This is a genomic window from uncultured Sulfitobacter sp. (assembly GCF_947497275.1).
Lineage (GTDB): Bacteria > Pseudomonadota > Alphaproteobacteria > Rhodobacterales > Rhodobacteraceae > Sulfitobacter.
This window is the reverse complement of sequence record NZ_CANMFS010000006.1, coordinates 170,509-285,521: the sequence shown is the minus strand read 5'-3', so window position 1 is coordinate 285,521 and position 115,013 is coordinate 170,509. Positions and strand designations below refer to the sequence as shown.

General features: G+C 61.0%; 107 protein-coding genes and 2 pseudogenes (1 of these 109 running past the window's edge). 37 read left to right on the top strand and 72 right to left on the bottom strand.

Annotation, left to right across the window (positions count from 1 at the left end):
* Nucleotides 1-146: 146 nt before the first annotated feature.
* On the bottom strand, nt 147-704 hold the full coding sequence (locus Q1A06_RS14455) for a TetR/AcrR family transcriptional regulator (RefSeq protein ID WP_299564977.1): 558 nt from the start codon (nt 702-704) through the stop codon (nt 147-149).
* A gap of 123 nt (nt 705-827) precedes the next feature.
* On the opposite strand from Q1A06_RS14455, the gene Q1A06_RS14450 reads away from it, so the two are divergent.
* From Q1A06_RS14450 to Q1A06_RS14430, 5 genes are all read left to right on the top strand, one after another.
* The gene (locus Q1A06_RS14450; RefSeq protein WP_299564975.1) at nt 828-2,072 is read left to right on the top strand and encodes an efflux RND transporter periplasmic adaptor subunit; all 1,245 of its coding nucleotides are present in this window, start codon (nt 828-830) and stop codon (nt 2,070-2,072) included.
* Nucleotides 2,069-5,104 (top strand): efflux RND transporter permease subunit, encoded by a 3,036-nt coding sequence (locus tag Q1A06_RS14445; protein ID WP_299564973.1) that lies wholly within the window; start codon nt 2,069-2,071, stop codon nt 5,102-5,104. The genes Q1A06_RS14450 and Q1A06_RS14445 overlap by 4 nt, the downstream gene beginning before the upstream one ends.
* 97 nt (nt 5,105-5,201) lie before the next feature.
* Complete coding sequence (locus Q1A06_RS14440; protein ID WP_299564971.1) at nt 5,202-5,570, top strand: hypothetical protein; 369 nt, start codon at nt 5,202-5,204, stop codon at nt 5,568-5,570.
* Between the two features lie 40 nt (nt 5,571-5,610).
* Nucleotides 5,611-5,943, top strand: a complete 333-nt coding sequence (locus Q1A06_RS14435; protein WP_299564969.1) for an antitoxin MazE-like protein — start codon at nt 5,611-5,613, stop codon at nt 5,941-5,943.
* A 56-nt stretch (nt 5,944-5,999) separates the two neighbouring features.
* Nucleotides 6,000-6,104, top strand: a complete 105-nt coding sequence (locus tag Q1A06_RS14430) for a hypothetical protein (RefSeq protein ID WP_299564967.1) — start codon at nt 6,000-6,002, stop codon at nt 6,102-6,104.
* A 196-nt stretch (nt 6,105-6,300) separates the two neighbouring features.
* On the opposite strand, the gene Q1A06_RS14425 is transcribed toward Q1A06_RS14430, so the two are convergent.
* The 4 genes from Q1A06_RS14425 to Q1A06_RS14410 form a co-directional block, all read right to left on the bottom strand.
* Nucleotides 6,301-6,597, bottom strand: coding sequence for a PRC-barrel domain-containing protein (locus tag Q1A06_RS14425; protein ID WP_299564965.1), 297 nt, complete (start codon nt 6,595-6,597; stop codon nt 6,301-6,303).
* Between the two features lie 253 nt (nt 6,598-6,850).
* The gene (locus Q1A06_RS14420) at nt 6,851-7,666 is read right to left on the bottom strand and encodes a zinc transporter (RefSeq protein ID WP_299564962.1); all 816 of its coding nucleotides are present in this window, start codon (nt 7,664-7,666) and stop codon (nt 6,851-6,853) included.
* Nucleotides 7,667-7,842: 176 nt separating this feature from the next.
* Nucleotides 7,843-8,400 carry a hypothetical protein gene (locus tag Q1A06_RS14415; protein ID WP_299564959.1) on the bottom strand — a complete coding sequence of 186 codons (558 nt, stop codon included), beginning with the start codon at nt 8,398-8,400 and terminating at the stop codon, nt 7,843-7,845.
* 283 nt (nt 8,401-8,683) lie between these two features.
* The gene (locus Q1A06_RS14410) at nt 8,684-9,736 is read right to left on the bottom strand and encodes a hypothetical protein (RefSeq protein ID WP_299564956.1); all 1,053 of its coding nucleotides are present in this window, start codon (nt 9,734-9,736) and stop codon (nt 8,684-8,686) included.
* Between the two features lie 288 nt (nt 9,737-10,024).
* Here Q1A06_RS14410 and Q1A06_RS14405 point away from each other — a divergent pair, with 288 nt between their 5' ends.
* Nucleotides 10,025-10,336, top strand: a complete 312-nt coding sequence (locus tag Q1A06_RS14405) for a hypothetical protein (RefSeq protein WP_299564953.1) — start codon at nt 10,025-10,027, stop codon at nt 10,334-10,336.
* A 74-nt stretch (nt 10,337-10,410) separates the two neighbouring features.
* On the opposite strand, the pseudogene Q1A06_RS21060 reads toward Q1A06_RS14405, so the two are convergent.
* The 6 genes and pseudogenes from Q1A06_RS21060 to Q1A06_RS14380 all read right to left on the bottom strand — a co-directional run.
* A pseudogene (locus Q1A06_RS21060) lies at nt 10,411-10,530 on the bottom strand (transposase); the annotation flags it as partial.
* A 205-nt stretch (nt 10,531-10,735) separates the two neighbouring features.
* Nucleotides 10,736-11,515 carry a cytochrome c oxidase assembly protein gene (locus Q1A06_RS14400; RefSeq protein ID WP_299564950.1) on the bottom strand — a complete coding sequence of 260 codons (780 nt, stop codon included), beginning with the start codon at nt 11,513-11,515 and terminating at the stop codon, nt 10,736-10,738.
* Between the two features lie 3 nt (nt 11,516-11,518).
* Nucleotides 11,519-12,010: a DUF2243 domain-containing protein gene (locus Q1A06_RS14395; protein ID WP_299564949.1), complete on the bottom strand. Its 492-nt coding sequence runs from the start codon at nt 12,008-12,010 to the stop codon at nt 11,519-11,521.
* Between the two features lie 239 nt (nt 12,011-12,249).
* Nucleotides 12,250-12,693 carry a ferritin-like domain-containing protein gene (locus tag Q1A06_RS14390; RefSeq protein WP_299564946.1) on the bottom strand — a complete coding sequence of 148 codons (444 nt, stop codon included), beginning with the start codon at nt 12,691-12,693 and terminating at the stop codon, nt 12,250-12,252.
* Between the two features lie 19 nt (nt 12,694-12,712).
* Entirely contained in the window at nt 12,713-13,540 is an 828-nt protein-coding gene (locus tag Q1A06_RS14385; protein WP_299564943.1) for a manganese catalase family protein, read from the bottom strand.
* Nucleotides 13,541-14,070: 530 nt separating this feature from the next.
* Nucleotides 14,071-14,379 (bottom strand): hypothetical protein, encoded by a 309-nt coding sequence (locus Q1A06_RS14380; RefSeq protein ID WP_299564940.1) that lies wholly within the window; start codon nt 14,377-14,379, stop codon nt 14,071-14,073.
* A gap of 775 nt (nt 14,380-15,154) precedes the next feature.
* On the opposite strand from Q1A06_RS14380, the gene Q1A06_RS14375 reads away from it, so the two are divergent.
* Together Q1A06_RS14375 and Q1A06_RS14370 are read left to right on the top strand one after the other, a co-directional pair.
* Nucleotides 15,155-15,622 carry a Hint domain-containing protein gene (locus Q1A06_RS14375; protein WP_299564937.1) on the top strand — a complete coding sequence of 156 codons (468 nt, stop codon included), beginning with the start codon at nt 15,155-15,157 and terminating at the stop codon, nt 15,620-15,622.
* Between the two features lie 81 nt (nt 15,623-15,703).
* On the top strand, nt 15,704-16,801 hold the full coding sequence (locus Q1A06_RS14370; RefSeq protein WP_299564934.1) for a Hint domain-containing protein: 1,098 nt from the start codon (nt 15,704-15,706) through the stop codon (nt 16,799-16,801).
* Nucleotides 16,802-17,057: 256 nt separating this feature from the next.
* On the opposite strand, the pseudogene Q1A06_RS14365 reads toward Q1A06_RS14370, so the two are convergent.
* The 8 genes and pseudogenes from Q1A06_RS14365 to Q1A06_RS14330 all read right to left on the bottom strand — a co-directional run.
* Nucleotides 17,058-17,216: pseudogene (locus Q1A06_RS14365) on the bottom strand (IS3 family transposase); the annotation flags it as partial.
* Nucleotides 17,217-17,488: 272 nt separating this feature from the next.
* The gene (locus Q1A06_RS14360) at nt 17,489-17,695 is read right to left on the bottom strand and encodes a phage BR0599 family protein (RefSeq protein ID WP_299564931.1); all 207 of its coding nucleotides are present in this window, start codon (nt 17,693-17,695) and stop codon (nt 17,489-17,491) included.
* 15 nt (nt 17,696-17,710) lie between these two features.
* Nucleotides 17,711-17,914, bottom strand: a complete 204-nt coding sequence (locus tag Q1A06_RS14355) for a DUF2163 domain-containing protein (RefSeq protein WP_299565026.1) — start codon at nt 17,912-17,914, stop codon at nt 17,711-17,713.
* Between the two features lie 143 nt (nt 17,915-18,057).
* Entirely contained in the window at nt 18,058-19,416 is a 1,359-nt protein-coding gene (locus tag Q1A06_RS14350; protein ID WP_299564928.1) for a glycerate kinase, read from the bottom strand.
* Complete coding sequence (locus Q1A06_RS14345; protein WP_299564925.1) at nt 19,413-20,909, bottom strand: malonyl-CoA synthase; 1,497 nt, start codon at nt 20,907-20,909, stop codon at nt 19,413-19,415. Before Q1A06_RS14345 ends, Q1A06_RS14350 begins: the two co-directional genes overlap by 4 nt.
* Before the next feature lie 45 nt (nt 20,910-20,954).
* Nucleotides 20,955-24,269: an error-prone DNA polymerase gene (locus Q1A06_RS14340; RefSeq protein WP_299564922.1), complete on the bottom strand. Its 3,315-nt coding sequence runs from the start codon at nt 24,267-24,269 to the stop codon at nt 20,955-20,957.
* Between the two features lie 92 nt (nt 24,270-24,361).
* Nucleotides 24,362-25,903, bottom strand: coding sequence for a DNA polymerase Y family protein (locus Q1A06_RS14335; RefSeq protein WP_299564919.1), 1,542 nt, complete (start codon nt 25,901-25,903; stop codon nt 24,362-24,364).
* A complete protein-coding gene (locus Q1A06_RS14330) occupies nt 25,797-26,504 on the bottom strand; it encodes a hypothetical protein (protein WP_299564917.1) in 708 nt (235 codons plus the stop codon). Before Q1A06_RS14330 ends, Q1A06_RS14335 begins: the two co-directional genes overlap by 107 nt.
* Before the next feature lie 175 nt (nt 26,505-26,679).
* On the opposite strand from Q1A06_RS14330, the gene Q1A06_RS14325 reads away from it, so the two are divergent.
* On the top strand, nt 26,680-28,782 hold the full coding sequence (locus Q1A06_RS14325; protein ID WP_299564914.1) for a DEAD/DEAH box helicase: 2,103 nt from the start codon (nt 26,680-26,682) through the stop codon (nt 28,780-28,782).
* Between the two features lie 70 nt (nt 28,783-28,852).
* Here Q1A06_RS14325 and Q1A06_RS14320 read toward each other — a convergent pair whose 3' ends face one another.
* The 3 genes from Q1A06_RS14320 to Q1A06_RS14310 all read right to left on the bottom strand — a co-directional run bounded on the left by Q1A06_RS14320 (nt 28,853) and on the right by Q1A06_RS14310 (nt 32,043).
* Nucleotides 28,853-30,118, bottom strand: coding sequence for an ABC transporter permease subunit (locus tag Q1A06_RS14320; RefSeq protein WP_299565023.1), 1,266 nt, complete (start codon nt 30,116-30,118; stop codon nt 28,853-28,855).
* A 5-nt stretch (nt 30,119-30,123) separates the two neighbouring features.
* On the bottom strand, nt 30,124-30,930 hold the full coding sequence (locus Q1A06_RS14315) for an ABC transporter ATP-binding protein (RefSeq protein ID WP_299564911.1): 807 nt from the start codon (nt 30,928-30,930) through the stop codon (nt 30,124-30,126).
* A gap of 108 nt (nt 30,931-31,038) precedes the next feature.
* A complete protein-coding gene (locus Q1A06_RS14310; RefSeq protein ID WP_299565020.1) occupies nt 31,039-32,043 on the bottom strand; it encodes an ABC transporter substrate-binding protein in 1,005 nt (334 codons plus the stop codon).
* A 566-nt stretch (nt 32,044-32,609) separates the two neighbouring features.
* Here Q1A06_RS14310 and Q1A06_RS14305 point away from each other — a divergent pair.
* From Q1A06_RS14305 to Q1A06_RS14275, 7 genes are all read left to right on the top strand, one after another.
* Complete coding sequence (locus Q1A06_RS14305) at nt 32,610-34,001, top strand: aminotransferase class III-fold pyridoxal phosphate-dependent enzyme (RefSeq protein WP_299564908.1); 1,392 nt, start codon at nt 32,610-32,612, stop codon at nt 33,999-34,001.
* A gap of 186 nt (nt 34,002-34,187) precedes the next feature.
* A complete protein-coding gene (locus Q1A06_RS14300) occupies nt 34,188-34,445 on the top strand; it encodes a glycine zipper 2TM domain-containing protein (protein ID WP_299564905.1) in 258 nt (85 codons plus the stop codon).
* Between the two features lie 149 nt (nt 34,446-34,594).
* On the top strand, nt 34,595-36,079 hold the full coding sequence (locus Q1A06_RS14295; RefSeq protein WP_299564902.1) for a PLP-dependent aminotransferase family protein: 1,485 nt from the start codon (nt 34,595-34,597) through the stop codon (nt 36,077-36,079).
* 85 nt (nt 36,080-36,164) lie between these two features.
* Nucleotides 36,165-37,943 (top strand): sulfoacetaldehyde acetyltransferase, encoded by a 1,779-nt coding sequence (xsc, locus tag Q1A06_RS14290; RefSeq protein ID WP_299564899.1) that lies wholly within the window; start codon nt 36,165-36,167, stop codon nt 37,941-37,943.
* 130 nt (nt 37,944-38,073) lie between these two features.
* Nucleotides 38,074-40,899, top strand: coding sequence for a molybdopterin oxidoreductase family protein (locus Q1A06_RS14285; RefSeq protein ID WP_299564896.1), 2,826 nt, complete (start codon nt 38,074-38,076; stop codon nt 40,897-40,899).
* 76 nt (nt 40,900-40,975) lie between these two features.
* Nucleotides 40,976-41,734, top strand: a complete 759-nt coding sequence (locus Q1A06_RS14280) for a 4Fe-4S dicluster domain-containing protein (protein WP_299564893.1) — start codon at nt 40,976-40,978, stop codon at nt 41,732-41,734.
* On the top strand, nt 41,734-42,606 hold the full coding sequence (locus Q1A06_RS14275; RefSeq protein WP_299564890.1) for a DmsC/YnfH family molybdoenzyme membrane anchor subunit: 873 nt from the start codon (nt 41,734-41,736) through the stop codon (nt 42,604-42,606). Before Q1A06_RS14280 ends, Q1A06_RS14275 begins: the two co-directional genes overlap by 1 nt.
* Nucleotides 42,607-42,661: 55 nt before the next feature.
* Here the strand turns inward: Q1A06_RS14275 and Q1A06_RS14270 are convergent, their stop codons facing one another.
* Entirely contained in the window at nt 42,662-43,825 is a 1,164-nt protein-coding gene (locus Q1A06_RS14270) for a M20 aminoacylase family protein (protein WP_299564887.1), read from the bottom strand.
* Between the two features lie 91 nt (nt 43,826-43,916).
* Nucleotides 43,917-44,789: a 4-hydroxy-tetrahydrodipicolinate synthase gene (gene dapA / locus Q1A06_RS14265; protein WP_299564884.1), complete on the bottom strand. Its 873-nt coding sequence runs from the start codon at nt 44,787-44,789 to the stop codon at nt 43,917-43,919.
* A gap of 162 nt (nt 44,790-44,951) precedes the next feature.
* Between dapA and Q1A06_RS14260 the strand changes: the two genes are divergently transcribed.
* Nucleotides 44,952-46,919, top strand: a complete 1,968-nt coding sequence (locus Q1A06_RS14260; protein WP_299564881.1) for a transglycosylase SLT domain-containing protein — start codon at nt 44,952-44,954, stop codon at nt 46,917-46,919.
* Here Q1A06_RS14260 and Q1A06_RS14255 read toward each other — a convergent pair.
* Both Q1A06_RS14255 and mnmD read right to left on the bottom strand, forming a co-directional pair.
* The gene (locus tag Q1A06_RS14255) at nt 46,884-47,753 is read right to left on the bottom strand and encodes a DMT family transporter (protein ID WP_299564879.1); all 870 of its coding nucleotides are present in this window, start codon (nt 47,751-47,753) and stop codon (nt 46,884-46,886) included. The two genes, Q1A06_RS14260 and Q1A06_RS14255, sit on opposite strands and share 36 nt — an antisense overlap.
* A complete protein-coding gene (mnmD, locus tag Q1A06_RS14250) occupies nt 47,750-48,412 on the bottom strand; it encodes a tRNA (5-methylaminomethyl-2-thiouridine)(34)-methyltransferase MnmD (protein WP_299565017.1) in 663 nt (220 codons plus the stop codon). The genes Q1A06_RS14255 and mnmD overlap by 4 nt, the downstream gene beginning before the upstream one ends.
* Before the next feature lie 61 nt (nt 48,413-48,473).
* Between mnmD and Q1A06_RS14245 the strand changes: the two genes are divergently transcribed.
* Entirely contained in the window at nt 48,474-49,505 is a 1,032-nt protein-coding gene (locus Q1A06_RS14245; RefSeq protein ID WP_299564876.1) for an FAD-binding oxidoreductase, read from the top strand.
* On the opposite strand, the gene Q1A06_RS14240 is transcribed toward Q1A06_RS14245, so the two are convergent.
* The 3 genes from Q1A06_RS14240 to Q1A06_RS14230 form a co-directional block, all read right to left on the bottom strand.
* Nucleotides 49,502-50,044 carry an NAD(P)H-dependent oxidoreductase gene (locus Q1A06_RS14240; protein WP_299564873.1) on the bottom strand — a complete coding sequence of 181 codons (543 nt, stop codon included), beginning with the start codon at nt 50,042-50,044 and terminating at the stop codon, nt 49,502-49,504. The genes Q1A06_RS14245 and Q1A06_RS14240 overlap by 4 nt on opposite strands.
* 168 nt (nt 50,045-50,212) lie before the next feature.
* The gene (locus tag Q1A06_RS14235) at nt 50,213-50,887 is read right to left on the bottom strand and encodes an OmpA family protein (protein WP_299564870.1); all 675 of its coding nucleotides are present in this window, start codon (nt 50,885-50,887) and stop codon (nt 50,213-50,215) included.
* 135 nt (nt 50,888-51,022) lie between these two features.
* On the bottom strand, nt 51,023-51,889 hold the full coding sequence (locus tag Q1A06_RS14230) for a bifunctional helix-turn-helix domain-containing protein/methylated-DNA--[protein]-cysteine S-methyltransferase (protein ID WP_299564867.1): 867 nt from the start codon (nt 51,887-51,889) through the stop codon (nt 51,023-51,025).
* A gap of 103 nt (nt 51,890-51,992) precedes the next feature.
* On the opposite strand from Q1A06_RS14230, the gene nth reads away from it, so the two are divergent.
* The 3 genes from nth to Q1A06_RS14215 are packed head-to-tail and all read left to right on the top strand — an operon-like array spanning nt 51,993 to nt 54,222.
* Nucleotides 51,993-52,646 carry an endonuclease III gene (gene nth / locus Q1A06_RS14225; protein WP_299564864.1) on the top strand — a complete coding sequence of 218 codons (654 nt, stop codon included), beginning with the start codon at nt 51,993-51,995 and terminating at the stop codon, nt 52,644-52,646.
* Nucleotides 52,643-53,632, top strand: a complete 990-nt coding sequence (locus Q1A06_RS14220; RefSeq protein ID WP_299564861.1) for an adenosine kinase — start codon at nt 52,643-52,645, stop codon at nt 53,630-53,632. Before nth ends, Q1A06_RS14220 begins: the two co-directional genes overlap by 4 nt.
* On the top strand, nt 53,629-54,222 hold the full coding sequence (locus tag Q1A06_RS14215; protein WP_366523529.1) for a GNAT family N-acetyltransferase: 594 nt from the start codon (nt 53,629-53,631) through the stop codon (nt 54,220-54,222). Before Q1A06_RS14220 ends, Q1A06_RS14215 begins: the two co-directional genes overlap by 4 nt.
* Here the strand turns inward: Q1A06_RS14215 and Q1A06_RS14210 are convergent.
* Nucleotides 54,212-54,694, bottom strand: a complete 483-nt coding sequence (locus Q1A06_RS14210; protein ID WP_299564858.1) for a hypothetical protein — start codon at nt 54,692-54,694, stop codon at nt 54,212-54,214. The two genes, Q1A06_RS14215 and Q1A06_RS14210, sit on opposite strands and share 11 nt — an antisense overlap.
* The gene (locus Q1A06_RS14205; protein WP_299564855.1) at nt 54,694-55,176 is read right to left on the bottom strand and encodes an RNA pyrophosphohydrolase; all 483 of its coding nucleotides are present in this window, start codon (nt 55,174-55,176) and stop codon (nt 54,694-54,696) included. The genes Q1A06_RS14210 and Q1A06_RS14205 overlap by 1 nt, the downstream gene beginning before the upstream one ends.
* Nucleotides 55,177-55,328: 152 nt before the next feature.
* On the opposite strand from Q1A06_RS14205, the gene Q1A06_RS14200 reads away from it, so the two are divergent.
* Nucleotides 55,329-57,356, top strand: a complete 2,028-nt coding sequence (locus tag Q1A06_RS14200) for an NADPH-dependent 2,4-dienoyl-CoA reductase (protein ID WP_299564853.1) — start codon at nt 55,329-55,331, stop codon at nt 57,354-57,356.
* A 386-nt stretch (nt 57,357-57,742) separates the two neighbouring features.
* Here Q1A06_RS14200 and Q1A06_RS14195 read toward each other — a convergent pair whose 3' ends face one another.
* On the bottom strand, nt 57,743-58,681 hold the full coding sequence (locus Q1A06_RS14195) for an HNH endonuclease (protein WP_299564850.1): 939 nt from the start codon (nt 58,679-58,681) through the stop codon (nt 57,743-57,745).
* A gap of 240 nt (nt 58,682-58,921) precedes the next feature.
* Nucleotides 58,922-59,056, bottom strand: a complete 135-nt coding sequence (locus tag Q1A06_RS14190) for a hypothetical protein (RefSeq protein WP_299564847.1) — start codon at nt 59,054-59,056, stop codon at nt 58,922-58,924.
* 31 nt (nt 59,057-59,087) lie between these two features.
* Between Q1A06_RS14190 and Q1A06_RS14185 the strand changes: the two genes are divergently transcribed.
* Together Q1A06_RS14185 and Q1A06_RS14180 are read left to right on the top strand one after the other, a co-directional pair.
* Nucleotides 59,088-60,029: a zinc transporter ZntB gene (locus tag Q1A06_RS14185; RefSeq protein WP_299564845.1), complete on the top strand. Its 942-nt coding sequence runs from the start codon at nt 59,088-59,090 to the stop codon at nt 60,027-60,029.
* A 148-nt stretch (nt 60,030-60,177) separates the two neighbouring features.
* The gene (locus Q1A06_RS14180) at nt 60,178-61,083 is read left to right on the top strand and encodes a LysR family transcriptional regulator (RefSeq protein WP_299564842.1); all 906 of its coding nucleotides are present in this window, start codon (nt 60,178-60,180) and stop codon (nt 61,081-61,083) included.
* A 75-nt stretch (nt 61,084-61,158) separates the two neighbouring features.
* On the opposite strand, the gene Q1A06_RS14175 is transcribed toward Q1A06_RS14180, so the two are convergent.
* The 5 genes from Q1A06_RS14175 to Q1A06_RS14155 form a co-directional block, all read right to left on the bottom strand.
* Complete coding sequence (locus Q1A06_RS14175; RefSeq protein WP_299564839.1) at nt 61,159-61,989, bottom strand: glycosyltransferase family 2 protein; 831 nt, start codon at nt 61,987-61,989, stop codon at nt 61,159-61,161.
* 86 nt (nt 61,990-62,075) lie between these two features.
* A complete protein-coding gene (locus Q1A06_RS14170; protein ID WP_299564837.1) occupies nt 62,076-63,020 on the bottom strand; it encodes an OmpA family protein in 945 nt (314 codons plus the stop codon).
* Nucleotides 63,017-63,586: a peroxidase-related enzyme gene (locus Q1A06_RS14165; RefSeq protein ID WP_299564834.1), complete on the bottom strand. Its 570-nt coding sequence runs from the start codon at nt 63,584-63,586 to the stop codon at nt 63,017-63,019. The genes Q1A06_RS14170 and Q1A06_RS14165 overlap by 4 nt, the downstream gene beginning before the upstream one ends.
* Before the next feature lie 13 nt (nt 63,587-63,599).
* Nucleotides 63,600-64,319 carry a GNAT family N-acetyltransferase gene (locus Q1A06_RS14160; RefSeq protein WP_299564831.1) on the bottom strand — a complete coding sequence of 240 codons (720 nt, stop codon included), beginning with the start codon at nt 64,317-64,319 and terminating at the stop codon, nt 63,600-63,602.
* Nucleotides 64,316-65,035: a molybdopterin-binding protein gene (locus Q1A06_RS14155; protein ID WP_299564828.1), complete on the bottom strand. Its 720-nt coding sequence runs from the start codon at nt 65,033-65,035 to the stop codon at nt 64,316-64,318. Before Q1A06_RS14155 ends, Q1A06_RS14160 begins: the two co-directional genes overlap by 4 nt.
* Nucleotides 65,036-65,081: 46 nt before the next feature.
* Here Q1A06_RS14155 and sfsA point away from each other — a divergent pair, with 46 nt between their 5' ends.
* A complete protein-coding gene (sfsA, locus tag Q1A06_RS14150) occupies nt 65,082-65,795 on the top strand; it encodes a DNA/RNA nuclease SfsA (RefSeq protein ID WP_299564825.1) in 714 nt (237 codons plus the stop codon).
* Between the two features lie 29 nt (nt 65,796-65,824).
* Nucleotides 65,825-66,634: a type I methionyl aminopeptidase gene (gene map, locus Q1A06_RS14145; RefSeq protein WP_299564822.1), complete on the top strand. Its 810-nt coding sequence runs from the start codon at nt 65,825-65,827 to the stop codon at nt 66,632-66,634.
* Here the strand turns inward: map and Q1A06_RS14140 are convergent.
* From Q1A06_RS14140 to Q1A06_RS14130, 3 genes are all read right to left on the bottom strand, one after another.
* Nucleotides 66,628-66,783, bottom strand: coding sequence for a hypothetical protein (locus Q1A06_RS14140; RefSeq protein WP_299564819.1), 156 nt, complete (start codon nt 66,781-66,783; stop codon nt 66,628-66,630). The two genes, map and Q1A06_RS14140, sit on opposite strands and share 7 nt — an antisense overlap.
* Nucleotides 66,784-66,859: 76 nt before the next feature.
* The gene (rsmD, locus tag Q1A06_RS14135) at nt 66,860-67,411 is read right to left on the bottom strand and encodes a 16S rRNA (guanine(966)-N(2))-methyltransferase RsmD (protein WP_299564816.1); all 552 of its coding nucleotides are present in this window, start codon (nt 67,409-67,411) and stop codon (nt 66,860-66,862) included.
* On the bottom strand, nt 67,408-68,616 hold the full coding sequence (locus Q1A06_RS14130; protein ID WP_299564813.1) for an FAD/NAD(P)-binding oxidoreductase: 1,209 nt from the start codon (nt 68,614-68,616) through the stop codon (nt 67,408-67,410). The genes rsmD and Q1A06_RS14130 overlap by 4 nt, the downstream gene beginning before the upstream one ends.
* Nucleotides 68,617-68,702: 86 nt before the next feature.
* Here Q1A06_RS14130 and Q1A06_RS14125 point away from each other — a divergent pair, with 86 nt between their 5' ends.
* Nucleotides 68,703-69,191 carry a peroxiredoxin gene (locus tag Q1A06_RS14125; RefSeq protein ID WP_299564810.1) on the top strand — a complete coding sequence of 163 codons (489 nt, stop codon included), beginning with the start codon at nt 68,703-68,705 and terminating at the stop codon, nt 69,189-69,191.
* A 44-nt stretch (nt 69,192-69,235) separates the two neighbouring features.
* Here the strand turns inward: Q1A06_RS14125 and Q1A06_RS14120 are convergent, their stop codons facing one another.
* From Q1A06_RS14120 to Q1A06_RS14085, 8 genes are all read right to left on the bottom strand, one after another.
* Entirely contained in the window at nt 69,236-70,093 is an 858-nt protein-coding gene (locus Q1A06_RS14120; protein WP_299564807.1) for a mechanosensitive ion channel domain-containing protein, read from the bottom strand.
* Nucleotides 70,094-70,108: 15 nt separating this feature from the next.
* Nucleotides 70,109-70,399, bottom strand: coding sequence for a 4a-hydroxytetrahydrobiopterin dehydratase (locus tag Q1A06_RS14115; protein ID WP_299564804.1), 291 nt, complete (start codon nt 70,397-70,399; stop codon nt 70,109-70,111).
* Complete coding sequence (locus tag Q1A06_RS14110; protein ID WP_299564801.1) at nt 70,396-71,583, bottom strand: GNAT family N-acetyltransferase; 1,188 nt, start codon at nt 71,581-71,583, stop codon at nt 70,396-70,398. Before Q1A06_RS14110 ends, Q1A06_RS14115 begins: the two co-directional genes overlap by 4 nt.
* Nucleotides 71,584-71,641: 58 nt before the next feature.
* Nucleotides 71,642-72,418: a glycerophosphodiester phosphodiesterase family protein gene (locus Q1A06_RS14105; protein WP_299564798.1), complete on the bottom strand. Its 777-nt coding sequence runs from the start codon at nt 72,416-72,418 to the stop codon at nt 71,642-71,644.
* Complete coding sequence (locus Q1A06_RS14100) at nt 72,415-72,873, bottom strand: RidA family protein (RefSeq protein ID WP_299564795.1); 459 nt, start codon at nt 72,871-72,873, stop codon at nt 72,415-72,417. Before Q1A06_RS14100 ends, Q1A06_RS14105 begins: the two co-directional genes overlap by 4 nt.
* Before the next feature lie 71 nt (nt 72,874-72,944).
* Nucleotides 72,945-74,249: an HlyD family type I secretion periplasmic adaptor subunit gene (locus Q1A06_RS14095; protein ID WP_299564792.1), complete on the bottom strand. Its 1,305-nt coding sequence runs from the start codon at nt 74,247-74,249 to the stop codon at nt 72,945-72,947.
* Nucleotides 74,246-75,982: a type I secretion system permease/ATPase gene (locus Q1A06_RS14090; protein ID WP_299564790.1), complete on the bottom strand. Its 1,737-nt coding sequence runs from the start codon at nt 75,980-75,982 to the stop codon at nt 74,246-74,248. Before Q1A06_RS14090 ends, Q1A06_RS14095 begins: the two co-directional genes overlap by 4 nt.
* Before the next feature lie 192 nt (nt 75,983-76,174).
* A complete protein-coding gene (locus Q1A06_RS14085; RefSeq protein ID WP_299564787.1) occupies nt 76,175-78,433 on the bottom strand; it encodes a PBP1A family penicillin-binding protein in 2,259 nt (752 codons plus the stop codon).
* Between the two features lie 256 nt (nt 78,434-78,689).
* Between Q1A06_RS14085 and Q1A06_RS14080 the strand changes: the two genes are divergently transcribed.
* Together Q1A06_RS14080 and amt are read left to right on the top strand one after the other, a co-directional pair.
* Nucleotides 78,690-79,028: a P-II family nitrogen regulator gene (locus Q1A06_RS14080; protein ID WP_299564784.1), complete on the top strand. Its 339-nt coding sequence runs from the start codon at nt 78,690-78,692 to the stop codon at nt 79,026-79,028.
* Nucleotides 79,029-79,056: 28 nt separating this feature from the next.
* Nucleotides 79,057-80,358, top strand: coding sequence for an ammonium transporter (gene amt / locus Q1A06_RS14075; protein WP_299564781.1), 1,302 nt, complete (start codon nt 79,057-79,059; stop codon nt 80,356-80,358).
* Nucleotides 80,359-80,487: 129 nt separating this feature from the next.
* On the opposite strand, the gene Q1A06_RS14070 is transcribed toward amt, so the two are convergent.
* From Q1A06_RS14070 to Q1A06_RS14040, 7 genes are all read right to left on the bottom strand, one after another.
* The gene (locus tag Q1A06_RS14070; protein WP_299565011.1) at nt 80,488-81,672 is read right to left on the bottom strand and encodes an amino acid aminotransferase; all 1,185 of its coding nucleotides are present in this window, start codon (nt 81,670-81,672) and stop codon (nt 80,488-80,490) included.
* Nucleotides 81,672-82,526, bottom strand: a complete 855-nt coding sequence (sseA, locus tag Q1A06_RS14065) for a 3-mercaptopyruvate sulfurtransferase (protein WP_299564778.1) — start codon at nt 82,524-82,526, stop codon at nt 81,672-81,674. Before sseA ends, Q1A06_RS14070 begins: the two co-directional genes overlap by 1 nt.
* 99 nt (nt 82,527-82,625) lie before the next feature.
* Nucleotides 82,626-83,114, bottom strand: coding sequence for an SsrA-binding protein SmpB (smpB, locus tag Q1A06_RS14060; RefSeq protein WP_299564776.1), 489 nt, complete (start codon nt 83,112-83,114; stop codon nt 82,626-82,628).
* A 47-nt stretch (nt 83,115-83,161) separates the two neighbouring features.
* Nucleotides 83,162-83,719, bottom strand: coding sequence for an ABC-type transport auxiliary lipoprotein family protein (locus Q1A06_RS14055; protein WP_299564773.1), 558 nt, complete (start codon nt 83,717-83,719; stop codon nt 83,162-83,164).
* Between the two features lies 1 nt (nt 83,720).
* Nucleotides 83,721-85,805: an MlaD family protein gene (locus tag Q1A06_RS14050; RefSeq protein WP_299564770.1), complete on the bottom strand. Its 2,085-nt coding sequence runs from the start codon at nt 85,803-85,805 to the stop codon at nt 83,721-83,723.
* Nucleotides 85,798-86,448 (bottom strand): paraquat-inducible protein A, encoded by a 651-nt coding sequence (locus Q1A06_RS14045; protein ID WP_299564767.1) that lies wholly within the window; start codon nt 86,446-86,448, stop codon nt 85,798-85,800. The genes Q1A06_RS14050 and Q1A06_RS14045 overlap by 8 nt, the downstream gene beginning before the upstream one ends.
* On the bottom strand, nt 86,415-87,065 hold the full coding sequence (locus Q1A06_RS14040) for a paraquat-inducible protein A (protein WP_299564764.1): 651 nt from the start codon (nt 87,063-87,065) through the stop codon (nt 86,415-86,417). Before Q1A06_RS14040 ends, Q1A06_RS14045 begins: the two co-directional genes overlap by 34 nt.
* Nucleotides 87,066-87,204: 139 nt before the next feature.
* Between Q1A06_RS14040 and Q1A06_RS14035 the strand changes: the two genes are divergently transcribed.
* Nucleotides 87,205-87,765 (top strand): type 1 glutamine amidotransferase domain-containing protein, encoded by a 561-nt coding sequence (locus tag Q1A06_RS14035; protein WP_299564761.1) that lies wholly within the window; start codon nt 87,205-87,207, stop codon nt 87,763-87,765.
* 43 nt (nt 87,766-87,808) lie between these two features.
* Here Q1A06_RS14035 and Q1A06_RS14030 read toward each other — a convergent pair whose 3' ends face one another.
* The 6 genes from Q1A06_RS14030 to Q1A06_RS14005 form a co-directional block, all read right to left on the bottom strand.
* Nucleotides 87,809-88,783: a C45 family peptidase gene (locus tag Q1A06_RS14030; protein WP_299564758.1), complete on the bottom strand. Its 975-nt coding sequence runs from the start codon at nt 88,781-88,783 to the stop codon at nt 87,809-87,811.
* A 26-nt stretch (nt 88,784-88,809) separates the two neighbouring features.
* Nucleotides 88,810-90,267: a biotin carboxylase gene (locus Q1A06_RS14025; RefSeq protein WP_299564755.1), complete on the bottom strand. Its 1,458-nt coding sequence runs from the start codon at nt 90,265-90,267 to the stop codon at nt 88,810-88,812.
* Between the two features lie 29 nt (nt 90,268-90,296).
* Nucleotides 90,297-93,044: an aminotransferase class I/II-fold pyridoxal phosphate-dependent enzyme gene (locus Q1A06_RS14020; RefSeq protein WP_299564752.1), complete on the bottom strand. Its 2,748-nt coding sequence runs from the start codon at nt 93,042-93,044 to the stop codon at nt 90,297-90,299.
* An 84-nt stretch (nt 93,045-93,128) separates the two neighbouring features.
* On the bottom strand, nt 93,129-94,259 hold the full coding sequence (locus Q1A06_RS14015; protein WP_299564749.1) for a carbon-nitrogen hydrolase family protein: 1,131 nt from the start codon (nt 94,257-94,259) through the stop codon (nt 93,129-93,131).
* Nucleotides 94,260-94,397: 138 nt separating this feature from the next.
* Entirely contained in the window at nt 94,398-97,148 is a 2,751-nt protein-coding gene (locus tag Q1A06_RS14010) for a TRAP transporter permease (RefSeq protein ID WP_299564746.1), read from the bottom strand.
* 117 nt (nt 97,149-97,265) lie between these two features.
* The gene (locus tag Q1A06_RS14005; RefSeq protein ID WP_299564743.1) at nt 97,266-98,225 is read right to left on the bottom strand and encodes a TAXI family TRAP transporter solute-binding subunit; all 960 of its coding nucleotides are present in this window, start codon (nt 98,223-98,225) and stop codon (nt 97,266-97,268) included.
* Between the two features lie 396 nt (nt 98,226-98,621).
* On the opposite strand from Q1A06_RS14005, the gene Q1A06_RS14000 reads away from it, so the two are divergent.
* On the top strand, nt 98,622-100,262 hold the full coding sequence (locus tag Q1A06_RS14000; protein ID WP_299564740.1) for an FMN-binding glutamate synthase family protein: 1,641 nt from the start codon (nt 98,622-98,624) through the stop codon (nt 100,260-100,262).
* Here Q1A06_RS14000 and Q1A06_RS13995 read toward each other — a convergent pair.
* Together Q1A06_RS13995 and gabT are read right to left on the bottom strand one after the other, a co-directional pair.
* The gene (locus tag Q1A06_RS13995; RefSeq protein WP_299564737.1) at nt 100,245-101,099 is read right to left on the bottom strand and encodes a hypothetical protein; all 855 of its coding nucleotides are present in this window, start codon (nt 101,097-101,099) and stop codon (nt 100,245-100,247) included. The genes Q1A06_RS14000 and Q1A06_RS13995 overlap by 18 nt on opposite strands.
* 110 nt (nt 101,100-101,209) lie before the next feature.
* Nucleotides 101,210-102,595: a 4-aminobutyrate--2-oxoglutarate transaminase gene (gene gabT / locus Q1A06_RS13990; RefSeq protein ID WP_299564734.1), complete on the bottom strand. Its 1,386-nt coding sequence runs from the start codon at nt 102,593-102,595 to the stop codon at nt 101,210-101,212.
* A gap of 195 nt (nt 102,596-102,790) precedes the next feature.
* Between gabT and Q1A06_RS13985 the strand changes: the two genes are divergently transcribed.
* Nucleotides 102,791-103,342: a cupin domain-containing protein gene (locus Q1A06_RS13985; protein WP_299564731.1), complete on the top strand. Its 552-nt coding sequence runs from the start codon at nt 102,791-102,793 to the stop codon at nt 103,340-103,342.
* An 80-nt stretch (nt 103,343-103,422) separates the two neighbouring features.
* Here Q1A06_RS13985 and Q1A06_RS13980 read toward each other — a convergent pair whose 3' ends face one another.
* From Q1A06_RS13980 to Q1A06_RS13965, 4 genes are all read right to left on the bottom strand, one after another.
* The gene (locus Q1A06_RS13980; RefSeq protein WP_299564728.1) at nt 103,423-103,602 is read right to left on the bottom strand and encodes a hypothetical protein; all 180 of its coding nucleotides are present in this window, start codon (nt 103,600-103,602) and stop codon (nt 103,423-103,425) included.
* A 191-nt stretch (nt 103,603-103,793) separates the two neighbouring features.
* On the bottom strand, nt 103,794-105,515 hold the full coding sequence (locus Q1A06_RS13975) for a histidine kinase dimerization/phosphoacceptor domain -containing protein (RefSeq protein ID WP_299564726.1): 1,722 nt from the start codon (nt 105,513-105,515) through the stop codon (nt 103,794-103,796).
* A 2-nt stretch (nt 105,516-105,517) separates the two neighbouring features.
* Entirely contained in the window at nt 105,518-106,075 is a 558-nt protein-coding gene (locus Q1A06_RS13970; RefSeq protein ID WP_299564723.1) for an RNA polymerase sigma factor, read from the bottom strand.
* Nucleotides 106,072-106,230, bottom strand: a complete 159-nt coding sequence (locus tag Q1A06_RS13965) for a NepR family anti-sigma factor (RefSeq protein WP_299564720.1) — start codon at nt 106,228-106,230, stop codon at nt 106,072-106,074. The genes Q1A06_RS13970 and Q1A06_RS13965 overlap by 4 nt, the downstream gene beginning before the upstream one ends.
* A 103-nt stretch (nt 106,231-106,333) precedes the next feature.
* Between Q1A06_RS13965 and Q1A06_RS13960 the strand changes: the two genes are divergently transcribed.
* Both Q1A06_RS13960 and Q1A06_RS13955 read left to right on the top strand, forming a co-directional pair.
* A complete protein-coding gene (locus tag Q1A06_RS13960; RefSeq protein ID WP_299564717.1) occupies nt 106,334-107,143 on the top strand; it encodes a response regulator in 810 nt (269 codons plus the stop codon).
* A gap of 143 nt (nt 107,144-107,286) precedes the next feature.
* Complete coding sequence (locus Q1A06_RS13955) at nt 107,287-107,604, top strand: DUF883 domain-containing protein (RefSeq protein ID WP_299564714.1); 318 nt, start codon at nt 107,287-107,289, stop codon at nt 107,602-107,604.
* A 308-nt stretch (nt 107,605-107,912) separates the two neighbouring features.
* Here Q1A06_RS13955 and Q1A06_RS13950 read toward each other — a convergent pair whose 3' ends face one another.
* Nucleotides 107,913-108,299, bottom strand: a complete 387-nt coding sequence (locus Q1A06_RS13950) for a hypothetical protein (RefSeq protein WP_299564711.1) — start codon at nt 108,297-108,299, stop codon at nt 107,913-107,915.
* 69 nt (nt 108,300-108,368) lie between these two features.
* Here Q1A06_RS13950 and Q1A06_RS13945 point away from each other — a divergent pair, with 69 nt between their 5' ends.
* Nucleotides 108,369-109,097, top strand: a complete 729-nt coding sequence (locus Q1A06_RS13945; protein ID WP_299565008.1) for a Crp/Fnr family transcriptional regulator — start codon at nt 108,369-108,371, stop codon at nt 109,095-109,097.
* Between the two features lie 2 nt (nt 109,098-109,099).
* On the opposite strand, the gene Q1A06_RS13940 is transcribed toward Q1A06_RS13945, so the two are convergent.
* Both Q1A06_RS13940 and Q1A06_RS13935 read right to left on the bottom strand, forming a co-directional pair.
* Complete coding sequence (locus tag Q1A06_RS13940; RefSeq protein WP_366523528.1) at nt 109,100-110,053, bottom strand: YihY/virulence factor BrkB family protein; 954 nt, start codon at nt 110,051-110,053, stop codon at nt 109,100-109,102.
* 17 nt (nt 110,054-110,070) lie between these two features.
* Entirely contained in the window at nt 110,071-110,919 is an 849-nt protein-coding gene (locus Q1A06_RS13935) for a formate/nitrite transporter family protein (RefSeq protein WP_299564708.1), read from the bottom strand.
* Between the two features lie 205 nt (nt 110,920-111,124).
* Between Q1A06_RS13935 and Q1A06_RS13930 the strand changes: the two genes are divergently transcribed.
* Entirely contained in the window at nt 111,125-112,402 is a 1,278-nt protein-coding gene (locus tag Q1A06_RS13930; RefSeq protein ID WP_299564705.1) for an acetylornithine deacetylase/succinyl-diaminopimelate desuccinylase family protein, read from the top strand.
* 45 nt (nt 112,403-112,447) lie between these two features.
* Here the strand turns inward: Q1A06_RS13930 and Q1A06_RS13925 are convergent, their stop codons facing one another.
* Nucleotides 112,448-113,731, bottom strand: a complete 1,284-nt coding sequence (locus tag Q1A06_RS13925; protein ID WP_299564703.1) for an Hsp70 family protein — start codon at nt 113,729-113,731, stop codon at nt 112,448-112,450.
* Between the two features lie 131 nt (nt 113,732-113,862).
* Between Q1A06_RS13925 and Q1A06_RS13920 the strand changes: the two genes are divergently transcribed.
* Nucleotides 113,863-115,013: the 5' portion of an ABC transporter substrate-binding protein gene (locus tag Q1A06_RS13920; RefSeq protein ID WP_299564700.1), read on the top strand. It continues 328 nt past the right edge of the window; 1,151 of the gene's 1,479 nt are visible here — the first part of the coding sequence; the start codon lies at nt 113,863-113,865; its stop codon lies off the right edge, out of view.

Here is a 115,013-nt window from a genome sequence, read left to right as displayed (position 1 = left end):
TGAAATCGACGGTTGAAGGCATAGCGCCGGAGCTCTTACCGAATGTCCAGTCCGTCCTGCACCGGAACCAAGTACGATGTGCTGTCAATCAGATGTGCGAGATCGCAGGAATATCCGCCGTCCTATACAGTTGGACCAGGCGTAGTTCACATTCCCGAGAGATCGTCACAGGTGGGGATTAGTGCAGCCGTTAATAGATCATCCATCCGGTCCAGAAGTGCCTCTTCCTTCTCAGGCGCCAGGATGTCGAATTCAAACAGGGAAAAGGCACGCATGCCTTCAAGTGCAAGAAGCATGATCATCGCGAGCTCGGGGTCGTTTGATTCGCGCTGCACTGTGTCGAGGATAGTCTGTTGATGGCGGCGGACCGGGTCCAGAAGGTCGGAATGTTCGGCCAGGACCGCCAAAATCCCCGACGAAGTGGGCGTTTGCTCTTGTCTTTCCTCTCGATGCGCGGCGATCAAGGCCCGCGCCAGCCGATTCCGTCCAGTCACCGGCATGTGATGCTCAATCCGCATGGCGGTCTGTTCGACGTGAAAGCTGACGATGGCAGCCAGCATGTCGGCCTTGGTGTGAAAATGATACAGCACCCCGCCCTTGGACAATCCTGCCCTGACCGCCACTTCTGCTATGGAGATGTGGCGCGGTCCTCGTTCGGCGGCCAGATCGCGCGCCGCAGCGACAATTCGGTTGCGCGTCGTCATTTTCGAAGATGTGACGGTCTTTGACATGTCCGTTCCTTGACAATACCGTCCAGACGGTACAGTGCAGCGCACATCCGCCGCAAGGCCTCTCTCAGGTCCGGCACCACATCGACAGGACTTCGTATGGTTAAACGACTCATTCTCGCCGTTATCGTCCTTGGTCTGATTGGCGTGGGCGTCGTGGGCTTCAACATGTACCGTGACAACATGATCGCGGACATCTTTGCCAAGCGTTCCGCGCCTGCTGTGCCGGTGTCGACAGTCATCGCCGACACCGGAAAATGGACGCCCGGGCTTGAGGCGATCGGCACGGTCTATGCGGCGCGAGGCATCGAATTATCGGTCGAGGCGGGCGGTATCGTACGCGAGGTGAATTTCCGAGCCAACGAGACGGTCGGAGAGGGGCAGGTCCTGCTGAAGATTTCGGATTCCATCGAGTTGGCGCAGAAGGCTGCGGCCATGGCGGCGCAGCAACTGGCGCAACAATCTCTGGACCGTGTGACCTCGCTTGGCGAACGAGGGGTGGCCGCCAGTTCAGCGGTGCAGGAAGCGCAGGCGAACCTGACCTCGTCAAAGGCGCAGGTGCAGCAGATTCAGGCGCAGATCGACCAGAAGGTCATCAAGGCGCCGTTCGGCGGCGAGATAGGCATTCCGCAAGTCGAAGTCGGCGAATTCGTCTCGACCGGGGCGCCGATCGCGACGCTTCAGGACACTTCGACGTTGCGGGTCGATTTTTCCCTGCCCGAACAACAGCGCCCGCGCATCGAGGCCGGTCAACAGGTCGAAGTGACGTCCGAGGCGGGCGCTGTGGCCCGCGGCCGCATCACCGCGATCGAGCCGCGGATCGACCCGGTGACCCGGCTGGTGTCTATCCGGGCCGAACTGGACGATTTCGACAGTGGGCTGAATCCCGGTCAGTTCGTGCGCGTCCGCATCTCCCTGCCGGTGGCGGATGGGGTGATTGCGCTGCCCCAAACGGCAGTGGTGGCCAGCCTCTACGGCGATCATGTCTACAAGGTCGTTTCCGACGACAAGGAAGGCGATGATGCGGGCTTCGTCACGCGGCAGGTGTTCGTCGAAACCGGTCTGCGCCAGAATGACCGGGTCGAGGTGACGAAAGGTGTGGCACCCGGCGACCGGGTCATCATTGCGGGTCAGAACAGGTTGTCGAATGGCGGCCCCGTGACCCTGACCAAGGCAACCTCTGTCGAAAACGGCGACTCGCAGCAGGCGGAAAAGGTTGAGACACCGCAGGCGGACGCAATCAACACGCCACAGGTAGGCACAGCCGACGCCGGCAACGCCGCTGCGCCTGACACGAATGCAAACGAGGTTTCCAAAGCAATCGAAGCGGAGGCTTCGGAATGAGCCTGCCAGAGCTTTTCACCCGTCGCCCGGTCCTGTCGACGGTTCTGGGCGCGCTTATCATGCTGTTGGGTCTGCAAGGCTTGCTTGACCTGCCGATCCGTCAATATCCCGAAGTAGAAGAGACGGTCATTACGATCAACACCGTCTATCCGGGTGCCAGTGCGGATCTCATACAAGGATTTATCACCGCCCCCATTGCCTCGGCGGTCTCGACCACTGAAAATCTCGCCTATGTAACCTCGGCCAGCCGTCCGTCGTCGTCTTCGGTGACGGTGAACATGGAACTGGGTGCCAACCCCGATATCGCGCTGACCGAAGTCATGTCCAAGGTGCAACAGGTGCGGGGTGCCCTGCCGGGCGAAGCCGAGGATCCGGTGATCGTCAAGGGCACCGGTCAGCAATTCGCGATCATGTATCTGGCGTTTCAGAACCCGCAAATGTCGCCAGAAGAACTGACCGAATACCTCGAAAGGGTTATCCGGCCCCGCATGTCCACAATCAACGGCGTTGCCGAAGTGCAGATCCTCGGCGCCGCAAAATACGCGATGCGGGTCTGGATTGATCCGGTGCGCCTTGCCAGCCGTGGGGTGACCGCGGCTGAGCTCATGGCGGCGATCAACGCGTCCAACTTCCTTTCGGCGCCCGGAAAGACCCAGAACGACGACGTGACGTATTCCATCACTTTGCGTTCGACACTTCAGACGCCAGAAGCCTTTGGCGCTCTGCCGATTTCAGGCCAGGGTGACGATGTTGTGCGGCTGCGCGATGTCGCCGACGTGAAACTGGCCGCCGAAAGTACCGATACCAGGGTCCGCTTCAACGGAGAAGCCGGTACATTTGTCGGCATCTTCCCCACGCCATCAGCCAACCCGCTGGACGTGGCGGGGGGGGTGCTGGATGAATTGCCCGAAATCCGCGACAGCCTGCCAGAAGGCATGGATGTGTCGCTGGTCTACGATTCGACCGAAACCATCAGCGCCTCCATCGAAGAGGTATTCAAAACCATCGCCGAAGCGGTTGGTATCGTGATTGTCGTGATCCTGCTCTTTCTCGGATCGTTCCGCTCTGTCCTGATGCCCATGGTCACGCTCCCGCTGTCGCTGGTGGGGGTGTGTTTCTTTCTGGCCGTAATGGGCTATTCGATTAACCTTTTGTCTCTGCTGGCGATGGTGTTGGCCATTGGGCTTGTGGTGGATGACGCGATCATCGTGGTGGAGAACATCCACCGTCATATCGAGGATGGCATGGAACCGCTGGCGGCTGCGATCAAGGGGATGCAGGAAATCTGGCTCCCCATTATCGCGATGTCGCTGACGCTGGTGGCGGTGTTTGTACCCATCGGCTTTGCCGGCGGGCTGACCGGGTCGCTATTTCGCGAATTTGCCTTCACTCTGGCGGGTGCGGTCCTGATTTCCGGGGTCGTGGCGCTGACCATCACGCCGATGATGTCGGCGCGTCTGCTCAAGGCGGGTGCGCACAGCCGGTTTCAGAAGATCGTCGATGGCACATCGGACAAGGTGTCGGAATGGTTCGGGCGGCGGGTTGAGACGTCACTGGATTACCGCCCCGTGACGCTTTTGGTAGTGGTCGCGCTGACGGCTTTGACCGGTTTCATGTTCGTCAATACATCGGGCGAACTGGCGCCGGAAGAAGACGCCGGCGCGCTGTTTTCTCTGATGACGGCGCCGCGCTATGCAACGAGCGATTATACCAGCCGTTATGCCAACCAAGTCGAGAAGCGCACAGACGACATCGAAGAGGTCCGCGACAAGTTCTCGATCGTCGGTCTGGGTGGGGCGACCAACACCGGATTTGCGGTCTGGGCCCTCAAGGATTGGGGCGACCGCGAGCGCAGCCAAAAAGAGGTGCAACAGGATATCCAGGCGCGTATCAGCAGCGTCGACGGGGTCGAGGCGCTGGTCTTTTCCCCGCCCTCCCTACCGGGGGCCGGGGGCGGCTTGCCCATCTCGGTTGTTCTGCAATCGACGGACAATTCCAGCCGGGTCTATGAGGTGGCCGAGGAAATCCGCCAGAAGGCACAGGCTTCGGGGCGGTTCATCGTCGTGCAGAATTCGCTGTCTTTCGACGCACCGCAGGTGACCGTTACCATAGACCGCGAACGCGCAGCCGCGCTGAACGTGCCGATCCGGGATGTCGGTACGACACTGGCTGTGCTGGTCGGCGGCGGCGCGATCAGCAAGTTCGACCGCGATTCCCAAAGTTACGACGTCATAACTCAGGTGCCGCAGGACTTTCGATCGAATCCCGAACAATTGGGCGATTACTTCATCCGCTCGGCAAGCGGCGCGGTCATTCCGCTTTCATCGGTGATTGAGGTTTCCACCAATGCGGCCCCGGCGGCAATCGAGCAGTTCGACCAGTTGAATTCGACCACGCTATCGGCCTTGCCGTTGCCGGGGGTCACCACGGGTGAGGGGCTTGCGACGCTGGTGGACATCATCCGCGAAGACTTGCCCGATTCATTCTTCGTCGATTATGCTGGACAGTCCCGGTTGGAGGTCGAACAGGGCAACACCATTCTGGTCGCTTTCGCCGCGGCCCTGATCGTGATCTACCTGCTGCTGGCCGCCCAGTTCGAGAGCTTCCGCGACCCGTTGATCATCCTGATGTCGGTGCCGATGTCGATCTTTGGCGCGATCCTACCGCTGAATCTTGGGCTGGGGACGCTGAACATCTATACGCAGGTCGGCCTGATTACCCTGATCGGGATCATCACCAAACATGGCATCCTTCTGGTCGAGTTCGCCAACCAGCGCCGGGACACAGGCATGTCGATCCGCGAGGCGATCGTCGATTCCGCCAAAGTGCGCCTGCGCCCGATCCTGATGACGACAGCTGCCCTTGCCGTGGCAATGGTTCCGCTGATGACAGCCGCCGGTGCCGGGGCCGGGGCACGTCAGGCAATGGGATTGGTGATCTTCACGGGGCTGGTGATCGGCACGCTGTTCACACTTTTCGTCGTGCCGATGTTCTATACATATATCTCGGCTAAAGACCGCAAGAGGGCCTAGAACGGACGAAGCGAATATAGCGAAAACCGATCTGGGTACGGAAACGATTGACCGTATTTAATACGAACTCCTCGACCTTGCCTATATCTACATCTTCATGGTCACCACCCTGCCTCCAGATGCAGCCGTGGCCACGACACCGATGGCCATCAGTGCGCTGCCCGACAGCCTACGTTCGCACTATCACGCAGCCTGTGCGGGTGCGCTCCATCCGGTTTTCCTGGCGGCAGCGGGCTTGGCTGTCGTGATCTTCGTGCTTGTTTGGGCGATGCAGAAGATCCTGCTGCGCGAGACCGCTGGCACTGCACTGACCGCCCCGGTTATAGGTGACAGCTTTGTCATGCCACGCAATGCCACCTCATTAGACGAGCTACGCGCCGCATCGTCGCTCATACCGCAATCAAGGCTAACAGGACCGAAGCGCTGCGAGGTATTTCGTCGACCTCGACACGAATCTGGCACCTGAAGAGGCTTGGTTGTTACTTCGGATCGCAAGGTCCGAAGGGATGATGGCCCCCCTCGCCCTTGAAGATGCCGTGGCCCAACGGGTCAACCCCGTCGCCAAACACCTGATCAACCGAGGTTTATTACGTATTGGTGCAACCGATAAAGTATGCATGACTCCTGAAGTTCTGGTCGAGCGATTCAGGGCCCACCTGTCCGAAATCGCCGCACACTGGCACAATCCGCATTCTTCGCTCTGCGGGCATACCCGCCGCCCCGGTTTTGAGGTTGAGTGCCGCCGGCACGTCGCAATTGTAGCCAAAGCCGATCGCGCAGATGATACCCCGAGCGATTTTCTAAACGCCGCCTTAGTCGATGTAGATGGCTGGGAGTGAGGTTGACGGTCGAACCTTTTACGGAGAACCGGTTGCGTATGCGATCACAGATCTTGATGAGCCAGGCCGTGACAGTCCGAACGGACAAGCTACGGAAAGTTTTCGGTCAGCTGGACGATACCGTCATGATCGAGGTCAACCGGGCACTCGCACAAATTTAAGGGCGGCGGGGTAAGACGGGCCACTGCACTTAATATCCGCCGCCGTCTTCCCTAGCAAACAAACAACCTTCGGAACCGGGTAGCGATCTTCGGTCATGCCAGCCCTACGATCCGCTCTAGCTCGTACAAGCTTCCGGCAGGGCATCCCCGCAGTTGCCTCGTTACGCGGGGAAGGGCTCAACCGGCCTATACGCCATTAATCGTGATGTTCGGGTAGGTTCTTCAGTTCGTCTTTCGTCATCATTGTGGTGGCGTGAACCTTGCCGTTTTCATCGCGCATGAAATTCAGGCGCGATAGGTCAAGCGCGACAGGTTTCGCGCCAAGGCCCAAGAAGCCACCAACATCAACAACTACCTTAGCGTTCTGCCCGGAGCCGTGCAGATGTGAGACATTGCCGATATTGTTGTCGTCTGGACCATAGACATCGGCTCCTTCAAGATTGGCAGCATTTAATTCTTCAGCGCGAAGGGGGGTATGTTTAGAATGATCCATTTGGACCTCCTCATGATTATGGTTTCCACTAAGAAGAAAACTTCCCAAAGATCTCTTGGTTCCAGCACACATTAAGCATGGCAGTTATAAGCCGGCGTGGAGTTTGGTGCCCTTTGATGCGATTTCATACCCTCGTAGTGAACGAAGAATAAAATGGGCCAGCACTCACCTGCCCCTCATTGGAACGCTCACAGAATATCGTCCGCTTCTTCGGTTTCCGCTTCGCGTTTGCGACGTCGAACCGTTGTTCGGTTCATCGAGGAAGAGGCTGGATGTCCGACGTGGTCGAACCGCGAGGGAGCGCCAACGTCCCCTCAAGCAAGCTTGCTGTCTTGCTGGTCTGAACTGACTGTGAAGCATTTTCCTGTTTGCCGGAACCACCATCCAGCTCTCCCAGAGCCAGTGCCAAAAGCAGCCCGAGGGCGGTAGCAATTCCTGCAACGTAGCTGTCTTCCTGGTAGGCCTTGGGAAACACTGTCGTCGCCAGGGATGCGATGACCGCGCCCGCGGCAAAACAGCGAATAGCGGCAAGGTATTCCGGCGCGACGTCCGACAGGAGCAAGTTGCCGGCGATGGCAGCAGCGGACAGTAGCACAGCCGTTATACCCCAAAGCAGAAAAACGCGGCGCTTGGGCCAGTTTTTTACCATTTCCTTTGCACCGCCTGCCGCTTCTGGAAGATTCGAGAGGAAAATCGATCCTGCGAGTGCCGCGATCTGCATCGGTCCCGCACCGATCAGCGCAACGCCAAGCGCCAGATTTTCAGGGATGCCGTCAAGGGTTACGGACGCCAGAAGGCCGCCGCCACTGTCCTCACCGAACTTCTCTTTGATGAAGCGTGCGACAATTGTGAAGACCAAAGCGCCAGCCCCTACCGACAGGGTGACCGACACCAAAGAAATTTTCATGAGCGCAGGTTCGATCAGCTCGGACATCGCGGATACGATCAATGCGCCCCCGGCCGCCGCGATCAGGAACCCTTCCAGCTTTTGGGGCAGTGTCCACAAAACACCCCAAGCCGCACCCAAAAGAAGCGCGCCGGACACAACGCATACGACTATAACCGTCATTATCATCGGGATGAACTCTCTTGCTGCAAGATACGACCCAACGCACGTCTATATTGTTTGTGCTCAAAGATTTGCGGGCAGCCACTACCAATCAGAATAGTCCGATCAACAGTAACTGCCCGCAAGGTTCACAACCGCCGGGGGATCGGCCCTCCGGGTGGATGAGACGTAGTCGGTTACCAGAGGTCGCCGACTTCCTTGACTTCGGCCTCGATATCGTCGCCGTCAAACCAACCCTCGAACCAACCTTCCTCCTCGACAGAGATATACTGATCAGCGTCCAGATCGGCGGTGTTGTAAACGCCAGTGCTGAATTCATCGTTGTTCAGCAGACCATCGCTGTCGCTATCCCAGGCGGTGTAGTAATCATTGTTCCAGCCAGCAGACCATTCGCTCTGGTCAAGATAGCCGGAACTGTCCTCGTCCAGTGTATCAAAATCGCCGTCATGATCCGCGCCATACCAACGTTCCGCACCAACCGCGTATTCGTCGCTGCTGATTTGAACGTCATTGTCGGAGTCCCAGTCGGCATACATACCGGTGGCGAACTCGCGGTCGCTCAGCATGTTGTCGGAATCGCTGTCCCAGGCATTGTAATAGCCCGCTTCATTGAATCCGGTGGTGAACCCGTCATATCCTGCGTTGCTGTCAAATCCGTCATACATCTGGGCGGCAGCCGGGACCGCAAGCAGGGAGGCGATGGCTGTAACAGTGGCAAATTTCCGAAAAGTCATTGGATGTTCTCCTCTTCTGATTTGGCTGCGCCTGCTGGCGCGATTGATATGTAAACAACTTCCCGGTGCTCAGATTGTTTCAAAAGATACGGGGGAGCTTTGTTCAGGGTCGATTTTGGCAGAATTCCGCTTGCTCTCGATGCAAATCCTCTATGGTCGAACGACATCCACACTCTGCAATTGGAAACGAGTGTCAGGCTTCATTCCTGAAAACATATCGGGGTCGGCAATAAAGTGGTCGCTTGGCCCGTCATTCAGGCCAAGCGATCGAGGTGCATTATATTCAGTCCAGATCACCGGGGCGTCCGGCAATGGCACCACCCGCAGCGGCCAGAAGGCCCAGCAGGGAAGCGAGGGCTGCCCATAAAGCGGCACTTGCGACTGCATCGACCGTCTCATCAGCCGCATCGACTGCTGCTGTCTGTGCGTTCTGCAAGGCTTCCTGTGCCTCATCGATGGCTTGCTGTGCGTCGGTCCGGACTTCTTCCATACGCGCCTGCACTTGATCGACATAGGCTTCGGCTTCCTGAGGAGAAAGGTCGAGACGTCGCTGCATGACCCGCTTTGCTTCTTCACGGTCTTCTTCATTCAACACAGCGTTCTCACCGCCGACGAGGCTATCCGCCAAGCTTGAAAGTTCTTCGCGGGCGTCCCCCGGAGACTGGATGATATCCATGGTCGTTCCCGTGACAAGCTGACGTGCACGGGCCTGTTCAGAACGGCTGATCACGTTGCGAAATGCTTCTGTAGCCTCCTCCTGGAAATTCTCCGGGGTGATACCATTTGCGCGAAGACGCGATGCTACCGGGTCAGGCAGGTCTTCCAGTCCCACTTGGCTGACGGCTAGGTCCGGCAGATTGACGTCTTCCGGGATGATCGTCTGAACAGCCGAGCCTGCGCCGGAGGCCGTCGCCGAGATCGCATTGCCTGCCCCGCTGAGCGCGGAACCCGCAAGGTTGAACAGACCGGCACCCGCACTGACGGTCAACCAGACTGCCGCAAGGGTTGCAACGCCCCAGACCGCTGCGCCATGCAGGACCGAGCCCACCTTGTGCAAAACCCCCGCAAGACGTCCGGCAACATAGCCAGCGGCACCGAGAGCGATGATCTGACTGATGAAAAGCCAGATCGGTGAAGCTGTCGGCACGACACCCATCGGGTTACTGGCGTCCACCTCTATAGCGGTCAATCCAATGCCCATGCCCAGCAGGCTCAACATCGCAAATATGGCAAGCCCCACGACCGACCCGGCGAGGATTGCACCCCATGCGGTGCGTCCCCCGCGATCGAGCTCAACTTCTGAAACGAGGGAAGGTGCTGTGTGGGTTTGGGCCATGATTTTTCCTTTCTGGCTTGCTATTCAGGTTGATCCGCATCGCTAACGGCCACCCGCAACTACTTAAGTTGCAACCTATACGGGATCACTTTAGTTCCTGCTTTAGTTTTCAGAAGGTGTATTTAGGGTTTTGGACGGATCGCGGTACGGGTGTCAGGCATCCCATATGCGAAGACCATGAATATTGGTTCTCTGATTGCGGCTGTGCCGAGCGGGATTGCGGGCTGTCCGTTCGGGGTCATAGTTCTCTCCGTGGTCGCGTGGCGCGCCTCATGATGGTTTTCGGTGGTGGATCGTTTCCAATATCGTTTTCGGGTTGAGCAGCAAGTGCCGCGCCCCAACCGTTTTTATGAGATCGATCAACCTCCGTCCCGTCGGGACTTCGCTACCCGTCTGTCCTGCGGCGGAAATTATGGTCAGGCTTTGGCTTCCTGCGTCCATCGAGGGTCGGTTTATGATGTTCACATGATCAGCATGGCAATCTTGCGCGCTGTGGCAACAGCGGCTTTGCGCAACCCGCGCCATCCAGCCGGTCGAACAGCCCAAGATTTCAACGTCGAGAAGCGCTTCACCGGTCTGATCACGCAGGACCCCTCCTGAGACAGAAGCCCGCACATCGTGGCATCGCAGCACTTCGGAATACGGCCTGACCAATCCAATTCAGCCGATTGATGTCGCCTTGGTGTCAGGCCGAGGAATGCCCCGACCTCGGAGGTTTTGCCGAACCGATCAGGATTGTCGACGAGTGCCACAAAGCTTAGCGATACAATGGGACCAACGTGCGAAATGGTCATCAGGCGGCGTGTGATCGGGTTACTCCAGGATTTTGTCTTCGAGGCGCGATTAAAGTCGGAGGTCGCTTTGCAAAGTCCTGTGTGAGCGGCTGCGATGGTGCGCAGAACCGGATCGGTTTCGACAGCGGCGGCCAGTTGATCGCGAAAGCTTGTCTTTGCTGGGCCTGACCACTGCCATCTCGGATCACACCCAAGCCATCACACGTTAAAGGTTCCGCGCCAGACGCTTTCTTGCGGGCCGCCATGTGCTCACCATAGCAAATGCCAAAAGTAACTCGGTTATGTCGCCACCGTAATACATCAATTCGGCAGCCTGCTGTAATTGCCACGTCGGCGCCTGCAAAGTAACGAACATCCCAGCATAGAGCATCTGCGACATTACCGAATGAAGGACGATTGCAATACCCAGAACGACCAATCGTGTCGGAACTGAGGGTCGATGCGGTGCTGGGTCGGGACCTGCAATGACCCATACATAGAGGCAGCCTGCCGCGACAAAATGGAAATGCACAAAGTAGTGTAGCGCTGGCGACGTCATCATCATCTCGTACAGTGGTGTGAAGTAAAGCACTGCCATCCCGCCGATATTAAGCACCAAAGCAACCACAGGGTTGGCCAGAAGTTGTAGCCCCCGGCTTTGTAGAAACCCAGTGATTGCACGCCCTTGAGCAGGTGGGACATTGCGTAGCAGGACTGTGAGCGGGGCTGCCATGACCAACCCGAGAGGCGCCGCCATACCGAGCAAGAGATGTTGAAGCATATGCTGGCGGACATCGCCATCCGGGAACGGTAGGAAACCCGGCAGTAGACCGATTGCAAGAAGGCTGGCCCCCAAGCACCAAGATCCAATACGCCAGCGCGTTGTTGTCAAGGTAGAGCCAGCGCCATGGCGTAAAGCGCCCGCGATATAGAACAGCGTTGCGACCAGAAGGACAATAAGTGGCAACGCCATTGAAGGTGCATGAGCGTAATGCGCTGCGTTCATGGCTTAAACTCTACCGGAGGCAGCGGGGTCCTTTTTACCCTGGCGGGCGACAAACCAGCCGACGAGAATAAGGATCACGCCTGAAGCAAGAAACAACATATCCCAAAGCAGTTGGTTCGGCCCCGCATACACATGGTGTAAATCAAGGATCTGATGATCTACCAGTCCTTCGACCAAGTTGAAACAGCCCCAGCCTGCAATAATCCAGCCCCATAGGACCTTGGATCCCCAGACCGGACCCTGTGTATCAGCAATCCGGGAATAGAGAAGGTAGAGCCCCAGCAACACCGAAAGCCAAGTGACGGTATGGAACAACCCGTCACCAATGGTGTTCATTTCCAACCCGCTCAGGTTCTCAACCGCAATGCGGCTGCTAAACATATGGTGAAGCTGGAAAATCTGATGGAGGAAAATGCCATCGAAGAACCCGCCCAAACCGATGCCTAGTATTATCCCCGGAGCTTTCAAAGATACTCGTTTGTCTTGCATACTCATGGTTTTCTCCTATTCGTAAGCCGCGCGGTTAGCACGCGAGGTCGATCTCACGGCTTACTTTTTCTTCCAATTGGTTCCGCCGAACGCGAGAGCTGTATTGGTTGATTATATCTCAAGATACTGGCGGCAAATGGAGAGCTCTTTCTTTAAAGTGGTTTAACCCAACAGGCAGTTTCATCATCGTGCCCGCTGTTCCTTAAGGGGTGGCCCAATTAATGCGCCGCCCCCCAAAGTTATCTTCAGCCCCGGGCCGTTTCCATCCAAGCGCGGTGACGCCGTTCATCAGCAAGGCCCTTTTCTATAACGGGCCGTAACTCAGCATCTGTGAGAGAGTTGTCGAGTGCCTGCTGATAAGCTGCAACGGTATCGTCTTCGTTTGTTTTCATCGCTTTCAAAATAGCGTTGTCCCCCGCGAGGTCCGCTAAAGCTACCTTCCCGGTGGTGAGCCACTGCTTCATGTCACCCTCCATGGGCTTATCGATACCCAGACTATCGGCAATACGGCCAAGTTCCTGAACATGGGCCTCATGGTCGTGCCGAAAGGTCTCGATCTGCTGGCGATATTCTGCGCTTTCGAGCCGTTCAATGGTGCTGTCATAGGCAGCGATGGCGTCATGCTCCAGAATGAGGAGGTTTTTGATAAGATCGCCAGCAGCTTTTTCGGTTCCGACAGTGGTTGGCATGATAGGTCTCCTTTGTCGGTTACTTCTGTTGTTCGGTCTGGGTGCCGGAGTGCGGTCGAGCTTTGCCCAGGCTGGGCTTTTGCCCCAGCGGCTCAGGTTTGTCGCGCTTTGAGAATTCGCTACGGCCGTCCAACGAAGGACCCGAGGTCCAGCGGCCTTCAGGTGTGGGTTCATCCAACGATGTGTTGAGGAAATAGTAGGAGTGCTCCGTAGCTTCGTGCTCTTGCGGAGTGCTATTAGGGATCGGCAAAGCTGCTTCCCAACCGCCTAACTCTTCAATCACCGCAAGCCATTGTTGCTGGTGCATCGTGTCGCGGGCTATAAGGAAGGACAGCATGTCCTTCATCCCCGTATCTTCAGTCATATTGTAAAGGCGCGATGCCAGAACGCGACCGCCGCTTTCCGCAGTCACATTTGCCATCATATCCGCAGCGAGATTGCCCGTAGCATAAACATGGCTCATGTCGAACGGTACACCGTTAGAGTTTACCGGCATGGCTGATAAGCCGGAAGAGAGGATATGACGCGGGTTAGCGCCGCCCATGATGGCATTGACTACAGGGTCCTTCGCCGCCTCCTCTTGTACGGTCAAAGGTGCGCCTTCCAGATTGAGGGCGACGGCATGGCCCAAGAATTCAATATGGGAAAGCTCTTCCGTGGCAGTCATCATGAGCATATCGCGATACTTATCGTCGCCGCGCGCCCCCATAGCCTGAAAGAAATATTGCATGGCCACCCGGATCTCACCCTCGACCCCGCCGATTGCCTGCTGGAGAAACTTCGCGAATTGAGGATCCGGTTTATCAACACGGACATTGTATTGCAGCTTGCTGGAATGGTGAAACATTGCGAACTCCTATTAATTGCGATGGAACGTTGCTGGCTTAGCAGGAGAATAACCTTGCAAGACCTTCTGGGTTCCAGCCCTTGTAGAGTCGGCGATAGGATACCGAGCGGCCAGCGAGAGGCCAATTCATGTCCTGCTTGTTGGAGAGCATCCTACTTCGGTCTCGTAGGTGGGGTGATGCGTGATTGAAAAGCAAGATGGCAACCCGCCGCTTCGCAAGTTTCTTGTCGACGCCTTATTGTCTATCCGTGCCTGGACTTGAGTGGTCGTTTCTGACCAACGATCCGGCCCTTGTTCCAGGCAGGCAGCACCGCGCGAATGCCGCGCAGTTTTCGTATTTCCACGACGAATCATCCAATCTGCCACGCTGTCTATGAATGGCTGCCTTACAGGGCAAAGACCTTGGGCGTGAAGTCCAATGACCCGCTTGATCGCTTCGATTGCGCGTTCGCCAATTCGGTCGCCCTCGGCTGACCCGGATCGCAAGAAGCAACGGTCAAGGCAAGCGCCCGATGGGGATCTCCGATGGCCTAGTGAGAACTTTGCGCATTCGTTGCCTGTATCTGCCGGATTCCGGCAAGGGCGCTCTCAAGGCCCCTTGTAGCGGCTTGTGTGGCGCTGCGGGCCATCTGGTCACGGTCCGTTTCCGGGGCCTGCTGAATTTCCCTCGTCGCATCCTCGGCCGCCTTCGCCATTTTCAAGACTGCTGTTGTTATGATCTGATCCAGCGTTTTCGCCTCGTCCTTGTCGACGCTGGGCGCTGGGCGCTGGAGTTGGTCCATGTCCTTGCGGATCAAGGACAGCTCATTGGCGAGTAGCTGGAACAGATCCTTGCTCATGCCTGATCCGCTTTCGTCGCCACCTGATCGAGATATTCCGGCAGCCCAGCAAGTTCTTTCTGATCGACTTCACGGCGGGCGTTTTTCCGCAGAGACCGAACGTAAGCGTACGGTCACAACGGATCCGTTTTGTCCGAGCTCTCGCGGCACTTTGAGACTGTTTTAAAAGTGACCAGCATGGGCTGAACCAGTCTTGCAGCAGCTAGAAATAAACCGGTTCAACAGACATCAGGTAGTTCTTTCGACATGATGATTCCCCTTTAGATAGAATCGTCCTTTTGATGATCGGGCTCCTCCCAGTTCAACGAATAAAGCAAATATTACTGAATAAGTAATTGTTATAATTAGTGTTTCTATTGTTTCAACATTGGGAACAAACAGTTTTCACTGGACTTGTTGCACTTATAGGTAGAAAATTTATGATGTTACCTAACGTAATTTGAGGGCCCGCTTCGAACTACAATCAACTTATAGATGTGTTTCCTTCCAGCGTTCCGTTGAGAACCTCAGATAGTGAAGCCGTACCAGTTCCGAACCAGTTCCGCCCATGCAGTTGATGCGAAATACAGATTGGAGAAAGCGATGACTAAGACACTCAGTTCACCATCGGCAGCATTCAAAGTCTCGATGCACCGCCCCAACCAAACTGTCAGTCAAAGCCGCCGCGTGTGCGGCTGGTGGATATTGCCTTCAGTCATCTTCGGCGCATTCGGGTGGTACCACCTTCTTACTTGGGCATTCTGATGACCGCAGGGTCAAATAATGGAGAACTGAAATGAACAGGTTAAAGAAAACTGGTGGCTTCATTGCTGGAACGCGACTGCTTTGCAGCGATGGATTGATCCCGGTCGAGTTCGTTGAGATCGGTGAGCGGGTCATTACCCGGGATGCTGGAACGGTACGTGTTACAGAGATCAACCGAAAGATCGTTGAAACACATTTCATCAAGTTTCAGCCACAAGCCTTGGATGAAACGAGCCCGATCGCCGAACTGATGCTGCCTCACGACCAGATGATGCTTGTCCGTAATTGGAGGGCAAGAGAGGTCTTTGGGGCAGATCGCGCATTGGTGGAAGCAAAAACTCTTGTGGACGATCTCTTTGTCGAAATGACGGAAAAACGAAAAGAAGTTTTGTTTCAGATATCATTTTCGTCGCCCCATATCCTGTACCTCGAAGGAACCGAAGTCGGGTCGGCAGATTCTATCCGCGCGCGGGGCAAGGTGCTTCACCCCGCTGAGTGATCCACCTGCGTCCGAAGAGGGGCATCCTCTAAACGCATTATTTCATACAGCTCGAGATTGAATCGAGATCAGGAGGTCCGCATGCCTACGACATTCAATGTCTTCTTCTTGGGAAATACTGGTGGCCTTCGTATTGATCCTATCGAAGGGAACAACGTTGTCGAAAATGCGCCGTTACTCCAAGGTACGACGTTCGGAAGCGTCGGCAATCCACTTCTCAACAACATCGCCCAGTTTTCTCCGGGGTCGACCGGCTTCGCAGGAGGAAACTCGAATGCATACGATACCAACAACGCTGCCGTTGCGGGAGGGGAGACCTTTCGCATCGATGGCGGGCCAGATCAAACATTCGATGCATCGGTCGTTTACAATGCGACCCTGACCTACTCGGATGGCACGACTGGATCAATCACGGCCGTTGTCTTTCAAGCCACCAATGGAAACCTGTACTTGGCGCCGGAATTCTCCGCCAATGCCGATCAGGCTGCGCTTGAGGCAAAGCCTATCCAGTCGATTTCGCTGGACCTTCTTACTTTGGATCCCTTCTTATCCGGTGGCCTGAACGCTGATCGACAATCCAGCGACTTTGCGGTCTGCTTTACCCGCGGCACACGTCTTCTGACGCCACGTGGATATACGGCCATTGAGGCGCTTCGTCCCGGCGACCTCCTGACGACCGCCGATAACGGATGTCGACCGATCGAATGGGTCGGCAGCACAAAGGTGTCTGCTGAAGATCTGATAGCCTCGCCCAGCATGCGCCCAGTCCGAATCCGTCAAGGACATCACGGATTGGTGCGCGATATTATGGTTTCGCCGCAACATTGCGTCGCGGTGGGCGATAACTTTCTCCGGGCGAAGTATTTGACCGATATACCCGGCGCAGGCGCACGCGTGGCCCGAGGGGTCTCTCAAGTTGAGTATTTCCATGTCCTTTGCGAGCGGCATGAGATGCTGATCGCAGAAGGAATGCATACCGAGAGTTTCTATCCAGGCCCGCAGGCGATGCGCGCGCTGGGGTCACAGGCCTTCACGGAGCTGGGACAACTCGCGCCCTGCCTGTTGAGCAGTGATGCCGGGGAAGCCGCCAGGGCAATCGGACCCACGGCACGTCCTGTCCTGCGGCGGCGCGACATCCGCGGCGTTTCGCATCACAACGATTTGGTCGCGCTCGCTTAAACGCCTGAATCGATTGTCGCTTACGGACATTCAGAATCGCTCCTTTATGGAGCGACGCCCCCCTTGTCCGGTTTCCCGCCACCACAAACCCCGTTCAAAATGAAATCGGTTGTTGAAGGTTTCTAAATCTTTTCGACGCTGCTTGGCTGGGCTTCATGTAAACTGGTCCTACCGGACTATCCGTCGCAAAGGTTTTTAGAACCAATGGCTGCCTAAACCAAGAGAGTGTTTGGCTCATCTGGTTGGTTTGATTTACGGCGCGTTGTCTGTGATGCAAGCGCCGCGTTTCGAGTATCTTTCGTTTGATCCTTTTCCTTTGCTGTAGAATGGCTTTGTCTCGTCCGAAGTAGAGGTCGGCTGGCGTAACGTTGCTCAGGCTCTCGTGGTAGCGTTGGTGATTGTAATGTTCCACGAACAGGTGTGGTCATGTCGGGGTCCCAGCGTTACGGGAACAGGAAAGCGAAGGCGATGCGCCCCGCCAGGATTGGCTGAGCGGTTCCTCGATGACGCCGAGCGGCTCATAGGCCTGAAAGAAGGTGCCGGGGCCGGTGAGGATCCCGACCTCACGCCATATGCCCCGCGCAAGGCCGAGGCAGTCGCAGCCGAAGCCCCTGCGGCTGACTTGGTCGTGATACGGGGTGCCGAGCGAGGAGCACGCGATGGCGATGACGCGCTCGGGATCGGCGCTTACAGTACGGACCCCTCGTGGCCCCCATCCTTCGTGGCGTATCTCAGCACCGCACCTTGCCGCGGAATGTGTGGGAGCCCACGGAAGCTGGCGGTATTGACGGACTTCTCTCTGCAGGTCTTGATGCGTTTGTCGCACCCCGCGCGGATGGTGAAAGCATCACCGCTCGAGATGGGGCATACTGGCGGTCCAAGCAGCGTCAGCACTGCGACCCCCGTCCGTTACGCATGGCCCAGCACCTCGGTGCGCCGCCCCACAGTCTGGCCAAGCACATGTGCGAGCGAGCGCACCTCGGCCACGAAGGCGAGCCGCCCGCGCCGGATCTGGCCGTTAGCGTCCCGGCACATCAGCACGCGCTGACCCGTTTCGGCCCAATTCACCTGCCTCACCTCGACTTCGGCGTTGTCCCAGCGGCCGTCGAGGATGTCGGTTTGTACCCTGAGTGAAAAGCTGGTCTGCGGGCCGGTCCCTTTTCGTCGATCTTACCGCGAACGGTCGCTGCCGTACTGGCAAACAATAGGGAATTGCGTGATACCTGCGGTAGAACAGCGTTTGAAACCACCAGAGTTTATTCATTCGTTTGAATGGGATACCTTGCGGCACGTCTCACACCCTGTTTACCTACGACGGCTTGTCCGGTGCCGGATCGCGCAGGGGGTTCGCCAACCAAGATCGCCCGAAAATCGTTGACGTTCGTTCCCGTGGGGCCGGGCGCGAACAGCGTGCCCGCCGCTGCGAACGCGCCCCACGCATCGTGCGCGCGCAGCGCCTCTGCCGGGTCGACGCCCGCCACGCGCATCTGCGTTGCGGTCGAACCATCGGCGAACGCCCCGGCATTATCCTGCGATCCATCGATCCCGTCGGTATCCGCCGCCAGCGCACAGATCCCCGATGTGCCGTCGATCTCTTGGGCGAACGCGAGCAAAAAAGCCGTATTGCGGCCACCCCGCCCGTTTGTGTGGCGCAAGGTCACCGTTGTCTCGCCTCCCGACAGGATGACGACCGGGGGGATGAACGGCTGCGCATGCGTGACCACTTGCCGGGCTATCGCCGCATGCATCTGGCCGATCACGGCGGCTTCTCCCTCGATCGCGTCGGAAAGAATCACGGCGGTCACACCTGCGGCTTCGGCGGCACGCGCGGCGGCCGCTAACGACATCCGTGCGGATGCGATGACGCGCACCTCATGTCCCGCAAAAACCGGATTGTCCGGCGATGGCGCGCGCGCGGCCTCCTGACCGAGATGGGCGCTCACCGCCGGGGGCAGCACAATGCCCCGTGCCGTGATCATCGCGCGGGCCTGCTCCAACGTCACGGCATCGGGCACGGTCGGGCCCGAGGCGACCTGCGCCGGATCGTCGCCCGGCACGTCCGACACGACAAGGCTCACGACCCGCGCCGGATGCGCCGCCGCGGCAAGGCGCCCGCCCTTGATTCCGCTCACATGCTTGCGGATTGCGTTCATCACGCCAATCGGCGCGCCCGACGCCAGCAGCGCCGCGTTGAGCGCCTGTTCGTCCGCAAGCGTCAGCCCGTCGGGCGGCGAAGGCAGCAACGCCGATCCGCCGCCACATACCAGCGCCACTACCAGATCATCCGCCGTCAGCCCCGTCACCGCATTGAACAGCGCCGTTGTCGCAGCCTCCCCTGCTGCATCGGGGACGGGGTGCGCGGCCTCCATCACCCGGATGTACCGCGTCGGGCAAGCATAGCCATAGCGCGTCACCACGACGCCTTCGACCGGCGTCTCCCACAGGTCTTCGAATGCCGCCGCCAATTGCGCTGCCCCCTTGCCCGCGCCCACGACGATGGTGCGTCCCCTGGGCCGCGCGGGCAGATGCGCCGCCAGCGCCGCGCGCGCGTCCGCTGCCGTGACCGCCGCGTCGAACAGCGATGTCAGAAACTCCTGGGCGCGCGGATCGATCATGCGCCGTACTCACTGCGCAATGCCGCCTTTTGCACCTTGCCCATCGTGTTGCGCGGCAGGCTCTCGCGGATCTCGTAGCGGCGCGGCTGCTTGAACCGTGCAAGATCATCCGCCACGGCGCGCCCGATCGCCTCAATGTCGATCTGCGCGCCCCCCTCCGGCACCAGCACCGCCAGGGGCATCTCGCCCAGATCGGGGTGCGGCACGCCAATGACAGCACTCTCCAGCACGCCGGGCTGTGTATCGAGGACCAGTTCGAGTTCCTTGGGGTAGATGTTGTAGCCGCCCGAGATAATCAGATCCTTACCCCGTCCGACGATGGTTACATAGCCATCCGCATCCTGTACCCCCAGATCGCCGGTGATGAAAAACCCGTCACCGCGCAGCTCTTCGGCGGTCTTCTCCGGCATGTTCCAATATCCCTGAAACACATTCGGCCCCCGCACCTCTACGACGCCGGTTTCCCCGCGGGGCAACTCGGTGCCATCCGCGTCGCATACTTTCAACGCGACATCCGGCAGCGGCAGGCCCACCGTACCGGCACGCCGGTAGCCGTCATACGGGTTCGAGGTGTTCATGTTCGTTTCGGTCATCCCGTAGCGTTCCAGTATCCGGTGGCCCGTGCGTGCCTCGAACGCGACATGTGTATCGGACAATAGCGGCGCCGAGCCGGAAATGAACAGCCGCATGTCTTGCGTCAGAGCACGGTCGAACCGGGCGTCGTCGAGCAACCGGGTATAGAACGTCGGGACCCCCATCATCGCAGTCGCACGTGGCATCCAGTCGATCAGCTGATCGATGTCGAGCTTGGGCAAAAACGCCATCGCGCCCCCCGCGACCAACATCACATTCGTCGCGACGAACAACCCATGCGTGTGAAAGATCGGCAGCGCGTGCAAAAGTACGTCATCCGACGTGAACCGCCACAGATCCGTCAGTGTCTTCGCGTTTGAAATCAGATTGTTCTGGCTCAGCATCGCGCCCTTGGAACGGCCCGTCGTGCCGGACGTATAGAGAAAGGCGGCCAGATCGTCACCGCTGCGCGCGACCGTCTCGTAGGTGTCCGCCTGCCCATCCGCCGCGTCGCTCAAGGTGCCGCCCCGCGCGTCCAGCGTGGCAAACGCGGCACCCGCCTTATCCGCAACACCTTGCAACTCCGCGCCGCGCGCCGGATCACCGATCAGCAGCTTTGCACCACTATCCTCGACGAAATACGCTAACTCGGCGCCGGTGTAAGCCGTATTCAGCGGCAAAAATATTATCCCTGCCTGCGCGCAGGCCGCATAAAGCGCCAGCATGTCAGGGCATTTCTCTACCTGCACGGCGATCCTGTCGCCCGTGCCCACACCATACCCCGCCAACGCATGCGCCAGCTGCGCCGCACGCCGGACAAAGCTGTCGTGCGTGATGACGCTGCCGTCCGGCAGATACAGAAACGGCGTCTGCTTGCCTGCGTGCGGGGCGAATATCGTATCGTAAAGCGGGTTGGTCATGGCTGTGCCTTTCTGTCGTTGCGATCACCTTAGCCCAGCAATCCGTCAGTGAAAATCGCGTGATTTCGGGATCACCCGCACATCGCGGGGATGCTTGCGCCCGCCGCGGACCTGATGCGCGATGGGATGGGTCGGATGATCGCCGCGTACGTTGGTCGCGGGTACCCGTTCATCCGCCAGCGTATCAAGCCGGTCCGTCCGGTCCTCCAGCCGGTCGGCAACCACATGGATCACCCGCCCGTCCGTCTGCACCCGTCCGTGTACGACCAGCAGCCGCGCCGTCATGATCAGCGCGCGATAGTGCTCGAACAACTTCGGCCAGATCACCAGATTGGCCACCCCGCCCTCGTCCTCCAGCGTGATGAAACACACACCCTTGGCGCTGCCCGGCTTTTGCCGCACCAACACCAGCCCCGCCAAAGACACCCGCGCTCCATGCGCCATGTGGATCAGGTTCTCGGACGCCGCGAACCCCTGCTTGCGCAGCGAGGCGCGGAAGAACCGCATCGGATGCGCCTTCAGCGACAGGCGCAGCGTCTGGTAATCGGCCACCACATGTTCGGCCTGTGCCATCGCAGGCAACGTCACCTCCGGCTCCGCGCCCTCCCCCGCCGCCTCGACATGATCGAAAAGCGCAAGTGCCGGTGCGTCGCGCAATCCCTGCGCCTGCCACAGTGCCTGCCGCCGGTCGATGCCCACAGACCGGAACGCATCCGCCGCCGCCAGCTTGCCGATGGTGCCGCGATCCAGCTGTGCCCGCGCCTTGAGATCGCCCACATCGACAAACGGCGCATCGCGCCCTGCCATGATGCGCAACGCCGCATCCTGCCGCATCCCGTCGATCTGACGCAGTCCCAGACGCAGCGCGAAACCACCGGCACAGGGCTCAAGCGTGCAGTCCCAGTCGGAGTAATTCACATCCACCCCGCGCACCTCCACCTCATGTTCGCGCGCGTCGCGCACGATCTGGGCGGGGGCATAAAATCCCATCGGCTGGCTGTTGAGCAATGCGCAGGCAAACGCCGCCGGGTAATGGCACTTCATCCACGACGACACATAGACCAGCTTGGCAAAGCTCGCCGCATGGCTCTCGGGAAAGCCGTATTCGCCGAACCCCTTGATCTGGTCGAAACAGCGTTGCGCGAACACCGGATCATAGCCCCGGTCGGTCATCCGCCCTACCATCTTCTGCTGCAACAGTTCGATCGTCCCGCGCGAGCGGAAGGTGGCCATCGCCTTGCGCAGCTCATTGGCCTCCCTGGGCGAGAATTTGGCCGCGTCGATGGCGATCTTCATCGCCTGTTCCTGAAAGATCGGCACGCCCAGCGTCCGCCCCAGGATGCGCAGCAGTTCGTCCTGCGGATACGCCGGCCCCGGCGCGGGATAGCTCACCCCCTCGATCCCCTGACGGCGGCGCAGATAGGGATGTACCATGTCGCCCTGAATGGGGCCGGGCCGCACGATGGCTACCTCGATCACCAGATCATAGAACCGGCGCGGTCGCAGCTTGGGCAGCATCGCCATCTGCGCGCGGCTCTCTACCTGAAACACCCCCAGACTGTCGCCTGCGCACAGCATGTCGTAGGTGTCGGGATCATCCGCAGGAATGCTTGCCAGATCGTGATCCACCCCATGATGCGCGGCCAGAAGATCAAAGCATTTCGCAATGCAGGTCAGCATCCCCAACGCCAGAATATCCACCTTGAAGATGCCCAGTGCGTCGATGTCGTCCTTGTCCCACTCGATGAAACTGCGCTCCGGCATCGCCCCGTTGCCGATGGGTACCACCTCCGTCAGGGGCCGCTCCGTCAGGATGAAACCGCCCACATGCTGCGACAGGTGGCGCGGCATTCCCGTCATCTGCCGCGCCAGCGCGATAACCCGGCGCAGATAGGGGTCCGACAGGTCCATGCCTGCGTCCCTGACCCGTTCGTCCCCCATCCGGCCCTCGAAACTGCCCCAGACCGTAGAGGCGAGTTTCGAGGTCACGTCTTCGGACAACCCCATTGCCTTGCCCACCTCGCGGATCGCCGAGCGGGGCCGGTAATGGATCACGGTCGCACACAGGCCCGCCCGCGCACGCCCGTATTTCGCGTACATGTACTGGATCACCTCCTCGCGCCGCTCGTGCTCGAAATCGACATCGATGTCGGGCGGCTCGTCGCGCTCCTCGCTCAGAAACCGCTCGAACAGGACGTCGTGCTCTTCAGGGTCAACCGCTGTGATACCAAGGCAGAAACACACGGCGGAATTGGCCGCCGATCCACGCCCCTGACACAGGATGGGCGGGCTGGCCTCTTCGCGCGCGAACCGCACAATATCGTTGATGGTCAGGAAATAGCGCGCGATCTTCTTGGAGCGGATCAGGTCGAATTCCTTCTCGATAACCGTCCTGATCCGGTCGCTCACGCCCTGCGGATAGCGCCACGCGGCACCTTCCCAGGTCAACCGTTCCAACTCCTCCATCGGGCTGCGCCCCTGCGGCACGATCTCATGGGGGTATTCGTATTTCAGATCCTCCAGCGAAAAAGCACAGGCATCCGCCACCTCACGGGTGGCATGGATCGCATGCGGCCAGGCGGCGAACAGCCGGCACATCTCTTCGGGCGGCTTCAAATGCCGCTCCGCGTTGGCTTCCAGCAGGAAGCCGGCGGTGTCGATCGTCCTGCCATGCCGGATGCAGGTCATCACATCCTGCAAGGGACGGCGCGCAGGCGAGTGATACAGCACGTCGTTGGTCGCAAGCAGGCCCAGCCCGTGCCGCCGTGCCATGGCGTCCAACCGGTTGATCCGCGCCACGTCGTCGCCCACATACAGATACGCGGCTGCGACATGGCGCAGCGTCGGCAGCGCACGCACCAGCCGCTCCAGCCCCGCCTCGAACACGTCCAGATGCGCGGGCGGCATCACGATCAGCGCCACACCCTCACTGTGCGCCGCGAGCATCTCCAGCGTCAGGTGTGTCTCGCCCTTGGCTTGCCAGCCGCCGTCCACATCCGCCATCTTGCCCTTCGACAACAACGTGCTGAGCCGCGCATAGGCCGCCCGGTCGCGCGGATAGGCAAGAAACTGCGCCCCGCACAGCAATTCCAGCCGCACCCCGATGACCGGATGCACATGCGCCGTCTTCGCTTCCGTGTGCATCCGCACCACACCGGCCAACGTGTTGTGATCGGCCACACCGATGGCGTGATAGCCCAGCATGTTCGCCGTCACCGTGAGATCGACAGCATCCGACGCCGCCCGCAGAAACGAGAAACACGTCGCCAATCCCAGCTCCACATAGGGGCCGGGCGCGTTCCGCTGGAACGGATCCTCCGCATCCAGCGTGCGGCGCTTGTGTCCTTCCTGCTGTGGCATGAGGTGGCAGCCCTTACCGTCTTACAACATGTCCCCCGGGCGCCCTGCGGGATGGCGGGCGGGGTGTCGCGCACCAGCGCGCACGTCGTGCGTCACCCGAACACCCCCTGCACGAACCAGCGTGGCGCACCGCCGCGCCGGTCCCCCAATATCCCCTCGCGAAAAATCCAGAACCGCCGCCCGTCCGTCACCTCGACCCGGTAGTAATCGCGCAGCCGCGTCCCCGGCCGGTCGCGCCACCATTCGGGCGCGATCCGCTCCGGCCCCTCGAACCGCGCCATGACAAACGCCACGCGCCGCCAGCGAAACCGCGCCGGCGGCCCCTCTGGCACCGCATACAGCACCGCCACCTCCTCGGGCGGGTCGAACAGACGCAAGGGCCGCTCCCGCAGCACCTGCGGCGGCGGCTCGATCTGTCCCGCCAGCGCGGGCACGCGCCCTTCTACCCGCTCGGGCTTGTGACTCTGAACCCACGTGGGCCAACTGATTTTCTCCGGTCCCAGCTTTGCCGTCAGCCGGTCCAGCAACGCCGCCACATCCGCGCGCCCATCGCGCGTCCCGTCCAACCGGCCCTGGTGCAGGCTCAGCGGTTCCACCCGCAGCGCCTCCAGAGTCATCAGATCAAACCCGAATCCCGGATCAATCCCCTCCACCTTGCCCGTCACCAGCCGCACCAGATGCGCCGCGTCGCGGCTCGGGCTTGCCGTCGCCACCGCACGCGCGCGCCATTCGCCGTCCACACGGTACACGGTCAGCCGCAGCCGCCGCGCGCCCCGCTCAGCCGCCGCCAGCTGCGCGCACAGATCCTCGGCCAACCCGTCGAGCCACGGCACCGGATCGAGCACCGGCTCGGCCATCCGCGCCCGCGCGATCCAGATCTGCGCATCCGCCGGCGCATCCAGCGGATCGGCGCTGCGCCCCATCGCACGGTCCAGCAACACCAGCGGATTGACCGCCTCCGCCGTGCCCGCAAACCGGCGCATCAATCCGGTGCGCGGCACCGCCTCCAGCGCGCCGATCGTCTTCAGCCCCAACCGGTCGAGCAGTCGCACGGTATCCGCCGGCAGCCGCAGCGCCGTCACCGGCAAAGGCGCCAGCGCAGCGCCCAGATCATCGGCCCCGCAGATCGCCCCCTGCGCTCCGTAGCGCGCCAGCATCTGCGCCGCCCCGCGCGTGGGCGCCAGTCCCAGCCGCACGCGCAGCCCCTGCATGACGAAGCGCGCATTGATGTCGCGCAGCATCTGCGCCTCGCCGCCAAACAGATGCGCCGCCCCGCTCACGTCCAGCACGATGCCGTCGGCCTCCGCCACCGTCCACGGACACCAGCGCCGGGCCCAAAGCGCCAACCGCTTCAACAGCGCGCGGTCGCCCTCGGGATCGGCACGCTCCACATGCAGATCCGGGTGGATCGCCTGCACATCCACTACCCGCGCGCCCTCCCGGATACCCAACGCCCGCGCCGCGTCGCTCACCGCGTGAACCACCGGCCCATGACTACCGTCATGCGACAGCACCACCGGTACCGCCTCATCCGGCAACGTCCGCTGTTGCGCCGTGATCCGCCGCCAGCGGTCCATCGCCAGTTCGGGGAAGAAAGCGGAGACGATCCGCGGGGGTGCGGGCGTCCGGCTCATGGGTACACACCCATGTGCCCGGCGTGCGTCCGCGCGCGCGAAACAGCTCCGCCTCCCAGCGCGGCGCGCCCGGCGCCTGCGCGTTGTAGGGATGCGTCTCCGAAGGCAGCGATCCGATCCGCCAGCGTTCGCGCGCCGCGCTCAGCCCCTCGGCAGCCCCCGACCGGATCAGCCAGACCGGCAGACCCGTTGCCTCCGCCCGCATCGCCAGCCGCTTGGTCGCCGTGAAATCCAGCACCGGCGGCGCGCCGTGCACCTCGCCCACCACGGCGGACAAGCCGGCACAGGCCGCCCCTTCCTCCATCGCCCACAGCACATCGCGCGGATGGCTGACCTCTACCCGCAAAAGCGTCACCCCCTTCAGCGCCGCACCGTACAACCGCCCGTTTTCCTGCCGCGAGGCGCGGTCCTGCACCCACAGCACCGGCGCCTTGCTGCGCGGCAGGCACGCCAGCACGAATGCCGTCACCGCCGCGTCGAAACCCCCCGCCGACAGCGCATCCTTGAGCACCGCCTGCCCCGCCGCAGGGGTCGGTACATCGCTCACCGCGCGCTTGTGGCCCAGCGAAATCACCTGACCCAGAGAAGAATCGTCTTGCATGCATCCCTCCATATGTTCCACTTTTGTTCTATATGAAAACCCCCTTTTTGACAGCCCCCTTTTCACGCAACATATACGCGCCGCAACGCGGCATCAGCGAAATCATCCGTGTACAAAGGCCCCGTGACCGAGTAGGGGCAGGCGAAATCCCTCATACTCCGTTCAGGAACACCCCTTGATTCAAACGATTGCAGACGCGCTGGCCGACCAAGGCTACGACACCATGACACCCGTTCAGGAGGCCGTGACCGAACCGGCGCTCGACGGTGCGGACTTGCTGGTCTCCGCCCAGACCGGTTCGGGCAAGACGGTCGCCTTCGGGCTCGCCATCGCCCCCACCCTGCTGGGCGAGCGGACAACATTCGGCCCCGCCGCAGCCCCCCTGGCGCTGGTCATCGCGCCCACGCGCGAACTGGCGATGCAGGTAAGTCGTGAGCTGACATGGCTTTACGGCAAGGCGGGCGCGGTCGTCACCACCTGCGTCGGCGGCATGGACACCCGTACCGAACGCCGCGCGCTGGACCGTGGCGCGCACGTTGTCGTGGCCACGCCCGGCCGCCTGTGCGACCACATCAAACGCAACAACATCGACCTGAGCGATCTGCGTGCCGTGGTGCTGGACGAAGCGGACGAGATGCTGGATCTGGGCTTTCGCGAGGATCTCGAATTCATCCTTGGCGAATCGCCCGAAAGCCGCCGCACCCTGATGTTCTCGGCCACCGTGCCCGCCGCTATCGCCAAACTGGCGCAGAGCTATCAGCGCGATGCGCAGCGCGTCTCGGTGGTGTCTGACACCAAACAACACGCGGACATCGAATACCGTGCGCTGACGGTCCATCCACGCGACACCGAGAACGCGATCCTCAACATCCTGCGGTTCTACGAGGCCAAGAATGCGATCGTCTTCTGCAACACCCGCGCCGCCGTGGCGCGGCTGACCACACGGCTGACGAACCGCAACTTCTCGGTCGTGGCGCTGTCGGGCGAATTGACGCAATCCGAACGCACCAACGCGCTGCAATCGCTGCGCGACGGGCGTGCGCGGGTCTGCGTGGCAACGGATGTGGCCGCGCGCGGCATCGACCTGCCCAACCTCGAACTGGTGATCCACGCCGATCTGCCCACCAATGCCGACACGCTGCTGCACCGTTCGGGCCGGACGGGCCGCGCCGGGCGCAAGGGCGTCTCCGCGCTGATCGTACCGCCCAAGATGAAATCAAAGGCCAGTCGCCTGTTGGGCTGGGCCAAGTTGCAGGCTGAATGGGCATCACCCCCCTCCGCCGCCGAAGTCAATGCCGCCGACGAGGAACGCCTGCTGTCGGACGCCGCATGGAGCACTCCCGCGCCCGAAGATGCCGCCGAATTCGTGGCGACGCTGGCAGAACGCTACAGCCCCGTGCAGCTTGCCACCGCTTTCGTCAATCTGCACCGCGCCCGCGCATCGGCCCCCGAGGAACTGTCGGCCACGGCAGACGGCAAGGACGACCGCCCGCGCCAGGAATTCGGCCCATCGGTCTGGTTCACCGTCTCCACCGGGCGCAACGACGGGGCAGAGCCGCGCACCCTGCTGCCGATGCTGTGCCGCGTTGCCGACATGACCCGTGACGACATCGGCGCGATCCGTGTGCAGCCGCGTCACTCCTACGTCGAAGTATCGGAAAGCGCCGTACCGCGCCTGTTGAACGCCTTGGGTGCAGACATGACCGCCGAGGAAGGTGTCACGCTGACCCGCTTAGACGGCGTGCCCGATTTCGGTCCGAAAGGCCCGCGCGGCGGCCCCAAGCCCGAGCGCGCGGAGCGCGGCCCGAAACCGGCGTACAAGTCCAAGCCCGCCTATGACCCGGATGGCGCAAAACCGGCGTACAAGCCGCGCCCCCCGCGCGACGACGCCCCCGCCGCCGAGCACAAGCCGCGCCCGGCCGCCCCCGCGAAGGGCAAGCGCGACGCCACGCGTCCACCGAAATCACACAAGACCGAGCGCAGCCCGATGAAACCGGGCGACGCCCCCCGCGCCAAATCACCGGGCAAGCCAAAGGCGAAACCGGTCTGGGACAAGCCGCGCGACGGTGCCGGAAAACCCGGTGGCAAGCCGGCGGCAAAATCCGGCGCGAAAGCGGTCTGGAAAAAGCCGGCCAAGGATGCAGCACCCAAACGCGGCGAAAAACCGGCGTCCGAAGGTGGTTATAACCGCGCGGGAGACACGTCCAAAAGGTTCACACCACCCGGAAAGTCGGGCAAGCCCTCCGGCAAACCCGCCCGCCCCAAACGCGACAAGTAACCGCGCGCAAGATCAAAAAAGGCCGGAGCACACGCTCCGGCCTTTTTCGTCTCCCGATCCTAACGCCTCTTCAAGAGCGACCTTTCCAAGGCACCATGAACCGTTCCGCCGCACGCATCAGCATATCGATGCCGAACCCGATGATCCCGATCAGGATGATCCCCAGGATAACGATGTCGGTATTCTGGAACTTCGATGCGACCATGATCATCATGCCCGCCCCCTTTTCCGCCGCGACAAGCTCGGCCGCGACGACCGTCCCCCAACAGACACCCATCGCTACCCGCGCTCCGGTAAATATCTCCGGCAGCGAGTTCGGAATGATCACATACCGCATGATCTGCCACTTGCTCGCGCCCAGAGAATAGGCTGCATGCACCTTCGAGATGCTGACGCCTGACACACCCGATCGCGCCGCAATCGCCATGATCCACAGCGCCGCCAGGAACAGCAGGATGATCTTGCCGACCTCGCCGATACCGGCCCAGATGATCACCAGCGGGATCAGCGCCAGCGGCGGTACCGGACGCATGAATTCGACGATGGGATCGAACCAGCCCCGGAACCAGTTGCTCAGCCCCATCGCGTAACCCAGCGGGATCCCCACGATCGCGCCGCACAGGAACCCTGCGATGACCCGAAACAGCGACCAGGACAAATGCCCCAGCAGCGATGTGCCCCGAAACCCTTCGTCCAACACCTTGAACGTGCGCGACACGACCTCTTCGGGCGCGGGCAGATAAAGCGGCTCCATCTGCAAGCCATTGTCCGGTTCAAAATTGGGCGTGCCCTTGTCCGAGATCGTGACCGCGCCGCCGGTTATGCGCACCCGGTCGCCGGGCGCGACCTTCTTACCGTCGATCTCGATGACTTTCGCACCGTCGGCGCGCTTTATCTCATCGTTTCGGTCGAACAGCACCAGCTTGCTGCGGTACTGCGCCACGGTAATGCTGTCGTTCTTGGCAAAACCATCACCGGGCGCGACGACGATTTCGTCGGGATTGGTTTCCCGGTTGTGCACCAGAACCTCGACCGTGGCCGTATCGCGCTCATTGCCTGCCTGCACGGTATATTCAAAGGATGTCTGCCCCTCGAACGGCCCCGGTGCGTGCAAAAAACCCGGCAAAAGCGATGATCCGGTGAACATCCCCCACAGAAGAAACAGCGTCAGGATCGACAGGATGCCTGCCGCCCGGTTGGGACGCACGGCACTCTCGTCTCCGAACGTCACCGTCTTGAGCGAGGTATAGTCCCGCGACCCGATGCCGCCGAAAAGCTTCGCCAGAACGAAATAACCGCCGGCGAAAATGCCGATGTAGACCGCCAGCAGGATCAGGCCGGTCATGCGCTCGCCTCCGAGCGACCCATGATCTCTTCTTCCATGTCCCAGATCATCGACAGAATCTCCTCGCGTTTCGGAGCGAATTCCGGATGCTTCTTGACCTCGCGCAGATCCGCACCCACGCCGGCTTCGGCGAACGGCAGCCGGTATTCGGTGTGGATCCGCCCCGGACGCGGTGCCATCACGATCAACCGCTCCCCCAACAACAGCGCCTCTTCGACGGAGTGAGTGATCAGGATAATCGTCTTGCCGGTTTCTTTCCACAGCTTGAGCACCAGCGACTGCATCTTTTCGCGGGTCAGCGCATCCAGCGCGCCCAGAGGCTCGTCCATCAGGATCACATCGGGATCGTTGGCCAGACAACGCGCCAGCGCCACCCGCTGCTGCATCCCGCCCGACAATTCGTACACCGCCTTTTCCTTGAAATCCTGAAGCCCCACGACATCAAGCAGATGATTGACGATCTCCGCCTTGTCGTTCTTCGCCATTCCCTTCATCGAGGGGCCGAATCCTACGTTCTCGCGCACGCTCATCCATTCGAACAAGGCACCTTGCTGGAACACCATGCCGCGTTCGGCATCGGGCCCTTTGATCGTGTGCCCGTTCAACGTCATCTCGCCTTCGGTCGGAGCCAGAAAGCCCGCGACAATGTTCAGAAGGGTGGTCTTGCCACAGCCCGAAGGCCCCAGAATACTCAGCAACTCCCCCGCCTTGAGATCGATCGAAACGTCCTGCAACGCCTGCACGGCCCCCCCGTTCGGCAAATCGAAACGCATGGATAGATTCTTGATGGAAAGTCCTGACATGTCCCCGCTTTCTGGTCCGTAATCCCGGACCTGTCGGGCAGGGTTGGCCCCGCCTCGTCTGCAAAAGGTCCGGCGCACACCACATGCGCCGGACCGGGTCGCTTGATCTTACATGTCTTTCGCGGCTGCCAGCGGACCGGTGTTCACGGTGCCGGAATAATCGTCGAGCGCCTTGTCGATGGACCCGCTGTCAAGGAAGACCTCAGCCACACCGCCCATGAAGGTCTGGCTGCCGCCACCGAACCATTTCGCGCTCAGCTGCTCTTCGACGGACGGGAACGCAAAGTTGGCCAGCGTCTCGGCTGTCGCAGCTTCGTCCATGCCGGCATCCTTGGCGATCACCGGCAGCATTTTTTCAGCATCCGCGCCACCGGCGTTCCACATCGCGTTGGCATCCGCCGTCACCTTGAGGAACGTCGCCAGCTCTTCACCGTTTTCGGCGATGTAGGACGCAGGCGCGGATGTCACATCGAACACCAGAATGCCCAGCTCTTCCTTCTCCGCACCGGTCAGCAGGATATTCCCCGATTCCTTCATGCGACGCAGCGCGCCGCCCCAGCCACAGGCCATGTCGACCGCACCCTGGCTCAGCGCGGCTGCACCTTCGGCAGGCGCCATGTCAACAACGGACATGCTGGCCACATCTACGCCAAAGTGATCCATCTGCTTGAGAAAGTTGTAATGCGCAGCCGTACCCAGCGGCACCGCCACCTTCTTGCCCGCCAGTTCCGAAGCGGAGTCCTTGTCGATTTCGAGATTTGAAGAAACAACGCAGTTGTCGTTCTCGGAGTAGGAGACGGCGACATCGACCATCTGGATGTCCTGCCCGCCCGACGTGGCGACCACAAAGGGCGGCACACCCTGGCTGATCGCGATCTGCACATCACCCGACGCCATGGCGGCGGACATCGCCACGCCGCTGTCAAAGCTGACCCAATTGACCGTCTTCCCAAGCGCCTCTTCGTAGGCGCCCGTCTCCTTGGCGTATTGGAACGGCATCGGCCATTCGAGAAAATAAGCGACGGTGATTTCGCCGTGGCTTTCGGCAAACGCGGCAGCACCCGTGATGGACATCACGGCACCGGCGACACATGCGCTCACTGTTTTCTTCATCATGTTCATTTCTCCCAGTTTCATTTTTTTTCCCCGCTTTTCCGGCAGGGCTTTTGCCAAAGCGCAGGAACGTGGTGCAGATACCGCAACTGACGTCATCATCCTAGTGATGGTCCGGGCACTTGCAACTTAATTTCGATTGGTACCCGGCTTTGAATGCGGCCACATCCCTCTGTTTCCTTTTTCAAAATAGGGATTTGGCACGCGCACCGACCCTCTCTGCCGTTCTCGGGCGCGCCTAAGAAATACGCACACGCTCCCCCACTCCCAAGTCTGCGCCACTCTGACCGCTGCCCACCTAAAACAAATAACCAGTTTGCGGCCCCGGGTGAGTCCAGTTCATGCGTGGCTGCGCGCCGGGTCCATCCGCCGCGGAATCCCGCTGTCCGCTGTCGTCCGGCGGCGCAAAGAAAACCGCGTCAGACAGGGCGGGGGCAGATGTGGCCTTACTCATCCACGCGCTCTGGACCTATGTTATTCGGGAATTCTCCTGTCTGGTATGGTATTGACGCAAGTACGTACGCGCCGATTTCCCCCGTTGCCAGCCCAATCGAAAGGTCGCACTCATGGACGGTACATTCAACGAAAATGACATCTCCCGCATCGTCGAGGCCGATCGCGCCCACGTCTGGCACCATCTGAGCCAGCATAAACCCTATGAAACAACGGATCCGCGCATCATCGTCGAAGGCAAGGGAATGCGCATCTGGGACCAGAACGGCACGGAGTATCTCGATGCGGTGTCGGGCGGCGTATGGACGGTGAACGTCGGCTACGGACGCGAATCGATTGCCAATGCGGTACGCGACCAGCTGATCAAGCTGAACTATTCCGCGGGGTCCGCGGGCTCGATCCCCGGCGCGATGTTCTCGGAGATGCTGATCGACAAGATGCCGGGCCTGAGCCGCGTCTATCTCTGCAATTCGGGAACGGAAGCCAACGAAAAAGGCTTCAAGATGGTCCGCCAGATCGCCCATAAACGTTTCGGCGGCAAAAAGCACAAGATCCTCTACCGCGACCGCGATTATCACGGCACCACCATCGCCTGCCTCTCCGCAGGCGGACAGGACGAGCGTAACGCGCAATACGGCCCGTTCACCGACGGCTTCGTGCGGGTGCCGCATTGCCTGGAGTACCGCAAGCATGAACAGGACGGCGCGCCTGACGAGAACTACGGCGTCTGGGCGGCCAACGAGATCGAGCGGATCATCCTCGCCGAAGGACCCGAAACCGTGGGCAGTCTGTGCCTCGAACCGGTGACCGCCGGCGGCGGTGTCATCACGCCGCCCGATGGCTATTGGGAGCGTATCCGCGAGATCTGCGACCAGTACGATATCCTGCTGCACATCGACGAAGTCGTCTGTGGCCTTGGCCGTACCGGTACTTGGTTCGGCTATCAGCACTACGGCATCAAGCCCGACATGGTCACGATGGCCAAGGGCGTCGCATCCGGCTACGCCGCCATCGCCTGCCTTGTGACCACCGAAGCGGTGTTTGACATGTTCAAGGATGACGCCAGCGATCCGCTGAACTATTTCCGTGACATCTCGACGTTCGGCGGCTGCACCGCCGGTCCCGCCGCCGCGATAGAGAACATGAGGATCATCGAACGCGAAAACCTGCTGCAAAACACCCTCGATATGGGCGTGTACATGACGGACAAGCTGCTGGAGCTGCAGGACAAATACAGCGTCATCGGACAGGTGCGCGGCAAGGGTCTGTTCCTGGGTGCCGAACTGGTCGAAGACCGTGACACGAAAGTGCCGGTCACCGAACGCCTCATACAGGCCGTCGTAGGCGACTGCATGCAACAGGGCGTCATGATCGGCGCGACCAACCGGTCGCTGCCGGGCAAGAACAACACCCTGTGCTTCTCTCCCTCCCTCATCATGACGAAGGATGACGTCAACCAGATCATCACCGCCGTCGATGGCGCGATGGGCCGCGTTTTCGGCTGACGGGTCCGGTCGGCCCCTCGTTCTGGCCCATCCAAGGCGCCGGGACCAAAGTTGCGATCGGCGTCTTGCCGCCGGAAATCGCCGCAACGAACGGCACAAATCCGCTTCGTTGTCGGTTAAATGTAAATATTGCTGGAACCTTTTCCCGGAATTGGGTGTTCTGCGCAGAGACACAGGAGACTATTAATGAAAAAGCTTATCATGATTTTGCCGTTCGCCGGACTGGTGGCCGCATGTGACACCCCCGGTCAATCTGCACTGACCGGTGCCGCATTGGGCGCCGCAACGGGTGCCGCCGTATCCGGCGATGACGACAAAGTTGTTGGCGCGTTGATCGGTGGTGCCGCAGGTGCTGCGGCAGGCAACTACATCGGCCGCACGCAAAGCGGCCAGTGTGTGTACCAGAACCCGCAGGGCCAGCGTTACACAGCAGCCTGCCCCTGAAGCTGACTGAACGACCCACCGAAAGACGGCCCTGCGTTCATCCGCAGGGCCTTTTTTTTGCCAACCCGACGGCAGAGCCGACTACCGCCATTTCATCGGCATCTACGTCCAGATTGGCTTTGCGATAGGTCCAGTGTATCGTCCCGCGCATGGCCTTACCCGTAGAAACATTTTTCCTTCAGCCAGACGCGCAAGGCACCCTGCAATCGCAGATCCAGCAGATGATCGCTCAGGGCATTCTGTCGGGCCGCTTTCAGCGCGCAGAGAAGCTGCCCTCGACACGCAAGCTGGCACGACATCTCGGCGTCAGTCGCATCACCGTGACGATTGCCTACACCGAGCTGCTTGCCAATGACTATCTTACCTCGCGCGGGCGGTCGGGATATTTCGTTTCGCAGAATGCGCCCCAGACGCCGGCTTTTGCCGCGCGTCCCGACAGCGCGGATGCGGTCGATTGGTCGCGCGCGATCGGCCAGCGGTTCAGCGGTGGCGAAACTCCGCGCAAACCGCAGGACTGGGCGCACTACCGCTATCCGTTTGTCTACGGGCAGGCCGATCAATCGCTCTTCGATCACGCAAACTGGCGCTTGTGTGCCCTGCAGGCGCTGGGCCAGCGGGATTTCACAGCGATGACAACCGACTACTACGATCAGGACGACCCCAACCTGATCGAATTCATCGCCCGTCACACCCTGCCCCGGCGCGGAATAACCGCAGCCCCCGAACAGATCCTCATCACGCTCGGCGCGCAGAATGCGCTTTGGCTCACGGCACAGGTCCTGCTGACCCAGCGGCGCCGCGCCGCACTGGAGGATCCCTGCTATCCGGCACTGCGCGACATCCTGACCCAGTCCCGCTGCCATGTGACACCCGTGCGCGTGGACCGTGACGGGATTCCGCCCGAGGCGATCCCACCCGACACAGACGTTATTTTCACCACACCCAGCCACCAATGCCCGACCAACGCCACCATGCCGATGGCGCGCCGCCGCGCCTTGCTGAACCGCGCGCGCGAGATCGACGCGCTGATCGTCGAGGATGACTATGAATTCGAAACGTCTTTCCTGCGCGCACCCTCCCCGGCACTCAAATCGCTCGATACCGATGGGCGGGTGATCTATGTCGGCAGCTTTTCCAAGTCACTGTTCCCCGGCCTGCGCCTGGGCTACCTCGTCGGGTCGGAGCCATTCATCCGCGAGGCCCGCGCGCTGCGCGCGTCGGTGCTGCGCCACCCTCCCGGCCATATCCAGCGTACAACGGCCTACTTTCTGTCGCTGGGGCACTACGATGCGCTGATCCGGCGCACCGGCAGCGCACTGCATGAACGGTGCAGCATGATGGAGAAGAGCATCGCGCGCTTCGGTTTGCAGATCGCCGGACAGGGCGCGCACGGCGGCTCCTCTTTCTGGATGCGCGCGCCCGATGATGTCGACACACAGGATCTCGCCCGCCGCCTGCAGTCGCGCGGCGTCCTCATCGAGCCGGGCGGCTCGTTCTTCGGAGGCGCTGAACGACCGCATAATTTCTACCGCCTCGGCTATTCCTCAATCCCTGTCAGCCGGATCGCGGACGGGCTGAGCGAAGTCGCACAGGAGATCGATCTCATGACCGGCGCTGGACATATTCCGGCGTAAAATCTGGTCCTAACCCTGCCGCGCGGGTCCGACTAGACTGTCGCAGGACAGGATTCGAGTTTTCCACCATCAAGGATCGCGCGCCATGAAGATGACAACCGAAGAAGCTTTTGTAAAAACGCTGCAGCGCCACGGCATCCAGCACGCGTTCGGGATCATCGGGTCTGCGATGATGCCGATTTCGGATATCTTTCCCAAGGCAGGCATCACGTTCTGGGATTGCGCCCACGAGGGATCCGCCGGGATGATGGCCGATGGCTATACCCGCGCCACCGGCAAGATGTCGATGATGATCGCACAGAACGGCCCCGGCATCACCAATTTCGTCACCGCCGTGAAAACCGCCTACTGGAACCACACGCCGCTGTTGCTCGTCACGCCACAGGCCGCGAACAAGACCATCGGTCAGGGCGGATTTCAGGAGATGGAGCAGATGAATCTGTTCGCCGATTGTGTCGCTTATCAGGAAGAGGTCCGCGACCCCTCGCGCATTGCCGAGACGTTGAACCGCGTGATCATGCAAGCCAGACGCACCTCGGCACCGGCGCAAATCAACGTGCCGCGCGACTTCTGGACACAGGTGATCGACATCGAGATTCCCGAAACCGTCGAATTCGAACGCCCGCGCGGCGGCGAGAAAGCGATTGCCGCCGCCGCCGAAATGCTGTCGAACGCAAAGTTTCCGGTCATCCTCAACGGTGCCGGCGTGGTGCTGGCGCAGGGCGGCATCGACGCGTCCAGGGTGCTTGCGGAACGGCTCGATGCGCCGGTCTGCGTCGGGTACCAGCACAACGATGCCTTCCCCGGCGGGCATCCGCTTTTTGCCGGGCCGCTGGGCTACAACGGGTCCAAGGCGGGGATGGAGCTGATATCCAAAGCCGACGTCGTTTTGTGTCTCGGCACCCGGCTCAACCCGTTCTCGACGCTGCCCGGCTACGGCATCGACTATTGGCCAACGGATGCGCAGATCATCCAGGTCGACATCAACCCCGACCGCATCGGTCTGACCAAGAAAGTGACCGTCGGCATCGTCGGCGATGCGGCCAAGGTCGCCACCGCGATTACCGAACAATTGTCGGGGTCCGCCGGTGACACCGACCGCAACGACCGCAAGGCGCTGATCGCCCAAACAAAATCAACCTGGGCGCAAGAACTGACATCGATGAACGACGAACAAGACGACCCCGGCACCGACTGGAACGAACGTGCCCGCAAGGACAAACCCGAGTGGATGAGCCCGCGCATGGCATGGCGCGCGATCCAGTCCGCGCTGCCGCACGACGCCATAATCTCCTCCGACATCGGCAACAACTGTGCCATCGGCAACGCCTATCCATCCTTCGACACGGGCCGGAAATACCTCGCACCCGGCCTGTTCGGCCCCTGCGGCTACGGCCTTCCGGCCATCGTCGGCGCGAAGATCGGCCAACCCGACATGCCGGTCGTGGGCTTTGCCGGCGACGGTGCCTTTGGCATCGCGGTGAACGAATTGACCGCGATCGGTCGCGGCGAATGGCCCGCGATCACCCAGATCGTTTTCCGCAATTACCAGTGGGGCGCGGAAAAGCGCAACTCGACGCTCTGGTTCGACGACAACTTCGTTGGCACCGAACTGGATAATGACGTAAGCTATGCCGGTATCGCGCAGGCCTGCGGCCTTCAAGGGGCCATTGCCCGCACCCAGGAGGAACTCACGCAGGCGTTGAACACTGCCATCGAGGACCAGATGAAGCACGGGAAAACAACGCTGATCGAGGCCATGATCAATCAGGAACTGGGCGAGCCGTTCCGCCGTGACGCCATGAAAAAACCCGTGTCCGTCGCGGGTATCGACGCCGCCGACATGCGCGCGCAAGTCGTCTGATACGGGTGCGCAGGATCGAGCCACATACCGCATCCATCCTGCGCGGCTTCGTTCACCGCACCGCCGCCCGGCCTGACGGATGGCGCGTTCCCGCGCCGCCGGCACGATCGGTCACGACAGGAGCCATAGCATGACGCACAGCCAGCCCGACCTGGACCTGAGCCCGAAGGTTTCCGACGAAATCCGCAAAACGACCTGCTACATGTGTGCCTGCCGCTGCGGCATAGACGTCCACATGAAAAACGGCAAGGTGGCCTACATCGAGGGCAACCGCGATCACCCGGTCAACAAGGGGGTGCTCTGCGCAAAAGGCAGCGCCGGCATCATGCAGCACAACGCTCCCTCCCGCCTGCGTACCCCGATGAAACGTGTGGGTCCGCGCGGATCGGGCGAATTCGAGCCGATAAGTTGGGAAGAGGCCTACGACGTCGCCGCAGGTTGGCTGAAACCGATCCGCGACACCGACCCGTCAAAGCTGGCGTTCTTTACCGGGCGCGACCAGTCGCAGTCGTTCACATCGCTCTGGGCGCAAAGTTTCGGCACGCCGAACTATGCCGCCCACGGTGGATTTTGTTCCGTCAACATGGCGGCGGCGGGCATCTACACGATAGGCGGCGCATTCTGGGAATTCGGTCAGCCCGATTGGGAGCATACAAAGCTGTTCATGCTGTTCGGCGTGGCCGAAGATCATGACAGCAACCCGATCAAGATGGGGATCGGCAAGATCAAGGCACGCGGCGCGCGGATGATCGGCGTCAATCCGATCCGCACCGGCTATAACGCGGTCGCCGATGACTGGGTGGGCATCACGCCGGGCACCGACGGGCTGTTCATCCTCTCGATGATCCATTGCCTGATGAAGGCGGGCAAGATCGACCTGCACTATCTTGCACAATACACCGACGCCGCCGTGCTCATCAATGGCGATGAGAAATCACCCGAATACGGCCTCAAGCTGCGCGACGGCGATGGCAAGGAGCTGGTCATCGACCGCACCACGGGCAAGCTCGCACCCTTCGATCAAAAAGGGGTCAAGCCGGATCTGGCCGCGACCCACCGCGCGGCAGGCATCACCCATCGTCCTGTCTTTCATCAAATGATCGACATGTATCTGGACGAGAAATACGCCCCCGAAACCGTCGCCGCAACGGTCGGTATTCCGGCTTCACGCATCCGCACCCTGGCCGCTGAACTGGCCCGCGTCGCCTTCGACGAGGCGTTCGAGCTCGACGTCCCATGGACCGATTTCCGGGGCGAGACGCACAAGACGATGACCGGACGCCCGGTGTCGTTCCACGCCATGCGCGGAATCTCCGCCCACGCAAACGGGTTCCAGACCTGCCGCGCACTGCACACGCTGCAGATCCTTCTCGGCACAGTCGAGGTGCCCGGCGGCTTCCGTTTCAAACCACCCTACCCCAAGCCCGCGACGGCGCATCCCATACCGCATTGCAAAGTCACCCCCGGCGCCCCGCTCGACGGCCCGCATCTGGGCTTCGTGCACGGCCCCGACGATCTGGCGCTGCGCGATGACGGCACGCCCGCCCGCATCGACAAGGCGTTCACATGGGAAAACCCCATGTCCGCACATGGCCTGATGCACATGGTCATCTCCAACGCCCACGCGGGCGACCCGTACAAAATCGACACGCTGTTCATGTATATGGCCAACATGTCGTGGAATTCGTCGATGAACACGACCGGCGTGCAGGACATGCTCACCGATCAGGACGAGAACGGCGATTACGTCATCCCACGCATCATCTATTCCGATGCCTACAGCTCCGAAATGGTCGCCTACGCCGACCTCATCCTGCCCGACACCACATATCTTGAACGCTACGATTGCATCTCCATGCTCGACCGTCCGATCAGCGAACCGGACGCGGCAGCCGACGCAATCCGTTGGCCGGTGGTAGAGCCAGACCGCGATGTCAAAGGCTTCCAGTCCGTCCTGTGCGATCTGGGCGGCCGGCTGGGCCTGCCAGCCTTCACGAACGACGACGGCACCCAGAAATATGCCGATTACGCAGACTACATCGTCACCCACGAACGCCGCCCCGGCATCGGCCCTCTCGCCGGCTGGCGCATGGGAGAGCACGGCCTGCAAAACGGACGCGGCGGCGTCAACGACAGCCAGCTTCAGAACTACATCGAAAACGGCGGCTTCTTCGTCGAGCCCGTTCCAGATGGCGCCACCTATTACAAACCGTGGAACGCGGCCTATCAGGACTGGGCCGTCCAGACCGGCCTCTACGACACACCGCAGCCCTACCTCTTCTCGCTCTACGCCGAACCGCTGCGCCGTTTCCAGCTTGCCGCCGAAGGCCACGGCAACCGCCAGCCCCCCGACCACCTGCGCACACGTATCCGCGAAACGATGTCGCCCCTGCCCATCTGGTACGAAACCGACCAGCAGGGCAACGAAGGATACACAGTCACCGCCCTCACCCAGCGCCCGATGGCCATGTACCACTCCTGGGGTGGCCAGAATGCATGGCTGCGCCAGATCCACGGCCACAACCCGATGTACCTGCCCACGAAACTGATGCAGGAAAACGATCTGGCCGACGGCAACTGGGCCACCATCACGTCCCCTCACGGCACCATCACGGTGCCGGTGATGAAAATGGCCGCGCTGAACGAAAATACGATCTGGACCTGGAATGCCATTGGCAAACGCAAGGGCACCTGGGCGCTCGACACCGATGCTCCGGAGGCGACCAGGGGCTTCCTGCTCAACCACCTCATCCATGAACTGCTCCCCCCCAAGGGCGACGGCCTGCGCTGGGCCAACTCCGACCCCATCACCGGACAGGCCGCGTGGTTCGATCTCAAAGTCTCAATCACAAAAGCCGCGCAGCCCGAGCACGCACTATCGCAACCCCAGTTCCCCGCCGCCAAATCCCCGGTGGGCAAAGGCCCGGACAGCCTGAGATGGAAGGTGCAACGATGATCCTCATTTCTTTTGGCCCTAAATATCCCGGGGTCCGGGGCAGCGCCCCGTCCGTCCTCCGCAAAAGGGCACAGACATGACCCAACTTCCCCCACACACGTCAAAAAAACTCGGACTCGTGATCGATCTCGACACCTGCGTCGGCTGCCACGCCTGCGTCATCTCCTGCAAAGGCTGGAACACCGAAAACTACGGCGCGCCGCTGTCGGACCAGGACCCCTACGGCGCAGATCCCTCCGGCACCTTTCTCAACCGTGTCCACAGCTACGAGGTCCAGCCCGAACAGGGCGCGGCACAGCTCGTCCACTTCCCCAAATCCTGCCTGCATTGCGAGGATGCCCCCTGCGTCACGGTCTGCCCCACGGGCGCCAGCTACAAGCGCGTCGAGGACGGCATCGTGCTCGTAAACGAGAGCGATTGCATCGGCTGCGGCCTGTGCGCCTGGGCCTGCCCCTACGGCGCGCGCGAGATGGACGCGGCGGAAGGCGTGATGAAAAAATGCACGCTTTGCGTCGATCGCATCTACAACGAAAACCTCCCCGAGATCGACCGGACACCGTCCTGCGTACGCACCTGTCCCGCAGGTGCGCGTCATTTCGGTGATCTGAGCGATCCTGCGTCCGCGGTCAGCCAGCTTGTGGTCGCGCGCGGCGGCGTCGACCTGATGCCCGAACAGGGCACCAGGCCGGTAAACAAATATCTGCCCCCACGGCCCCGCGACACCCTCGCCCGCGACGAAAACCAGATCGACGTGCTCGCGCCGTTCCTCGCCCCCGTCGCGACAGAGCCCGCCGGCTTCCTCGGCTGGCTCGACAAAGCTCTGGAGAAGCTTTGATGCATCCCGCGCCGTCCATCATCGTTTTCTCCACGTTCTCCGGCCTGGGCTTCGGCCTGTTGATCTTTCTCGGCCTCGGGATGCCCGCTAACACCGGTCTCAATGCTTTTGCATTTTTCACTATCGCCTATCTCCTCGCCGTCGGCGGGCTGGTCTCCTCCGCGTTCCACCTCGGTCGCCCCGACCGCGCGCTGAAGGCGTTCACCCAGTGGCAGACAAGCTGGCTCAGCCGCGAGGCATGGTGCGCCGTGGCCGCGCTGATCCTGATGGCAATCTACGGTGCAGGACTTGTCTTCTTCGACCAGCGATGGACTGCACTGGGCCTTCTCGGCGCTCTGGCGTCGCTCGGCACCGTCTTCATCACCTCGATGATCTACGCCCAGCTTCGGACGGTGCCGCGCTGGCACAGCGTCTATACCCCCGCAAATTTCCTGTCGCTGTGCCTCGCGGGCGGCGCGCTTCTGGCCGGACAGGTGATCTGGGCTCTGGCACTGCTTGCACTCGCCGGCGGAATCCAGATCGCCACATGGCTGCGCGGCGACAACGCGCTGGCAGACAGCGGCACCGACATGGCCAGCGCGACGCAGCTAGGCACCATCGGCACCGTCCGCGCCTTCGAGCCGCCGCACACCGGCACCAACTACCTGCTGCGCGAATTCGTCTATGTCATCGGACGCAAGCACGCGCAGAAACTGCGCATCATCGCCATCGTCCTCATGACGGTGCTGCCCATGATCTTTCTGCTGCTGCCGTTCAACCACTGGCTGGCACTGCTGGCTGTGCTGTCCCACGTCGCGGGCGTGCTCACCGCGCGCTGGCTTTTCTTTGCGCAGGCCGAACATGTGGTCGGCCTTTACTACGGCAAAAGGTAAGTCCGCGCAGCGACGCGGAAACGACGCTGCGCCAGAGCCCTCCGGCTTCCTCCCGCTACAGCGGCAGTCGTTTCTCGACCACCCGCGCCATGATCGACGCCCCGATCGGCAGGATATCGGGGTCGAGCGTGAAGGCCGGGTTGTGCAGCGGCACCTTGCCCGCATGTCCCACCACGCAATACGCGCCCGGCACCGCCTTGAGCATATCCGCGAAATCCTCTGATCCGGTCGCGGGTTCATCCTTGTCATATATGTTGTTCGCCCCCACGATATCCGCCGCCGCCTCGAGATAGGCGTCTGACAGCGCATCGTCGTTGATCAGCACGTCGAACACGTTGCGCAGATCCAGTGTGATCGTGACGTCATGCGCAATTGCAAAACCGTCGCAAATCGCGCGCATTCGCCTGCTCGCCAGTTCGCATATCTCATCTTTGAAATAGCGCACCGTGCCCGCCAGCGTCGCCACCTCAGGCACCACATTATAGGCAGCGCCCGCATGCATCTGGGTCACCGACAGCACACATGAATCCAGCGCCGGCACATTACGGCTGAGGATGGTCTGCAGCTCGGTCGCAAGGCTCGCGGCGATGATCAGCGCATCCTTGCCATCCGACGGGCGTGCCGCATGGCTGCCCGCGCCCGTCACCGTGATGTCGAAAAACGCGGCCCCCGCCATCGCAACCCCCTTGCAGATGCCGACCTTGCCGGGCTGTCCGTTCGGCGCATTGTGCATCCCGTAGATCTCGTCGCAGGGGAACTTCTCGAACAATCCGTCCTCCAGCATCTGCCGCGCACCGCCAAGGCCCTCTTCGGCGGGCTGGAACACGATCACGGCAGTCCCGTCGAAATCGCGCGTCGCCGCCAGATATTTGGCCGCGCCAAGCAGCATCGTCGTGTGTCCATCATGCCCACAGGCATGCATCACTCCATCGGTCTTCGACGCATAGTCCAGCCCGGTAATCTCGTGGATCGGCAGCGCATCCATATCCGCGCGCAGACCGACCCGGCGGTTGCCGCGCTTCTTGCCGTGGATCAACGCCACGACACCGGTCTTGCCAAGGCCCGTGTGGATCTCGTCCACCCCGTATTCGCGCAGCTTCTGCGCGACGATGGCGCTGGTACGCGCTTCGGTAAATCCGATTTCGGGATTCGCGTGCAGGTCGCGGAAAATCTCGGTCAGTTCTTGCGTGCTCTGGGCGATGACGGGCAGAATGTTCATGGAAACGGGCTCCGGATGCAGGGATGCTGAGGCCCGCACCCTACGACCGATCCAAACGCTTGTGTAGGGCGGGAAATCCCGCCCCGCACAATCAGATCAATCCGGCGTGGCGCATCCCTGCGTCGATCAGCGCCTTCGTGCCGTCGCTCAGCCCCGTCAGCGGCAACCGCACCTCTTCAGAGCACAGATCGAGCCTGGACATGGCGTATTTTACCCCCACCAGCCCCGGTTCGGCGAAAATCGCCTTGTGCAACGGCATCAGCAGATCCTGAATGTTCAGCGCGTGGGCATAATCGCCCGCCGCACAGGCGGCCTGCATCTCTGCCAGCAGCTTCGGCGCGACATTCGCAGTGACCGAGATACACCCGACACCGCCCTGCGCGTTGAACCCGTGTGCGGTCGCATCCTCGCCTGACAACTGGATGAAATCGCGCCCGCAGTGCAGACGCTGATCGCACACCCGTGCCAGATCGCCGGTGGCGTCCTTGACGCCGACGATCCGCTCCTGTTTGGCCAAAGTCGCCATCGTTTCGGGCGTCATGTCCACAACAGACCGGCCCGGAATGTTGTAGATGATGATCGGCAGCGAACAGCAATCGTGGACTGCCGTGAAATGCGCGATCAGCCCGCGCTGTGTCGGCTTGTTGTAGTAGGGCGTCACCACCAAAATAGCGTTCGCACCGACCTTTTCGGCGTATTGGGCAAGCCGAATGCTCTCCAGCGTATTGTTCGATCCCGCACCCGCAATCACCGGCACCCTGCCTGCGGCGGCCTTGACCACCTCTTCGACCACGCGCTCGTGCTCTTCGTGGGTCAACGTCGGCGACTCGCCCGTGGTGCCCACGGGAACCAGCCCGCTGGTGCCTTCGCCGATATGCCACTCGACCAGCTTTTTCAGCGTTTCGATATCCAGCTCGCCGTTCCGAAACGGCGTGACGAGGGCAGGCATGGAACCTGTAAACATGTGCACGCTCCTTTTTGCGCTGGAGGCCGAAAAGCCTTCCGGTGATTTGGCGGGAAGTCCCGCAAAGAACATTCGCCGACGCACAGACACTTGAATTGAACAGTGCGGTGAATGGGCTATTGTGGATAGGCTCTACCGCTAGCGAGATAGGAAATGCAAGACATGACGCGCCATCTGACCGCCCTGTTGCTGCTGTGTGCCATGGCACTGCCCGCTTTGGCTGAGCAGCGGCCTCGCCCCCTGGGCTGGGCGATAGATGCGATGCGCGGCGGTGATTTCGATGCAGCTGAACGCATCGCCCGGCGCGACGGTGCCGTGGCGCAGGATGTCATCGTCTGGCACCGGCTGCGCGCGGCGCAAGGCACCTACGCACAGGTGGTGGATTTTCTGCGGCGCCGCCCCGACTGGCCCGGCGATGATTATCTGCGCCGCCGCTCCGAACCCGTGGTGATCGAGCAGGACGACGACGCCATCCTTGCATTCTTTGCGCAGGTCGAGGCGCAGACGCCGATGGGTGTACTGGCACACGCCGAAGCGTTGGAGCGTAAGGATATGACCGGCCCGGCACAGGCGAATCTGGTGCTGGCATGGCGCACGATGCCGATGAACACGCTCTCTCAGGCCGCGTTCCTGAAAGATCACGCAGAGCTGCTCAAACCGCACCACGCGGCGCGGCTGGATGCGATGGTCTGGCAGCGCGAATACGATACCGCACGGCAGATGTACGATCTGGTCGATGCGGGTTTGCGCGCGCAGGCCGATTCGCGCATCGCGTTCTACAGGATGACGGACAATGCCGTCAGCGCCTTCGAGGCGCTGCCGCAGGCTGTGCGCGACTCGGGCGCTCTCAACCACGCACGTTTCGAATGGCGCGTCCGCAAGGGCCGCATCGCAGATGCCAAGAACCTGTTGCTGGACGCATCAAAAAGCGTCGAGACACTCGGCAATCCTGCTGCATGGGGCAACCGCCGCCGCGCCCTCGCTCGAGGCGAGATGCGCTCGGGCGATCCGCAGCGCGCCTATCTGATGGCATCGCGGCACGGCCTGACCGAAGGGTCCGATTTCGCCGATCTGGAATGGCTGTCCGGCTATATCGCATTGCGCTTCCTGCGCGATCCGGTGCAGGCGCTGGTGCATTTCCGCAACCATGACGATGCTGTGGAGTCCCCGATCAGCCAGGGCCGCGCCGGCTATTGGCAGGGCCGCGCGCTTGAGGCGGCGGGCGATCCGGCAGGCGCGCAGGAAGCCTACAAACAGGGTGCGCAATTCCAGACGTCGTTCTACGGTTTGCTCGCCGCTGAACGCGCGGGCATCCCCTTTCCCGAGGCGCTGTCCGGCAAGCCACCCGCGCAGGACTGGCGGACAAGCCCCCTGGCCAAGGCGCCACTGTTCGAGGCCGGATTGCTGTTGCAGGCATCGGGCGACAAGAACCTTGCCGAACGCTTCTGGACCCATCTCGCTGAACAGCTGCTGCCCGATGATCTCGCCCTGCTGGGGCAGGCCGCGATTGATGTGGACCAACCCCATATCGCCGTGATGATCGGCAAACGCGCGGCCCAGCGCGGTCTGGAGATCGCTGCGCCCTATTATGCGCTGCATCCGGCAGGTGAGGCGGATCTGCCAATGGCACCCGAAATGACCCTCGCAATCGCGCGCCGTGAAAGCGAGTTCGATCCGGTCGTGCAATCCAGCGTCGGCGCGCGTGGCCTGATGCAGCTCATGCCTGCGACCGCGCTCGAAGTGGCACAGGGCCTCGGAATCGCGCCCCAGCACACAACGGACCGGCTCACCGCCGATCCCGTTTACAACGCGCGGCTGGGGTCGCAGTACCTCTCGGAACTCGCACGACGCTTCGACGGAAACGTCGTGATGATGTCCGCAGGCTACAACGCGGGGCCAAGCCGCCCGATCCGCTGGATGGCCGACTACGGCGACCCGCGCGAGGGCGACATCGACATCGTCGATTGGATCGAGATGATCCCGTTCCGCGAGACCCAGAACTACGTCATGCGCGTCACTGAAAGCCTGCCGATCTATCGCGCGCGGCGGGGCAAGCCCGCGCTGCCGGTGACGTTCACCGAAGAGCTGATCGGCTCAACCCTGCTGCCGTTCGCGCCAAAAGGTGAATAGCCCCGCCGCAACGATGATCGCGGCACCGATGGCGACATTGGTGCTGATTGTCTCGCCGAACACCGTGATGCCGATGGTCGCCGCGAACACCAGTTGCAGATAGGCAAAGGGCTGCACCGCACTGGCCTCGGCCACCTCGTAACAGCGGATCAGCAGCCAGTGACCGCTCACGCCGGTCAGGCACAAACACCCCATCCAGATCCAGTCGCCTCCCGTCATCGGAACCCAGAACCAAACGCCGAGTGCGGTCATCGCGACCGATCCGGTCACGCCGGTCCAGAAGAAACTGGTTGCGGTGGTGTCGCGCCGCGCGACGTACCGCGTCAACAAACCGTAGACCGCGAACATCGCGGCGGCGAACAGCGGTATGACCGCCCGCACGTCGAACACCGATGCGCCCGGTTGCAGGATGATCAACACCCCGACAAACCCGACGCCGATCGCCGCCCAGCGTCTCCAGCCCACATGCTCGCCCAGAACCGGCCCGGACAGGGCGGCAACCAGAAGCGGATAGCAGGTAAAGACCGCATGGCTCTCCACCAGCCCCAGTATCGTGAACGACGCGACCATCACACAGATTTCCAGCGACAGCAGCAGGCCGCGCAGGATCTGGACCAGCGGTTGCGAGGTGCGCGCGGCAGCTCGCAACCCGCCCGCCCCGCGCCGGGCGATCGCAATCACGAAGGCCGCAAAGAACCAATACCGGATCATCACGATCATCATCACATTGTATTCCGCCGCCAGATGCCGCGAAATGCCGTCCTGCACCGAGAAGACGAAAGTGGTGGCGATCATCAGCGTGATGCCAAGCGGGATGTTGTTGCTCTGCGTCACGGCAGAACGGCACGCGTCATGTGCCGCTTGCGCCCAAATCCCGGTCCCCGCGTCACGGTGAACCCCGCCGCCTCCAGCCCCCGCCGCACGAAACCGGCGGCGGTATAGGTCGCCGCAGAGCCCCCCGGGACGGTGTGGCGCGCGACCTCCGCCATCAACTCCGGGCTCCATAACTCGGGATTCTTCGCGGGCGAGAACCCGTCAAGAAACCACGCATCGGCACGCCCTTCCCACGCAGGCAACGCCACACGCGCATCCCCCGCAATGACGGTCAGGGCGAAGTCATCCCCCTCAAGTACGGTCGGAAACGCCTCTTCGCCTGCCAAAACGCCAACGGGCAACCCATCGAAAGCGGCAAGCGCCGCGCGCAGATCCACCATCGCCAGCGGATAGGCCTCGAAGCTGGTGAACATCAGCTTTCCGGCGCATCCCGCCGCTCGAAACGCCTCCAGCGCCACGAGAAAGTTCAACCCGGTGCCAAATCCAAGCTCGGCAATGTGAAACCCACCGCGAAAGCGTACCGGCAGATCGTTGCCCGCCAAAAAAACGTGCCGCGTCTCCGCGACCCCGTTATCCAGGCTGAAATACGGATCGTCGAAACGTGTCGACACCGGAACACCGCCCGCGCGCCATTCAATCTCTGCCGTCTGGTCCTGCACGCCGATGCCCTGTAACAGTCTCATCTGGCGCGACACTGCGCGCAAACGGGGCCGGGGTGCAATGACCGATATCACAATCAGAGGCGCAGGCGTTTTCGGGCTGTCGATCGCCTGGGCTTGCGTGCAGCGCGGCGCGCGGGTGCGCATCGTCGATCCGCACGGGCCGGGCGCGGGCAGCAGCGGCGGCATCGTCGGCGCGCTCGCCCCGCATGTGCCGGAAAACTGGAACCCCAAAAAAGCGTTCCAGCTCGACAGTCTGCTGATGGCCGAAGATTTCTGGCGCACCGTCGCCACTGTCGGCGGCGTTGATCCCGGCTATGCCCGGACCGGACGCCTGCAACCCGTGGCCGACGACCCGGCACTTGCACTCGCCCGGCGGCGCGCGGGAACGGCGAAGGACCTGTGGGCAGACCACGCCCGATGGGAAATCGTCACAGCACAGGACACCGCATGGGCTCCCGTCTCGCCGTCCGGCTGGCTCATCCGCGACACGCTCAGCGCCCACATGCACCCGCGCCGCGCCTGCGCGGCCCTCGTGGCTGCCCTTGCGGCGCATAACGTCTGGGTGGAGCCAGAAGCACCGCAAGACATGCCCACGCTTTGGGCTACCGGTGTCACCGGCCTGCATGATCTGAGCGCAGGTCGTCCGCGCCCCGCCGGAACAGGCGTAAAGGGACAAGCGGCGCTGCTGGAACATGACGCCCGCGGTCAGCCACAGGTATTCGCGGGCGGCGTCCACATCATTCCGCATCTCGATGGCACCACCGCCATCGGCTCCACCTCCGAGCGTGATTTTACTGCCCCCCACACGACCGACGCCGGACTTGATGCGGTGATCGACGCCGCCCGCGCCGCTGTGCCTGCGTTGCGCGACGCAAAGATCATCCATCGCTGGGCCGGGATGCGCCCGCGCGCCCGATCCCGCGCGCCGATGCTCGGTGCTTGGCCCGGCAGACCGGGTCATTTCATCGCCAACGGCGGGTTCAAGATCGGGTTCGGAATGGCCCCGAAAGTGGCAGAGGTCATGGCCAATCTTGCGCTCGACGGGCACGACACCATCCCCGACGGTTTTCGGGTCGAGGACAGTTTCTAGCGCGCGATGTCCTTGCGCAGAAGATCCATCAACTGCCCCAACTCCCTGACGTAGATTTCACCTTTCAGGCGTTCGTTCTCGTCAAATTCCTCGTGGCACGCGGCGACGTGAATCTGCGGACCGGTCAGCAATCTCGGCCGGAATGCCGTCAGAAACCCACGCAATACCACTTGCGCCCGTTCGCCGCCCGCGCGCCCGGCAGCGGCGGACATCACAACAACGGGCTTGTCGTTCCACGGATTGCCCTCCACCCGGCTGATCCAGTCCAGCGCATTTTTCAGAACGCCCGACGGGCCACTGTTGTATTCGGTGGTGGAGATCAATACCGCATCGGCCTGCGCAAGCTTCCGTTCCGCCGCCTTGACAACCGCCGGTATGCCCGTCGCGTCCTCGACGTCCCCGTTATAAAGCGGAAAGTCGATGTCGAGCTGGTGATACTCCGCATCACCGAACAGCCGTGCGGCCTCGGCAAGCAGCATGGTGTTGTGGCTCGTCCGGCGCAGCGATCCTGAAATTCCGACAAGTTTCGGCGTGGCCATGGGCGCGTTCCTCACATCATTTGCGTTGCCCCACACCTGTGGCACCCGAGCCCGTTCTCAAGGCCGGGAACCGAACATGTCATGTGCGCAAACGCAGGGACCGGGCGGGCATGAAAAAGGCCCCGGCGCGGGCACGCACCGGGGCCTTTCAAACGATGCCGGTCTCGATCAGCTCGCGTTCGGCAGGATCACGATTTCCACACGGCGGTTCTGTTGCTTGCCCTGCGGTGTCAGGTTGCTCGCGACAGGCTGGCTTTCGCCACGTCCGATGCTCTGGATCCGGTTCGCCGGCACACCGTTGGACATCAAGACGCCAGCCACCGCGCGCGCGCGGCTTTCGGACAGTTGCTGGTTATACGCAGCGTCGCCGTCGCTGTCGGTATGACCGATCACCTGCAGCGTCGAATTCTGGTACACCTGCACGTTCTGGGCCAAAGCCTGCAAATCGCCTTGGATGTTCGCTGTGACCTGCGCGCTGTCGGTCGCAAAAGTGATCGCATCGGGAAGCGTCACGACCAGCCGGTCGCCGGTGTTGGTGATGACCACACGACTGTCCAGCGCGCGGCGCAATTCGGCCTCCTGCCGGTCCAGCGAATATCCGACGCCCGCGCCCAGCGCGCCGCCGATGATCGCGCCTTGCAGCGCGCCCTGATCGCGGTTGCCATCGCCACGCGACAGCGCACCGACCAACGCACCGGCGCCCGCACCGATGAGGGCGCCGTTCTTGGTTTTCTGGTTCGGATCGTCTGGCTGCGCAAGGATGGAGCCGTTGGGATTGGTGCACGCCCCGAGAGCGACAATGCCCGCCAACGCGGCGGCCAAAGGGAGTTTAGCGAAAGTCATAGTGTTACTGCCTTACTGTTGCGGCTCCGTTCGGGCGAAGCATCTTTGCGATGAACGCAGTATACGGTGTGTAGGGTCGGTGCGAAACGCCTGTTCGGCAAAAATCGGCAATATCCCGCCTATCCCGGCGCAGGATCACCGGCAATCGGCCCGCGCGCTCTCAAAGGCCAGCATCGCCCGCTTGACCGGCAGCCCCCAGCGATACCCGCCCAGCGCGCCTCCGGCCCGCAGAACCCGGTGGCAGGGGATCAGATACCCGATCGGATTGCGCCCCACGGCGGTGCCGACGGCGCGCACCGCACGCGGATTGCCAATGGCCTGCGCGATTTCGCCATAGGTCGTCACATGCCCCTCGGGCAGCCGCAACAATGCTTCCCACACCTTGATCTGGAACGGTGCGCCCACCATGGTAAGCGGTGCCGCCGCATCCCGTCGCCCCTGGCCGAAAGCCGTCTCGACCCATCCACGCAACCGGTCCGTTTGCTCGGTATAGGTAGCGTCGGGCCAGCGGCCGCGCAAATCGTCCATTGCCGCCGTCTCTCCCATCTCCGCCGCAAAGGCCAGTCCGCACAATCCCCTGTCCGTCCCCATCGCCAAGGCCTGTCCGAACGGTGTGTCGAACCACCCCCATCCAATCTCAAGCCCCGCGCCCTGTTTAGCGAAATCGCCCGGGCTCATCGCCTCCCAACGGACGAACAAGTCGTGCAGACGCCCCGTCCCCGACAGGCCTACGGCATGGCTTGCCTCCAGTGTGGTGAACCGTGCCCGCAGCAGCGCCTTGGCGTGATCCAGCGTCAGATACTGTTGGTACCGCTTGGGCGATACTCCGACCCACGCCGAAAACAGCCGCTGGAAATGCGCTGCACTCATCCCCATCTGCGCCGCCAGCGCGTCGAGCGTTTGCGGCGCGTCAGCCGCGTCGATCAGGGCGATCGCGCGGCGCATCACGCCGTAGTGGTACTGCGTGTCGGTGGTGTCGGACAGGGGGGCTTGCGTATTCATGGCGCCACACTACGCGGCACCCGCCCCCGCCGCGACCCGATTCCTGCGCAAACCGCCCCGCGTACGCTTGCCCCCTGATCCAAATCCGCGCATACCCTGCGCCATGGAAAAACCCAGCAAACAACGCGACTACCACACCATTCGCGCGATGATGGAACGCTTTCGCAAAGCGGAGCCCGAACCCAAGGGTGAACTTGAGCATGTGAACGTCTACACCCTCGTCGTCGCCGTCGCGCTGTCGGCACAGGCGACGGATGCGGGCGTGAACAAGGCGACGCGCGCGCTGTTCAAGGTCGCGGACACGCCGCAAAAGATGCTTGATCTCGGGCTTGAGGGGCTGACCGAATACATCAAGACAATCGGCCTGTTCCGTCAGAAGGCCAAGAACGTGATCAAGCTCAGCCAGATCCTAGTGGACGACTACGACGGACAGGTGCCTAATTCGCGCGCCGCTCTTCAGGGGCTGCCCGGCGTCGGGCGCAAAACCGCAAATGTCGTGCTCAACATGTGGTGGCACCTGCCGGCGCAGGCGGTAGACACCCACATCTTCCGCGTCGGCAACCGCACCGGAATCGCACCGGGCAAAACCGTCGACGTGGTGGAACGCGCCATCGAAGATCACATTCCCGCCGATTTTCAGCTGCACGCGCATCACTGGCTCATTCTGCATGGCCGCTATCACTGCAAGGCGCGCAAACCGCTGTGCAAAACCTGCATCATCAACGATCTGTGCCCGTACGAGGAGAAGACCGAATGAAGAAGTACGATATCGTCGGCATCGGCAATGCCGTCGTCGATGTGATCACCCATGCCGACGACAGCTTTCTCGCGCATATGGCGATCGAGAAAGGCATCATGCAACTGGTCGATCAGGACCGCGCCGTTGCCCTCTATGGTGCGATGAAGGACCGCCTGCAAACGCCGGGCGGTGCGGTGGCGAACACCATCGCGGGTGCCGGTGCGCTGGGCCTTGATGCGGCGTTCATCGGGCGGGTGCGCGACGACGCGCTGGGCACTTTCTACGCTGATGCGATGACCGACAACGGCATCGACTTCGTCAATCCGCCCGTCGCCGACGGCACCACCCCGACCTCGCGCAGCATGATCTTCGTCACTCCCGACGGCGAGCGGTCGATGAACACCTACCTCGGGATCTCTACCGGCCTGTCGTCGGTCGATGTGCCCCCGGATGTGGCCGGAAATGCCAAGCTGATGTTTCTCGAAGGTTATCTGTTCGACGAGGACGCCGGCAAGACCGCGTTCCGCGAGGCCGCGCGCGCGGCCAAGGCGGGTGGCGGCAAGGCCGGGATCACCATCTCCGATCCGTTTTGCGTCGAACGCCACCGCGCGGATTTTCTCCACATGATCGAACACGATCTCGATTTCGTCATCGGCAACGCTTCCGAAATCAGATCCCTGTTCCAGACCGAAGACCTGGAGGAAGCGATGGCGCGCACCGCCGCCATCTGCCCTACGATGGTCTGCACCCGCAGCGGTGACGGCGTCACCCTGATCGAAGGGTTCAACCGCGTCGATGTCCCGGTCACGCGCGTTACCCCTGTCGATGCCACCGGCGCGGGCGACCAGTTCGCCGCCGGTTTCCTCTATGGCATGGCGACCGGCCAATCGCTCGAAGCCTGCGGGCGCATGGGCAACCTGTGCGCCGCCGAAGTCATATCCCACATTGGCCCCCGCCCCCAGCGCGACATGCTGGCGGAGTTCAGGAAGATCGGGCTGATATGATGCTGTCCGATGGAGTCTATGGCGTCCCGCAGGGCAAAATGGCGGTGGTGGTCACTCACCTCGAAATGTTGTCACGTCCCGTCCTGCGCGACATCACACCGCCCCAAGGTGTTAGGTTCCGGCAAATCACGCCCACACCGCAGGAATACCGCGCCCTCTTCAACCGCGTCGGCACCGACTGGCTGTGGTACGGGCGGCTGAAGCTGTCCGACGAGGCGCTCGCCGGCACGCTCGATGATCCGAAGGTGCATACCTTCACCCTGACGCGCGACGGCATCGACTCCGCCTTGATGGAACTTGATTTCCGGCAGGACAGACACTGCGAACTGGCCTACTTCGGGCTGGCAGCGTCGCTCATCGGCACCGGTGCGGGCCGGTATCTGATGAACGAGGCGACAACCCGCGCCTGGGCACCGGGCGTCAGCCGCTTTCACGTCCACACCTGCTCGAACGACAGCGCCCAGGCGCTCGAATTCTACCGCCGCAGCGGCTTTACCGCCTACAAACGCGAAGTCGAGATCGACGACGATCCCCGCCTCGCGGGTCCGCTGCCAAGGAACGCCGGCGCGCACATCCCGATTATCGAGTGATCTCGCACGCGCCGCCGTTGAAACACTGGCGCACCGCGTCGATCATCGCGGGCGTCGGCGTGGCAAACAGGTATCCGCCGCACGGCGTCACCGTCACGACATCGCGCGCGCCCGGACGCCGCTCGACAAAGGCAAGCACGTCGCCGCCCTCTTGCGCACTGGCACACCACGGACCATAACACGCAACCACCAGCGTGACCGGCTGGTCGTAGGGCACGTCAAAACCCGACGCCCCCAGCGCCATACCCAGCAACTCCGCGTCGATTGATGTCATCGGCGGCGTGGCGTTCTGGTTTGCCAGATCGGTCTGCGGCAAGGCGCCCGCATCGAAATCAAGCCGCCCCTGCACAATGACGAATGCCGCCTCCGAGGCCTCCGCCTCCTGAAACGTCGCCTCTATCGCGTGCGGCAAACACGACAGCGCCCGCGCCTGAAACGGCAGGCAGAGGGCAATCAGGGCAAGCACGCGCATCACAGATGCTCCCGGAATTCGCGGATTACCGACGCATAGACATCCCGCTTGAACGGCACGATCCCCTTCAGCATTTCATCCGCTCCGATCCAGCGCCACGCGCTGAATTCGGGGATCTGTGTGGCGATGTTCACCTGGTCGTCCGTCCCTTCAAAGCGCAGCAGGAACCATTTCTGCTCCTGCCCGCGAAACCGGCCCTTCCAGATCTTCGGCACCAGATCATACGGCAATTCATACGGAAGCCATCCCGCGCTCTCGGCCTCGACGCGCACCAGATCGCGCGGAATTCCGGTTTCTTCCTCCAATTCGCGCAACGCCGCGTCGCGCGGATCCTCGCCCGGGTCCACACCGCCCTGCGGCATCTGCCAGGCATCGGTGTCCCGGTCCAGCCGCTGGCCCACGAACACCTCTCCGGCCCGGTTCACCAGCATCACGCCGACACAGGGCCGATAGGGTAGTTTCGCAATCTCGTCAGGGGTCATCCGCGCATCCCGTTCCATATCAGCTTCATCACTACCTACATCACCTCGCCGCGCGGCAAAAGCAATGCCGTCTGACGCCGCGTACGGGGTGACAAACCGGGTCCGCGCGGCCATGCTCGCCGCTAGATGATCCGCCAGGGGAGGCCTTTTTCATGTCCAGCTATCCACATATGCTCGCACCGCTCGATCTCGGCTTTACCACGCTCAAGAACCGCGTGTTGATGGGCTCCATGCACACCGGGCTTGAGGAAACCAAGGACTGGAACCGGGTCGCCGAATTCTACGCCGCCCGCGCACGCGGCGGCGTCGGCCTGATGGTGACGGGTGGCATCGGTCCCAATCTCGAAGGCTCGGTTCTGCCCGGTGCCGCGATGATGACCACCGATGCGGACGTGGCCAACCACCGCATCGTAACCGACCGTGTCCATGACGCAGGCGGTAAGATCGCGATGCAGATCCTGCACGCGGGGCGCTACGCCTACGGCCCCAAATGCGTCGCGCCCTCCGCGATCAAATCACCGATCTCCCCCTTCCCGCCGACCGAGCTTGACGAGGACGGCATCGAAAAGCAGATCGCCGACATTGCCGCCACCGCCGGCCGCGCGAAAGAGGCCGGGTATGACGGGGTCGAGGTGATGGGTTCCGAAGGCTATTTCCTCAACCAGTTTCTGGTGACCCATACGAACAAACGCACTGACCGCTGGGGCGGCTCCTACGAAAACCGGATGCGCCTGCCCATCGAGGTCGTGCGCCGCGTCCGCGAAACCGTCGGCCCCGACTTCATTGTGATTTACCGCCTGTCGATGATCGACCTGGTGCCCAACGGCTCCACCTACGACGAGGTCGTGCAGCTTGCACAGGCAGTCGAAAAGGCCGGCGCCACCATCATCAATACCGGCATCGGCTGGCACGAGGCGCGGATCCCAACCATCTCTACCTCCGTGCCGCGCGCTGCCTTCGCCTGGGTCACGAAGAAACTGATGGGCAAGGTCGGCATCCCGCTCATCACCTCCAACCGCATCAACACCCCCGACGTCGCCGAAGAAGTCCTGTCCACCGGCTGCGCCGACATGGTCTCGATGGCCCGCCCGATGCTGGCGGACGCCGATTTCGTGAACAAGGCCGCCGCTGGCAAATCCGCGCACATTGCGCCCTGCATCGCGTGCAATCAGGCCTGTCTCGATCACACATTCTCGGGCAAGATCTCGTCCTGCCTCGTCAACCCTCGCGCCTGTTACGAGACCGAACTGGTGGTCGAACCCACGCAAACCCCCAGGATGATCGCCGTTGTCGGCGCGGGCCCCGCCGGACTGTCCGCAGCGATCACCGCTGCAGAGCGGGGCCATACCGTCACCGTCTTCGACCGCGCATCCGAGATAGGCGGTCAACTCAATCTCGCCAAACAGGTCGCCGGAAAGGAAGAGTTCTGGGGCTTCGTCGACTGGTACCGCACGATGGTCGATCACCACGGGATCAAGGTCAACCTGGACACCGAAGTCTCCGCAGGCGACCTCGGCGACTTCGACGACATCATCATCGCCACCGGTGTCATCCCACGCGACCCGCACATCCCCGGGCAGGACCGCGACAACGTGGTCAGCTATGTCGACGTGCTGAACGGCACAGCCACACCTGGCGACCGCGTGGCGGTCATCGGCGCCGGTGGCATCGGCTTCGACGTGTCCGAACATCTGGTCCACGACGGCAACAGCACCACGCTCAACCTGCCCGAATGGATGCGCGAATGGGGCGTCGCCGACATCGAAGAGCACCGCGCGGGCCTTGCCCCCGAAGGACCGCAACCCGAAAAAGCCGCCCGCGAGGTGACGATGATGCAACGCAAACCCTCGAAAGTCGGCAAAGGCCTCGGCAAGACGACAGGCTGGATCCACCGCGCGTCGCTCACTATGAAGGACGTGAACATGATCGCAGGCGTAAACTACGAACGCATCGACGACGACGGGGTCCACATTACGTTCGGCGCGGCCCGCGAAAACCCGCAGGTGATCGCGGCCGATACCGTCGTGCTGTGCGCGGGCCAACTCTCCGACCGCTCCCTCGCCGACACGCTCGAGGCCGCAGGCAAGGCCTGCCACGTCATCGGCGGCGCGGATGTGGCGGCGGAACTGGACGCGAAACGCGCGATCGACCAGGGCACCCGCCTCGCCGCTACCCTTTGAAACAGCACCTGTCCCGCTCCATTTCTTTTGGCAAGAAGTATCCCGGGGGGTCCCTGATCCCGCAGGGAGCAGGGGCGGGGCAGAGCCCCCTGCCCGACAGTGAATTGTTGAGCGATTTTAAAATTTTATGATCAGTATAGCTCGAGAAAGAAAGACCGCCACGCGAACTTACAGGCCGTCGCATCCAGTGCGCAGTTAACTGCTTCAAAGCCTCAAAGTGCAAATTCTGCCCCGAGCCCAAACTGAACACATGCGGGGCGGAGGTCTTCGCATTTTCAGCATAAGCTGGTCCGTCAAGAACGGCCCAAAGCAGAAGTTTAGCAATGCGTCTGACGATGCAGCGCAGCATTCGCGTTAAATGCCCGTGTTCAAGTGACACAACAACTCTATTTATCGAGATTATCCAACAATCCACAGGGTCCGAATTGCGGTGTGAGTATTGTCGTTCTCGACCGCGAGCGAGTGACAGCAACCCTCAAATTTTGTTTGGTATCGTCGTTGACAGCATTATCAAACCAAATACGCTGGAATGGCCCTTGGACGACCTGTTCCCTTAATACCAAATTAAAACCATCGAAAATTATGACCTCGTCAAATTCCTTACTTTTGGATTTGTGAATATTTATGACCACTACGCCGCTCTCAGGTTCCCTACCAAGAACAAAATGCTCCTGAACAAATGCTTCGGGAATAAGCTTATTTGCATTCTCGTAGCGTCCGTTTTCCTGCCAGGACACAAGGATCGTCTCGCAGTCGTCAGCGATCGAGATCAGACCCCGATCAAACATCCAGTGCAATGTTCCCGACAACGCCAGCCCGTTGCGCACCGAGTCGCTTCGTTGGCTCTCAGCAGGCCGATTGTGCGCCGCCTGCACTTCCGGACGCCCACCACCATTGCGTAGCATCAGGCCCGCCATCGCACAGCGATAGCCATAGGCCGCGCGCACCTTGCGCCGGAACGCAACATCTCGATAAGGTCGGCGCGTCAGCCGCTCCAATACAGGACGTTCAAAGGGCTCGGCTCCCTCGCCAAGCTCTGCCAACTGCGGATTGTAGCGCGTCGCCTCGATCCGCTCTAGGTCCTGCGGTAGTCCAAGGTTAACGATACGCGCAAAGTCTGCCTCCGGCAGACGTCTGACAGCTAGCTGTGCGGCACCGCCTCTTTTGGGAGAACCATCCGGCTGTGTCATGGATGTCTCTAGTGGCCGTCCATTCAAAAGCCGCGGCACTTCGCAGTCGAAAGGCAGGAAGCTATTGGACTCAATCAGCGCAAGGAACCGCCCTACTACGCCCGGCTTTGGTATCACCTGTTCGATCTTCGCCACAGCGAAGTAGCCGCGCGGCCCGGATTTGACCGGCTCGAAGTATACGACCCAGTCATCGACAGCCTCCTCAACCGCCCTGAGATAGCGGCGTGGAAATTCGTAGACGACGTCCGGCTCGTCCTCGTAGATCGAGTCGGCCTTATGAAAGAGAACAAGTTTAACAATACGCCCAGGAAAGCGCTAACTGGTCGATAGGCAAGCATTTCCTGCACGCAAAGTGCCTTTATAGCGTGGATCACTCTATTGAGCGCGCACCATCTGGTTGATATGGATCAGATCCGACGGAAACACTGCAATTAACGGCCGGGCAGCGCCCCCTGCGCCCCATCCCGCGCCCATGTCCGATTGAAAACGCCCCGCGCGCGGCGTAGTCATGGACCATACGCCCTTCCACAGGACCCGGCCCATGCCCCTATGCGTTTTCGACGTCTACCCCGACGGCACGACCAAAACACCCGATGACATGGCGCTCACCGGGCCGGGTTCCTACCGGTGGTGGCACTTCGATCTGTCCGATACGGGCTTTGCACCCTGGGCCACACAACATCTCGCGCCGATCCCCGCAGGAACCCTGTTGCAGGACGAAACCCGCCCCCGCTGTGACCGTTACAACGACGGCCTGCTGCTCAACCTCCGGGGCATCAACATGAATACAGGCCAGGACGCCGACGAAATGATATCGGTCCGCATGTGGGTGGAAACCGGTGCCATCGTCACCGTGCGCCGGCAAAAGGTGTTTGCCATCGACACAATCCGCCAATCGGCACAGGCGCAAACCGCCCCGCCCACCGTCGCCGCCTTTCTCGAAACGCTCATCACCAGCCTGACCCTGCGGATCCAACAGGAGGTCGCGCGCATCGACGCGATCGCCGATTTCTACGAAGACGACCTCGAAGACAGAGCAACGCCGTTGCCGCCCGATCTCGCCGACAACCGCCGCAGCGTGATCCGCCTGCGCCGCTATCTTGAACCGCAACGCATCGCCCTGACCAAACTCGCCGCGATCGACCTGCCGATACTGCCCGAACCCTCCGCCCTGCAACTGCGCGAACTGGCCAACCGCTCGACCATCGCGGTCGAAGAACTCGATGCGTTGCGCGACCGCCTCGTCTCGGTGTCCGAGGAACATGAGAACCTGATCGCCCAGCGCATGGCACGCCACAGCTACGCAATTTCCATCGCGGCGGCGGTATTTCTGCCGCTCAGCTTCATCACCGGCCTGTTCGGCGTGAACGTCGCCGGCATGCCCGGCGTCGAGAGCCCTGCCGCCTTCGCCATCCTGTGCCTTTCAATGGTTGCAATGGCCGCGGCCCTGCTGGTGATACTCAAACTCACCCGCTGGATCTGAAACACAGCGCGGAAACACATCGTTCACCTGTTTCCCAAACTTCAACGGTCGCGGCAATTACCTTGCTACTGTCCCACCCCTGCCCCGTTTGCGCCCTATTCAACCATCATAGCTGACCCTCGAAACATAAAGTTGAAGGGGACGGCACATGGACCGCCTGACAGAAATGGAAGCGTTCGCCACCGTGGTGGATCAGGGCGGCTTTACCGACGCCGCCAAGAAGATGGGGATTTCCAAATCAGCCGTCTCCAAACACGTCTCGTCGCTTGAGGCCCGCCTTGGCGCACGGCTTCTCAACCGCACCACACGTCGGGTCTCTCCCACCGAAATCGGCCTCGCCTACTACGACCGTGCCCGCCGCGTTCTCAATGATGCGGGCGAAGCGGATGCGCTGGTGACATCAATGCAATCGGCCCCGTCGGGCCTGCTGCGGATCTCGGTCGCCACCGATTTCGGTGTCAATCACCTGTCGCCGGTCCTGTCGGAATTTCTGGGTGATTTCCCCGACATCACCGTCAACATGGTGCTCAACAACCGCTACGTCGAACTGATCTCCGAAGGCTTCGACATGGCCGTGCGCATCGGAGAGCTGGAAGACAGCACCCTGCGCGCCCGCAAACTGACGGAAACGACGAAGCGCATGATCGCCTCGCCTTCCTATTTCCAGAAATTCGGACGCCCCGAGAAGATCGACGATCTTAACGACCACAAGCTGCTGCACTACTCCAATCAGTCCTCGGGCAACGTCTGGAAACTGACGGCCCCCTCGGGCGAAAAACGCCAGGTGCGCACGGCGGGGTGGCTCTCGGTCAACGACGGCCAATCGCTGCTCAACGCAGCCATCTCGGGCCTCGGAATCGCCTATCTGCCCAGCTTTCTCTACGCCGACGCGATGGAAAAGGGACTGGTCGAGGACGCGATCCCGGATCTGCCGCTCGAGACACAAGGCATCTACGCCGTCTATCCTCCGGGCCGCTTCACCCAGCCCAAGGTCCGCGCCTTCATTGATTTTCTGGTCCACGCTTTCGCCGAAAAAGGCCCCAGCGACTGGTAACCAGACACACGAACACCATCTCCCCTCGGTGAACTCGCCCCCGGTATTGCCCAGCAACATCGGGGGTCTTTTCGTTCAGCGCGGGTCCGCGTTGCGCCACAGATCATGGGTGTCTTGAAAGAACCTCAGCATGAGCGCGCTCGTTTCCTTGCGGCCATACCCCTGATAGCTCCAGTTCAAAAGCGCGCTCATCCGCGCGGCACCGTGCGGCGCAGTCCACGGTGTTTTGCCCGCAAAGCACCAGATCGGGACACCGTGCGCGGCCATCTGGCCTGACAGCCAGTAATCATCGTGCGTCCACATCACATCCGGTATCTCGAAAGTCGCTTCCGGCAGGAAATCGGGGCGGATCATCGCGCCGCGGTACCCCTTGAACAGATCCAGATAACCGGGTGTGGCGTACCGTGGCGGCAACCGGCGCCCCAGCGTCAGCGCACGGTACAAACGGTAGCGAAAATTCTTCTTCCGGCGCGCCGCACGCGGCAGCATCGCTTCGACACCCGAACAGGTCCGATGCCCATCGCGGACATAAAGGTCTCTGCCGGTCTCGACGATGCAGGCGTCCGGTACCTGGGCACGCGCATCAACGAATTGTTGTGCCCAACCGGGGCCATAGATCTGATCATCATCGCAAAACAGAATCTCGACATCCTCGCCCGCGTGCGCCCGAACAGTCGGCAGTACCTTCGTTGCCGGACCGAAATCTTCATCCACAAGGCACACACGTATTCCCTCCGGATAGGAGGGCATCGTCGCAGGATCAAAATCAAAGCGGCGGTATTTGCGCGCAATGTTCAGGCGGATCTCGGACACATTGGCCGTTTGCGCCAGCAAGGCGCGCAGGGTCGGTCCGATCATCGCCATGCGCGGCGGTATCGTCGTAAGCGAAATAATGAGCGGCTTCATGTCGTATTCCCACTAGCCAATGCAGGCGTTGCCTATCAGCACCGGTAACGTCTGTAAACACAGGGGAATTCTGTGAACCCGGACATTCAGAATGCCACCACAATGGCCTCGACACGCCGGTTTTCCTCGCGCCCGGCCTCCGTGGTGTTGCTGGTCAGCGGCGCGAGATACCCCATGCCTTCCGCATCCAGCCGCCCTGCGGCAACGCCGTATCGTTCTATCAATCGCGCCCGCACGGATTGTGCGCGCGCGCGCGACAAACCGATGTTCATATCCAGTGCACCGACCGTATCAGTATGTCCGACAAGAGCCACACGCAGATTGGGCTGATCCTGCATCACCTGCGCCAACGCATCGAGTGCCGCGAACGGTCCTTCACCTAGGGTCGAGGTACCGCTTGCGAAATCCAGACTGGTCAGGACGATCCGCCCGTCGCGCTCCAGCGCCTCTTCGAACGATGCGGGCGGCACTGCCACTTGCGCCTCGGGTGGCAGGGCCACGACGTCCGGCGCATCCTCCGCTGCCGCCTCCCCGGCCTGAATGATCTGCACATAGGACACTGCGCTGCCGCTGCTGGCAAAGACGGTCACCGCCGCCTCCGGTGCATCCGCGTCGCCGCGCAGCCCGGTGATGAAATGGAAATCACGAAGATTGACGTACATGTTCGGGCCGGGCAAAACTTCGGTCGCGAACCGGAAATCATAGCCGCCGCAGGCCGTGGCTGCGCAATCCAGCACGATCTCGTATCCTGCCTCTTCGATCTGCGCCCGCAACGGCGCCGCGATCTGCAGGGGCGTCAGCCCTTGCTGGTCGATCCGCCAGACGCTGCGGGCCACCGCGCCGTCGATGTCGACACTGCGCAGCGCCCCGTTTTCGTACACATCGACCGGCGCGCGGTAACGGTCAAGCGGGGTATTGCGCTCGACCGTCTGCCGCGCCGTCTGGGGTAGGCGCAGCTCGACAGCCGCGACAGGACCGGCGGCAAGCGTACATGCAAGCCCCACTTTGAAAGCGCGGCCCGCTACGTTCATCTGTTCTGCGCGTGATAGGCTTCGTTCGGACGCATGTCCGATCCGCTGGCGACCCGGTTGGTCATGTTGAAAAACCCCGCGACGCTCGCGATGTCCCAGATATCGCGGTCCGAATATCCCTCGGCGCGCAGCTTTTCGCGGTCTTCATCCTCGATCCGTTCGGGGCTTTCTGTCAGCTTAACCGCGAAATCCAGCATCGCGCGCACCTTCGGCTCAAGCTTGGCCACGCGGTAGTTCATCACCAGCGTCTCGCCCAGAATGGGATCGCCGGACAATGCGCGCACCGCGGCACCATGCGCCGTCAGACAATAGAAACACCGGTTCACCGCCGACACGACGACCGCGATCATCTCCCGCTCGAGCTTGCTCAGCGTGCTGTCGCCCAGCATCAGATCGTTATACATCATCGTGAACGCGTTCAGCTTGTCGATGTCGAACGCGTAGGTTTGCAGCACATTCGGGACCATCCCCAGCTTTTCCTGGCAGACGTCGAAATACTTCTGGGTCTGTGGCGGCAGCGGATCGACCATCGGCAGGTCAAGGGCGGTTGGCAGGTCTTTGGCCATCGGGAAAACTCCTTTATTCAGATAATTGACGATAATGGTATCTGCCGGTCTCGGTAAAGCCCAGCTTGGTATAGAGCGCCCGCGCGGCGGTGTTTTGCACGGCGCATAGAACGCAGACATGGCTGGCGCCCTGATCCGCCCCCCAGAACGCCGCCGCGCGCATCATCCATTCGGCAACACCCAGCCTGCGCTGCTGATCCAGCACTTCGACCGCATGCACCATCACGACGCTGTCGTGCACGGCGGCAAAGGCAACGCCCGCCGGTTTCTCGTTCCAGCGGGCGAGGATGCCGGTTTTCACCGCTGCCCGTTCCATCACGGCGATCCGCGCCGGGCCAATGCCGCCAGCGGCCCAGATCTCCAGCATGATCGCCAGCGGCTCCCAGATGGGAAAGCAGGTCACCCGCGGCATCGGTTTGTCCGTCAGCTGTGAAATCGGCAGCGTGTACATCACCACCTCGTCGATCCGCGCATAGCCGCGCGCGTCCAGCAGGGAATCCAGCGCGGAATCCCCCGCGCGGATCATGAACAGGGGGTGCTGGCCGATCTCGCGCATCGCGGCCTCGGCCTGCGGAATATCGGCATCCGTCACCGGCCCCCGCGCCGTCGCCGCCGACGCGCGCTTGCCCCCGCCCGCGCCATCGCGCAGCGTCCACACGCCTGCGCTCCAGGTCCGTGCGGGCGGCCATGTCGCCTCGGTGACGCCGTACAGCTGCGCCGCGTCGGGGCTCACGGGAACACCGCCGCGATTTTCGCAATCGCCGCATCCACCGTCGCCGCATCCTGTCCGCGAATCACGATGTTCGCACCATACCGTCCGTCGCGCTGAAACGGATAGCTGCCGATGGACAGATCCGGGTTGGCCTGCGCCAGCTCGCCCAGCGGTCCGGCAATGTCGCCCTCGCCGCGAAAGATCGCGTGCGTCTTGCTGATCAGCGGCGCCCCCCCGGTCAGCGTCGGCAGAACGCTCGCCACCATCGCCTGAAACACGCTGGGTACGCCGGCCATCACATACACGTTCTCGACAACGAACCCCGGCGCGGCAGAAACCGGATTCTCGATCAGCGTCGCATCCGCCGGGATCCGCGCCATGCGCAGACGCGCCGCGTTCAATTCGACCCCGGATTTGTCATAATGCGCCTGTAGCAGCGCCCGCGCGTCGTCGCGCACGTCGATGGCCTGGCCGAACGCTTCGGCCATGCAGTCGGCGGTGATATCGTCATGGGTCGGGCCGATGCCGCCGGAGGTGAACACGGTATCGTACCGCCCTGCCAGCGCGCGCACCGCATCGACGATCACGGCGGGCACATCGCCCACAATCCGCACCTCGGTCAGGTCGATGCCCGCTTCGGTTAGCTCGCCCGCCAGATGGTGCATGTTTGCATCGCGCGTGCGGCCCGACAGGATTTCATCCCCGATCACCAGCATCGCCGCTGTAGGATTCGCCATTGTGCCCTCCTTGAGCCTGTTGCACCAAAGGTATAGGCCGCACCCCATGCGCTTTCAAACCCAACTTGTGCCTGCCCGCCTGATCCGCCGCTACAAACGGTTTCTGGCCGACTGCCGGCTGGAGGACGGACGCGAGGTAACGGCCCATTGCGCCAACCCCGGCTCGATGATGGGGCTAGCGGCGGAAGGCACGAAAATCTGGCTGGAACCCAACGACGATCCGAAGAAAAAGCTGAAATTCGGCTGGCGTCTGGTCGATCACGAGAACGGCCATTTCACGGGCGTCGACACCGCGATACCCAACCGCGTTCTGCGCGCGGCGCTTGAGGCGCGCGCGGTCCGGCACCTTGCCGACTATACGACTGTGCGACCGGAGGTGAAGTACGGCAGCAATTCCCGCATCGACTTTCTGCTGTCCGGCGACGGCCTGCCCGACGCCTACGTCGAGGTGAAATCGGTCACGCTGAACCGCACGCCCGGTCTGGCCGAATTTCCCGACAGCGTCACCGCGCGCGGCGCAAAACACATGGCAGAGCTTGCCGAAACCGCCCGACTGGGCCACCGCGCCGTGCTCTTGTATCTTGTGCAACGCACCGACTGCGCGTTCGTCGACATCGCGCGCGACATCGACCCTGTCTATGCATCGGCGCACGCCAAAGCATCGGCTGCGGGTGTCGAGACCCTGTGCATCGGCACTCATATTACGCCCGAAGGCATCACACTGGCAGCACCTCTGGCCCTCGGACGCCCCACGCGCTAAATAGACCCAAAGACAGATTGGAGAAACCGGTGAACCAGCCCCACACAGGCCGCCAGACCAAGGACGGCATCCGCATCCACGAGTCGTCCGATTTTGCCGGGATGCACGCGGCAGGCAAGCTTGCCGCGACCATCCTCGACGAGATCGCCGAGCATGTGTTCCCCGGCCAGACCACGGCGGAACTCGACCGCCTGATCGAAGAAAAGGTGACGGCAGCGGGCGCCAAATCCGCGACCATCGGCTACAAGGGCTATGCCCACGCCTCTTGCATCTCCGTCAATCACGTGGTCTGCCACGGCATTCCGGGCGAAAAAAAGCTCAAGGACGGCGATATCCTGAACATCGACGTCACCGTGATCGTCGATGGATGGTACGGCGATACCTCGCGGATGTATGTCGCCGGGAAACTCAGCCGCAAGGCCGAGCGGCTGATCAACGTCACCCACGATTCGCTGATGATCGGGATCGAGGCCGTCAAACCCGGCAACACCTTCGGCGACATCGGCCACGCGATCCAGACTTTCGTGGAAGGCCACAGGATGTCCGTCGTCACCGATTTCTGCGGTCATGGATTGGGCCGGGTGTTTCATTCGCCGCCCAACGTGCTTCACTACGGCCGCCCCGGCACGGGTGCCGTGCTCGAACCCGGCATGTTCTTCACCATCGAGCCGATGGTGAACCTTGGCCGCGCCGAGACGAAAACGCTGGCCGACGACTGGACGGCAGTGACCCGCGACAAATCATTGTCGGCGCAGTTCGAACATTCCATCGGCGTGACCGAAGATGGCTACGAGATTTTTACACTGTCGCCCGCAGGCAAGTTTCACCCGACCTACTGATCGTCCCGCGTAATCAGCAGCGACAGCACCGTCTCGCTGATCAGCACCGACGCGCCGAAGGGCTTCGGCGGGGGCAGACTCACAGGTTTGGCATCGGACCGCGCCGCGCGCGCTGCTATCTGGCTGCCTCGGAATGTCGCATCGGTCATGACGCGATGTTGCGCCGGACCGGCGATCCGCAAAGGGCCGCGTATGCACGCCCTGTGTACAGTCGGTGTACAACTTTCACAGGTGCCTGAGCAGGGTCACATGGGTATCGCCGTACTTGCGCCGGTCGCTGCGGCTGAAGCCCTCCGGCGGCTCCATCGGGGCACTTTCCTCCCAGACCACCGTGGCATCTGCCGCCAACCACCCACCCGCATGCGCCGCCGCCAATGCCTGTTGCCCCATCCGCTTTCCATAAGGCGGATCGAGAAACACCAGATCGAAGGGCGCGGCTGTCCAGGCCCCCAGCTGAGTTGCGTCATTGCGCATCAGGGTGGTTTGATCCTCCACCTTAAGCTTCTGAACATTCTCGGAAATCAGCCTTTGTCCCACCCGCCCGTTCTCCACGAAAACGACTTCTCGCGCACCGCGCGACACCGCCTCAAGCCCCAGCGCGCCGGTGCCCGCGAACAGATCCAGCACCCGCGCGCTGTGGATCACATCAAGGTGCACCAGCATCGAAAACAGGCTTTCGCGCACCCGATCTGAGGTTGGCCGCAAATGCGCGCCGGCATCGCCTTTGCCGACCTGCGCCAGCGGCACGCCACGATACATACCTGCGATAATCCTCATCCCCTGAGCAACGCCTTAAGATCGGTTGCAGGGTCTGAAACCACCTCGGGTGACGGCGATTTTCCGCTTTCTATCAATCTCTTGCCGACCATGTACCCCCGCGGGTCATTGGCGGCATCAACGGCAAGCAGGGTATCGCCTCCATAGTACCAGAACGACACGGACCCACCATCGCCCCGGCGGGTCACCACCCGGTCGTAGCCGGTGTTCAACCCGGCAATCTGAAGCTTCACATCATATTGATCGGACCAGAACCACGGCGTCGCCACGTATTCATTTTGCCCGCCTATCAGGTTTTCCGCCACCACTTCGGCCTGGTCGATGGCATTCGGAACGCTCTCCAACCGGATCCGCCGCCCGCGATAGGGAAACGAGGTGCAATCGCCCGCCGCCCAGACGTGCGGCACGCCGGTCTGACCAAACCGATCGACCGCGATGCCATTGTCGATCACGATCCCCGCCGCCTCCGCGAGCTTGGTATCAGGTGCGATACCCACACCCGCGATGACGAAATCGACATCGAACTTCGTGCCGTCGGTCAGTACCGCACCGCTCACCGCCCCCTCTCCCGTCAACTGCTCAAGCCCCACGCCCTCAAGGATCCGGACACCGTGACGGGCGTGCAACGCGCGGAAAAAGTTGGAAGTTTCGGGGGCTGCGACCCGCTGCAAGATGCGCGGCGCCATCTCGACCAGCGTAACCTCCAGTCCCAGCTTCGCCGCAACGGAGGCGGCTTCCAACCCGATATATCCGCCCCCCACGATCAACACCCGCGCACCTTTGACGAAACGCGGCGCCATCGCGTCCACGCCTGCCAGATTGCGCACCACATGGACCCCGTCCAGCGCGCCACCGATCGCCGCAGGCAGGCGGTGCGGAACCGACCCGGTGGTCAGCACCAGATCGTCGTAGTCGAGCATACCTCCCGCCACAGCGATCTGTTTGTGCGCGGTGTCGATGGCATCGACACGGGTGCCCAGGCGCATCTCGATGCCCTGTTCGGCATAGTAGCTCAACGGCCGCAGATACAGCCGCTCAAGTGCCATATCGCCCATCAGATAAGCCTTGGACAGCGGCGGGCGCTGATAGGGGGGCACCGCTTCGGCACCGATGAGTGTGATCTTGCCGTCGAAACCATCCTTGCGCAACTTGGCCACGCAGGATGCCCCCGCCTGTCCCGCTCCGATCACCACGATATGGCGCATGGATTAACTTCCTTGTGCTCTGGCCCTGCCTATGCAGACCCTATATCTGCGTGGTACAAGAAGACAATCAGATGAAAGGTGATCCAATGCCGATTTCCCAAGGGGACATGCTTCCCGACGCGACCCTCGTCCGGATGGGCGATGATGGCCCTGCACCCGTGAAGATGAGCGACAAGACCAAAGGCCGCAAAGTGGTTATCTTTGCCGTGCCCGGTGCGTTCACGCCCACCTGCCATTCCGCCCATGTGCCCAGCTTTGTGCGCACCAAGGATCAGTTTGATGCGAAAGGCGTGGACGAAATCATCTGCGTGTCGTGCAACGACCCCTTCGTGATGAAGGCCTGGGGCGAAAGCACGGGTGCCACCGATGCGGGGATCACGATGCTGGCCGATGCCAGTTCCGAATTTACCAAGGCGCTCGGCATGGATTTCGACGCCGCGCCCGCCGGTCTCGTGTCACGGTCCAAGCGGTACGCCATGCTGGTGGAGGACGGCAAGGTCACGCTGTTCCAGCCCGAAGAGAACTCCGGCGTGTGCGACGTGTCCGGGGGCGAAAGCCTGCTCGACAACATGTGAGCCGAGCGCCCCGGACTGCAAAAGATCCGGGGCGCCGCCATTGATCAATCAGACGACGCTTGGATAAACGTACGCGTGGGGAACGGGATGTCGACGCCACCTGCGTCCAGCGCCTCTTTGACGCGTCGCGTCATATCGGCCCGGTAGTCGAAGTATTCGGATGCATCGCACCACACCCGTACCAGAAAATCGACCGAGCTGTCGCCAAGGTTGGTCACCTGGATAAACGGTTCGGGCTCCACGTGGGACCGCGCGTCCGCCATGATCGTATCGCGAATAATATCTTCGGCGGTTTTCAAATTCGCGCCGTAGCCCACGCCGAAAGTCCACTCCGCACGCCGGATGTCATTGGTGGAATAGTTGGTGATGATATTCCCCCATACTTCCGAATTCGGCACGATCACCTGCACATTGCTCAGATCCGCAAGCTCGGTGAAATTCAGATTGATGTTCATCACCGTGCCCATCTTGTCAGCGACCTCTACAAAATCCCCCGTCTTGATCGGACGGAAGAGGATCAACATCACCCCCGCCGCGACATTCGACAGCGTGCCTTGCAACGCAAGACCAATGGCAAGACCGGCAGCACCGATGACGGCGACGACAGAGGTGGTCCGCACGCCGAAGGTGTTGAGTACGAACAGGACGGTAAAGCCCATGACCGTATAGCGTACGACAGACGCGAGAAAATCGAATAACATATCATCGAGTTGCGGATGTTTGCGGCTCATTTTCATGATCCGGCGTTGCAACCAGGCGGACACAATCCACCCGACGAACAGGATGACCAACGCCCCGATGATGGACCCCGCCGTAGACGCCAGGAACTCCAACGTAAGAAGATCTGCCAAGGTTTTTCCCTGCCAGATCTCCGTGCTTAGTACACTATCTATCGTTTCCACTCCGCGTGCCTCACTTCATAATCCATCATATTTCCGCGCAAGCTTGGCATCCAGCGTGCTCAGCCCATCAACGTCGTGGGTGGTTAACGTGACTGTGACCCGATTGTAAATATTCTCCCACTCAGGATGGTGATCCCATTTCTCAGCCCAAATTGCGGCCCGGGTCATCCAGCCAAAGGCGTCGGCGAAATCGTCGAATGTGTAGGTCTTGGTTATGGCGTCGCGCCCCTCGGTCAGCGCCCAGCCGTTTTCCAGCAAAGGACCCAACAAGGGGCCGCGTGTTTCGGTGCTCAGCTTCTCGGTCATTCCTGTTCCTCGATCTGTGTTTTTCTGAAGGGGCCGTAGTCGGTCAGCACTTCGATTTCCTCATCGACCGCCGCGCGCTCGGCTTCCAGATAGTCACTTACCGCGCGGGCAAAGCCGGGATCGCGCATCCAGTGAAGCGACCAAGTCGGTGTGGGTAGATACCCGCGCGCCAGTTTGTGCTCGCCCTGTGCGCCCGCTTCGACTGTGCCAAGTTCCATCTCGATCGCGATGTCGATCGCGCGGTAGTAGCAAAGCTCGAAATGCAGGCAGGAGTGATGCTCCACACAGCCCCAATACCTACCGTATAACGCATCGCGCCCGATAAAGTTCAGCGCACCGGCGACCCACCGGCCATCGCGACGGGCCAGAACCAGCGCCATTTCGTCACGCAACACTTCCTGTGCGATATCGAAAAAGTCTCGGGTCAGATAGGGTTGGCCCCATTTGCGCGCACCCGTGTCCTGATAGAAAACCCAGAACGCGTCCCAGTGTTCGGGCTGGATCTCATCGCCGATAAAAGTATGTATCTCGCCGCCGAATTCCTGCGCCGTCGCCCGCTCCTTGCGCAGGTTCTTGCGCTTGCGTGAACTGAGACTGGCGAGGAAGGCGTCGAAATCTGCGTATCCGTCATTGCGCCAGTGAAATTGCTGGCCCTTGCGGACCATCAGGCCAAAATCCTCTGCCCGTGCTGCCTCAGGTTCCGTACAGAAGGTTACATGCAGCGAGGACAACAGATTGTTTTCCGTCAACTGAACCGCCCCCTGCACCAAGGCCGCGAAACCGGTGTCTTCGAAACCCGGTCGGGTAAGAAGCCGTCGCCCGGTCGCGGGGGTGTGCGGTACGGCAATCTGGAGTTTGGGATAGTACCGCCCGCCCGCCCGCTCGTAGGCATGGGCCCAACTGTGATCAAAAACGTATTCGCCCTGGCTGTGAGATTTGGCGTACATCGGTGCCACGCCGATGATCTGCCCGTCAATGGCTGCGGTCAGGTATTGCGGTTGCCACCCGGTGCCCGTGCCGACGCTGCCGCTGTCTTCGAGTGCCTTGAGGAACCTATGGGTGGTGAAGGGATCGTTGGGCCGGCCGCCATCCGCCACTTCTGGACAGGCGCAGGCATCCCACTCCGCCGCGTCTATCTCCGCCAGAGAGCGGATGATCGTGATTTCAACCTCTTGCGCGCTCATCGGTGCTGTCCTGCCTGTTTCCCGCCTGTGGCTATAGGTGTGGCCGGGCGCCCGATGTTCAAGCGGGTAACGCGGCGCAGTAGCCTTCGAAAGTGATGTTGTCCGCTATTTTTCGCGCTGCAGCCTCCTGCGCGGCACTGCGCACTGTCCAACACCAGATCGCCGCCCCCTGAGCCTTGAGATCCGCAATGCGCGGCGCCTCCAGATCGTCGACCTCATGGCTGACAAAGCTGGCCCCGACCCGGTCATAGTCCGGAATGGCACGCAGATGCGCACAAATTTCCGCCGACAGCGGCCAGTCCGGCCGACGGTAGGCCGATGTGGTCAGGCCGCGCGGAATATCCGGAGACAATTTTTCCATCAAAGCGACCGAATGCGGGTTGAACGACATGACCGCCACTTCGCCGGTATATCCTGTCAAAGCGGCTGCAGTCGCCCGCTCAAGCGGCCCGACATCTGCGCCCATTGCACCATCCTGATCCTTGATTTCGATCAAAATCGGAACCTGCCCCGCAACAAGTGCCAACACCTGCGGCAGATCCGGAATGGTCTCGTCTCCTCCCAAAAGGTCGATCCCGCGCAGCTCGGCCGCTGTGTGCTGCCGGACCACACCGCGCGCCGGTGTCAGCCGCTCAAGGTTATAGTCGTGAAACACGATCGCGGCACCGTCACGGCTGCACTGCACGTCGATCTCGATGCCATAGCCTGCCGCGACCGCCGCGCGAATGGCCGCACGCGAATTTTCGGGCCGTCCCCCCGCCACGTCATGCAGCGCGCGATGCGCCAGCGGCAGCTTGCAAAACCGCTGCGGCAGCGGCGGTATGGTTGGCTTCATCGGATCTCGAAGATGCCTTCGATTTCCACGGCAACGCCCAGCGGCAGAGCGACTGCGGAGACCGCAGAGCGCGCGTGGCGTCCAGCGTCGCCCAGCGCCTCGACCAGAAAGTCCGAGCATCCATTCACGACCTTGGGTTGATCGGTGAACGCCTTGGTGGAATTCACGAACCCGGTCAGCTTGACGACCCGGACCAGACGGTCAAGATCTCCGTCGCACGCCGCCTTGACCTGCGCCAGAAGGTAGAGGGCACATGTCTTGGCAGCGGCGGCACCATCCTCCACGCTCATCCCGTCGCCCAGGACGCCGGTGATCAGCCCGTCGTCATTGCGCGAGATCTGACCGGACACATACAGGGTGTTCCCAACCCTGACGAAGGGCACGTAATTCGCGGCAGGTGCCGCTGCATCGGGCAGATCAATGCCCAGACGGGACAGGTTTTCGGCAAAGCTCATGGTCGCGATCCTATGATAAGACTGGTTGGCCCGACGCTAGCGCCGTTGCGCGCGCCGTAAAAGGGAGCAGATCAGTTTTCTCGCCACGACCGGACGAAATAATCCGCAACCGGCTTGATCAAATAGGCAAGGGGCGAGCGATCGCCCGTCCGAATAAACGCCTCGACCGGCATGCCGGGCACAAGTTGTGTCCCTTCGGGCAATCGTTCGATCTGGCCCGGGCGCAGGATTATCTCCGCCCGGAAATAGCTGGCCCCGGTGGTTTCATCATCCAGCGCGTCGGCAGAGATCTGGACAACCTCGCCCGTCAATTCCGGCGTGGTCCGTTGATCCAGAGAAGAGAACCGCAGATTCACTTGCTGCCCTACCGAGATTTCGTCGATATTGGTCGGCATTACCCGGGCGGCGATGACCAAAGGCCGGTCTTGCGGCACCAGATACATCAACGCTTCGGCGGCACGTACGACGGAACGCGGCGTAGTCACCCGCAGTGCATAGACGATCCCCGAGACCGGCGCACGGATGTCGAGACGGTCGATCTGCGCGATCAATGCGCGCCGCTGTTCGATCAGCGAGAGTTCACGGTAGCGGATTTCGCGCAACTGCGTAATTGCTTCCTCACGCCCCGCCGTACCCAGCTTGAGAACCTCGATTTCGGTTTCAGTGACCCGCCCCTCGGCCTGGGCCTTGCTGGCCGCAAGATTGCCGATCTGGCCAATCAGACGGGCCTGTTCGCGTTGAAGCCCAAGAACCGTCGCGGCCTGCGACAGGCCCTGATCCAGCAGCGTCTGCTGACTGGTGAGCTGTTGTTCGATCAGGCCAAGCTGAATGGCGAGCGAATCTTCCTGCGCGACGATCCCCACGATTTGATCTTCGATCTGGTTGCGTCGCTTGCCCAACTGCTCGATTTCGCGGTTCACGCTGTCACGGCGTGCCTCGAACAGATTACGCTGGCCCTCCATCAGTTCGCGCGCGTCCTCGTTCGACGCTGCGGCCTCCACCAGTTCTTTGGCAAAGGTGATTGTCTCACGCTCGTCACGCTGAGCTTCGAGACGCCCGCGCCGCGCCATCAGTTCGTACAGCTGCCCTTCGATCACGATCAGTTCGGATGCGTATTGCTGTGGGTCGAGCTGCAGCAACAAATCGCCCGCTGCGACCAAATCGCCTTCATCGACGAGGATCTCCGCGATAGTACCGCCGGTGTCATGCTGTACGACCTGCCGGTTGCGGTCGACTTCGATGCGGCCCGATGCCACGATGGCGCCAGCAATATTGCTCATCACAGCCCAAGTGCCAAAGCCCCCGAACAGGACAAGGAGCCCGATCATTCCGATGACGACAGGTCGCCAAGCGGACCATGCATTGGTTGCCTTCATGTCACGCCTCCGGAATCGGTCGGTGATTTCTGAATTTTCTGGTGGTTCGCAACCATGCCTTTCAGCACCTCGTCCTTCGGACCGAACGCCATCCGCATCCCCGCATCGAGTACCAAAAGCATGTCGCATTCCTGGATCGCCGCCGGACGGTGGGCCATGATAAGAACCGATCGGCCCGATGCCTTCATCTGGCGGATCGCCTGATTCAAGGCCTGCGAGCCAAGGTTGTCGAGATTGGAGTTCGGCTCGTCCAGCACAAGGATCACCGGATCGTCATACAGCGCACGTGCAAGGCCGATCCGCTGCATCTGTCCACCAGACAGGCGCACCTGTCCGGCACGAATCACGGTGTCGTACCCATTGGGCAGCTCCAGAATCATGTCATGCGCCGCTGCGGCCTTTGCGGCCGCAACAACCTTGGCATCATCCGGTGCGTCGGCGAGCCGCGAAATGTTCTGCGCAATCGTCCCGTCAAACAGCTGCACCCGCTGCGGCAGGTATCCGATATGGCGGCCCAGCGTTTCGCTGCCGTAATGCTCCAGTGCGGCACCATCGAGCCGCACGGCCCCGCCCGCCGGACGCCAGACACCTGTCAGCGTGCGCGCAAGCGTCGTCTTGCCCGCACCCGACGGACCGATAACCCCCACCGCCTGCCCCGGCTCGACCTTGAACGAAATGGACTTGAGCGATGCCTGCTTTTCGCCGGGCGGGACAACCGTCAGGTTCTTGGCAGTCAGGATCGCCCGAGGCTTGGGCAGTGCCGTGCGCTGCGCTTCGGGTGGAACGGTGCCCAGAAGCTCTGCAAGGTTTTTCCAGCCGGCTACGCCACGCTGTACCATCGGCCACTGGTTCAGACCCATTTCGATCGGCGCAAGCGCGCGGCCCAAAAGGATCGAACCCGCAATCATCGCGCCGGGCGTCATTTCGTTACGCAGCACCAGATAGGCACCAAGACCCAACATCGCCGATTGCAGAAACAGGCGGATCGTCTTGGTCATCGACGTAAAGGTGCCGCCCACATCGGTCGCGCGCACTTGTCCGCGCAGGGCTTCGCCGCGCGCTTTTTGCCAACGGGTGAATGCCGCATCGCGCATCCCCATCGCCTGAACCATTTCCGCCTCCGTCCGGATCTGATCCGACATGCCGTTCGCTTGCTGGCCCGCAAGTGCGGCACGCGCCTGCGCGCCCCGCGTCAGAAACTGGTTCGCGATCGCGATGGCGATCAGGACGCTGGCACCGGCCAGCGCGAGATACCCCAGATAGGGGTGAAACAGAAAAATCCCCGCGAAAAAGATCGGCGTCCACGGCAGGTCGAACGCGCCCATCAGCACCGGCGAGGTCATCAGCCGCTGAACGGATTCCAGATCGGCAAGGCTTGCGTTGGTCTTTACATCAGGCGCGACGGCGGACTTGCGCACGACCGCATCGAAAACGCGACGGTCCAGATCATCCTGAAATCGCGCGCCGACCCGGGCCATGATCCGGCCACGGGTATAATCGAGGATACCCATGATGCCGTACAGAAACGCCACCAGCAACGACAGCGCAACCAAAGTCTCCTGCGAGCCGGAGCCGAGGACACGGTCGTACACCTGCAACATGTAGAGGGGGCCCGTAAGCATCAGCAGATTTGCAAATGCCGAGAAAAGACCGACGGTCCAGTACAAGGACCGGCTGCGCTTGCGCACAAAGCGCAATTCCTCGCGGCCCTGGTTGAAAGCATCCGTGTTCATCTTTTCCTTCCCGCCGACCGGTTCCGGTCCTTAATCTTGCTGTTTTGTGCTATATCAAGATGAGAAACCACCCGCATCGCACACAATCGCGATACCGTACTCAAGCTATAAACTGGTTAACAAGCCATATCTGCAGGCCGCTTGCTTCGACTGGGACTGTGGAGCCGCAGGCCGGTGCTCGGGTCCTGCATCCTATCGGTTCCCGCCATTCGACGTCGGCGGACCGCCGCCCCCACTGCGTCCGCCTCCGAAGATGTCCTGAAGCACCTGATCAATGATGTTAGAGGGCCGCGAGACCAGCGTGTCTGTCGCCGGATTGTTCTGCGTGATCGGGGCGGTCGTATTGACCTCACCCTCAAAGATGACCTGAGCAGGGGCAGGATCGGCCATCGGCAACGCATTGAGCGGCACCCCTTCGTGCACGCGGCTCATCGCCTCACGCCAGATTTCTGCTGGCAGTCCGCCGCCTGTTACCCCTTTGAGCGGTGTGTTGTCGTCGTAGCCCATCCAGACGCCTGCCACGTAATCCGCCGAAAACCCGATGAACCACGCATCCTTCGCGGCCGAGGTGGTGCCGGTCTTACCGGCCAGCTGGCGACCGCCGAACTGTGCTCTGGTGCCGGTGCCCTGCGACACGACCTTTTCCATCATATAGACAAGCTGCCGGGCGGCGCTTTCCTGAATGACTCGCTCTCCGATGCCGCCGCCGGTGCCCATCAACGGCTCGCTGTCGCCGCGCAGCCGCAGGTCGATCAGCCCGTAGGGCGTGACCGACGAGCCGCCGTTGAGGATGCCCGCGAATGCGCCCGTCATTTCGATCAACGTGCTTTCCGACGCGCCAAGCGCCAGCGCCGGACCGGCGGCAAGATCGTTCTTGATCCCGAATTGCGATGCAACAGTGCTGACCGTTTCGCGGCCAACGGATTCGGAAATCTTGACCGCCGGGATATTGAGCGATTGCGCCAGTGCGTTGGTCATCGTCGTCTGCCCGACAAAGCGGTTGGTATAGTTTTTCGGGCACCACTGCCCCGAGCCGGGGATGTTGATGCAGTAGGGACTGTCATCGACAAGATCGTTCGGAGAATATCCCAGATCGAGTGCGGCTGCGTAAACGAACGGCTTGAACGCCGATCCGGTCTGGCGCAGCGCCTGTGTCGCCCGGTTGAACGCGCCCGACACCTTCGTCTTGCGCCCGCCGACCATCGCACGCACGGCACCGTCCGCGCTCATCACCACGATCGCGGCCTGCGCCTTGGATCCGTCGCGCACCTTGTTCTCGAACACCCAGTTCAGCCCTTCGACGGCCGCGCGCTGCATGCGTTGATCCAGTGTTGTGCGAATGATCACATCTTCGGTCGTGTTGCGGGTGAAAAATTCGGGCCCGGTCGACATGACCCAGTCCGCAAAATAGCCCCCCGCGCGCGCTTCCGCCGCCTCGGACAACTCCGCCGGCTTGGCCAGTGCAACGGCTTCTTCCTCCGCCGTGAGATAACCCTGCTCCTTCATCAGCCGCAGGACGGTCGCGGCACGGTTGCGCGACCGCTCCAGATTCGATGTGGGGGACAGCGTGCTGGGCGCGGTCAGCAACCCTGCGATCATCGCCGCTTCCGACGGATCGAGCGTTGCGGCCTGCTTGCCGAAAAACCGCTCCGACGCAGCCTCGGCGCCATATGCGCCGCCACCCATGTAGGCACGGTTGAGATAGATCGACAGAATCTCGTTCTTTGAATACTTCGCCTCCATCGCCAGCGCATACACCGCCTCTTTGGCCTTGCGCTTGAGCGATCCGCGACGGCATTCCGCCTCATATTCCGCCTCGGTCTGGGTGCCACTGGGATCGAACGGCTCGCCCAGACACAAAAGCTTGGCCGTCTGCTGTGTAATGGTGGAACCGCCATGCCCCGAAAGCGGTCCGCGCCCTTCGGACAGGTTGATGCGCACCGCAGAGGCGATGCCCCGCGGGCTGATCCCGAAATGATTGAAGAACCGCTTGTCCTCGGTCGCCACAACCGCGTTCTTGAGGTGTGGCGAGACATTGTCGGCAGTCACCACCCCGCCGAACTGGTCCCCGCGCCAGGCGAACACCTCGCCGTTTCTGTCGAGCATCGTCACAGACCCGCTGGCGCGCCCGTCGAGAAGCTGGGCGACGGGTGGCAGGGTTGTGTAGAAATAGCCGACGATCAGCGCCAGAACCACCGAGACGACAAGTGCGGTGCGCGATGTGACCACCCAGATCAGCCGCAGGATCCAGCGCGCCAGTCCGACGAAAAACCCCATGATGCCGCCACGCTTTTTGGCTGTGCGGGCGCGCGCAGACCGTTTGCGTGTTGCCTTGGCTTTTGGCTTCGCAGCGGCCTTTTTTGCCGTGCGTCTGGACGCTGCGGCCTTGGCCTTGCGACCATAGCGGTTGTCCGCGACCAGCGGGCGCTTGCCTTTGGGTGAATCACTCATGTTTTCGGGCCTGCTCGCCTATTGTTTTGCGCATTCTATCTGTCTTAGCGCGGATTGTTTAGCGCTTCATCTCGATCAAGGCCTCAATTTGATGATTAATTTTTGCTCGCATTTCACCTGATAGCCTAAAAATTAGGCATACGCTCTGCAAACGCAAGCCGCATCACCCGCCTTTTCTTCCCTTTCGCGCTGCCAATCCGGTTTGCTGCATCTGCATTAAGCAGGAAAACCCTGCGCCTTCAGAGGGGACAATTAGGTGAAACTCATCATTGCCACAATCAAACCATTCAAGCTTGAAGAAGTCCGCGAAGCGCTGACCGAAGCTGGCGTGCGCGGTTTGATGGTCACAGAAATCAAGGGATTCGGCGCGCAGTCGGGTCACACCGAGATCTATCGCGGTGCGGAATATGTCGTGAACTTCGTACCGAAAGTGAAGCTAGAGCTGGTCGTTGCCGACAGCGTCGCCGATCAGATGGTCGACGTGATCAGCAAGACAGCCCAGACCGGCAAGATCGGCGACGGCAAGATCTTTGTGCTCGATGTCGAGCAGGCCGTGCGCGTGCGCACCGGTGAAACCGGCGAAGACGCTATTTGACCCCCTTACCGCTTTAGGAAATGACGACATGAAACCACGTATTCTTATTCCATTGGCCGCGACAACCGCGCTGTTGCCGACCCTCGGATCTGCACAGGAGGCCGAGTTTGCAAGCGCATCCGAGACGGCCTTTATCTTTACCACGCTGCTGTTTTTGATCGGTGGCTTTCTGGTGTTCTGGATGGCGGCAGGTTTCGCCATGCTCGAGGCGGGTCTGGTCCGGTCCAAGAACGTCACGACGCAACTGACGAAGAACATCGCGCTGTTTTCACTCGCCGCCATCATGTACTGGCTTGTCGGCTATAACATCATGTACCCCGGCGACGCCTGGATCATCCAGGGTTGGTTCGGCACCTTCGGGACCAAGGACATCAAGACGGCCATCGACGCGGGCGGGTATTCCAACGCGTCCGACTTCTTCTTTCAGCTGATGTTCTGTGCCACCACCGCTTCCATCGTGTCCGGCACGCTGGCCGAGCGGATCAAGCTGTGGCCTTTTCTGTTCTTCACCGTGGTCCTCACCGGCTTCATCTACCCGATCGAAGCAAGCTGGCAGTGGGGTGCGGGCTGGTTGTCCGACGCGGGCTTCAGCGACTTCGCAGGCTCTACACTGGTTCACGCGGCAGGCGGCTTTGCGGCCCTCGCAGGTGCAATCGTACTTGGCCCACGGATCGGCAAGTACAAGGACGGTCGCGTGATGCCGATGGTCGGTTCCAACCTGCCGCTCGCGACACTGGGCACATTCATCCTGTGGCTCGGCTGGTTCGGCTTCAACGGCGGCTCGCAGCTTGCTCTGGGGTCCCTGATTGACGCCGATGCCGTCGCACAGATCTTTGCGAACACCAATATGGCCGCTGCCGCCGGTGCAGTGACCGCGCTGATCCTCACACAGCTGATCTACAAGAAAGTCGACCTGACGATGGTTCTGAACGGCGCGCTCGCCGGTCTGGTCTCCATCACCGCCGGGCCGCTTGATCCGACGCTGTTCGGTGCCCTGTGGATCGGTGCCGTCGGTGGCGCCATCGTGGTCGTCGCGGTGCCTTTCCTCGACAAGCTGAAGATCGACGATGTGGTCGGCGCCATTCCGGTACACCTGGTCGCGGGTTTCTGGGGTACATTGGTGGTACCGGTCTATACCGAAGGCACATCCTTCGTGACACAGATCATCGGCTTTGCCTCCATCGGCATCTTCGTCTTTGTCGCGTCGCTGGTGGTCTGGTTGATCCTCAAGGCGATCGTGGGCATCCGCGTCAGCGAAGAAGCGGAGATCAGCGGTCTCGACGTCTCCGAGCTGGGCATGGAAGCCTACCCCGAGTTCTCCAAGAGCTAAGCAAAGTTTGCAGGCAGGCAAACGACAGCCCCGGGCGGAAACGTCCGGGGCTTTTTCCTGTCCGCGACCAAGGCAAGAAAAAACGCCGTGCCCCTGTCGGAAGCACGGCGTCGATAGAATGTCCGAGGGTTATATTCCGGCGTCGATGATTGCCTTCGCAAGGATCGGCACTGTCGTTGCGTTCAGCCCCGCAATGTTCATCCGGCTGTCACCGACCATATAAATGCCGTGGTCTGCGCGCAGCTTCTCGACCATGTCAGAGGTGGTGCCAAGGCGCGAGAACATACCACGGTGCTGCGCCAGAAAGGCAAAACGGTCCGACCCGGACAGGCGGCGCAGTTCTGCGGCCAACTGCTCGCGCAGGCCGAGCATCGACAGACGCACATCCTCAAGCTCTGCCTGCCAGTCGGCGCGCAAGGCGTCGTCCGTCAGGATCATCGTCACCAGCCGCGCACCGTGGTCGGGTGGAAAGCTGAAATTCTGCCGGTTGAGGAAGGCAAGTGTGTCCTGGTTGAGCCCGCGCGCCGAAGCGTCCGCAGAGACCGCCATCAAAATGCCCGTCCGCTCCCGGTAGATACCGAAGTTCTTCGAACAACTGGCCGCGATCAGGCACTCGGGCACGGCGGCGGCGATCTGACGGGTCGCGGCGGCGTCCTCTTGCAGACCGTCACCAAACCCCTGATAGGCGATGTCGATCATCGGCATCGCGCCGGTGTCAAGCAGCACCTTGATCACCGTATCCCATTCGCCGCTGTTGGGGTTCGCGCCGGTCGGATTATGACAACAGCCGTGCAACAAGACCACGTCGCCCTTCCGCGCGGTCTTGAGGTCCGCGATCATACCGTCAAAGTCGACGCCGCGCGTCTCTTCATCGAAATAGCGGTAGGGCACCGTTTCCATTCCGAGGTATTTCAGGATCGACAGGTGGTTGGGCCATGTCGGATCGGAGACAAAGACACGCGCTTGCGGTGCCGCCATGCGGATCATCTCGAACGCTTGGCGCACCGCCCCGGTGCCGCCGGGCATTGCCGCGGCGGCGACCGTATCGCGCGGCACCGCATCGCCCAACACCAGCGCAATCATCGCATCGCTGAACGCGGGATCGCCCGCAAGCCCGGTATAGGCCTTGGTGTCCTGCGCCTCCCACAGCCGATGCTCGGCAGCCTTGACCGCGCGCATCACCGGCGTCAGGCCCGACGCATCCTTGTAGACGCCCACTCCCAGATCAATCTTGTCCGCGCGCGGATCGTCGCGGAAGGCCTGTATGAGCGCTAGTATCTTGTCGGCGGGTTGTGCTTTGAGCGTCTCGAACATCATGCGTCTCCGGTTTCGACTGGCACGGTGGGGAACATCCCCCATTCGGTCCATGATCCGTCATAGAGCGACCAGTCGTGATGCCCGATCCGCTCAAGCGCCAGCGCAAGAACCGCAGCCGTAACGCCGGAACCGCAGGAGGTAATGATCGGCTGACCCAGATCGACATCGGCCGCCTCGAAAATCTGCCGCATCGCATCGGGCGATTTGAGGGTCTTGTCACCGTTCAACAGCGTGTCAAAAGGCACGTTGCGCGATTTCGGAATATGACCGGACCGGAGCCCTTCGCGTGGCTCGGGTGCCTCGCCGCGAAAACGCGCGGCACTGCGGGCATCAACAATCTGCGGGCTGCCCAGCTTGGACGCATGGGCCACCTGCGTCACGTCGCGTACGAGATGGTTCTTGAATCTCACTGTCATATGGCGGTCACGCGGGATCGGCGGCATGTCTTCGGTTTCGCGATCCTCCGCGAGCCATTTCGGCAAACCGCCGTCCAGCACGGCGACATTTTCTTGCCCCATGAGCTTGAACAGCCACCACACCCGCGCCGCCGAGAACAATCCGGCGCTGTCATAGACTACGACCTGATGCCCATCGCCAACACCCATCGCCCGCATCCGCGACATGAATTTTTCGACGGGCGGCACCATGTGCGGCAAGTCGGACCGCGCATCGGAAATTTCATCTATGTCGAAAAACCGCGCACCGGGGATGTGTGCGGCCTCATACTCCGCTTTGCAGTCGCGGTTTTCGGCCGGCAGATACATCGACGCGTCGAGAATGCGCAGATCGGGGTCCTTGAGATGCTTGGCAAGCCACTGTGTCGAGACAAGTGTTTTCGGATCGTCTGTCATGGCGTCTCCCTTCGCAAATGCGCACGCAACTTGACTACCGTTGACAGGTTGGCCTGACAAGGGTTCTCACCCTGCACAGGCGCGCGAAACGCAATTGGCCTAGCCGTGATCCTTCAGGAGCCGGGATTTCTGACGGGACCAGTCACGCTTTGCCGCTGTCTCGCGCTTGTCGTGCAGCTTTTTACCCTTGGCGATACCGATCTTGATCTTCGCCATGCCACGATGGTTGAAATACATCACCAACGGCACCAAAGTCATCCCCTTGCGCTGTGTCTCGTTCCACAGCTTCGACAACTCTTTTGAACTGACCAGCAGCTTGCGCCGGCGGCGTTCCTCGTGGCCGAATGTCTTGGCCTGCTTGTAGGGCGCGATATAAGAGTTCACGAGCCACAACTCGCCATCCTCGACCGCAGCATAGCTTTCCGCGATGTTCGAGCCGCCCATGCGCAGCGATTTCACCTCGGACCCTTCGAGGATGATGCCGCATTCGATGTCATCCTCGATCGCGTAGTCGAACCGCGCGCGGCGGTTTTCAGCGATCACCTTGTAATTCGGATCGGATTTGGAGGATGATTTTACCTGGGCCATGGACAGCGATGTAGGACGCGCGAGCCGCGCGCGCAAGAGCGGCGCGCTTAGCGCAGACCGTTACGCGCCACATACACGGCAAGATCGCTGATGATCTGGCCGCGTGCACGCGCGATCGACGCCGGTCCGCCATCCAAGTCATAAGGCACGCTCAGCTCGAATTGACCCGCACGTTCCCGGCCCTGATAAACACCGACGAAGTATTGTCCCGCCGCGCGGAATACACCATCGGTACCGGCAACGAGATCGACGAACCGGATATCAAGCGATGCCGCCGCGTCTTCCTCGAACGGCCAGGGTTCGGGCGCGATCCGTGCGTTCGTAAGCTCCGCCAATGCGCGGCTCAGCTCGAGGCCGATGGCGCGCGCGGGCGTATCCCCCCACAGTACGTCAGACGCGATGAGCGTGCCGTCTGGCATCTGCTGTGTAATCTCGTCGGCAGCTGCATAGCCGGGCAGCGATACGTCCCTGACCTCGACAGAGGCAAAGCCGATCCGCACGTTCTGCGTGATTTCCGGCGACTGCACCGCGATGCGGTTGGAGGCACCGCAGGCAGTCAGCACGCCAAGTACCGTGCAAAGGGTAATCGTTTTGATGAATGTCATGTTATCTTCCCAACAGCAAAGAGTTCGGATTGCGTTCGATCGTACGCGCGAGTTTGGTCAGTGCTTCGGCGGCTTCCTGAATGTCGCGTAGCGTCGCTTCGGTCGCGCGGCTCAGTTGGTCGCCCTTGTTATAGCCTTCGATGGTCCGCCCGGCCTGGGTGAACAGCGTGTTCAGACGGTCCACTATCTGAGGCAAGGTATTGGTCGATGCCGCGATCTGATCCGCCGCGTTGCGCGCGGACGCCAGCGTCCGGTTCACGTTCTCTACCGCTCCGCCCTCGCGCAGTTCGGCCAGGGTACGGTTCAATTCGTCCAACGCGCCGCTCAGCGCGGCAGGCAGTTCGGCCGTGTCAGGGCTGCTGACCAAAGCGTTGGCCGATGTCGTCAGACGGGTCAATTCGTCAACCAGCAAGTCAAGCTCAAGCGTCTCGACATTTGCCGCGACCGCTTTGATCTGGTCGACCAGCTCCGGCACACCCTCGACAGAAGATGTCACCGAGTCGGCGGCTTCGGAGGTTGAACTGAGCGCCTCGCGCAAGGTTGCGACGATGCGTTGCTCTTCGAGATCGGCAACCAGACCTTCGATCCGCACCAACGTCGAATTGAGCGCGACCGGCACGTTCTGGATCTCGTCAGAACTTACCAGACCCGAAATATCGCTCAGCAATGCCCGCACGTCGCTCGGCGTTTCGCGCAGGTCCTCGCTCGATACCAGGCTCTCGGCGGAATTCATCAGTTCGATCGCGCTGTTGAGCAGCTCCTCGATGGGCAGGTTGTTGATCCGGGTAAACACACCTTCGACCGTTGCGGCGGCGTCAGAGGTGACGCTTTCGGTGGTGGGCATGACAGGCAGATCGTTGTCTCCCGTTTCAAGCTCAGCGGCGGAGGCATCCTCGACTTCGATCATCTCGACCTTCAGACCACCGGTCAGAAGGCTCGCCGATGCGAGACGCGCCCGCAAACCGTCGGCCACGCGTTCTTGCAAGAATGCAAGCGCCGCATCCGCCGTCACCTCACCGGGGAGGCCGAGGCTTGCCGGTTGAATGGACAGGATCACGTTCAAGCGCACGCGGCTGTCTCCGAACTGGTTATAGTCCACGACGCCCGATAGGCTATTCACGACCCCGATCTTGAATCCGCTCAATTCGACGGGTGCACCGACGGTCAAACCCGAGATGTTTTCGTCGAACAGAACGCTTATTTGCAGTGGATCCACCTCGGAGGCGTTGAACACGCTGTTGCGTGCTGTTTCCTTGCTGGAGAAGATCTCGAACACTTCGCCGTCCTGCACAGTCTCGCCGCCCGATACGAAAGTGTCGAATGTAATGCCGCCGCCGATCAGCGTCGCAATCGACGAGAAATCAATCTCGGCGCCTGACGGCCCGATAGACAAGCTGAAACCGGATGTGTCCCAGAACCGCGTCGATGAATTGATCAGGTTGCGATGTTTTTCATAGATCAGCGCCTCCACGATGGCATAGGATCCGCCGCGTGCGATCTGCGCGCGCCCGACGCGGCCCACTTCGATACCGCGAAACAGAATCGGTGCGTTGTCGGTCAACGTACCGTTGGCGGTGGTGCGAAACGCGATCTGCAAACCGCTCTCGCCGGGTTGGATCAACGGTGCAGCGGTCGCGCCCGAAAACCTTTCTTCCGGCTCCCCGATCGACTCGTCCCACGACCCCTGAATATACACACCGCTCAACACGGTGCTGAGTCCTGTAATCCCCTGTGCCGTCACCTCGGGTTGTACGATCCAAAACACCGAACTGGTGTCGATATAAGGGGCGACGTCCTTGGCGACACGAATATGCACTTCGACATCGGCAAGCCCCTCGCTGAAACCGATTTCTTCGACGCGACCCACCGTGATGTCGCGGTACTTCAACTCGGTCTCGCCCTCTTCGATCCCCGATCCGTCCTCGAAGACTACAGTGATCAGGGGCCCCCGCGCGTTGAATGATTGCCAAGCCACACCAAAGGCGATGACAAGCGCCAGCAGTGGGATGATCCAGATAAAGGATGCGCCCGAAAAGCGCGATGCGCGCGCAGGACGGATCGAAACGTCGGCGGGTGTGTCAGGCATGGTCGGGGGCCTCATCTTCGTTTGGCAGCCCGTTCCATATCATACGCGGATCAAAGGCCTGGGCGGAAAGCATGGTAAAAATAACGGACAAGGCAAAAAAGAACGCGGCCGGGCCTGGGGTGATGGTCGCAAGCCCCCTGAGTTGCACGAGCGCGGACAGGATCGCAACCACGAATATGTCGATCATTGACCAGCGGCCAATGTACTCGACCATCTCGTAGAGCCATAGTTTACGGTGCGCGGCGGCCCCTTCGGTTGCCCGGATGGTGACGGCAAGAAAGGCGATGGCCCAGAACTTGCCCAGCGGGATGACCACGGATGCGAAGATGATGATCGCCGCGATGCCCATAGTGCCGTGATGCGCAAGATCGACGGCGCCGCCAATGATGGTGCTTTCGTCCACCTGAAACAATTGCCGTGTGCGCAACATTGGATAGATGTTCGCCGGGATGTAGCAGATGAATCCGACGATCCACAGCGCCCAGACCCGTTGCAGGCTCTTTGCGTCACGCGATACCAGTTTGGCGCCGCAGCGACCGCACCGGGAATGCGAAATCGGCCACGCACGGTTGCACCGCGTGCATGCGACCAGCCCCGCCTCGCGCGCCGTTATGACTTTTTTGGATGTTCCAGCGAATTCCATACCGACCACTTACACAAATACCCGTCCTGAACGATCACCAGAACAACCAAAACCCCGAACATCCAAAATGCCGGACCAAAATCCACTGTCGCCAGATCCGCGACCTTGACCAGCGCCACGGCACAGCCCAGTGCAAAGATCTCTGCCATGGACCACGGGCGCATCGCCTCCGACAAGCGAAACGCACGTATCGCGTGCCGCGCCGGCGGCCGGTCAAGCACGACCGGTACCAGCACATATATCGTAAGCAGCATTCGCAAAAGCGGCACAAAGATGATGAACCCTGCGGTCAACAGGGACAACACCAGCAGCGGGCCCTCTGTGAACGAGAGCGCCGCGTCAAGGATCGAGACCGCATTGCTGCGGCCCGCCGCCGAGATCGACAGGAACGGAAACACCGACGCCGCGATGATCAGGACGACAACAGCGATCGAGACCGCAATAATTTGCTTGCCCGCCTTGTGGCGTGGCGCGATCAGCACCTTGTGGCAGCGTTGGCACACCGCCCGCTCGCCCTTTTCCGGCTTGCGAAGCCGGTACGCCGCGTCGCACTGCGGGCACACGATCAACTCGTCCAGCGGCATATTTCCGGTGATTGGGGTCGCGGCATCTGACATTGAGAATACTTATAGGGTTCGGAGCAAGGTTGATACTGCAATTGATGCTCGCATGGCGACAGTCAAGCGGAAGTGTTCAGGAACGACTGCTGTCTTTACGTGTTCTAGATGCAAGCACTGCAAACCGAAAGAGGAAACCATGCCAAGTATCACTTCCGCGAAAATCCTGATCATGTCGGCCGACGGGTTCGAACAGTCCGAACTTGAACACCCCCGCGACGCTCTGCGCAAACACGGCGCCACCGTCCATATCGCGACGCCCGATGGCGATGACATCAAGGGGTGGGACGAGAACGACTGGGGCCGTACTGCTCAAAGCGACATGAAGATTACCGATGTGGATGTTGCGGCCTACAACGCGCTCGTATTGCCCGGCGGACAGATCAATCCCGATCTCCTGCGCGTCAACAAGGACGCTGTTGATCTGATCAAACGGTTCGGCGCGTCGGGCAAAACGATTGCGGCAATCTGTCACGCGCCCTGGCTTCTGATCGAGGCGGGCCTGATCGAAGGACGCAAGGCAACGTCGTTCCACTCGATCCAGACGGATGTAAAGAACGCGGGCGCAAAATGGGAAGACAGCGAGGTCGTCGTCGATCAAGGCATCGTGACCAGCCGTTCCCCCGAAGATCTGGAAGCTTTCGTGGCCAAGATCGTCGAAGAAATAGAAGAAGGCGCACACGACCGCGACGTTGCCTGAAAACTACTGAAAAGGCCCGTAAATCGCGGGCCTTTTCCTTGTCTTACGCCACCGCCCCCGGCAGCAGAACCTCCCGCGCACCTTCCTCGAAATCGGTCAGGGAAAATGGCCATACCGTACCGGGCCAGCGCAGTTCCATCTCTTTTTTACGTGGACGGTAAACTGCGGTATAAAGCGTGCCGAACCCGTGCTGAAACGCCGTCGAGTATAGTGGTGGCTTGAGAAAAGCGCCGATGAATTTCTCCTCAGGATCCCGGTGAAGGCGCAGCCTCTGAAGTAGAAATCGCTCTCGTTCCACTGTCGCTGTGAACCGTGCATGGCTGATCCACTCCACGTTTTCCTGATGGTTGGTCGCCACCGCCGCATGTGTCACCACCGCAGGTCGGTCCGGCGCCATCATCACCGTCGAATATTTGCGCTTCCGATCAATTACCGTCACGTTATAGCTCATGTGGGTCGGCACCCGCGCCAGCACTTCACTGGCCTCATCTGCCGTCGAACAGGTCTGCAGCACATATCGCAGGATCAGCGGCACGCCGAACCCCTCGCCGACAACCCGCCTGCCGCCGAACGTCAGCGAAATGGCGAGCCCCTTGTCGTTGACACCATCGACCAGCCCCCAAAGTCCGTCGGACGTTCCCATTACCGTGCGCCCCTGCCACCGTGTGCGCAGTACCAGGCTGTCGAACGCCTTGGAGTCGTAGTCGTAGTTGCGCACCATGACCGGTTCCTTGCCCGCCCAGATCGCCTGAGAGCAGCCGGCCAAATAGGGCGGTGGCGTGAAAAAGCTGAGAAATCGCGCGGCGTGATCGCCACCGCCCGCCAGTTCGCACAACTCGTCATAGAGCGGTACGATCTCAGGCATGTGATCCATCAGGGCGCGGCGCGACTCGGCATAGGTCGGACGGGCGGTTTCGCCCTCCTTGAGCCACCACGCGCGGTAGTCGGACCAGTATTCGCGGAAAAGCCCGGCCCATTTCGGGCCGGGCAAATCCTCTGATATCGCGCGCCAATACATCGCAGGTGCGCCTTTCCAAAAACGGTTTACAGGATCTTGAACGCCGGATCCGCAAGATCGGGACTGGCCGATGCAACGGGCAATGGTTTGCCTTCGACGCTTTGCTTGATCCCGTGGATCCACTTTTTCGCGCGCTCGTTCAACTGGAAACTTTTCGTCATAGAGCGACCGCGCGTCACGAGGATGCCGATATCGGCGCCCTCGTAGCGGTAATCGCCCGGCTGGAGAATGCGCAGAAAGAATGCCTCGTTCTCCGATTCAACCGCACGTCGGTGGTAATCGAAACGGTCGAAAACGACCGAGCCGTCTTCGCGCATCTTGTAGATGCCTGTTTCGGGGCTTTCCGTGCAGATATCTACGCTGTCCTTAGTGTGTTTAATCACCATCTGCGACCAGCTGTCGATGTTGTCCGGCTCCGCCCAGCGGTTGTTGAGCTCGTCCACATCAAGGTTGAACTTCTTGCGCGAAAATTCGAGCAGGTGGAACAGGAACAGCGGCGCGTCGGCGTGGGCGAAGGCGGCGTGGTTCGTCATTGAGGACGCACCAGTGATGCGGGGGTTCAACTCGCCCAGCCAAAGATCGCCGGTTTTCTTGTCGATCAGAAAATCCAGCTCGAAGTAGCCACGATAGCCTTCCTTCCGAAGCTGTTCACCGAATTTGAACGTCAGGTCACGGGCCTGCTGACGCACCTTAGGCGGAAATGCCGTCGACAGGATCTCGTTACCGCACCAGCCCCCGCGATACGGCGTCAGCTCCTTGAAGCCGACAAGCTCGGTCATCAGCGGGCCGACAATCGTGCCTTCCTTGGTCGCGCAGGCCTCGATCGCCGCACCGCGACAATTGATGCGCTTCATGATCTTGATTTCGCCCTCGCCGATGATCTCGGATTCGTGGCGGCGGAAATCGGCCTCGTTCTTTATGAAGAATGTCGTATGACCGCTGTCGCCAAAGGCGGATTGAAGCACCAGGTCATGCCCGATGCCCGCCTTCTCGCAGGTCTCGCGCAGGTTCTCGTAGGATGTAACCTCGGCCAACGTGTTCGGCACCGATGGCACACCTGCCTTATTACCGATGCGCACGGTTTCGATCTTGTTGTCCATCGACTGGCGCAGCTTGGCCTTGGGGAACCACACGTCCGCGCCCAGTTCCTTGGACAGACGCTCCGTCTCTTCGTCGAACATCAAGAACACGAACTTGGGCTTGCCGCCGCGTTTCTTGATGAAGTCGATGACCTCCTTGTGCTGCAACAGGTAGTTGTTGATGTCCTCGATGGACTGGAACTCCGCGTGCGGCTGCTCGGACGGGCAGAATACATTGGGGTGCTTGCCCCCGTAGCAATCAATGTAGCAGATGTATTTGAAATTCTTGACCCACTCATCCAGCCCCAGCAAGTTGAAGTTGGTCGCGGAGATGAAATAGATCGGGTCCTCGTTGCGATGGAAAAACCGACGGATTTCTGAGATATTTCTGAGAACGGTAGCCATGTTGGTGCTCCTTTTCTTTCAATTGTCTTTCAAGCTGTGGCTTTTTTGGAAGGTTTTTTCGCCTTCGGCGCGAGACCTGCCAGCGACTTCTGTGTAAAGACCCGCAAGCCCAGATCGGGCCGGTATCCGTGGATCTCGCTCACGTCGAGCGCGCGCATGAAGCTCAGGATTTCCTGACTGACCACCTGACCGGGCACGAGAATGGGAAAACCGGGCGGGTACGGGATGACAAAGCTTGTAGAAACAATTGTCTCGCCACGGTCCATCGCTGCTTTCAGTGAGCCGTCAAGCTCGAGATAGTCGCAGTTCTTCTCGTCGTAGGCGAGAAAGAACGCCGAGCGGATATCGCCTTCCTTGGCATCGTCGTGATCGACAAAGGCCTCGTGGAAGCGGCTGAAATCGGGCAGTGGCGGGTACGTTTCCAACAACCCCTTCACCCGCCTGTCAAACGACAGCTTTTCCATCCCGGACGCATCGTCAATGAGATCGTCGAGCGATTTCGCAATCTCGACGAGAACCTCGATCAGGTACGCGACGCTGGACCGCGTGGTGCCGATGTTGGTCATGAACAAGACGGTATTGCGCGAGGTCTTGTTGATCTGGATGCCGTATTTATCCATCAACACCTTGTTCTTGAACGTGTCGCCGTCCCAGCCGGTGCCACCGACCAGAAGCGTCACGCGGCTGGCGTCCAGCACGAACTCGTCGCGCTCCCAGCAGTCCCACAGATCGGTCCAGCCCTGTTCGGCATCGTAATAGCTGGTCACGCCGCTTTCGCGGTGCTCCTCAGGGATCATGTCGCCCGCCGTCAATACCTGGAAATACTTCTGCAACAGCGGATGATCCGAGATCGCCCGCCGCATCGACATCGCGGCCTCGATCTGGCGCTGGACGAATTCGAAGCCTTCCAACTCGACCTGACGACGCCCGACATCGAGAGAGGCGATGATCTGATAGTTGGGCGAGGTCGACGTATGCGTCATGTACGCCTCGTGGAACGATTGCTCCACCTCGCCTTTGAAGTCCTGATCGTTGACGTGAATCATCGACCCCTGCCGCAGCGACGTCAGCGTCTTGTGGGTCGATTGCGTGGAATAGACCCGCACGCGCGCCGAAGGCGACGCGATCAGCCGCGTCTTCATCAGCGTTTCGTGATCCGCGTCCTTCAACTCCTCCTGCTGCTTCTCATAGGCTTCGCGGTGCGCGTCAGTCTTGAGCTTCGCACGCAGCACGTTCGCCGCGTTCATGCCGGTCCGCTGGCGGTAGGTCGGATTGAACCGGGCAAAGGCGAACCACGCCTCGTCCCATAGGAAAATCAGGTCCGGCTTGATCGCCAGACATTCCTGCATCACCCGCTCGACGTTGTAGACAAGCCCGTCGAAGGTACAGTTCGTCAGCAACAGCATCCGCACGCGATCCAGCTTGCCCTGCGCCTTCAGCTCCAGCAACCGCTCTTTCATTTCCGACAGCGGCACCGCGCCGTACATCGAATATTTGCTGAGCGGATAGCTGTCGAGATAGCTGACGTGTGCCCCGGCGAGCACCATGCCGTAGTGATGCGACTTGTGACAATCACGGTCCACCAGCACGATATCGCCGGGTTTCAGCAACGCCTGCACGACGATCTTGTTACAGGTGGATGTTCCGTTGGTGGCGAAAAACGTCTGTTTCGACCCGAACGCGCGCGAGGCAAGCTCCTGCGCCTGTTTGATCGGCCCCACAGGTTCCAGAAGGCTATCGAGCCCGCCGGACGTGGCGGAGGTTTCCGCAAGGAAGATATTTGGCCCGTAAAACGCGCCCATGTCCTGAATCCAGTGCGACCGCGTGATCGATTTCCCGCGGCTGATCGGCATCGCGTGGAAAACGCCCGTCGGCTGCTTGGAATATTCCACCAGAGCGGTGAAGAACGGCGTCTTGTTGCGCGCCTGCACACCGCGCAGGATGTTCAGGTGCAGCTCCATGAAATCTTCGGAGTTGTAGAAAACGCGCCGGCAAATCCCAAGATCCAGTCCCGCGATATCCTCGACCGACCGTTCAGTAACCAGATATGCGTCCAGTTCGGGGCGCACACGCGCGATCATCCGGCACAGTTCCGGGCCGTAGTTTTCGGGCAGGATCGCGTCGATCTCATTGCGCCCGCCGGCACGCGCCAGATAGCGGGTCAGGATTTCCTCGACCAGTTCGGAATGCAGCGTCAGACCGGGGCGCACGACGATGGCCTGAATATTGTGGTTGAACAAAACAGCGATCAGCGCGTCCTCGATCGACGGCACCACGACCGCTTCGTAGATGAACGGGTCTTCGGGGCGGCGCATCGACGTGACGTTCGATTTCAGCCACCGTTCCTGATGCTCGTTCACACTGTCGACGATCAGGACTTCGAAATAGGGCTTGGACAACGCGCGCATTTCGGGGCTGTGGTGTGCCTCGTCGTCCTGTTCATCCTGATCGACGCTGTCGCGCTCCAGCGGGATCGAACGGCGCCGGTACGCACCGGTGGTCAATGCCCGCGTGATGCGGGCAACTGCAAAACTGACGTCGTCAATCTTGCCCTGGTCGTAATGACGCCGGATCTGGTTGAACGCGGTGATACCCGGAAAGGCCCAGTAGGCTTCCATGGTGGACAGCGAATCGAACAACTCCTCGACGGTGCTGCGCTGTGACGCGGATTCGGCGGCACTTGGATTGCGGGTCAGCGCGCTCGTGGCTTCCCGTAGCGCGCTCCAGCGGTCGGACCGCAACTGAATTGCCGAAGAATAGTTACTCATGGAATGCATCGGTGGTTCTCCGCGCTTTGCACGGCTGAGCGTTCGACATGAGGTGCGGGGGAAGGATGCCTCCCTCCTCCGCGCAGCAACCGCTCAGCCGCTGGATGAATCGTTATCGTGATTGGTCGTACCTGTTAAAACGCCGGGACGGACGGGCGGGTTGGGGGCTGCCGCCGCTGGCACGGCGGCGGCTTCGGGTTCTGGGGCCGGTGGCGTCGCCGTTCCGGCAGTAGGATTGGGCAAGGGTTCCGGCGCAAACGCGGGCGGTACCTTGTGAGCAAACCCGGGCAGCGAATCCTGACCGGGAAAGGAATCGACCCGTGGCACCCGCATCGCCGGTGCTGTCGTTTCCAGACCAGCCGTCGTGCCTTGGAACGGCACGGCCAGCGGGCCGAGAGTCTTGAGGTAATTGTCCGTGCCACTGCTGCGGTCGTAGACCGAGAAATCCGTGGACCGGTCGCGGAAGCTTTTCAGGACCTGGCCCAGCCCCTTCATGCCCGTCTCGCGCTGGCGGCGAACCATATCGAGATCTACCTCGATCGGGAACATATCCTCCTGCCCCGCCGACTGGTGCAGCACCATCGACGTCGGGTCCACGACGCAGGATTTACCCACACCACCTGCGCCAAGACCGTTCACGTCGATAACGTAGCACTGGAACTGCGCTGCGGTCGCGCGCGCAATCGCCAGTTCGGCGTCACGGTCGGTCGTACCGGTCAAAACAGGGTGCAACAGCACTTCAACACCCTGGCTGGTAAGCTGGCGCGTGGTTTCGGGGAACCACATGTCGTAACAGATCGAAAGGCCGAACCGGCCTACTTGGGGCACGTCGAACACACAAAAATCGGTCCCCGCCGCAATGCCCGATTCGTAGGGGCGGAACGGGAACATCTTGGCGTAACGCCGGATGATCTCGCCCTCCGGGTTGATCACGACGGAGGTATTGTAGATGCGGCCATCGTCGGGGTCCGTGATGAACATCGACCCCGGTATCAGCCAGACACGGTGCTTGCGCGCCGCTTCCTGAAAGCGTTCAAGCGCGTCGTTTTCGGGTGGCAGGGCGTATTGATCCAGCGGCCCGAAAGGCGCCAGCTCGGAAAACAGGACCATCTGCGTCCAGGGGAACCGTGCCATCAGAATGTCGAGGCGGTGAATCATGCCATCGACGTTCGAATGCAAGGCGGCGACGTGCATCTGCACGCCTGCGATTGCGAAAGGTGTCATATCTGTTCACTCCATATCATACGGCAGCGGCCGTTTGACGAAGTGCTTACGCCCTTTGCGTGCAAAGCGAAACGGCCTTCTCCGCAGTTTGACGTAACACTTTCGTAAAGCAGATATGGCATCCCCACGCGCGTGATCTTATGCAACCGCTGTCTCGCGCGGTGCGCGTCCGCTGCGCCTCCGTTGAAGCATTACGATACCCGCGAGCAGCAAAAGTGCCGGAATGAACATCAGGTACTTGCTCGGCTGCGGCTCGGGTTTGAGAACGCGCAGCACCTCCTGATCCCAATCCAGCCCCGCATTCTGCGCCGGTGAATTGAACGACACATCGTCGATGATCATCTTGCCCCCATCGTCGCGGAACATCAGACCAGCGTTCTCCAGCTTCTCCTCGCCCGTCGCGCCTTCGCCGATGGGCAAGAGAGCCACGAATTCAAGCGGATCGCCCAGATCATTGACTCCGGACACCCGCAGGCGCAAAGGCTCTCCCGCCGGGGTGTCGGCCGCCGCCTGCGCGATTTCGGTCGGCTCGGCTTCGGTATAGGGCGGTGATACCATGTCCATCCAGAAACCGGGACGGAACAGGGTGAACGCGATCAGCAGCAAGGCTATCGTCTCATAGAACCGGTTCTTGGCAAGGAACCATCCCTGCGTTGCCGCCGCGAACAGAAGCATCGCGATGGTCGCGACAATGAAGACAAAGATACCCTGTATCCAACTGACGTTGATCAGCAAAAGCTCGGTGTTGAAGATGAACAGGAACGGCAGCGCGGCGGTGCGCAAGCTGTAGAAGAACGCCACAACACCTGTCTTGATCGGATCGCCGCCCGACACGGCCGCCGCCGCGAACGAGGCGAGGCCCACAGGTGGCGTCACATCCGCCATGATCCCGAAGTAAAACACGAACAGGTGCACCGCGATCAGCGGCACGATCAGCCCGTTTTGCTGGCCCAGCGTCACGATCACCGGCGCAAGCAGCGCGGACACGACGATATAGTTTGCCGTGGTCGGCAGCCCCATACCCAGGATCAGCGAAAGAACCGCCGTCAGCGCGAGAATGGCAAGGATGTTGCCGCCCGACAGCACTTCGACCACATCGGCAAGGGCCGCACCAACGCCCGTCTGGCTGACGACGCCCACGATGATACCTGCGGTCGCCGTGGCGATACCGATGCCGATCATGTTGCGTGCCCCGGTCACCAAACCGTCGATCAGGTCAAGCAGGCCGTCTTTCACATCCGTTGCAAACCGGCTCTGCCCACGGAACATTGCCATCAGAGGACGCTGGGTCACAAGGATGAACACCATATAGGAAGTCGCCCAGAACGCGGACAGACCCGGCGACAGGCGGTCCACCATCAGTGCCCAGACCAGCACGACAACCGGCAGGATGAAATGCAGACCGGACCGAACGGTCGGTCCCGGCAGCGGCAGCCGCGTCACCGGCTCGTTCGGGTCATCCAACTCCAGCGGCTCTTCCTTCGAGGCGACATAAAGCAGCCCGATGTACACAGCCGACAGGAAGACGAAGATGATGTAACCCGCCGTTTCCGGGAATGCCGGACGGATCCACCCCATGAGGTAATAGACCGCAAAGCTCAGCCCGCAGATCACCGCAATGGTGAACGCGATAGACATCAGCCATGCCAACCATGGCTTTGCCGGAACCGGGCGCGGCAGGCCTTCCATCCCCGCCTTCATCGCTTCGAGGTGCACGATGTAGACAAGGGCGATGTACGAGATGACAGCAGGCAGGAACGCATGTTTGACCACATCAAAATACGGAATCCCGACATATTCGACCATCAAAAAGGCTGCGGCCCCCATCACCGGCGGCATGATCTGTCCGTTGACCGACGACGCCACTTCGACAGCACCCGCCTTTTCGGACGAGAACCCGACCTTTTTCATCAGCGGGATCGTGAACGTCCCCGTCGTCACCACGTTGGCGATGGAAGAGCCTGAAATCAGACCCGTCATGGCCGAGGACACAACAGCAGCCTTTGCCGGTCCGCCCTTCATGTGGCCCATGAGGCTGAACGCGACCTGAATGAAATAGTTGCCCGCACCCGCACGGTCCAACAGGGAGCCGAACAAAACGAAGAGAAACACAAACGAGGTCGACACGCCCAAAGCGATACCGAACACACCTTCGGTCGTGATCCACTGGTGGTTGACAATCTCAGAGAGCGAATTGCCCTTGTGCGCGATGATGCTCGGCATATTGGGGCCAAGCACGGTGTACATCAGAAAGACCGAAGCCACGATCATCAGCGCAGGCCCAAGCGCGCGGCGTGTCGCTTCGAGCAGGCACAGGATGCCGATCACGGCGACGACATAATCCTGCGTGATCGGAGCGCCGACCCGGTCGGCGATTTCGCGGTAGAAGAAGAAGAGATACAGCGCCGAACCGGCAGCGGCAAATCCGAGAATCCACTCCCACACGGGGATGTAATTCTTGGGCGAGCCGAGCACGACGGTGGCGGCAACGGCGATCGCAGGGATCGGGATCCACCACGTCGCGGTGCCGTCCTTTGCGCTGATCATGAACAGCGCGGCAAGTGCCAGCGGCACGATCACCCCAAGTGCAAGCTGGAATTTCGTCCGTGCCGCAGGAAATGCGAGAATGCCGAGGAAAACAGCAAAACCAAGGTGAATTGATCGCGCGAGTGTGTCGTTGAAAAGTCCGAAGGGCGACGCGATATAAAGCTGGAACAGGGACCACGCGAGGGCCACAAGCATCAGGAACAAACCAACCGGTCCGGCGACTGCACGTCCACCTGTGTCGGAGGAGGCGACAAGCTCGTCAAGCTCCGTCTGGTTCAATCCGCCATGTCCCGCAGCAGCTGCTTCGACGGCGGCTGCTTGTTGTTGGTCTTTATCTGTCATCGCAATCATCCCCGTTGCGTGCCGCACTTTGCGCGCGTGCATTTTTGTGGCCAAGCATCGCTGGCCATCACGATGGCGGCACGCAAAGCGCCGCCATCAGTATCTGAAACGCGTGGCTTATTCGATCCAGCCGCGCTCTTTGTAGTACTTTGCAGCACCGTCATGCAGCGGCGCGGACAGGCCGGCGCTGATCATGTCTTCTTCCTTAAGGTTCTCGAATGCAGGGTGCAGGCGCTTGAACCGGTCAAAGTTGTCGAACACCGCCTTCACGGTCTCATAGACAACATCTTCCGGCACATCTGCAGATGTCACGAACGTCGCTTTCACACCAAAGGTGTTCACGTCGCTGTCTGTCCCTTTGTACATGCCGCCGGGAACGGTCGCTGCCGCATAGAACGGGTTCTCGTCGATCAGACCCTGAATTTCAGGTCCCTCGACCGAAACCAGTTCCGCGTCGATCGTCGATACCGCTTCCTGGATGGACCCGTTCGGGTGCCCGACGGTATAGATGATCGCATCGACTTTGTTGTCGCCCAACGCCGCCGCCTGCTCCGCCGGCTTCAGCTCGGATGCCAGCGCGAAATCGTCCAGCGTCCAGCCCTTTGCGTTCATCACGACTTCCATCGTTGCACGCTGGCCGGAGCCGGGGTTGCCGATGTTGACGCGCTTGCCCTTGAGATCGTCGAACGTCTTGATACCGCTGTCCTTGCGCGCAATCACGTTGAACGGCTCGCCGTGCACGGAGAACACCGCGCGCAGGTTGTCGAACTTGTCACCCTCGAACGTAGAGCTGCCGTTATACGCATGATATTGCCAATCGGACTGGGCCACGCCCATGTCCATGTCACCGGCCTTGATCGCGTTGATGTTCGCGATGGAACCGCCCGTGGATGGCGCGGTACACTTCAGCCCGTGTTCTTCCGAACCGCGGTTGACGAGACGGCAGATGGATTGACCGACCACAAAGTAAACGCCGGTCTGGCCACCGGTGCCGATGGTGATGAATTTTTCCTGCGCAACAGCTGCCGTACCGGCAATCATCGCACCGGCAAAAGCCAATGTCTTGAACATTTTCATATGGGTACTCTCCCTTTATTACTTACAGGATCAGCGTTGATCGCTGCCTCCTCTGGCTCGGGAAGCGGCGAAAGAGAGGGTGCCGCGATAATTCCGGGCACCGTCCTGTCTGCACTGCTTCCGGTTTCGAAATCAATTAAGTTCCGAAATGTAAAACCAGCCTATGCAGCTTTAAGGTGTTGAGCAAGCAATCTCTACACATCAGCGATTGATCCCGACAAACAATTGAAATTGCGTATTTATTAAGCGGCAGCAGCAACTCGGTCACATGCTTTGCGAGCCGTTTTCCGGGGTTTCCCTCTGTCTCGCCGTCGCCAGCAAGCAACTTGCCAAAAGGGCCGTTAACTTGCTCTATACCGGAGCACTTTAGAAAGCACCCCAGAACCGGAGCCGCCCATGCCAGATCCCTCGAATTTCACGCGCTACAGCACGTTCGCCGGGGTGGTCGTTCTCGCCGTGCTCAGCTTTTTCGCGATGCTGATCTGGTCTTGGTGGTTCGCGCTGTCGTTTGTGTTTTTCGGCGCGCTGTCTGCACTGGGATGGCACGATGTGCGCCAACCGCAACACTCCATCCTGCGCAACTATCCCGTGCTGGGACACATGCGTTTCCTGTTCGAGGGGGTAAGGCCGGAAATCCGGCAATACCTGATCGAGAGCGATCAGGACGAGGAACCGTTCAGCCGCGATGCCCGCAGCCTTGTTTATCAACGTGCCAAGGGGCAGGAAGATGCACGACCCTTCGGCACCCGGATGCGAGTCTATGACGGCGGATACAGCTGGGTAACCCATTCGGTACAACCGGTGCAGATCGGGGACACCGATTTCCGCATCACCATCGGCGGTAGGGATTGCAAGAAACCCTACAACGCGTCGATCTACAACATCTCCGCGATGAGCTTTGGCTCCCTGTCGGCCAATGCGATTTCGGCGCTGAACAGGGGCGCCGCCAAGGGCCAATTCGCCCACGACACGGGCGAGGGCGGCATCAGCCGCTATCACCGCGACGGCGGCGGCGACCTGATTTACGAGATTGGATCAGGCTATTTCGGCTGCCGCACCAAGGACGGTCGGTTCAATCCCGATACCTTCGCAGAACAGGCGGGTCGCGATCAGGTCAAGATGATCGAGTTGAAGCTGTCGCAGGGTGCCAAACCGGGTCACGGCGGGATGCTGCCCGCGGCCAAGATTACCGAGGAAATCGCCGAAGCCCGCGATGTATCGATGGGGATAGACTGTATTTCCCCCGCCACGCACTCCGCCTTTTCGACACCAATCGAGATGATGCAGTTTCTGGGTCGCCTGCGCGAATTGTCCGGCGGCAAACCTGTAGGCTTCAAGCTGTGCATCGGGCACCAGCGTGAATTCATGTGCATGGTCAAAGCGATGTTGGAGACCAATGTCATCCCTGATTTCATTGTTGTCGATGGGACCGAAGGCGGCACCGGCGCGGCGCCGCTCGAATTTGCCAATCACGTTGGCATGCCGATGGTCGAGGGGCTGACGTTTGTCCATAACACGCTGCGCGGGGCGGGAATCCGCGACCAGATCAAGCTTGGGGCGGCGGGCAAGATCGTTTCAGCCTTCGACATCGCCCGTGCGCTGGCGCTTGGCGCGGACTGGTGCAATTCCGCGCGCGGTTTCATGTTTGCCATCGGCTGTATCCAAGCGCAGGCGTGCCACACCAATCACTGCCCCGTGGGCGTCGCCACGCAGGATCCGTTGCGCGCCCGCGCGCTCGATCCGGTCCACAAGTCTGAACGCGTGGCGCGGTTCCACCGGAACACGCTCGACGCGCTGGGTGAGATGACGGGCGCGGCGGGGCTTACAAATCCCTGCGATTTCCTGCCCCATCACCTGATGCAGCGGCAATCGGACCGCTCGATGGTACAGGGCCATCGGGTATACCCCTATCTGCCAATCGGCTTTCTGGTCGATCCCGATGGCGCCGATCATCTGGGATACAAGGAACGTTGGTCGCGGGCGAGCGCACAGACATTCACCCCCCCGGAGAACGATGTCCTATCCCGCACATCCTAGCAACGTCATCGCGCGGTCGATAGCCGGATCCGCCCCCCGAGGCGCAGTGCGCCGCACCCGTCCGTCGACGGCGCAGACACTTACGAACGCGCCGGGTGCGGGCATATCGGCCTCACGCGCGAAAGCGCCGTGAATCGCTGTGCCATGGATCATATAGGTCTGCGACGCGACTGGAGCGGAGGCATGCCCCTGCCACAGCTCCACATCCATCTGACCCGCGAAAACACCCTTGGTCATCAAGCGCATCCGCAGGCCATCTGCCGATGCGTCACCATTCAGTATCCAGACACCCCCGCCGAACGCATCCACCGGCGTCGGCGCATTCTGCACCACGCTGCCGCCGATGCGGACGCGCGCACCTGCCGGTTCCACTACCCCGGTCAGCTGCGCGAGACCGGTACCTTCCACCTTGCGCAAACGCCGCGCAATAACGGGCGCCCCGCTCCAGAACCCGCTGACGACGATCCAGTCACCGGACGCCACGGCGCTCCCCTGCGGCAGGTAAACCTCGCTGCCCAGAATGGTGGCCCTTTCCCCCTCGACATTCTGAACCGGACCGGCGATTGCAAAAATTTCGAGCATCCGACGCGCCAGCAAACCGGCACCATCGAAGTTCGCCGTAATGGCAAGCGTGTCACCGATCAGGATTTGCCTGCCCGGGCCTAACGCACTCAGCACCGGCACCCCGGCGGGCACAACGATCCGTTGCCCCGCCACCACAAGCGGCTCGACGCTCTCGACTGTTCCGAAAATTCCGATGTCGAGCGTGCCCTGCGCAGCCACCGGCGCGGCCACGCAAATCGCCAAGACGGCTCCCGTCAGCCAAGACGTCATCATTGTCCTCCGCCGCGCCTACACTTTGCGCCAATCCATCCGGCAAAAGGAAACGGCGCGCAAGGATCTGCATCCCGCGCGCCGCTCTTTCATCGGTATCGACGACAGAATGGTTACAGAACCCCGTCCGCCACAGCCGCTTTCAGCGAGTCTTCGAAGATCGCCAGACCTTCGTCGATGATCTCGTCCGAGGCGGTCAGGGGCACCATCACGCGTACCGCGTTGCCGTGCATGCCACAGCTGAGAAGCAGCAGCCCGCGCTCGAGCGCATGAGCGATCAGACGCTTGGTCAGTGCAGCATCCGCATCTGCCGTATCGAAGTCAGTCACGAACTCGACCGCGACCATCGCACCCAGGCCGCGCACGTCCCACATCCGGTAGGGTGCGGCCCGCGCACCGATCTCGGCGAACCGCGCCTTCAGCTTGTCACCCAGCGCGATGGACCGGGCAAGCAGGTCCTCCTGCTCGATCGCGTCGATCGCGGCCAGAGCTGCGGCGCAGGCAACGGGATTGCCGCCATAGGTGCCGCCTAAACCGCCGGGATCCATCGCGTCCATGATGTCCGAACGACCGATCACCCCCGCCAGCGGATAGCCACCGGCCATCGATTTCGCCACGGTGATCAGGTCCGGCACCACGCCGGAATGTTCGATTGCGAACCATTTGCCGGTGCGGCCGAAACCGGCCTGCACTTCGTCGGCGATCAGCAGGATGCCATGCTGGTCACAGATCTCGCGCAGCGCCTGCATCATGTCGAACGGAACCGGCGTATAACCGCCTTCGCCGAGCACAGGTTCGATGATGATCGCGGCGACGCGATCGGGCTGTGCATCCGTCAAGAACAGGTTCTTCAGCCCGGTCAGCGCGTCCTGCACGGTGATCCCGTCACGGACGTTCGGGAACGGGGCGCGGAAGACATCCGCAGGAAACGGGCCAACGTTCTTTTTGTAAGGCGACACCTTGCCGGTCATGCCCAGCGTCAAAAGCGTCCGGCCGTGATAGCCACCGGTGAAAGCGATGACACCCGGGCGGCCCGTCGCGGCGCGCGCGATCTTAACCGCGTTCTCGACAGCTTCGGCGCCCGTTGTCACCAACAGCGTCTTTTTATCGGCGTCACCGGGCGCCAGCGCATTCAGACGCTCGGCAAGTTCGATGTACGGTGCGTAAGGCAACACCTGAAAGGACGTGTGCGTATAGTGGTCTTCCTGCGATTTCGCAGCGGCGATCACGGACGGATGACGGTGGCCGGTGTTCAAGACGCCGATACCGCCGACGAAATCGATGTACCGGTTGCCTTCGACATCCCAGACTTCGGCATTCTCGGCATACTTCGCATAGACCCCAGGCGCTGCGGAAGCGACACCGCGCGGGACGGCGGCATCACGGCGCGCGGCAAGATCGGAATTTGTATGGGTCACTGGTACCACATCCTCGACGATAGAGATCTGGGTCTTGTTCTTTGCGCCTTTGCGGGGCGTACGTTTCGCAGTACTAGCCATGAGCGTATCCTTTGAATAAAGAAACCGACGCGGACGCCCGCGTTTAAAATAGCCTTTATGGTGTTTAATTTAATTGTCAATTGAGATTCTCCGGCGTGCTTGAATTTCCGCTCAAAGAGTGATGATGTCGCGCGAAAGAACGCACTGCTGTCATGCCCGGCACGGGTATGACGCGGCCATGCAAGGACCATCCCATTGGACATAGGACAGCGCCTCAGAGAGATCCGCATCGAGCGCGGGTTGTCGCAACGTGAACTGGCCAACCGCGCCGGTTTGACGAACGGAACGATCTCCTTGATCGAAACCGACAAAACCAGCCCCTCGGTCGCATCACTTAAAAGCCTGCTCGACGCGATTCCCATCTCGATGGCGGAATTCTTTGCCCGGATCGAGGACAGCGATACACCCAAAGTCTTCTACAAAGCCGCCGAGTTTACCGAAGTGTCGCCCGAAGGTCCCGGCCAGGTTTCATTGCGGCAGTTGGGCAACGCCCGAGAGCATACGTTGCAGGTGTTCCACGAGGTTTATCCACCCGGTGCGGACACCGGTGCGGAACTATTGGCCCACGACGGTGAAGAAGCGGGAATCATCACTCTGGGCGAAATCGAAATCACGGTGGGCGATGCGATTGCCGTTCTCGGTCCGGGGGATGGCTATCTTTTCGACAGCCGTCAACCGCACAGGTTTCGCAACATCGGCAAGGATACCTGTGAAATCGTCAGCGCCCTTACCCCGCCCGTGTTCTGATGGGTCGATCAGGCTGAGAAACGGACCGGAATTGCAAACACCCCCCGCAAAGGCGGAGGGTGTTCAAAGGTAACGGGTGGCTACTCCCGGTTCGTGTGTCGCCCGCGATGTTGCGCGGTGTCATTGTGGCGCTCCATCAGGGATTTGGCGTCCCTGCGGTCGTTGGAGTCTGTATTTCTGCGCGTAGACGTCATCAGAGCCACAAGCGCGACCACCATCGTCAGAACCATGAGGCCACCAAAAAACGGATCGCTCGTCATTAGGGGCTCCTTTCTGCGTCGTTCAGTATGTCAACCGCTGTGCACCCGCAGCGTTCCCGTGCAGGTGCGGAAACTTTGAACGGACACGACTTTGAACCGCTATGGCCAAGGTGCCATTTTTCGAATTGTTTCAGAAACAGGGAGTTAGCGGGGATTACCTTTCAGAAGCTGCGACAAAATGCGCACATTTTCTAATAATCATACACCGCTTTGTCCGTGCGAGGCACGGGAAACGTCAGTTCGATTGCGTAGGTATCGCTTTCCTCGACGATTTTGAGGTCGCCGTTCAATTGGCGCGCGAACGCCTGTATCAACCTGGACCCAAGACCGGTGCCTTCGTCCGCAGGTACCCCGCCGCTGGTGTTCACGATCCGCAGGCAAGCCATATCGTCCTGTACGTATTTCAAGGAAATATCGATGCTGCCTTTTTGGTTCTTCTTTTGCGGGGTGTATTTCAATGCGTTCGTCACTGCTTCGGAGACAAGCAATGTCAGAGGGGCGGCATCATCCGGGCTTACCAGAATTTCATCATAATGCTCTTTCACGTCGACCAGATCGGGTGAGGCCAGACCGACAGACAGATTCCGTGCAACGATTTCCTTAAGCAGATCACGCGCATTCACGCGCGTCATCTCGTCTCCATGATACAGGCTTTTGTGCACGGTCGCGAGGCCGAGGATCCTGTCCTGCAAACGTTGCAGGACCAATCGGTTCGCCCGGGTCGGGGCCTGACGGATCTGCATGTTCATGATCGAGGAGATCAATTGGAGATTGTTTTTGACCCTGTGATGCACTTCCTTGAGCAGAATATTCTTTTCACGCAGACTATCCTCCAGCCGCGCCTCGTCCTGAAGAATGGAATCCGCCATACCGATGAACGACCGCTCCATCTCGACGATCTCGTAGGGCACGCGCCCGCCCAGTGAATTGCGCGGCAGGGTCCGGTTCAACGCGAATTGGCGCATTTGGCGCCCCAGCTTGCGGATGTGCGTGATCGCGAGCCTGTTCAGCGCCCAAAATGCCACGACGAGGCTTGCCGCCCACATCATGAACGGCAGGAGTGAGGACATCCACCCCGATGAGTTGGTTTGCAGGATGGGCGTATTGGAGGGCCAGATGCTCATTGCGAAAACCGATCCCGGCACCAGCGGGATCACGGCGTAGGCACGCCGCTTTCCGCTGACGCTTTCGGCTTCGAAAACCTGACGTGTGTTCTGTGTCAACTGTTGAAGCGTGTATTCTTTGGGCAATTCCAGACGCGTGGTCTCTTTGGCTCGCTCTGAAATTAGGATTTCGCCCTTGTGGTTGAAGGTCACGAGAGAGTTGGGCTTGTGCGCGGGTTTTGCCGGTTCCGGATCGATCAGATCGGATTGTGCCATGGAGACGCTGACAATACCGACCATCTGATCGTTGTCGAACACCGGAACAGTAGCGATCACGATCTCCTGTTCAGAAATCGGTCCTTCGGCGGCCGCCGTCACGGTGCGCTTCTGTGTCTCGAATGCGTCCTGAACGGCTGCAAAGCGCGTCAGATCCGCCGCACGGGGGGCAGACGAGCAATTCATCCTCCGGTCCATATCGACAAAGCCCACGTTGCGATACCGATCCGCCCGGGCGGCATAGCTGCGCAGAAAGTCGGAGCAGCGTTGTGGATCGTCCCTGACGAGAACAACGATCGACGCCAGCGCATCCGCCGCACCCAAAGCCTCCTGAATGGAGGTGCGCTCGGTCGCCGTCGCCTGCTCGGTCACGGCAATAAGAGACAGTTCTGCCGATTCGCGGCTCTGGCGCGCGATTTCACGCGTCTGCGAAACGGCGATCAGCCCCAGCGGCAACAGCGCCAACGACAGAAAAAGGAGGACCCGGAACGCGAGTCCTCCAAGAATGTTTGTGCTTAAAAAGCCCGAGGTCATCGTTAAAAGTTTGAAACGCGCGACGCTGACAGCACAGACATGGTCGCATCGTCAGTCATCTCCATCGCTTCATCTTCTTTCAGCCCCATCAATTCGGCAAGCTGCGCCCGAGCCCGATTTGTCCGGCTCTTTATCGTACCGACCGCTACCCCACACATTTCCGCTGCTTCTTCATACGAAAACCCCGACGCACCAATCAGCAGCAGCGCCTCGCGTTGCTCCACCTTGAGCTTGGCCAGGGCTTCGCGAAAATCCATCATCTGCAAATGGCCGTCATGGGCGGGCTTTTCGGCAAGCCCTTCGGTGAACACACCGTCTACATCGGACACCTCGCGGTTGGATTTGCGACGCGATGAATAATAGGTGTTACGCAGAATCGTGAAAAGCCACGCACGCATGTTCGTGCCGGGCTGGAACTTCTCGATGTTCGTCCACGCCTTCACCACGGTGTCCTGCACCATGTCATCCGCGAGCGAACCATTCCGGGTCAATGAGATAGCGAAAGCGCGCATGGCGGGCAAATGCTCCACCAATTCGTCGCGCGGGTCGGCATTGCTCATCGCTTGGCTTCCTGATCCGCATCCTGACGTTTGAGTTGTTCAAGCAGGTCCTTGAACCGGTCCGGAATACCTTCTTCCATCGCCTCATGATAAACCCGCTTGAGATTTTCGTCGATTACGCCCTCGCGCGCTTTATCTTGTCTCTGACCTGTCATAAATCCTCTGATTACGCCGCTTTGTTAGAAATATGTTACCAACTTCGGAACCGAACGCACAGATACATCGTTTGGTTCCCAGAAATATACAAGGAACTTCAGAATGAGTGACAATACGACGACATCGGGGATCAGCGATCAGCTGAGTACATTCATTCCGTACCTGCGTCGCTACGCGCGTGCCCTCACCGGCAGCCAGACCAGCGGTGACAATTTCGCCGCAGCAACGCTCGAGGCGATCCTGACAGATCGCTCGGTACTGGATGGCACCGATGTCAAGACAGGGACATTCCGCACCCTCTATGGCATCTGGTCCAGCGCAGGCGCGCCGGTCGAAGATGGCGAATCCGGTGCGCGCGCCCGGGCGCAGATCCATCTTGCCAAGCTGACCAACAACAGCCGCGAAGCACTCCTGCTGTACACCATCGAAGGCTTTTCCTACGCCGATATCGCTACGATCATCGGCATCGACGAATCCGAGGCGGAAGAGCTTGTCGCGATTGCCCGCCGCGAGATGGCAGACAGCGTGACCGGATCGGTGATGATCATCGAGGATGAGGCAATCATTGCGATGGACATCGAAAGCATCGTTGCAGAAATGGGCCACCGCGTCACGGGGATCGCCCGCACACGCGACGAGGCGGTCAAGCTGGGCAAAGCCGACGTGCCCGACCTCATTCTGGCCGACATCCAGCTTGCCGACAATTCGTCCGGCATCGACGCGGTTAACGATCTGCTGACGGAACTCGGGCAGCGTCCGGTCATCTTCATCACGGCGTTCCCGGAGCGGCTGTTGACCGGGGACAAACCCGAGCCTGCCTTCCTCATCTCGAAGCCCTACACCGAGGATCAGGTTATTTCCGCGGTAAGCCAGGCGATGTTCTTCTCCTCGACAGAGACATTGCACGCCTGACGCCTTAAAATCTGTGCTGACAGACCCGGCCACACCGGCCGGGTTTTTTCGTTTGCGCGCCCCAAACAAATTTGCGACGTTCGGAACGATGACGATCACGGCACGTTTAGCCCACAACAGAATACACGAACAGGAGTTCTCAAATGGCTAAAGCAGGCACTTCCTCCCTTTCCGACAAAAAAGACGTCACGGTCGAGGATCTTTCAGTGCAGATCGAAATCCTGAAGGACGATCTGGCATCTCTTACAAACTCGATTTCCGAGTATGGATCAGCGAAGACTCACCAGGCAACTGATGCCGCCCGCGCTAAAGCGACCGAGCTCAGAACAGCCGGTCGCGACCGTGCCGCCGCAAGCTATGAGCAAGCCGAAGATTTCGTTCGGACACAGCCCGCTACTGCGTTGGGCATCGCTGCCGGTCTCGGCTTCTTGATGGGCATATTCTCGACCTCGCGCCGCTGATATGCTGACACAGCTCGTTCTACGTGCCGAGGCGAAGGCCGCCCGCACTGCCCGCTCTGCGGCCATCGGGTTCGGGGCGGGCGTGTGTTTATGCATCGGATTGTTCTTCTGGACAGTCGCCGCGTGGATATTCCTGCTCTCCGTCACCTCGGCGGGAGCGGCCGCAGTCGTACTGGCATGCGCCTACACAGGCGCCGGATTGATCGGCCTTGGCGTTCTTTCCCTGCGCAGACGCAGAGTGCCGCCGGCTGCTGTGGCACCACCAGCCCCGCCTCCTGCCGTCGGACTAGACGGGTTGGTGGATTCGTTCATGAAGGGCGTTCAAGCAGGCTCTCGAGTGCGCGGGTCACGGCGTCGAGCAGGTGCTCGCTTTTAAACGGCAGCGGAACCAGGGTCAGCGGCACGGGATGACAGCCAACCGCGCCCATCCCTTCCGAAATCAGGACAGCGGCGGTGTTTTTCGTGTGCTCGGCGTTCTTGACCGCGATTGAAACGATGTCTTTCAGATTTGCGGACGTCACGATGATCTTGTGACCGCTGATCGCGGCCAGTTTTTCCGGCAGGTTCTCCAATACGTCAACAACGATAAGAGGCCAATTACAAAAACCACGAGCAAGCAGGTCCACAATGTCCATATGGACAAGCGGGTCTTCCTCATAAACTACGAATGTCGCAGGTGCTTTGTTTTCTGTCATTCCAGTTTGCTACGGTAAGGACAGACAACTCTCTATAAATTATGACATAACGGAGTGACACTTTTTCCGATGACCACGCAATGCAAATACTGCCCCCTGAACCGCAAGGATGCGTTTGTAAGGCTCTCGCCCGATGAAGTGGAATTCATGCAAAAGTTCAAGGTCGGCGAACTGGCTGTCGAACCCGGCACGCCAATCCTCATGCAGGGATCCAATGCGCCGCAACTCTTTACCGCCCTTTCCGGTATGGGAATCAGGGAGCGGCACCTGAAAGACGGCAGCAAGCAGGTCATTAACTTTGTGTTCCCCGGCGACTTCATCGGCCTTCAGGCTGGTTTGCTGGGTGAAATGGGTCACGCTGTCGAAGCCCGTACACAGATGCGGTTGTGCGTCTTCAACCGCTCCGAGTTCTGGAACTTCTTCAAATCGCATCCCGAACGCGCCTATGACATTACATGGCTCGCCGCGATGGAAGAAAATTTCCTCGGCGAAAGCCTCGCAACGCTCGGTCAACGCAGCGCGATACAGGCAGTATCATGGACTATGATCAAGATTTTCCAGCGGGGCGACTCGTTGGGGATGGTCCATAACAACACCATCGAACTCCCCTATACCCAGCGTGATGTCGCAGACGCGCTTGGCCTGTCGCTGGTGCACACCAACAAGACGTTGGGAAAGCTCAAGGACCGGCAACTGGCGTCATGGTCCGACCGCGTTCTGCAGATAAACAATCTCGAAACACTGGCCGAAATCGCGCTGACGGAAATTCGCCCACCGGTTAAACGCCCGCTGATCTAAGGTTATGGCAGCGATGTCGCCGGTGTTTCGTCCACGATCTCTTCCGGCGCCGGCACCAGATCATCCTCGAAAGGCGACGTTCCTTCGGCAACTTCGAGACCGTAGACGTATTTTTCTATCTGTGCGTTCACGACCGCACCCAGCAAGACCAGAAAACTGCTCAACCACATCCAGACCAACATGGCGATAACAGCGCCGATCGACCCGTAGACCTGATTGTAATTACCGAAATTCGCGACGTAATACGAAAATACGACCGAAAGAGCCGCCCAGCTGATCACGGCGACGACAGCGCCGGGCCGTATCGCCCGCCCGCTCGGCATCACGCGATTCGGCCCGTAACGGTACAGAACACTTACGCCAGCCAACAGGACGACGACGGCCACGATCCAGCGCAACCCCTCGATCAATATCGTCCCAAACCAGCCCAACGGAAAGAATGAAAGCACCACCGGTGTCACCACTAGCGTCAGGATCGACACGATCCCGACACCAACCAGACCAGCTGTCAGCAACAGCGCCCGGATATAATGCGACATGGTGGTCCGGTTCTTTTCACCGTGTACCGCATTCAGCCCCGTCATCATCGCCGCGACACCCGCACGTGCCGACCACAGCGCCGCAAACAAGGAAATCAAGCTGGCCCAACCCAAAGTATCGGGACTCGTCGTGACGAGGCTCACGATCTGCGCGTTGAATATTCGGTAGACATCGTCTGGAAACAAGCCCCGCAATTCCTCAAGCTGTGCAATCACCACCACCGGGTCGGAGACAAGGCTCAACAATGCGATGATCGCCGCCATTGCTGGAAACAACGCCAGCATGGCAAAGAAACCCACGCCTGCCGAAACAAGCGCCAGATTTGTTTCCCCGATCTGTACGAACCCGTCCCGAAAGGCCCACCATGTTCGCTTTACAGCACTCGCCTGTAAAACTTCCTCTCGCGTCATGCTCATACGTCCTCCAGACGGCGCTACACCTTCTCCTCCGCTCCTTCGACGTCATCGCGCACCTGACCCCAGGCCACCAGAGTAAATATGATGGTCCCGCCGATAATGTTACCCGCCAGCACCGGCAGGAAAAACCGGAAAATCGCATCGGACAGCCCCAGCGACCCTTCCAGCAGCAAAACGGCCATCTCGACCGAGCCTGCAACGATATGGGTGAAATCCCCGGCAGCGATCACCCAAGTGAACGTCAGGATCAAGAAAAACGCAGCCTCCGCCGCCTGTGGCAGCATCCACACGATCAGCGCCACGATCACCCCGGCGGGAATGGCCCGCCAGAAACCCTGCGCTGCGGGCATTCCCGTCGCGTGCTCCGACAGCGACAGTACCGCCAGGAATGTCTCGGGGGTGATTGCGGGCGTGAACACGAACAGTGCCGCGGCCGCAAAAGCGCCAATCACATTGGCACCCAGCACAATCGCCCAAAGCCGCAACATGCACCACACGGAATCAAACGTGCGTTTGCGCATGATCGGCAGTACCGTCGTAATCGTATTCTCGGTAAAAAGCTGCATCCGGCCCATGATCACGGCCAGAAAACCCAGCGAGTACCCCAGATTTTCAAGCAGAAACCGACTAGTTGAATCGGGCAGATACGCCCGAAATGTCGCCTCCCCCAGAACCGACAGGCTGATCAGGATGCCCGCCGCGATACCCGACCAGAAGAGCGACCGCTTCGTCCGGTTCAGTTCTTCCTCACCCTCGCGCCGGATCACTTCGTAGATCATCCGGGGCGACAGCGATGCAGCCTCTTCGACGGATTGTTCCTCCGCCATTTGTTGTTGCTGTCGCTGAGGAGATATAAGCGGGCTCATTCGGGTCGTCTCTCAAATATGGCCTGCAATGACTGTCCCGATCGACAAGGCGAACCCAGGTACAAGACCCATCTGAGGCGTTTTCGGTGTTGCGCATCGGTGCATTTGCGCAATGATGTAGACAGCTTTACGGCACAGTCCACTCCTTCTAACACCTCGGCGACCGATTGGTTCATATGCTAGGTTCAGATACAAGGCGATGAAGATGGCGACCTCCCTTTCCGACGCAATTGCGGCAAAACGTGACGATCTTATTGCGCTGACCCAGGATCTCATCCGCATTCCGACACTCAATCCTCCCGGTCAGGATTATCGCCTGATCTGCGAATACCTCGAAAAGCGCCTGAAATCGCATGGCTTCGACATAGAGCTTATCCGCGCCCGAGGCACCCCGGGCGACAGCCAAAAATACCCCCGCTGGAACATCATTGCCCGCCGCGAGGGTACCCGTGCAGGCGACTGCGTACATTTCAACAGCCATACGGATGTCGTTGAAGTCGGACGCGGCTGGACGACCGATCCTTTCGGCGCTGCACTGATCGATGGTAAAATCTACGGTCGCGGTGCCTGCGACATGAAAGGTGGCCTCGCCGCTTCAATCATCGCCGCAGAAGCCTTTCTCGAAACATACGACGACTTCGCGGGCGCCATCGAAATCTCCGGCACCGCCGACGAAGAATCCGGCGGCTACGGCGGCGTCGCCTATCTCGCCGAACAAGGATACTTCGATCCCGCGCGGGTGCAGCACGTCATTATCCCCGAACCGCTGAACAAGGACCGGATCTGTCTCGGACACCGCGGCGGATGGTGGGCCGAGATTGAAACCAAGGGAGAGATCGCACACGGCTCGATGCCCTTTCTCGGCGATTGCGCAGTGCGCCACATGGGGGCGGTGCTCCACTCGTTCGAGCAAAATCTCTTCCCCGCCATGGCCGCCCGAACGACAGATATGCCCGTCGTCCCCGAAGGCGCCCGCAGCTCGACGATGAACATCAACTCCATCCACGGCGGGCAAAAGGAAAACGATCCGGACTTCGACGGCCTGCCCGCCCATTGCGTCCCCGACAGCTGCCGCATCACCATCGACCGTCGCTTCCTGGTCGAAGAACCGCTGGACGAGGTGCGCGGCGAAGTCACAGGCCTGCTTGATGGTCTGCGCGCCACCCGCCCCGATTTCGACTATGAACTCACCGAGCTGAACGCGGTACTCCCCTCGATGACAGACCGCGAAGCACCGGTCGTCCGCACCGTCGCCGCCGCGATCGAAAAGGTGATGGGCCGCGCGCCGGAATATGTTGCCTCCCCCGGCACCTACGACCAGAAACACATCGACCGCATCGGCAAACTCAAAAACTGCATTGCCTACGGCCCCGGCGTGCTGGAACTCGCACATAAACCCGACGAATGGATCGGCGTCGACGATATGATCGACGGCGCCAGAGTGATGGGCGCCACACTCGAAACACTGCTGCTCAAGACCTGACCCGGCCATTTCTTTTGGCCAGAAATATCCCGGGGGAATCGTCCGTCAGGGCGATGGGGGCTGGCCCCCATCCTCGGACAACACAAATGCCGCCTCCGCTCCCAGTGCAAGACCGTCCGCAATCGCCGTCAACGCCGATCCCCGGTGCACCGCCGCCCCCGGAAACTGCGGGCACAGCGTCTCTTCCACCACTCCCATCAGGCTCGATCCTCCCACGAACACCAGATGCGTGATCCCGTTCGGGGCGATGCCCGCATCCGTCACCGTACGCAATGCCGCCCGCGCGATCTCCTGCGCCAGATCGTCAAGCGCCGCACCGATCTGCGCCGCCGCAACCGTCACATCCATCCCCCGCTCGACCACACCAAGGTCGATCAGCCCGACGCGCCCCGTGTTCGCCGCGATTTTTCCGCGTTCGACGGCAAAGGCGATGTCATGTCCCAACTCATCCTCCAACACGGCCACAAGCCGCGCCAGACGCGCCGGTTCCACTGCATATTGCGCCAGATCCCGTGCCAGCCGCCGACTGTCCGGAGCATAAAGAAACGGGATCTTCTGCCAGGTCGCCAGATCGTTGAAGATGGTCGCGGGCGCTGCATGAGTATCGCCGCCGAATGCATGACGAATGTCGCTGCCCCTCCCCAAAAGCGGCATCACGAAATCCAGACTTACCTTGCGGTCGAAATCCGTCCCGCCAACCCGCACCCCGTGGCTCGCAAGAATATCGATACCGTTGTCGTCGCTGCGAAAAACCGTGAAATCCGACGTGCCGCCGCCGATATCCACGACCAGCCCGAGATCCCCCGCCGCCAGCATATCCCGGTTGGCCAATGCCGCCGCCTCCGGCTCGAACATGAACCGGACCTCCTTGAACCCCGCCCGCAGATAGGCATCGCGCAGGTCGATCTCCGCTTGCGCGTTACGCGCGTCATCGCCGTGGAACCGCACCGGTCGACCCGACAGCGCCCGGTCAAAGCGCAAACCGGTCGCTGCCTCGGCCGCCTCTTTCAACTGCGCCAGGAACCGCGCGACGATGTCGATGAAATCCAGTCGCTCCCCCAACAGCATCCGCTTCTCCCGCATCAGCGGCGCACCCAAAAGACTTTTGAGCGCACGCATATACCGCCCCTCGTCGCCCGCCAAAAGCGCCTCTCCCGCCGCCGTACCGATCAACATCTTTTGCGTCTCCACGTCGAAGAAAACAGCCGTCGGCAATGTCTCCCCGCCCGCTTCGAGCGGAATAAGACGCGCAGCACCATCCCGCACGGTTCCCGCCGCCGAATTGGACGTCCCGAAGTCCACGCCCAGGACCGCCCCTGTATCCGTCATGCAATGCACTCCCCGCTTGCCTGCAAAGGCCGCGGAGATATCGCGCTGCCCCTGCGCGTGCAAGGTTTGATCTAGCCACGGCAGGGATCAGCCACTACCCTTTTTCCAGAACAGAATTCAGGGAGTCTCTCATGTTCCATCTTCGCCCCCTCCTGCTCGGCGTCGCCGCGTCCGCGTTGCTGGCCGGTGCCGCCGCCGCCAAGGACGATGTCATTCTCGCGATGCAGCTCGAACCTCCGCACCTCGATCCTACCAGCGCCGCCGCCGGTGCCATCGATTCCGTTCTGTATTCCAACGTATTCGAAGGGCTCACCCGGTTCGACAGCGACGGCGCGGTCATCCCCGGCCTCGCCAAAAGCTGGGAGATCTCCGAGGATGGGCTGACCTATACCTTCACCCTGAACGACGGCGTGACATTCCACGACGGCACCACGATGGATGCCGAGGACGTAAAATTCACCCTCGACCGGATCAATGCGGATGACAGCGCCAACGCGCAAAAGGCACTCTATTCCGCAATCTCCGATGTCACCGTCGTCGATCCGTTGACCGTCAAGGTGACGCTGTCGGAACCCAACGGCAACATGTTGTTCAACCTCGCGTGGGGCGACGCCGTAATCGTCGCACCCGAATCCGTCGAGGGCATCAAACAGACGCCCGTCGGCACCGGTGCTTTCAAGTTCGACAGCTGGACACAGGGCGACAAGATCGAGATCAGCCGCTTCGACGACTACTGGGGCACACCCGCAAAGCTGTCGAAGGCGACGTTCAAGTTCATCTCTGACCCCACCGCCGCTTTCTCCGCAATGATGGCCGAAGACATCGACGTCTTCTCCGGCTTCCCCGCGCCCGAAAACCTGCCCCAGTTCGAAGCCGATCCGCGCTTTCAGGTGCTCGTCGGCTCGACCGAGGGCGAGACGATCATGGCGATGAACAACAAGCAACCGCCCTTCGACGATCCCAAGGTGCGCGAGGCCGTGACCCACGCCATCGACCGGCAAGCGATCATCGACGGCGCGATGTTCGGCTATGGCACCCCCATCGGCACCCATTTCGCGCCGCACAATCCCGATTACGTCGATCTGACGGGGATGAGCGCCTATGATCCGGAAAAATCCGTGGCCCTGCTGGCCGAGGCGGGATTGGAGGAAGGGTTCGAGACCACACTGTTCCTGCCGCCCCCCTCCTACGCCCGTCGCGGGGGCGAGATCATCGCAGCCCAACTCGCCGAAGTCGGCATCAAGGCCGAGATCACCAATGTCGAATGGGCGCAGTGGCTGGA

Coding starts and splice junctions, on each gene's coding strand:
- Q1A06_RS14185 (WP_299564845.1), top strand. CDS start 59,088: ATGCCCCTATGCGTTTTCGACGTCTACCCCGACGGCACGACCAAAACA.
- Q1A06_RS14155 (WP_299564828.1), bottom strand. CDS start 65,035: ATGGCGAATCCTACAGCGGCGATGCTGGTGATCGGGGATGAAATCCTG.
- smpB (WP_299564776.1), bottom strand. CDS start 83,114: ATGGCCCAGGTAAAATCATCCTCCAAATCCGATCCGAATTACAAGGTG.
- Q1A06_RS14425 (WP_299564965.1), bottom strand. CDS start 6,597: ATGGATCATTCTAAACATACCCCCCTTCGCGCTGAAGAATTAAATGCT.
- Q1A06_RS14190 (WP_299564847.1), bottom strand. CDS start 59,056: ATGACTACGCCGCGCGCGGGGCGTTTTCAATCGGACATGGGCGCGGGA.
- Q1A06_RS13945 (WP_299565008.1), top strand. CDS start 108,369: ATGACCACGCAATGCAAATACTGCCCCCTGAACCGCAAGGATGCGTTT.
- Q1A06_RS14035 (WP_299564761.1), top strand. CDS start 87,205: ATGCCAAGTATCACTTCCGCGAAAATCCTGATCATGTCGGCCGACGGG.
- Q1A06_RS14015 (WP_299564749.1), bottom strand. CDS start 94,259: ATGACACCTTTCGCAATCGCAGGCGTGCAGATGCACGTCGCCGCCTTG.
- Q1A06_RS13925 (WP_299564703.1), bottom strand. CDS start 113,731: ATGACGGATACAGGGGCGGTCCTGGGCGTGGACTTCGGGACGTCCAAT.
- Q1A06_RS14335 (WP_299564919.1), bottom strand. CDS start 25,903: ATGAGCCGGACGCCCGCACCCCCGCGGATCGTCTCCGCTTTCTTCCCC.
- Q1A06_RS14410 (WP_299564956.1), bottom strand. CDS start 9,736: ATGGCCCAAACCCACACAGCACCTTCCCTCGTTTCAGAAGTTGAGCTC.
- Q1A06_RS14050 (WP_299564770.1), bottom strand. CDS start 85,805: ATGCCTGACACACCCGCCGACGTTTCGATCCGTCCTGCGCGCGCATCG.
- Q1A06_RS13975 (WP_299564726.1), bottom strand. CDS start 105,515: ATGACCTCGGGCTTTTTAAGCACAAACATTCTTGGAGGACTCGCGTTC.
- Q1A06_RS13980 (WP_299564728.1), bottom strand. CDS start 103,602: ATGACGAGCGATCCGTTTTTTGGTGGCCTCATGGTTCTGACGATGGTG.
- Q1A06_RS14245 (WP_299564876.1), top strand. CDS start 48,474: ATGACCGATATCACAATCAGAGGCGCAGGCGTTTTCGGGCTGTCGATC.
- Q1A06_RS14340 (WP_299564922.1), bottom strand. CDS start 24,269: ATGCCACAGCAGGAAGGACACAAGCGCCGCACGCTGGATGCGGAGGAT.
- Q1A06_RS14220 (WP_299564861.1), top strand. CDS start 52,643: ATGAAGAAGTACGATATCGTCGGCATCGGCAATGCCGTCGTCGATGTG.
- Q1A06_RS14455 (WP_299564977.1), bottom strand. CDS start 704: ATGACGACGCGCAACCGAATTGTCGCTGCGGCGCGCGATCTGGCCGCC.
- Q1A06_RS14375 (WP_299564937.1), top strand. CDS start 15,155: ATGAACAGGTTAAAGAAAACTGGTGGCTTCATTGCTGGAACGCGACTG.
- Q1A06_RS13970 (WP_299564723.1), bottom strand. CDS start 106,075: ATGAGCAATGCCGACCCGCGCGACGAATTGGTGGAGCATTTGCCCGCC.
- Q1A06_RS14125 (WP_299564810.1), top strand. CDS start 68,703: ATGCCGATTTCCCAAGGGGACATGCTTCCCGACGCGACCCTCGTCCGG.
- Q1A06_RS13935 (WP_299564708.1), bottom strand. CDS start 110,919: ATGAGCCCGCTTATATCTCCTCAGCGACAGCAACAACAAATGGCGGAG.
- Q1A06_RS14275 (WP_299564890.1), top strand. CDS start 41,734: ATGCATCCCGCGCCGTCCATCATCGTTTTCTCCACGTTCTCCGGCCTG.
- Q1A06_RS14020 (WP_299564752.1), bottom strand. CDS start 93,044: ATGCATTCCATGAGTAACTATTCTTCGGCAATTCAGTTGCGGTCCGAC.
- Q1A06_RS14090 (WP_299564790.1), bottom strand. CDS start 75,982: ATGAACACGGATGCTTTCAACCAGGGCCGCGAGGAATTGCGCTTTGTG.
- dapA (WP_299564884.1), bottom strand. CDS start 44,789: ATGTTTACAGGTTCCATGCCTGCCCTCGTCACGCCGTTTCGGAACGGC.
- Q1A06_RS14395 (WP_299564949.1), bottom strand. CDS start 12,010: ATGAGTATGCAAGACAAACGAGTATCTTTGAAAGCTCCGGGGATAATA.
- Q1A06_RS14110 (WP_299564801.1), bottom strand. CDS start 71,583: ATGAGCGCGCAAGAGGTTGAAATCACGATCATCCGCTCTCTGGCGGAG.
- Q1A06_RS14175 (WP_299564839.1), bottom strand. CDS start 61,989: ATGAAGCCGCTCATTATTTCGCTTACGACGATACCGCCGCGCATGGCG.
- amt (WP_299564781.1), top strand. CDS start 79,057: ATGAAACCACGTATTCTTATTCCATTGGCCGCGACAACCGCGCTGTTG.
- Q1A06_RS14300 (WP_299564905.1), top strand. CDS start 34,188: ATGAAAAAGCTTATCATGATTTTGCCGTTCGCCGGACTGGTGGCCGCA.
- Q1A06_RS14235 (WP_299564870.1), bottom strand. CDS start 50,887: ATGACTTTCGCTAAACTCCCTTTGGCCGCCGCGTTGGCGGGCATTGTC.
- Q1A06_RS14370 (WP_299564934.1), top strand. CDS start 15,704: ATGCCTACGACATTCAATGTCTTCTTCTTGGGAAATACTGGTGGCCTT.
- Q1A06_RS14000 (WP_299564740.1), top strand. CDS start 98,622: ATGCCAGATCCCTCGAATTTCACGCGCTACAGCACGTTCGCCGGGGTG.
- Q1A06_RS14380 (WP_299564940.1), bottom strand. CDS start 14,379: ATGAGCAAGGATCTGTTCCAGCTACTCGCCAATGAGCTGTCCTTGATC.
- Q1A06_RS14105 (WP_299564798.1), bottom strand. CDS start 72,418: ATGAAGCCAACCATACCGCCGCTGCCGCAGCGGTTTTGCAAGCTGCCG.
- Q1A06_RS14310 (WP_299565020.1), bottom strand. CDS start 32,043: ATGAAGAAAACAGTGAGCGCATGTGTCGCCGGTGCCGTGATGTCCATC.
- gabT (WP_299564734.1), bottom strand. CDS start 102,595: ATGGCTAGTACTGCGAAACGTACGCCCCGCAAAGGCGCAAAGAACAAG.
- Q1A06_RS14205 (WP_299564855.1), bottom strand. CDS start 55,176: ATGACCCCTGACGAGATTGCGAAACTACCCTATCGGCCCTGTGTCGGC.
- Q1A06_RS14115 (WP_299564804.1), bottom strand. CDS start 70,399: ATGACCGAGAAGCTGAGCACCGAAACACGCGGCCCCTTGTTGGGTCCT.
- sseA (WP_299564778.1), bottom strand. CDS start 82,526: ATGACAGACGATCCGAAAACACTTGTCTCGACACAGTGGCTTGCCAAG.
- Q1A06_RS14200 (WP_299564853.1), top strand. CDS start 55,329: ATGTCCAGCTATCCACATATGCTCGCACCGCTCGATCTCGGCTTTACC.
- Q1A06_RS14010 (WP_299564746.1), bottom strand. CDS start 97,148: ATGACAGATAAAGACCAACAACAAGCAGCCGCCGTCGAAGCAGCTGCT.
- Q1A06_RS14330 (WP_299564917.1), bottom strand. CDS start 26,504: ATGCAAGACGATTCTTCTCTGGGTCAGGTGATTTCGCTGGGCCACAAG.
- sfsA (WP_299564825.1), top strand. CDS start 65,082: ATGCGCTTTCAAACCCAACTTGTGCCTGCCCGCCTGATCCGCCGCTAC.
- Q1A06_RS13960 (WP_299564717.1), top strand. CDS start 106,334: ATGAGTGACAATACGACGACATCGGGGATCAGCGATCAGCTGAGTACA.
- Q1A06_RS14055 (WP_299564773.1), bottom strand. CDS start 83,719: ATGACATTCATCAAAACGATTACCCTTTGCACGGTACTTGGCGTGCTG.
- Q1A06_RS14260 (WP_299564881.1), top strand. CDS start 44,952: ATGACGCGCCATCTGACCGCCCTGTTGCTGCTGTGTGCCATGGCACTG.
- Q1A06_RS14180 (WP_299564842.1), top strand. CDS start 60,178: ATGGACCGCCTGACAGAAATGGAAGCGTTCGCCACCGTGGTGGATCAG.
- Q1A06_RS14025 (WP_299564755.1), bottom strand. CDS start 90,267: ATGGCTACCGTTCTCAGAAATATCTCAGAAATCCGTCGGTTTTTCCAT.
- Q1A06_RS14230 (WP_299564867.1), bottom strand. CDS start 51,889: ATGAATACGCAAGCCCCCCTGTCCGACACCACCGACACGCAGTACCAC.
- Q1A06_RS14140 (WP_299564819.1), bottom strand. CDS start 66,783: ATGACCGATGCGACATTCCGAGGCAGCCAGATAGCAGCGCGCGCGGCG.
- Q1A06_RS14215 (WP_366523529.1), top strand. CDS start 53,629: ATGATGCTGTCCGATGGAGTCTATGGCGTCCCGCAGGGCAAAATGGCG.
- Q1A06_RS14305 (WP_299564908.1), top strand. CDS start 32,610: ATGGACGGTACATTCAACGAAAATGACATCTCCCGCATCGTCGAGGCC.
- Q1A06_RS14170 (WP_299564837.1), bottom strand. CDS start 63,020: ATGAACGTAGCGGGCCGCGCTTTCAAAGTGGGGCTTGCATGTACGCTT.
- Q1A06_RS14005 (WP_299564743.1), bottom strand. CDS start 98,225: ATGAAAATGTTCAAGACATTGGCTTTTGCCGGTGCGATGATTGCCGGT.
- Q1A06_RS14295 (WP_299564902.1), top strand. CDS start 34,595: ATGGCCTTACCCGTAGAAACATTTTTCCTTCAGCCAGACGCGCAAGGC.
- Q1A06_RS14130 (WP_299564813.1), bottom strand. CDS start 68,616: ATGCGCCATATCGTGGTGATCGGAGCGGGACAGGCGGGGGCATCCTGC.
- Q1A06_RS14445 (WP_299564973.1), top strand. CDS start 2,069: ATGAGCCTGCCAGAGCTTTTCACCCGTCGCCCGGTCCTGTCGACGGTT.
- nth (WP_299564864.1), top strand. CDS start 51,993: ATGGAAAAACCCAGCAAACAACGCGACTACCACACCATTCGCGCGATG.
- Q1A06_RS14440 (WP_299564971.1), top strand. CDS start 5,202: ATGGTCACCACCCTGCCTCCAGATGCAGCCGTGGCCACGACACCGATG.
- Q1A06_RS13995 (WP_299564737.1), bottom strand. CDS start 101,099: ATGATGACGTCTTGGCTGACGGGAGCCGTCTTGGCGATTTGCGTGGCC.
- Q1A06_RS14435 (WP_299564969.1), top strand. CDS start 5,611: ATGATGGCCCCCCTCGCCCTTGAAGATGCCGTGGCCCAACGGGTCAAC.
- Q1A06_RS14270 (WP_299564887.1), bottom strand. CDS start 43,825: ATGAACATTCTGCCCGTCATCGCCCAGAGCACGCAAGAACTGACCGAG.
- Q1A06_RS13940 (WP_366523528.1), bottom strand. CDS start 110,053: ATGAGCATGACGCGAGAGGAAGTTTTACAGGCGAGTGCTGTAAAGCGA.
- Q1A06_RS14240 (WP_299564873.1), bottom strand. CDS start 50,044: ATGGCCACGCCGAAACTTGTCGGAATTTCAGGATCGCTGCGCCGGACG.
- Q1A06_RS14280 (WP_299564893.1), top strand. CDS start 40,976: ATGACCCAACTTCCCCCACACACGTCAAAAAAACTCGGACTCGTGATC.
- Q1A06_RS13950 (WP_299564711.1), bottom strand. CDS start 108,299: ATGACAGAAAACAAAGCACCTGCGACATTCGTAGTTTATGAGGAAGAC.
- Q1A06_RS14315 (WP_299564911.1), bottom strand. CDS start 30,930: ATGTCAGGACTTTCCATCAAGAATCTATCCATGCGTTTCGATTTGCCG.
- rsmD (WP_299564816.1), bottom strand. CDS start 67,411: ATGAGGATTATCGCAGGTATGTATCGTGGCGTGCCGCTGGCGCAGGTC.
- Q1A06_RS14045 (WP_299564767.1), bottom strand. CDS start 86,448: ATGGAATTCGCTGGAACATCCAAAAAAGTCATAACGGCGCGCGAGGCG.
- Q1A06_RS13955 (WP_299564714.1), top strand. CDS start 107,287: ATGGCTAAAGCAGGCACTTCCTCCCTTTCCGACAAAAAAGACGTCACG.
- Q1A06_RS14345 (WP_299564925.1), bottom strand. CDS start 20,909: ATGACCAACCCGCTTTACGATACGATATTCGCCCCGCACGCAGGCAAG.
- Q1A06_RS14085 (WP_299564787.1), bottom strand. CDS start 78,433: ATGAGTGATTCACCCAAAGGCAAGCGCCCGCTGGTCGCGGACAACCGC.
- Q1A06_RS14420 (WP_299564962.1), bottom strand. CDS start 7,666: ATGACGGTTATAGTCGTATGCGTTGTGTCCGGCGCGCTTCTTTTGGGT.
- Q1A06_RS14030 (WP_299564758.1), bottom strand. CDS start 88,783: ATGTATTGGCGCGCGATATCAGAGGATTTGCCCGGCCCGAAATGGGCC.
- Q1A06_RS14400 (WP_299564950.1), bottom strand. CDS start 11,515: ATGAACGCAGCGCATTACGCTCATGCACCTTCAATGGCGTTGCCACTT.
- Q1A06_RS14450 (WP_299564975.1), top strand. CDS start 828: ATGGTTAAACGACTCATTCTCGCCGTTATCGTCCTTGGTCTGATTGGC.
- Q1A06_RS13930 (WP_299564705.1), top strand. CDS start 111,125: ATGGCGACCTCCCTTTCCGACGCAATTGCGGCAAAACGTGACGATCTT.
- Q1A06_RS14095 (WP_299564792.1), bottom strand. CDS start 74,249: ATGAAGGCAACCAATGCATGGTCCGCTTGGCGACCTGTCGTCATCGGA.
- Q1A06_RS14285 (WP_299564896.1), top strand. CDS start 38,074: ATGACGCACAGCCAGCCCGACCTGGACCTGAGCCCGAAGGTTTCCGAC.
- Q1A06_RS14165 (WP_299564834.1), bottom strand. CDS start 63,586: ATGGCCAAAGACCTGCCAACCGCCCTTGACCTGCCGATGGTCGATCCG.
- Q1A06_RS14210 (WP_299564858.1), bottom strand. CDS start 54,694: ATGCGCGTGCTTGCCCTGATTGCCCTCTGCCTGCCGTTTCAGGCGCGG.
- Q1A06_RS14100 (WP_299564795.1), bottom strand. CDS start 72,873: ATGAGCTTTGCCGAAAACCTGTCCCGTCTGGGCATTGATCTGCCCGAT.
- Q1A06_RS14430 (WP_299564967.1), top strand. CDS start 6,000: ATGAGCCAGGCCGTGACAGTCCGAACGGACAAGCTACGGAAAGTTTTC.
- Q1A06_RS14390 (WP_299564946.1), bottom strand. CDS start 12,693: ATGCCAACCACTGTCGGAACCGAAAAAGCTGCTGGCGATCTTATCAAA.
- Q1A06_RS14350 (WP_299564928.1), bottom strand. CDS start 19,416: ATGATCGATCCGCGCGCCCAGGAGTTTCTGACATCGCTGTTCGACGCG.
- Q1A06_RS14385 (WP_299564943.1), bottom strand. CDS start 13,540: ATGTTTCACCATTCCAGCAAGCTGCAATACAATGTCCGTGTTGATAAA.
- xsc (WP_299564899.1), top strand. CDS start 36,165: ATGAAGATGACAACCGAAGAAGCTTTTGTAAAAACGCTGCAGCGCCAC.
- Q1A06_RS14415 (WP_299564959.1), bottom strand. CDS start 8,400: ATGACTTTTCGGAAATTTGCCACTGTTACAGCCATCGCCTCCCTGCTT.
- Q1A06_RS14070 (WP_299565011.1), bottom strand. CDS start 81,672: ATGTTCGAGACGCTCAAAGCACAACCCGCCGACAAGATACTAGCGCTC.
- Q1A06_RS14040 (WP_299564764.1), bottom strand. CDS start 87,065: ATGTCAGATGCCGCGACCCCAATCACCGGAAATATGCCGCTGGACGAG.
- Q1A06_RS13965 (WP_299564720.1), bottom strand. CDS start 106,230: ATGACAGGTCAGAGACAAGATAAAGCGCGCGAGGGCGTAATCGACGAA.